At 30.8% G+C, this 101666-nt stretch carries 90 protein-coding genes, 1 other RNA gene and 3 riboswitches; of the genes, 83 read left to right on the forward strand and 8 right to left on the reverse strand.

The genetic code is table 11. From position 1 onward, the window contains the following. Positions 1 to 29: 29 nt before the first annotated feature. The 3 genes from B2694_RS05585 to B2694_RS05595 all read right to left on the reverse strand — a co-directional run bounded on the left by B2694_RS05585 (position 30) and on the right by B2694_RS05595 (position 3022). The gene (locus B2694_RS05585; protein ID WP_346884908.1) at positions 30 to 1073 is read right to left on the reverse strand and encodes an ABC transporter substrate-binding protein; all 1044 of its coding nucleotides are present in this window, start codon (positions 1071 to 1073) and stop codon (positions 30 to 32) included. A gap of 74 nt (positions 1074 to 1147) precedes the next feature. Then, positions 1148 to 1921 (reverse strand): ABC transporter ATP-binding protein, encoded by a 774-nt coding sequence (locus B2694_RS05590; protein ID WP_346884980.1) that lies wholly within the window; start codon positions 1919 to 1921, stop codon positions 1148 to 1150. 9 nt (positions 1922 to 1930) lie between these two features. Continuing rightward, the gene (locus B2694_RS05595) at positions 1931 to 3022 is read right to left on the reverse strand and encodes a FecCD family ABC transporter permease (RefSeq protein ID WP_414632717.1); all 1092 of its coding nucleotides are present in this window, start codon (positions 3020 to 3022) and stop codon (positions 1931 to 1933) included. 180 nt (positions 3023 to 3202) lie between these two features. On the opposite strand from B2694_RS05595, the gene B2694_RS05600 reads away from it, so the two are divergent. The 19 genes from B2694_RS05600 to pdxT all read left to right on the forward strand — a co-directional run bounded on the left by B2694_RS05600 (position 3203) and on the right by pdxT (position 25318). Further along, complete coding sequence (locus B2694_RS05600) at positions 3203 to 4006, forward strand: AraC family transcriptional regulator (protein WP_346884910.1); 804 nt, start codon at positions 3203 to 3205, stop codon at positions 4004 to 4006. 5 nt (positions 4007 to 4011) lie between these two features. Then, complete coding sequence (locus B2694_RS05605) at positions 4012 to 4758, forward strand: alpha/beta hydrolase (protein ID WP_346884911.1); 747 nt, start codon at positions 4012 to 4014, stop codon at positions 4756 to 4758. Between the two features lie 399 nt (positions 4759 to 5157). Then, positions 5158 to 5481 (forward strand): DUF2325 domain-containing protein, encoded by a 324-nt coding sequence (locus B2694_RS05610; protein WP_035131143.1) that lies wholly within the window; start codon positions 5158 to 5160, stop codon positions 5479 to 5481. 150 nt (positions 5482 to 5631) lie between these two features. Continuing rightward, positions 5632 to 7617 carry an aminopeptidase gene (locus tag B2694_RS05615; protein WP_346884912.1) on the forward strand — a complete coding sequence of 662 codons (1986 nt, stop codon included), beginning with the start codon at positions 5632 to 5634 and terminating at the stop codon, positions 7615 to 7617. 141 nt (positions 7618 to 7758) lie between these two features. Beyond that, positions 7759 to 9786 carry a urocanate hydratase gene (locus tag B2694_RS05620; RefSeq protein ID WP_346884913.1) on the forward strand — a complete coding sequence of 676 codons (2028 nt, stop codon included), beginning with the start codon at positions 7759 to 7761 and terminating at the stop codon, positions 9784 to 9786. A gap of 341 nt (positions 9787 to 10127) precedes the next feature. Continuing rightward, a complete protein-coding gene (locus B2694_RS05625; protein ID WP_346884914.1) occupies positions 10128 to 11132 on the forward strand; it encodes a hypothetical protein in 1005 nt (334 codons plus the stop codon). A gap of 303 nt (positions 11133 to 11435) precedes the next feature. After that, positions 11436 to 12287, forward strand: a complete 852-nt coding sequence (locus B2694_RS05630) for a formate/nitrite transporter family protein (protein ID WP_346884915.1) — start codon at positions 11436 to 11438, stop codon at positions 12285 to 12287. 182 nt (positions 12288 to 12469) lie between these two features. Then, positions 12470 to 13489, forward strand: a complete 1020-nt coding sequence (locus tag B2694_RS05635) for a cell wall-binding repeat-containing protein (RefSeq protein ID WP_346884916.1) — start codon at positions 12470 to 12472, stop codon at positions 13487 to 13489. 7 nt (positions 13490 to 13496) lie between these two features. Beyond that, positions 13497 to 14051 carry a hypothetical protein gene (locus tag B2694_RS05640; RefSeq protein ID WP_346884917.1) on the forward strand — a complete coding sequence of 185 codons (555 nt, stop codon included), beginning with the start codon at positions 13497 to 13499 and terminating at the stop codon, positions 14049 to 14051. 155 nt (positions 14052 to 14206) lie between these two features. Further along, positions 14207 to 14378, forward strand: a riboswitch (Lysine riboswitch). 264 nt (positions 14379 to 14642) lie between these two features. Beyond that, positions 14643 to 15023: a hotdog domain-containing protein gene (locus B2694_RS05645; protein ID WP_035130526.1), complete on the forward strand. Its 381-nt coding sequence runs from the start codon at positions 14643 to 14645 to the stop codon at positions 15021 to 15023. 61 nt (positions 15024 to 15084) lie between these two features. Continuing rightward, positions 15085 to 15909 (forward strand): 3-keto-5-aminohexanoate cleavage protein, encoded by an 825-nt coding sequence (locus B2694_RS05650; RefSeq protein ID WP_346877693.1) that lies wholly within the window; start codon positions 15085 to 15087, stop codon positions 15907 to 15909. 111 nt (positions 15910 to 16020) lie between these two features. Continuing rightward, positions 16021 to 17058: an L-erythro-3,5-diaminohexanoate dehydrogenase gene (locus B2694_RS05655; protein ID WP_035130522.1), complete on the forward strand. Its 1038-nt coding sequence runs from the start codon at positions 16021 to 16023 to the stop codon at positions 17056 to 17058. A 71-nt stretch (positions 17059 to 17129) separates the two neighbouring features. After that, positions 17130 to 18380 (forward strand): lysine 2,3-aminomutase, encoded by a 1251-nt coding sequence (ablA, locus tag B2694_RS05660; protein ID WP_343827526.1) that lies wholly within the window; start codon positions 17130 to 17132, stop codon positions 18378 to 18380. Between the two features lie 22 nt (positions 18381 to 18402). After that, positions 18403 to 19428 carry a hypothetical protein gene (locus B2694_RS05665; protein WP_346884918.1) on the forward strand — a complete coding sequence of 342 codons (1026 nt, stop codon included), beginning with the start codon at positions 18403 to 18405 and terminating at the stop codon, positions 19426 to 19428. A gap of 1 nt (position 19429) precedes the next feature. After that, positions 19430 to 20908: a MutS-related protein gene (locus B2694_RS05670; protein WP_035130514.1), complete on the forward strand. Its 1479-nt coding sequence runs from the start codon at positions 19430 to 19432 to the stop codon at positions 20906 to 20908. Next, positions 20898 to 22454, forward strand: coding sequence for a lysine 5,6-aminomutase subunit alpha (locus B2694_RS05675; protein WP_346847178.1), 1557 nt, complete (start codon positions 20898 to 20900; stop codon positions 22452 to 22454). Before B2694_RS05670 ends, B2694_RS05675 begins: the two co-directional genes overlap by 11 nt. Continuing rightward, positions 22454 to 23242 carry an OAM dimerization domain-containing protein gene (locus tag B2694_RS05680; RefSeq protein WP_346847179.1) on the forward strand — a complete coding sequence of 263 codons (789 nt, stop codon included), beginning with the start codon at positions 22454 to 22456 and terminating at the stop codon, positions 23240 to 23242. Before B2694_RS05675 ends, B2694_RS05680 begins: the two co-directional genes overlap by 1 nt. A gap of 608 nt (positions 23243 to 23850) precedes the next feature. Then, positions 23851 to 24729: a pyridoxal 5'-phosphate synthase lyase subunit PdxS gene (pdxS, locus tag B2694_RS05685; RefSeq protein WP_346884919.1), complete on the forward strand. Its 879-nt coding sequence runs from the start codon at positions 23851 to 23853 to the stop codon at positions 24727 to 24729. Further along, positions 24710 to 25318 (forward strand): pyridoxal 5'-phosphate synthase glutaminase subunit PdxT, encoded by a 609-nt coding sequence (gene pdxT, locus B2694_RS05690; RefSeq protein ID WP_346884920.1) that lies wholly within the window; start codon positions 24710 to 24712, stop codon positions 25316 to 25318. Before pdxS ends, pdxT begins: the two co-directional genes overlap by 20 nt. A 120-nt stretch (positions 25319 to 25438) precedes the next feature. On the opposite strand, the gene abc-f is transcribed toward pdxT, so the two are convergent. Continuing rightward, on the reverse strand, positions 25439 to 27352 hold the full coding sequence (gene abc-f / locus B2694_RS05695) for a ribosomal protection-like ABC-F family protein (protein WP_346884921.1): 1914 nt from the start codon (positions 27350 to 27352) through the stop codon (positions 25439 to 25441). 447 nt (positions 27353 to 27799) lie between these two features. On the opposite strand from abc-f, the gene B2694_RS05700 reads away from it, so the two are divergent. The 45 genes from B2694_RS05700 to B2694_RS05920 all read left to right on the forward strand — a co-directional run bounded on the left by B2694_RS05700 (position 27800) and on the right by B2694_RS05920 (position 78029). Continuing rightward, positions 27800 to 28450, forward strand: coding sequence for a redox-sensing transcriptional repressor Rex (locus B2694_RS05700; RefSeq protein ID WP_346884922.1), 651 nt, complete (start codon positions 27800 to 27802; stop codon positions 28448 to 28450). A gap of 243 nt (positions 28451 to 28693) precedes the next feature. Continuing rightward, positions 28694 to 29473: a short-chain-enoyl-CoA hydratase gene (locus tag B2694_RS05705; protein ID WP_346884923.1), complete on the forward strand. Its 780-nt coding sequence runs from the start codon at positions 28694 to 28696 to the stop codon at positions 29471 to 29473. 36 nt (positions 29474 to 29509) lie between these two features. Continuing rightward, positions 29510 to 30649, forward strand: coding sequence for an acyl-CoA dehydrogenase (locus B2694_RS05710; RefSeq protein ID WP_346884924.1), 1140 nt, complete (start codon positions 29510 to 29512; stop codon positions 30647 to 30649). Between the two features lie 13 nt (positions 30650 to 30662). After that, positions 30663 to 31448, forward strand: coding sequence for an electron transfer flavoprotein subunit beta/FixA family protein (locus tag B2694_RS05715; protein WP_346884925.1), 786 nt, complete (start codon positions 30663 to 30665; stop codon positions 31446 to 31448). A gap of 24 nt (positions 31449 to 31472) precedes the next feature. Continuing rightward, positions 31473 to 32480, forward strand: coding sequence for an electron transfer flavoprotein subunit alpha/FixB family protein (locus tag B2694_RS05720; protein WP_035130491.1), 1008 nt, complete (start codon positions 31473 to 31475; stop codon positions 32478 to 32480). Positions 32481 to 32737: 257 nt separating this feature from the next. Then, positions 32738 to 33586 (forward strand): 3-hydroxybutyryl-CoA dehydrogenase, encoded by an 849-nt coding sequence (locus B2694_RS05725; protein WP_150845321.1) that lies wholly within the window; start codon positions 32738 to 32740, stop codon positions 33584 to 33586. A gap of 599 nt (positions 33587 to 34185) precedes the next feature. Beyond that, entirely contained in the window at positions 34186 to 35049 is an 864-nt protein-coding gene (locus B2694_RS05730) for a sulfide/dihydroorotate dehydrogenase-like FAD/NAD-binding protein (RefSeq protein ID WP_346866801.1), read from the forward strand. Continuing rightward, the gene (gene gltA / locus B2694_RS05735; RefSeq protein WP_346884926.1) at positions 35049 to 36431 is read left to right on the forward strand and encodes an NADPH-dependent glutamate synthase; all 1383 of its coding nucleotides are present in this window, start codon (positions 35049 to 35051) and stop codon (positions 36429 to 36431) included. The genes B2694_RS05730 and gltA overlap by 1 nt, the downstream gene beginning before the upstream one ends. A 224-nt stretch (positions 36432 to 36655) precedes the next feature. Then, positions 36656 to 37066: a C-GCAxxG-C-C family (seleno)protein gene (locus tag B2694_RS05740; RefSeq protein WP_346884927.1), complete on the forward strand. Its 411-nt coding sequence runs from the start codon at positions 36656 to 36658 to the stop codon at positions 37064 to 37066. Between the two features lie 94 nt (positions 37067 to 37160). Continuing rightward, the gene (locus tag B2694_RS05745; RefSeq protein WP_346884928.1) at positions 37161 to 38042 is read left to right on the forward strand and encodes a DNA-3-methyladenine glycosylase family protein; all 882 of its coding nucleotides are present in this window, start codon (positions 37161 to 37163) and stop codon (positions 38040 to 38042) included. A gap of 57 nt (positions 38043 to 38099) precedes the next feature. Further along, on the forward strand, positions 38100 to 38816 hold the full coding sequence (locus B2694_RS05750; protein ID WP_346884929.1) for a TVP38/TMEM64 family protein: 717 nt from the start codon (positions 38100 to 38102) through the stop codon (positions 38814 to 38816). A gap of 194 nt (positions 38817 to 39010) precedes the next feature. Further along, positions 39011 to 39295, forward strand: a complete 285-nt coding sequence (gene groES / locus B2694_RS05755) for a co-chaperone GroES (protein ID WP_346884930.1) — start codon at positions 39011 to 39013, stop codon at positions 39293 to 39295. A gap of 56 nt (positions 39296 to 39351) precedes the next feature. Beyond that, entirely contained in the window at positions 39352 to 40980 is a 1629-nt protein-coding gene (groL, locus tag B2694_RS05760; RefSeq protein WP_346847189.1) for a chaperonin GroEL, read from the forward strand. 294 nt (positions 40981 to 41274) lie between these two features. Further along, positions 41275 to 41359, forward strand: a riboswitch (cyclic di-GMP riboswitch). Between the two features lie 97 nt (positions 41360 to 41456). Beyond that, positions 41457 to 42194: a prepilin peptidase gene (locus tag B2694_RS05765; RefSeq protein ID WP_346884931.1), complete on the forward strand. Its 738-nt coding sequence runs from the start codon at positions 41457 to 41459 to the stop codon at positions 42192 to 42194. An 85-nt stretch (positions 42195 to 42279) separates the two neighbouring features. Further along, complete coding sequence (locus tag B2694_RS05770; protein WP_346884932.1) at positions 42280 to 43968, forward strand: GspE/PulE family protein; 1689 nt, start codon at positions 42280 to 42282, stop codon at positions 43966 to 43968. Between the two features lie 18 nt (positions 43969 to 43986). Next, positions 43987 to 45192 carry a type II secretion system F family protein gene (locus B2694_RS05775; protein ID WP_346884933.1) on the forward strand — a complete coding sequence of 402 codons (1206 nt, stop codon included), beginning with the start codon at positions 43987 to 43989 and terminating at the stop codon, positions 45190 to 45192. 328 nt (positions 45193 to 45520) lie between these two features. Beyond that, positions 45521 to 45967, forward strand: a complete 447-nt coding sequence (locus B2694_RS05780; protein WP_346884934.1) for a type II secretion system protein — start codon at positions 45521 to 45523, stop codon at positions 45965 to 45967. A gap of 603 nt (positions 45968 to 46570) precedes the next feature. After that, positions 46571 to 47836, forward strand: coding sequence for a pilus assembly protein PilM (gene pilM, locus B2694_RS05785; RefSeq protein WP_346884935.1), 1266 nt, complete (start codon positions 46571 to 46573; stop codon positions 47834 to 47836). Between the two features lie 8 nt (positions 47837 to 47844). Continuing rightward, positions 47845 to 48420, forward strand: coding sequence for a PilN domain-containing protein (locus B2694_RS05790; protein ID WP_346884936.1), 576 nt, complete (start codon positions 47845 to 47847; stop codon positions 48418 to 48420). Beyond that, positions 48407 to 49654, forward strand: coding sequence for a type 4a pilus biogenesis protein PilO (gene pilO, locus B2694_RS05795; protein ID WP_346884937.1), 1248 nt, complete (start codon positions 48407 to 48409; stop codon positions 49652 to 49654). Before B2694_RS05790 ends, pilO begins: the two co-directional genes overlap by 14 nt. Beyond that, complete coding sequence (locus tag B2694_RS05800) at positions 49641 to 50501, forward strand: type II secretion system protein (protein WP_346884938.1); 861 nt, start codon at positions 49641 to 49643, stop codon at positions 50499 to 50501. The genes pilO and B2694_RS05800 overlap by 14 nt, the downstream gene beginning before the upstream one ends. A 58-nt stretch (positions 50502 to 50559) precedes the next feature. After that, a complete protein-coding gene (locus B2694_RS05805) occupies positions 50560 to 52584 on the forward strand; it encodes a hypothetical protein (RefSeq protein WP_346884939.1) in 2025 nt (674 codons plus the stop codon). Between the two features lie 19 nt (positions 52585 to 52603). After that, positions 52604 to 53098 carry a prepilin-type N-terminal cleavage/methylation domain-containing protein gene (locus tag B2694_RS05810; protein WP_346884940.1) on the forward strand — a complete coding sequence of 165 codons (495 nt, stop codon included), beginning with the start codon at positions 52604 to 52606 and terminating at the stop codon, positions 53096 to 53098. Between the two features lie 87 nt (positions 53099 to 53185). Then, positions 53186 to 55915, forward strand: a complete 2730-nt coding sequence (locus B2694_RS05815; RefSeq protein ID WP_346884941.1) for a VWA domain-containing protein — start codon at positions 53186 to 53188, stop codon at positions 55913 to 55915. Between the two features lie 190 nt (positions 55916 to 56105). Beyond that, positions 56106 to 56204: riboswitch (purine riboswitch) on the forward strand. Between the two features lie 246 nt (positions 56205 to 56450). After that, complete coding sequence (gene guaB / locus B2694_RS05820; RefSeq protein ID WP_346884942.1) at positions 56451 to 57905, forward strand: IMP dehydrogenase; 1455 nt, start codon at positions 56451 to 56453, stop codon at positions 57903 to 57905. 22 nt (positions 57906 to 57927) lie between these two features. Beyond that, the gene (guaA, locus tag B2694_RS05825; protein ID WP_346884943.1) at positions 57928 to 59457 is read left to right on the forward strand and encodes a glutamine-hydrolyzing GMP synthase; all 1530 of its coding nucleotides are present in this window, start codon (positions 57928 to 57930) and stop codon (positions 59455 to 59457) included. 341 nt (positions 59458 to 59798) lie between these two features. Continuing rightward, complete coding sequence (locus B2694_RS05830; RefSeq protein WP_346884944.1) at positions 59799 to 60182, forward strand: hypothetical protein; 384 nt, start codon at positions 59799 to 59801, stop codon at positions 60180 to 60182. Between the two features lie 258 nt (positions 60183 to 60440). Next, entirely contained in the window at positions 60441 to 60803 is a 363-nt protein-coding gene (locus tag B2694_RS05835) for a NifB/NifX family molybdenum-iron cluster-binding protein (protein WP_346884945.1), read from the forward strand. 18 nt (positions 60804 to 60821) lie between these two features. Then, positions 60822 to 61652, forward strand: coding sequence for an ATP-binding protein (locus B2694_RS05840; protein WP_346884946.1), 831 nt, complete (start codon positions 60822 to 60824; stop codon positions 61650 to 61652). Next, positions 61643 to 62494 carry an ATP-binding protein gene (locus B2694_RS05845; RefSeq protein WP_346884947.1) on the forward strand — a complete coding sequence of 284 codons (852 nt, stop codon included), beginning with the start codon at positions 61643 to 61645 and terminating at the stop codon, positions 62492 to 62494. Before B2694_RS05840 ends, B2694_RS05845 begins: the two co-directional genes overlap by 10 nt. Positions 62495 to 62528: 34 nt before the next feature. After that, positions 62529 to 62885, forward strand: coding sequence for a NifB/NifX family molybdenum-iron cluster-binding protein (locus B2694_RS05850; RefSeq protein WP_346884948.1), 357 nt, complete (start codon positions 62529 to 62531; stop codon positions 62883 to 62885). Between the two features lie 17 nt (positions 62886 to 62902). Next, complete coding sequence (locus tag B2694_RS05855; protein ID WP_346884949.1) at positions 62903 to 63376, forward strand: Fur family transcriptional regulator; 474 nt, start codon at positions 62903 to 62905, stop codon at positions 63374 to 63376. Continuing rightward, positions 63346 to 63801: a DUF134 domain-containing protein gene (locus B2694_RS05860; RefSeq protein ID WP_346884950.1), complete on the forward strand. Its 456-nt coding sequence runs from the start codon at positions 63346 to 63348 to the stop codon at positions 63799 to 63801. The genes B2694_RS05855 and B2694_RS05860 overlap by 31 nt, the downstream gene beginning before the upstream one ends. Next, positions 63788 to 64261, forward strand: a complete 474-nt coding sequence (locus tag B2694_RS05865) for an ATPase P (protein WP_346884951.1) — start codon at positions 63788 to 63790, stop codon at positions 64259 to 64261. The genes B2694_RS05860 and B2694_RS05865 overlap by 14 nt, the downstream gene beginning before the upstream one ends. Before the next feature lie 68 nt (positions 64262 to 64329). Next, positions 64330 to 64620, forward strand: a complete 291-nt coding sequence (locus B2694_RS05870; protein ID WP_346884952.1) for a DUF5320 domain-containing protein — start codon at positions 64330 to 64332, stop codon at positions 64618 to 64620. A 137-nt stretch (positions 64621 to 64757) separates the two neighbouring features. Continuing rightward, complete coding sequence (locus B2694_RS05875) at positions 64758 to 65768, forward strand: hypothetical protein (RefSeq protein WP_346884953.1); 1011 nt, start codon at positions 64758 to 64760, stop codon at positions 65766 to 65768. A 184-nt stretch (positions 65769 to 65952) separates the two neighbouring features. Beyond that, positions 65953 to 66645: a hypothetical protein gene (locus B2694_RS05880; protein WP_346884954.1), complete on the forward strand. Its 693-nt coding sequence runs from the start codon at positions 65953 to 65955 to the stop codon at positions 66643 to 66645. Positions 66646 to 66777: 132 nt separating this feature from the next. Further along, complete coding sequence (locus tag B2694_RS05885; protein WP_346884955.1) at positions 66778 to 67800, forward strand: calcium/sodium antiporter; 1023 nt, start codon at positions 66778 to 66780, stop codon at positions 67798 to 67800. 73 nt (positions 67801 to 67873) lie between these two features. Beyond that, positions 67874 to 69229, forward strand: coding sequence for a glucose-6-phosphate isomerase (locus B2694_RS05890; protein ID WP_346884956.1), 1356 nt, complete (start codon positions 67874 to 67876; stop codon positions 69227 to 69229). Positions 69230 to 69231: 2 nt separating this feature from the next. Further along, positions 69232 to 69678 (forward strand): YaiI/YqxD family protein, encoded by a 447-nt coding sequence (locus B2694_RS05895; RefSeq protein ID WP_150845372.1) that lies wholly within the window; start codon positions 69232 to 69234, stop codon positions 69676 to 69678. Between the two features lie 208 nt (positions 69679 to 69886). After that, positions 69887 to 71893: a triple tyrosine motif-containing protein gene (locus tag B2694_RS05900; protein ID WP_346884957.1), complete on the forward strand. Its 2007-nt coding sequence runs from the start codon at positions 69887 to 69889 to the stop codon at positions 71891 to 71893. 76 nt (positions 71894 to 71969) lie between these two features. Further along, positions 71970 to 72812 (forward strand): lytic transglycosylase domain-containing protein, encoded by an 843-nt coding sequence (locus tag B2694_RS05905; protein WP_346884958.1) that lies wholly within the window; start codon positions 71970 to 71972, stop codon positions 72810 to 72812. A gap of 138 nt (positions 72813 to 72950) precedes the next feature. Then, positions 72951 to 73667 (forward strand): pseudouridine synthase, encoded by a 717-nt coding sequence (locus B2694_RS05910; protein ID WP_346884959.1) that lies wholly within the window; start codon positions 72951 to 72953, stop codon positions 73665 to 73667. A gap of 701 nt (positions 73668 to 74368) precedes the next feature. Next, entirely contained in the window at positions 74369 to 76546 is a 2178-nt protein-coding gene (rnr, locus tag B2694_RS05915) for a ribonuclease R (protein WP_346884960.1), read from the forward strand. 316 nt (positions 76547 to 76862) lie between these two features. Then, a complete protein-coding gene (locus B2694_RS05920; RefSeq protein WP_035131319.1) occupies positions 76863 to 78029 on the forward strand; it encodes an iron-containing alcohol dehydrogenase in 1167 nt (388 codons plus the stop codon). Positions 78030 to 78852: 823 nt separating this feature from the next. Here B2694_RS05920 and B2694_RS05925 read toward each other — a convergent pair. After that, the gene (locus tag B2694_RS05925) at positions 78853 to 79077 is read right to left on the reverse strand and encodes a hypothetical protein (RefSeq protein WP_346884961.1); all 225 of its coding nucleotides are present in this window, start codon (positions 79075 to 79077) and stop codon (positions 78853 to 78855) included. 342 nt (positions 79078 to 79419) lie between these two features. On the opposite strand from B2694_RS05925, the gene smpB reads away from it, so the two are divergent. From smpB to B2694_RS05970, 9 genes are all read left to right on the forward strand, one after another. Then, positions 79420 to 79887 carry an SsrA-binding protein SmpB gene (smpB, locus tag B2694_RS05930; protein WP_346884962.1) on the forward strand — a complete coding sequence of 156 codons (468 nt, stop codon included), beginning with the start codon at positions 79420 to 79422 and terminating at the stop codon, positions 79885 to 79887. A gap of 63 nt (positions 79888 to 79950) precedes the next feature. After that, a complete protein-coding gene (locus B2694_RS05935) occupies positions 79951 to 80562 on the forward strand; it encodes a histidine phosphatase family protein (RefSeq protein ID WP_346884963.1) in 612 nt (203 codons plus the stop codon). A gap of 237 nt (positions 80563 to 80799) precedes the next feature. Then, positions 80800 to 81134, forward strand: a transfer-messenger RNA (tmRNA) gene (gene ssrA / locus B2694_RS05940). Between the two features lie 569 nt (positions 81135 to 81703). Then, positions 81704 to 82870, forward strand: coding sequence for a DNA cytosine methyltransferase (locus B2694_RS05945; RefSeq protein ID WP_346884964.1), 1167 nt, complete (start codon positions 81704 to 81706; stop codon positions 82868 to 82870). 1 nt (position 82871) lies between these two features. Beyond that, positions 82872 to 84020 carry a DNA cytosine methyltransferase gene (locus B2694_RS05950; protein ID WP_346884965.1) on the forward strand — a complete coding sequence of 383 codons (1149 nt, stop codon included), beginning with the start codon at positions 82872 to 82874 and terminating at the stop codon, positions 84018 to 84020. Positions 84021 to 84082: 62 nt separating this feature from the next. Beyond that, positions 84083 to 85402 carry a hypothetical protein gene (locus B2694_RS05955; protein ID WP_346884966.1) on the forward strand — a complete coding sequence of 440 codons (1320 nt, stop codon included), beginning with the start codon at positions 84083 to 84085 and terminating at the stop codon, positions 85400 to 85402. Positions 85403 to 85561: 159 nt separating this feature from the next. Beyond that, positions 85562 to 85732 (forward strand): hypothetical protein, encoded by a 171-nt coding sequence (locus B2694_RS05960; protein WP_346884981.1) that lies wholly within the window; start codon positions 85562 to 85564, stop codon positions 85730 to 85732. A 247-nt stretch (positions 85733 to 85979) separates the two neighbouring features. After that, a complete protein-coding gene (locus tag B2694_RS05965; RefSeq protein WP_346884967.1) occupies positions 85980 to 86462 on the forward strand; it encodes a hypothetical protein in 483 nt (160 codons plus the stop codon). A 255-nt stretch (positions 86463 to 86717) separates the two neighbouring features. Beyond that, positions 86718 to 88226, forward strand: a complete 1509-nt coding sequence (locus B2694_RS05970; RefSeq protein ID WP_346884968.1) for a hypothetical protein — start codon at positions 86718 to 86720, stop codon at positions 88224 to 88226. Positions 88227 to 88322: 96 nt separating this feature from the next. On the opposite strand, the gene B2694_RS05975 is transcribed toward B2694_RS05970, so the two are convergent. After that, the gene (locus B2694_RS05975; RefSeq protein WP_346884969.1) at positions 88323 to 88733 is read right to left on the reverse strand and encodes a hypothetical protein; all 411 of its coding nucleotides are present in this window, start codon (positions 88731 to 88733) and stop codon (positions 88323 to 88325) included. A 296-nt stretch (positions 88734 to 89029) separates the two neighbouring features. Between B2694_RS05975 and B2694_RS05980 the strand changes: the two genes are divergently transcribed. The 4 genes from B2694_RS05980 to B2694_RS05995 all read left to right on the forward strand — a co-directional run bounded on the left by B2694_RS05980 (position 89030) and on the right by B2694_RS05995 (position 91776). Continuing rightward, entirely contained in the window at positions 89030 to 89575 is a 546-nt protein-coding gene (locus tag B2694_RS05980) for a hypothetical protein (RefSeq protein WP_346884970.1), read from the forward strand. Positions 89576 to 89871: 296 nt separating this feature from the next. After that, positions 89872 to 90666, forward strand: a complete 795-nt coding sequence (locus tag B2694_RS05985; RefSeq protein WP_346884971.1) for a hypothetical protein — start codon at positions 89872 to 89874, stop codon at positions 90664 to 90666. 4 nt (positions 90667 to 90670) lie between these two features. Next, entirely contained in the window at positions 90671 to 91060 is a 390-nt protein-coding gene (locus B2694_RS05990; protein ID WP_346884972.1) for an HIRAN domain-containing protein, read from the forward strand. Positions 91061 to 91311: 251 nt separating this feature from the next. Continuing rightward, positions 91312 to 91776 carry a hypothetical protein gene (locus B2694_RS05995; protein WP_346884973.1) on the forward strand — a complete coding sequence of 155 codons (465 nt, stop codon included), beginning with the start codon at positions 91312 to 91314 and terminating at the stop codon, positions 91774 to 91776. A 166-nt stretch (positions 91777 to 91942) separates the two neighbouring features. Here the strand turns inward: B2694_RS05995 and B2694_RS06000 are convergent, their stop codons facing one another. Beyond that, positions 91943 to 92950, reverse strand: a complete 1008-nt coding sequence (locus B2694_RS06000; RefSeq protein ID WP_346884974.1) for a DUF7309 domain-containing protein — start codon at positions 92948 to 92950, stop codon at positions 91943 to 91945. 560 nt (positions 92951 to 93510) lie between these two features. Between B2694_RS06000 and B2694_RS06005 the strand changes: the two genes are divergently transcribed. From B2694_RS06005 to B2694_RS06020, 4 genes are all read left to right on the forward strand, one after another. Next, on the forward strand, positions 93511 to 94401 hold the full coding sequence (locus tag B2694_RS06005) for a YitT family protein (protein WP_346884975.1): 891 nt from the start codon (positions 93511 to 93513) through the stop codon (positions 94399 to 94401). Positions 94402 to 94626: 225 nt separating this feature from the next. After that, positions 94627 to 95049 carry a helix-turn-helix domain-containing protein gene (locus B2694_RS06010; RefSeq protein WP_147520410.1) on the forward strand — a complete coding sequence of 141 codons (423 nt, stop codon included), beginning with the start codon at positions 94627 to 94629 and terminating at the stop codon, positions 95047 to 95049. A gap of 40 nt (positions 95050 to 95089) precedes the next feature. Continuing rightward, positions 95090 to 96265 carry a macrolide family glycosyltransferase gene (locus B2694_RS06015; protein ID WP_346884976.1) on the forward strand — a complete coding sequence of 392 codons (1176 nt, stop codon included), beginning with the start codon at positions 95090 to 95092 and terminating at the stop codon, positions 96263 to 96265. 89 nt (positions 96266 to 96354) lie between these two features. Next, a complete protein-coding gene (locus B2694_RS06020; RefSeq protein ID WP_346884977.1) occupies positions 96355 to 96648 on the forward strand; it encodes a cysteine-rich small domain-containing protein in 294 nt (97 codons plus the stop codon). 79 nt (positions 96649 to 96727) lie between these two features. On the opposite strand, the gene B2694_RS06025 is transcribed toward B2694_RS06020, so the two are convergent. Then, positions 96728 to 97279, reverse strand: a complete 552-nt coding sequence (locus B2694_RS06025) for a TetR/AcrR family transcriptional regulator (RefSeq protein WP_346847230.1) — start codon at positions 97277 to 97279, stop codon at positions 96728 to 96730. A 219-nt stretch (positions 97280 to 97498) separates the two neighbouring features. On the opposite strand from B2694_RS06025, the gene B2694_RS06030 reads away from it, so the two are divergent. After that, entirely contained in the window at positions 97499 to 98200 is a 702-nt protein-coding gene (locus B2694_RS06030) for an ABC transporter ATP-binding protein (RefSeq protein WP_346884978.1), read from the forward strand. Between the two features lie 10 nt (positions 98201 to 98210). After that, positions 98211 to 101618 (forward strand): FtsX-like permease family protein, encoded by a 3408-nt coding sequence (locus tag B2694_RS06035; RefSeq protein WP_346884979.1) that lies wholly within the window; start codon positions 98211 to 98213, stop codon positions 101616 to 101618. Positions 101619 to 101666 lie beyond the last annotated feature (48 nt).

Genomic DNA, 101666 nt, shown 5'->3' on the forward strand with positions numbered 1-101666 from the left:
TATTTTGCGACGCCCCCATTTTTTACATTTTAGCTTTTAAATATTTCGGGATAGAAGTCTTTAGCTAATTTTTCTAAGCAATCGAAGGTTCTGTAGCCATATCCCATAAGTTCAGTGTATTCAACAGAAACGATATTTTTATTCTTTATAGCTTCAACACTTTGAAGTGTAGGTTCTGCTAATAGCCTATCTATGGCATCAACATCTACTGAAGCATTTTTATTTGCTGTTACATAAACAATATGGTCAGGGTTAGAAGAAATTATATTTTCTAATGATATAGAACCCCCTTTTTCAATAACGTTATCCGAATTTAACACATTTAACATTTCCTTTTGTAATGAAGCATTAGCACCATAAGCAGTAAAGGATTCTCCATTATAATTAACTATTAGCATAACCTTTTTTCTTTCACTAGTGGTTGGAACTTTTGATTTAATGTTATCAAATGAATTCTGAAGTGAGTCAGCTAATTTATTAGCTTTATCTTGAACATCGAACATAGTACCTACGTTCCTAACATCTTGAATAATTGTGTCTAAAGAAATATGGGCATTCATTTTACTTGCCAATTGAACGTAAGTATTAATACCAACTTCATTTAAACTTGGTATTGAACCATATCTATCATCTTTAAATGAAGCAGATCTTCCAATTACTAAATCTGCACCTGAGCCAACAACAACTTCTTTAGCAACATCACCTTTGTTAGCAATTGCAGGTATAGATTCGTAGTCTGCTTTTAAATTTTCTAACATAGGAGTATCTAAGTCACCTGTTCCAATTATAGAATCCTTTAACCCTAAAGTTAAAAGTAGTTCAGTTGAAGTTTGATTATTAGTTATAACTTTCTTTGGAGCTTCATTAAAAGTCTGTTTGTACACATTTCCTTCAGAATCAAAAGCATCAAAGGTTATTGGATAAGTTGTTTTATTAGTTGATGTAGTTGTAGAAGTGCTAGTTTGCTCTTGCTTTGATGGTGAGTCTACATTTTCAGTTTTATTACTGCAGCCTACAAAGACTACAGCAGATAGAGCTAATGATGTAAGTAAAAGTAAAGTTTTTTTATTCATGATAATTCTCCTCTCGATTTTCATATTAAAAGTTTTAATTTTTATATAATAGAATAATTAGTTATAGTTTTTGTTTAATGTAATGATGGTGGTAAGTATTCAATAGAAAGCTTTTTAGTAGCTGGATTTATGTGAACAATAGATTCAACATCATATACTTCTTTAATTGTTTTTTCTGTTATAACTTCATTTGGAATCCCGTTATACACAATAACTCCATCTTTCAAAACATAAAGTTCATCACAAAATTGAGAAGCTAATGTTAAATCATGCAAAGCAGCTAAAACACATATATTTAAATTTTTAACTATTGACATAACTTCCAGTTGATACTTTATATCTAGATGATTAGTGGGCTCATCTAAAATTAATATTTTAGGATTTTGAGTTATTGCTCTAGCTAATATAACCCTTTGCTTTTCACCTCCAGATAATAGGCTGAAGTTTTTTTGAGCAAAATCAATCATTCCAACTTGAGATAAAGCTTTAAGTGCCATATCATAATCAGTTTTATTATCTTGCTCTAATAAACCTTTATAAGGAGCCCTACCCATTAGAACTATATCTATAACTTTAAAATCAAAGTTAATATTATTAAATTGGCTAACTACTCCAAGAGTTTTAGCAAGAGATTTTTTGTTGTAATTTTTTATATCCTTATCAGATATAAAAACATCTCCAAAGGTTGGCTTTATTACACCATAAACAGCCTTCAATAATGTTGATTTCCCACTCCCATTTGGACCTATTAAGCCTATGAACTTATTACTTGTAACTGCTAAATCAATTCCTTTTACAATTTCTTTTTTCGATAAATTGACTTTTAATTCTTTAATTTTCAAATCCATTAAAATCACCTACTTATCTCCATATCCGAAGCCCTTTCTCAATAGAATGTAAACAAAGAATGGTGCTCCAACTAAACCAGTAATAATACCAATGGATAATTCAGCATTAGGGATGATTATTCTAGCAAAAACATCAGCCCAAATTAAGAATATAGAACCTAAAAGTATTGAAGTTGGGATTAGCCTTTTATGATCAGACCCAACTATAGATCTTGAAATATGGGGGATTATTAATCCTACAAAGCCTATAATCCCGCAATTAGCTACTAAAATACCTGTTAGTAATGATGTGATTATCATATAAATTTTTCTGTATAAATTTAAATTAAGCCCTAAAGTCATTGATGCTTCATCACCCATTAACATTAAGTTTAAAGTTCTTCCTTGAGTTAAGAAAAATAAACAACATATAGTTACAGCTAAAATTACAAAACCTATATTTTGCCACTTAGCAGTTGCCAAAGAACCCATTGTCCAGAATTTTACCGTTTGCATACCTTCAGCATTACTAGCAATAGAAATTATAAAATTAGATAAAGATGTACATAATGCACTGACTACAGTTCCCGAAAGGACTAATTTGGAAGATGACATTTTATTTCCCATTGAGGATAATACCAATACCAAGATAGAGGCACTTAAAGCACCTAAAAATGCCCAAAATGATACATTGCTTATGGAAAAGAGACTAAATGAGCCCAATCCTAACATTATAGAGAAGGTTGCACCTAGTGATGCACCAGAAGAAATTCCTAAAATATATGGCTCAGCTAGAGGATTTTGAACAGTTGCTTGCATTATTGTTCCGCATACAGCAAGTCCAGCTCCAACAGCAATTGAAAGTAAAACTCTAGGCATTCTAATTAACCAAATAACATTATAAGTAGATATATTACTTACTTCAGCATCACCTAAGGATAATCCCAATAATTCATTTAATATTATGCTATAGGATACAGAAGGTTTTATTCTAAGTGAACCAAAGGATACTGATAAAATTACAGAAATAAATAATAATATAATTAAGCCTAAGATAAATAAATTGAAGGATTTTTTTATCTTTTGGTTTTTCTCATAAGAAGCATTTAAAATATCTTTCACATTTAACATCCTTTCTTGAACTCCTACTAAAAAAGAGGTAAACTTATTCTAGAGAATTAAATGATAATAATTATCAATTTCATTAACTATTATAATATAGAAAAAATCGTAATAGAATATACTAAAATAAAAACATGGACAATTATTTAAAGTTATATGTAATGAAAGGAGTCTATTTACTTGAAAAATGTTAATAAAGGTAATTTATTAAAAGAATTTAGAAAAAATACTTTTGAAGTTTTTAGAATAGAAAGGTTTGTCAAGAATTCTATGTCATCGAAAATTGGGTATACAACTAATCTCTCAGCATTCATTTTTACTATAAGAGGAAGAGCCCAAATAGAGTTTGATAATGAGGTCTATATTGCGGAAAGAGGAAAGGTGATTCATGGATGCAAAAATAAAAACATATCCTTTAAGGTTTTAGGAGATGAAGAATTTGAATATATGAATATCTATTATATGGCAGATAAATGTATTAAGCCTGATTCTTATATGAATTCAACCTTCGAATTTGACGTAATAAATTATGACGAGATGTTGAAATCCTTGTATGAGCTTAAAGAAATATCTTTAAAACAACAATTAACATCAAAAGTAAATCTTCAAATACAAACCTCATTATTTTTAAGAGAACTCTTCACTGATCATAGCTACAAAAAGAGATTAAGTGAAAAAGATTTTACCATAGATGTAAGTGAATTTATTTCACAAAACTATATGGAAGAGATTACATTAGGCACGCTTTCAGAAAAATATGGAGAGAAATCTAATAGAATATCATACTTATTTAATAAGTATTTAAATATTCGTCCTATAGATTATTTAATCCAATGCAGAATGACTGCTGCATTCAAGTTATTAAATGAAGGTTTTGCAGTTAAGGAAGTTTCTAAAAAGATTGGCTATAATGATGAATTCTATTTTAGTAGGTTATTTAAAAAAAGTTTTGGAGTTACTCCAAGCAAGTTAAAGAAAGGGTAGAAGATATGCGAGGAAGAATTTTAACGAGGACAGTTTTTGATAGAGAGATTTTTATGTATTTACCATGGGAGTATGATATATCTGATAAAAAATATCCTGTAGTTTATGTTCATGATGGTGATAAATTTAGAAAGTTTTTAGGCGGAATAATTGATGAAATAGAAGATAAATTTGAAAATAAATCTTTAGAGGAACATATAATAATTGGAATTACACCTTTTGACAGATTAGATGAATATACCCCTTGGGCAGCAGAATCTAACCATAAAAGATTTCATCCATTTGAAGGCAAGGGGGATGAATACTTAGAATTTTTAATAAGTGATTTACAAACCTATATTGAAAAAGAGTTTAGAGTAAGCAGTAATAAGAATGATAGAAAAATTATGGGACATTCTCTTGGAGCTTTGATTTCTTTATATTCAGTTTTCAAAAATGATAATTATAGTAGGGTAGCAAGTATATGTGCATCTCAATGGTATGATGGATGGATTAAATTTATTCAGGAAGAAAGTTTAGTAAATGATGATTTTAGACTTATTATTATTGCTGGAAAAAAGGAGGGATATAGCAAGACTACAATTCAGAAGGACATGCCTAAGTTCTCTAGTATGTCCTATGAAATATTTAAGGAACATATAGGAGAAGAAAATGTAGTAATGGTTTGGGATGATTATGACCACCATGAAAATATATTAAATAGAAATAAAATTGCTTTGGAATTTTTAATGAGAAAAGATCAATTAGTTTGATGATTACAAGTAGAAGGAATTTTTGTATTTTATTGCAACTTGATAATATTAGGATAAGAACTTTATACTAAAGTTATATTGACACAACATAGTTTTAGTAGTAGACTGAAAGATAAGTTAGTTGATGCTAACTTATCTTTTTATAGCTGAGTAAGCAATAGCTAACTTTCTTTCTTAAAAGTAGTTATCATTTTACCTAATTTTATTTTAGTAGTAGGTAAGCCGAAGCTAACTATATAACTATTTAACTAGTTAACATCATAAATACACAAAATTATAACATTGAGGCATTTTAAAATTTCTTATTATAACATGTAAATATTTTAAAATCCTAGAAGCGCATAGTGATATATACATAAGAGCTTATATAAAATAATATAAATTTTAGGAGGTAAAGAAATGAGTATAGTAATAATTGGCGGTCATGATAGGATGGTTTGTGAATATAAAAAGATTTGTGATAAATATAATTGTAAGGCGAAGGTGTTTACACAAATGCCAGGTCGCTTTAAATCTCAAATAGGATGTCCAGATTTATTAGTAATGTTTACTAACACAGTATCTCATAAAATGGTTAATGCAGCTATGCAAGAGGCAGCAAGAAAGAATATAAGCATAGCAAAATCTCATAGTAGTAGCTCCAGCTCTTTAAAGAGTATATTAGAAACCCATTGTTTAAATTGTTCTGGGGATTGTGAGAACTGCACTAAACATAGTAATTAAATATAAATTTAATTTAAGGAAACATTTTTGGGGTAGAATTTAATCTTTTAGCACTTTACCCCGATAACAAAAATCGCATAAAGTATTGTATTAATTTTCTGAATATGATACGTTTTTGTTATGGATATTTTTAGAAGGGTGGGGGATAAAATGAAGAACATTTGTAATCTTAATGGAGTAAAAGAAGTATCTTTAATAAATACTCAGGGGAAAAATTATTTAACTTTCTTTAAGACAACGGGGGAAAAACTATATTCAATATGTAGTTTAGAAGAAAAGTTAAATGATGAGTATTTTCAAAAGAAAGACTTTGATGAACTTTTAAAAGAAAATCATGAAATTTATAGTGACTTAATAGGTGACAACTATAAAGCAAGTTACGGCAACCCAGACTATGCAGTGAAAGAGCTAGGAAAAGAAATGGGGCAAATAGCTACATATTTATATAATAGGTTAAATGAATGTATATCTTTAGTATTTTCTCATAAGACTGACAAGATAGAAAAGTTACTACAATTATTTACAGATGCCTATGCTTATGTAGTTAAAAATGGTGATAATGCTAATGGTTTAATGGAGATTATAAGGGATTTTGAAGTTAGCATTTTAGACATGGAAGCTGAGGAAAAGGTTAATAATATAGCTTTAGATACCAAGGGTTATTACAGAACTATAGTTGATGAAGCAAATGCAGAAGATTTAAGATACCTATTTAAGTACGGAAAATATATAACTGATAATGAAATAAAGACAGCTAAATTTTTGTCTACCTATGAAGATGTAAACAAGATTGCGTATACCATGGTTAAAGGATATATGGATAGCTTTATAAGAGAAAAGAAGGATTACACTATTAAGTCTACAGTTAGACTAATATACTTTGTTGGTCAAGAGGCTATTGTTAAAGAGGTTATAAAGGAGTTTGGTAAATACAACTTAACACCTGTCCTTGCAATGGTAGAATCTACTGAAGCAAATAAACAGTTTACTTATGATCATAGATTTGATAATGCTTTATTCTTCAGTAAAAACTATGCAGAAATTAGAGAAGAAAGATTTACAGCTACTTTTGAAAAATTTAAAGAAGGCTTAGGAAAGTATTCTGGAGTAGCGGTTATTGAAAGCTTTGGAGAGGTTCCTTTTGCACCTGAAAGTAAGAATACAGCATTAAAATTAAGTGAAGAACAAAGTAAGGTTTACCAAAATGCAGCGGTAAGACTTAGAAGTGTTCAAGATAAATATATGCCATCTAAGGAAACAACCTTTACAATTATAGCTTTCCCTAGTCCAGAAATAGGAGAGAATTTTGAGGAAATCTTTGCAGATACTATGAAGATAAATACTCTTGATTCAGATAAGTGGGAAAGAATCCAAAATGATATTATTGGGGCTTTAGATAAGGGTGAGTTTATCCATGTTAAGGGCTGCAATGGAAATAAAACAGATATAAAGGTTAAAATGCAGGAAATCAACAATCCTGAAAAGGAAACGAACTTTGAAAACTGTATTGCTACTGTAAATATACCAGTTGGAGAGGTATTTACATCTCCAATGTTAAAAGGAACAAATGGACTTCTACATCTAGAAGAAATCTTCCTAGATGGCCTTAAATATATAAACTTAGAACTTTTATTTAAGGATGGATATATAGCTGAATATAACTGTTCTAATTTTGATGAAGAATCTAAAAATAAAAAGTATGTAGAGGAAAATCTGTTGTTCCCAAATAAAACTTTACCTCTTGGTGAGTTTGCAATAGGTACAAACACCTTAGCATATGTTATAGCACAGAAGCATAATATAGTACCTATACTTCCTATCCTTATTGGAGAAAAGATGGGACCACACTTTGCAGTGGGTGATACTTGTTATTCTTATAGTGAAGATGAAAGAGTATATAATGCTTTTGATGGAAAAGAAATAATTGCTAAGGATAATGAAAAATCTATTCTTAGAAAAACTGATATAGAGAGTGCATATACTCAATGTCATACGGATATAACTATACCTTACGATAGCTTAGAGTTTATAAATGCTATAACAAAGGATGAAGAAGTTATTGAAGTAATTAAAAATGGTAGATTTATTCTAAAGGGCACTGAGGAATTAAATGAACCTTTTAATGGAGAGGCTTAATAAACAGAGTTCTTAGCTTCTTCGAAGCTTAGAAATCGTTATCTAGGGACGTAGCTGGTCTTTATTCCTACTTTAAAAAAGATAGGAATATTAGAGCGGGTAGCCATCGGATAGATTTTTTATAGAAATAGGAGGAAAATTATGATTAATAACATTGATATTAAAAATAAGATGGTAATAAAGTTAGATGATGAATTACCAGAAATACCTAAGTTTCAAGAAGGAATTAGAAGAGCCCCTGACAGAGGTTATAGTTTAACACCTGCACAAACTGAGTTAGCTCTTAAAAATGCTTTAAGATATGTTCCAGAACATCTTCACGAGAAATTAGCTCCAGAGTTTATGGAAGAGCTTTTGACAAGAGGAAGAATATATGGATATAGATTTAGACCAGAAGGAAAATTAAGTGGTAAGTCTATAGATGAATATAAAGGAAATTGCGCAGAGGGTAAGGCCTTCCAAGTAATGATAGATAACAACTTAGATTTTGATGTGGCATTATATCCTTATGAACTTGTTACTTATGGTGAAACAGGACAAGTGTGCCAAAACTGGATGCAATATAGACTTATTAAAAAATACCTAGAGAATATGACAGATGAACAAACTTTAGTAGTAGAGAGTGGTCATCCATTAGGATTATTTAGAAGTTCTAAAACTGCTCCAAGGGTAATAACTACTAATGGTTTAATGGTTGGTATGTTTGATAATCCAGAAGATTTCCATTTAGCAACTCAACTAGGAGTAGCTAACTATGGACAGATGACAGCTGGTGGTTGGATGTATATAGGACCTCAAGGTATAGTTCATGGCACCTTCAACACTATAGTAAATGCAGGAAGATTAAAGCTTGGAGTGGCTGATGATGGAGATTTAAGAGGTAAGATATTTGTAACTTCTGGTCTTGGTGGAATGAGTGGTGCTCAACCTAAAGCTATAGAAATAGCTAATGGAGTAGGAATTGTAGCAGAGGTTGACTATTCAAGAATTAAAACAAGACTTGATCAAGGTTGGGTTTCCATGGCATCAAGTGATTTAGAAGAAGTTATAAGAGTTGCTAAGGAAAAGGCTAAAAATGAAGAGTCTATCTCTATAGCATATCATGGAAATATCGTTGATTTACTTGAATACATCTTAGAAAATGATATTCATATAGATTTATTATCAGACCAAACTTCTTGCCATGCTGCATATGATGGTGGGTATGCACCAGTGGGAATTTCTTTTGAGGAAAGAACTAGACTATTAAAAGAAGATAGAGAAAAATTTAAAGAGCTTGTAGATATGACCTTATTAAAACACTACGACATAATTAAAAAGTTAGTTGCTAAGGGAGTTTACTTCTTTGATTATGGTAACTCATTCATGAAGGCAATCTATGATGCTGGTGGAAAAGACATAGCTAAAAATGGTGTAGATGAAAAGGATGGATTCATTTATCCTTCTTATGTTGAAGATATCATGGGACCAATGCTGTTTGACTATGGATATGGACCATTTAGATGGGTATGCTTAAGTCATAAACATGAAGATTTAATAAAAACAGACCATGCTGCAATGGAATGTATTGATCCAAATAGAAGAGGACAAGATAGAGATAACTACATTTGGATTAGAGATGCTGAAAAGAACCAATTAGTTGTTGGTACAGAAGCTAGAATATTATATCAAGATGCACAAGGTCGTATGGATATTGCTCTTAAGTTTAATGAACTTGTAAGAAAAGGTGAAGTTGGACCAATCATGCTTGGAAGAGATCACCATGATGTAAGTGGTACAGATTCTCCATTTAGAGAAACTTCTAATATAAAAGATGGAAGTAACATGATGGCTGAAATGGCAATCCAATGCTTTGCAGGAAATGCAGCAAGAGGAATGAGCTTAATTGCTCTTCACAATGGTGGAGGAGTTGGAACAAGTAAGTCAATCAATGGAGGATTTGGATTAGTTCTTGATGGTAGCGAAAGAGTTGATAATATTATAAAATCATCTATGGCATGGGATGTTATGGGTGGAGTTGCTAGAAGAGCTTGGGCAAGAAATCCACATTCTATTGAAACAAGTATGGAATATAATGAGAAGAATCAAGGAACAGATCATATAACTCTTCCATATATACCAAAGGATGAATTAATAAAATCTGTTATTGAAAAAGCATTAAATAAATAAATCATAATTGAATAATTTAATTGGGTATATAGTATTAAAAGATTAAGACTATATACCTGATTTTTTATTTTTTTATTTTGTATTTAGTTATAAAAGAAATTTTTATATTTCTTTTATAAAGTAGATAAAATATATTAATAAAAATATAAAAAATAAGTTCTAAGTTGAAGGTTGCTTCGTATATTTTTATGGGGATGATATTTTTAATATATGTAGTAAATTTAAATGAAATAAAAACAATGATTAAACAATATATATACATTAGTAGATAATATTGAATAGAATATTTGCAAGTAGTATAATAGTTAGGGTATTTGATGTGTAAATAAGGAGGGGTAGTGTTGAATTATAGAAAAAAAATTAGAAAAGTTAATAAAATAAAAATATTTGTCGTAGCAATAACACTAATTAGCACCCTTTTTATTTTAGTTGGATGTAAATTCAATATTGAAGAAGAGAGAGATCCAATTATAAACAATTATACAAGTGCTGTAATAGAAAAAAACAACAATATATATATTTTTGATGAGGATGAGGAATATTTAGAAGGGGTAGGAGATTTGCATAGGCTGAAAGAACTTTCTGCTTTAAGTAATGACTGGAGTAATATAGCTTTTAAATATTTAGATGAGAAAGATAGAATAAATATATATAGTATGAAAGATGAAGAATATAAAGTATTACAAATAAATGATATAGGGGGAAATCAAATATCTAATATATCATGGATGAATAATAAATTAGTAGTTCATTTATATATAGATCCTACCACAAGTAAATATCTAATTTATGATGCAGATAATTTAGAGCTTTTGAATTCCTGCGAAGGAATCTTAATAGATGTTCTTAATGAAGGTAATACTCTAGTTTATGGTAGAGCTAGTAATGGAGTTACTAATATATACTTTAATGATACACAGATAATTAGTTTAGAAGATAGTGGAGAAGTTTTATTAAAGGGAAAAGTATCTCCTAAAAAGGATGAGATAGCTTTTATTACCTTTAGTTTTGATAAGGAAAAATTAACTCAATGTGAATATTTATATAGAGGAAAAATTGAAAATGGTAAAATAAAGGGTGTTTTTAAGACCGTTAAGCCCTATGAAATAAATGGAGACATGGTATATGAGGGTGATGAACTAGTTATATATAGCCAAGAAGGAAATTATTTAGTAAAAAATGAAGAGTTTATAGAAGAAGAAAATGAGGAAATGAAGAAAAAACTCAATGGAAATTCTATGAAACTTAAAAACATGCTTAAGAATACCTTTGAAAGCGAAAGTATAAATGAAAACTTATCATGGAATGAAATTGGAGTTTTTAATATTACCTGGTTTACTAGGTAATATTTTTTTGATTTATAGGAAAGTATAGATTTTTACGTTTTATGGGTTTTACCGTTAGGAACGTGGCGCAGGCCACTTTTTTTATGTCTAAATTGTAAACATGCATACCGATATACATGTAAGAGTATATGAAATTTCATAAAAGTTATTGTAATATTTAAAATATACAGATAAATTTTTGAGGTGGATTTTTTCAAGGTTTTATTAAGGGGAAACCTGTTGACACCTTGTGTAGGCTTCAATATAATTAACGTGGAAAGTAAAAAAACAAATTAAAATGTAGAAATACTGGAGGAACTTCTAATGGATAAAAAAATGCTTTCACCTGATGAAATTACTAATTATGTAGAACAGGTTGGAGTAAAAAAGGCTAATAATAAATGTGTGCAAACTTTATTTTTAGGTATTTTAGCAGGAGTATTTATAGCTTTAGGGGCATATGCATCATCAGTAGCATCACATGGAATTAGTGATCCCGGATTACAGAAATTTGTGGCAGGTATAGTATTTCCAGTTGGATTAATTTTAGTGTTAATATGTGGAGCAGAATTGTTCACAGGAAATTCATTATTAAGTGTAGCTTGGGCTGAAAAAAAGATAACAACAGGCCAAATGTTTAAAAATTGGGCACTTGTTTGGATAGGAAACTTTATTGGAGCTGCTTTTGTAGCAATACTAGTTTTTGAATCAGGTCTTTTATCAACAGGAAACGTTGGAGGCTATGCTATTAAGGTAGCGGCAGCTAAGGCAAGTATGGGTTTTGTGCCTGCAATTGCAAGTGGAATATTATGTAATGTCATAGTATGTGTATGTGTATGGGGTTCCTATGCAGCTAAAGATGTAACAGGAAAAATATTCATGGGTTTCTTTCCGATATTTGCTTTTGTTATAGCAGGTTTTGAACACTGCGTAGCTAATATGTATTACTTTTCTATAGGATTGCTTGCAAAAACAAATTCAGCTTTTGTTGAAGCATCTCATGTAGCTGTTGAAAAATTAGATAATTTAACTATAGTTGGAATTTTTGACAATCTAATTCCTGTAACCATAGGAAATATTATTGGTGGTGCAGTTTGTATTGGATTAGTTTATTGGTTCATATATAGAAAATGTAATAAAAAGAATATTGAGATAAGAGAGAAGTTATCAGCATAATATATATAAATTCATGGAAAATTGTGTTAGAATTAAGTTTTAGCATGATTTTTTTTATAAGATTTTATGGAAAATTGTAAAAATCTATATTGATTTGTAAAAATCTATTTTATATTTGAAGCACATAATATAAAATAGATAGTATGAAGATGAATACTAAATTAATTAATGGGGAGGGTTATATGAAGAAGAAAGGAAGAGTTATCAGTTCAATTGTAGCTATAAGTATAATGGGGGCAATAGCCTTTAGTATTAATAATAGAGTAGAAGCAGATGCAGTAAAAATAAGATTAGGTGGGAGCACTAGATATGAAACTGCTGTAGAAACATCTAAACAGGGATGGCCTAGTGGAAGTAAAACCATAGTACTAGTGTGTGGAGCGGATTATCCTGATGCGCTAAGTGCGGCACCTTTAGCTAAAAAGTATAATGCTCCTATATTGCTAACAGAACAGAGTGCATTATCTACTGTAGTGTCCAATGAGGTAAATAGATTGAAGCCTTCTGTAGCTTACATAGTTGGTGGAGATGGAGTTGTATCTAAAAATGTACAATCCCAGTTAAAGGGAATGGGCATTGATGTTAAAAGATTAGGTGGTATCAATAGGTATGAAACAGCTGTAAAAGTAGCTGAGCATATTGGAACATCTAATGGAGTTGTTTTGGCTTCAGGGGTAAGTTTTGCCGATTCTCTATCAATAGCTCCGGTGGCGGCAAAACTAGGAATGCCTATATTGTTAACAGATGTGAATGAATATAACAGTTATAATAAAAAGTTCATTCAAAATAATAGCATACCTAAAACTTATGTTATAGGTGGGGATGGTGTGATATCAAACTCTAATATGGCTAATTATAAAAGTCCTGAAAGAATTAGTGGAATTGATAGATATGAAACTAATACAGCGGTTTTTAATTATTTTAAAGGAAAGATTAATTTAAACAAAATTTATTTAGCATCAGGAATAGATTTTCCAGATGGATTAGTAGGAGCACCAATAGCTGCCTTAACTTCTTCTCCAATAATTCTTATGGAGGAATCAGGAACTTATTATCCTAAAGTTTTAGCAGCGATAAAAGGAATAAAATCCGATCAAGTATTGGTTTTAGGTGGAGTTGGAGTAGTTAGCGACAACATAGTTAATAAGGTATTAGAGGCAGTAAATTATGAGGAGAAATTTAAGGTTTTAAGTATTGAATAGCTCAAAAGTGGGTGAAATTAAAGTGAGACCTATAGAAGATATGCTTAAAGACCTACCCTTGGGGGTATCTGCTTTAACGGAACAAAAGGTTCATAATAAAAAGTTGACTTGTATAATAATTAAAGATGACTTTAAAGATTTTATATATTTTCCTAATTCTATGGAGTTTAATTTCAAAAGTGCTTATGTAAAAAGTAATAAAGTAATTTCAGGGCACTTGATTATAAGAATGAAAGATGATATAAAAGAAAAGTACTATCCTTTTCACTTTAATTATTATGATGAAAAAACATTAAGTTTAATTATAAATTTAAGTCATCAAAGAAAATTATACTTAATACTAGGTAATAAATATAATGAATATAAAATTGTTTGTTTCAGAAATAGTTTAAAAAGTTTTTTTAGAAGATATATAATTAATTGTATAAACTATGGTTATCGATGGAGTGATGAAGATTACAAGGAATCAATTTGTAATCTTATATCTTCATTTCCTAGTATAGATGACTTATGGAAACGATTAGGTGGACAAATTACTATGAGTATACTGAAAAAAGTATAAGAAAAACGAGGAAATGTTAAGTAAAATTCAAAATCTACAAAAAACTTATATTAATTTAAAAATTTTTTAAAAAAACCATTGCATTTCTAAAATATTAGATTTATAATGGGTACATGATAAATAATATATTGAATTGTTTAAAAATTTAATATTGAATCATAAGTAGAGGCGCTTATAAATTGGTAACTGATAAATGCTAAGGAGAATACCCTCTGATGTTACAGTGAATTGTTTATAGGCCGAAAGGATACAAAGGTATTTTGTATTACTTGGGGATAAGACACAAGGTTTTATCACTGCCATGTTATATGGAGAGCTATTTATGGAATGAAAAATATTCATTGCATTGATAGTTCTAACTAACCAAGTTATCTAATGGTGTTGAATATTTTCAACGCCATTTTTTATTTACTATATTTTTTATCCCATGACTATCATCTCTAATACTCTAAACTTTTCAAAGTGAGAGTAAAGAGTTGCTAAGTCCTTGGATAACGATTTCTAAGCTTCAAAGAAGCTAAGAAATCTGTTTATACTAAAAAGTTATACATAAATAAAAAGTAAACGATTATTTTATAGGGGGAAAAGAAAATGAAATCAGTAATCAGATTAAGAATGAGCGCACATGATGCACACTACGGTGGAAATCTTGTTGATGGAGCAAGAATGCTACAATTATTTGGAGATGTAGCTACAGAATTATTAATACAAAATGATGGAGACGAAGGTCTATTCAAAGCTTATGAAAACGTAGAATTCATGGCACCTGTATTTGCTGGAGATTACATTGAAGCTGTAGGTGAAATCGTACACGTTGGAAACACATCAAGAAAAATGACTTTTGAAGCTAGAAAAGTAATAGTTCCAAGACCTGAAATCAACGATTCAGCTTGTGACGTTTTAGAAGAGCCAATAGTTGTTTGTAAAGCAACTGGAATATGCGTAGTACCAAAAGATAAGAAGAGAAAGTAAATAAGTGCAAGAATTCTTGCAGAAATATTGTTAAAAAATTAACTATATAGGAGGATTTTAAATGGAAAAGTTAATAATTGCTGCAGCTATTTGTGGTGCAGAGGTTACTAAAGAGCAAAATCCAAATGTTCCTTACACAGTAGAAGAAATTGGTCAAGAGGCAGAAAAATGTTATAAAGCTGGAGCTAGTATAATCCACCTTCATGTTAGAAAAGATGATGGTACTCCAACTCAAGACAAAGATAGATTTGAAGCTTGTATGGCTGAAATAAGAAGAAGATGTCCAGATGTTATCATTCAACCATCTACTGGTGGTGCTGTAGGAATGAGCAATGAAGAAAGACTTCAACCAGTTGATTTAAGTCCAGAAATGGCAACATTAGACTGTGGAACTTGTAACTTTGGTGGAGACGAAATATTTGTTAATACAGAGAACACAATCAAAGAATTCGGGGAGAAAATGATCGAGTTAAACGTTAAGCCAGAAATCGAAGTATTCGATAAAGGTATGATTGACATGGCGATCAGACTTCATAAAAAAGGATTTATAAAAGCACCAATGCACTTCAACTTCGTTATGGGAGTTAATGGTGGAATAAGTGCTGGAATGAGAGACTTTGTATTTATGAAAGAAAGTATTCCAGCAGGAAGCACTTACACAGTATCAGGAATAGGCAGAAATGAATTCCCATTAGCTGCAATGTCTATGATAGAAGGTGGACATGTAAGAGTTGGATTTGAAGATAACGTATACCTATCAAAGGGTGTTATGGCAGAAAGCAATGCTGACCTAGTTGAAAAAGCTGTAAGAATAGCTAAAGAATTAGGAAGAGAAATTGCAACCCCAGCAGAAGCAAGAGAAATATTAGGACTTAAAGCTTTATAATTTGAAGCATAATATAAGAAGTTATTTTTAACGTATAAGATTAAAAATATAATAAACAATAATTAAGTAGAAAAAAATTTATTGAGACTAAAGTAAAAAGGAGTGTTTTTAATGAAAAAAGGATGTAAATATGGAACTCACAGAGTAATAACACCAGCAGGAGTATTACCACAACCAGCTTTAAAAATAGACAATACAATGGAAATATATGACAATGAAATACTTATCGACGTTCAAGCTTTAAACGTTGACTCAGCAAGCTTTACACAAATAGAAGAAGAAGCTGGACACGACGTAGAAAAAATAAAAGCAAAAATACTTGAAATCGTTGGAGAAAGAGGAAAAATGCAAAACCCTGTAACTGGTTCAGGCGGAATGCTTATCGGAAAAATAGCTAAAATAGGAGCTGCATTAGAAGGAAAAACTGATCTTAAAGTTGGAGATAAAATCTCTACATTAGTATCTCTTTCATTAACTCCACTTAAAATAGAAGAAATCATCGACATTAAACCAGACATCGATAGAGTAGAAATTAAAGGTCAAGCAATATTATTCGAAAGTGGATTATATGCTAAACTTCCAGAAGATATGGAAGAAACTTTAGCACTAGCTGCACTGGACGTAGCAGGAGCTCCAGCTCAAGTTGCTAAATTAGTTAGACCAGGACAATCAGTTCTTTTATTAGGAGCAGCAGGAAAATCAGGAATGTTATGTTGCTACGAAGCAGTTAAAAGAGTTGGACCAACAGGAAACGTTATTGGTTTAGTTAGAAACGAAGAAGAAGCTGCAAGATTAAGAAGATTAAACTTAAACATGAAAATAGTTATCGGAGATGCTACTAAAGCTATCGACGTAATGAACTTAGCTTTAGCTAACAACAACGGCGAAGAAGTTGATGTATCTATCAACATAGTTAACGTTCAAAACACAGAAATGTCAACTATATTACCAGTTAAAGATGACGGTATAGTTTACTTCTTCTCAATGGCTACAGCATTCACTAAAGCTGCTTTAGGAGCTGAGGGTGTAGGTAAAGACGTAACTATGATAGTAGGAAACGGATATACTAAAGGACATGCTGAAATAACATTACAAGAGTTAAGAGAAAACGAAACTCTAAGAGCTATATTCCAAGAATTATACGTTTAATCCGTAGATTATAATTGATTAATTAATAAAATTAATATATATAAATGTGAAATTATAGGGGGTAACAATTAATGAATACAACTCGTAGAAAAGAATTATTTCCAAACGTTACAGATGAACAATGGTTTGACTGGAAATGGCAAACAAAAAACAGAATAGAAACTTTAGATGAATTAAAGAAGTATATTCCATTAACTCCAGAAGAAGAAGAAGGAGCTAAAAAATGTCTTGAAACTTTAAGAATGGCTATAACTCCTTACTACTTATCATTAATCGATCCAAGCAATCCTAATGACCCAGTAAGATTACAAGCTATCCCAACAGGATTAGAAGCTCATAAATCTGCTGCAGATTTAGAAGACCCACTACACGAAGATACAGATTCTCCAGTACCTGGATTAACTCATAGATATCCAGATAGGGTATTACTTCTTATAACTGACCAATGTTCTATGTACTGCAGACACTGCACAAGAAGAAGATTTGCAGGACAAAGCGATGACTGCATGCCAATGGAAAGAATAGATAAAGCTATAGATTACATCAGCAAAACACCAGTAATCAGAGACGTTCTATTATCAGGTGGAGATGCTTTACTAGTTGACGATTCAGTACTTGAGTACATCATCAGCAAATTAAGAGCAATACCACACGTGGAAATAATCAGAATTGGTTCAAGAACACCAGTAGTTATGCCACAAAGAATTACTGATGGACTTGTAAATATGTTAAAGAAATACCACCCAATCTGGTTAAATACTCACTTTAACCATCCAAACGAAATCACAGAAGAGTCTAAAGCTGCATGTGAGAGAATGGCTAATGCTGGTATACCACTAGGAAACCAATCAGTACTTCTAAGAGGAGTAAATGACTGTGTTCACACAATGAAACAGTTAGTTAACGATTTAGTTAAAATCAGAGTTAGACCTTACTACATCTATCAATGTGACTTATCATTAGGACTAGAGCACTTCAGAACTCCAGTTTCTAAAGGTATCGAAATCATTGAAGGATTAAGAGGACATACTTCTGGATACTGTGTACCAACATTCGTTGTTGACGCTCCAGGCGGCGGTGGAAAAACTCCAGTTATGCCAAACTATGTAATTTCTCAAAGCCATGATAAAGTAATACTTAGAAACTTTGAAGGAGTTATAACTACTTACTCTGAGCCAACAAACTACACTCCAGGATGTACTTGTGATGTTTGTACAGGTAAGAAATCAGTTCATAAAGTTGGAGTTGCAGGACTTCTAAACGGTGAAAAACTTGCTTTAGAACCAACAGGATTAGAAAGAAACGAAAGACACGCTCACTAGAATATAGTTAGAAGTGATCTTAATGAATGAAATTTTAAAGTTATTGAAACCATATAAAAGTGTATCTATTATAGGTATGAATAAAAATGTGGGAAAAACTACGACTTTAAACCATATCTTGAAGGAGGCTAGGGGCTCTGTGTCCCTTGGCCTAACTTCTATAGGGAGAGATGGTGAAGAGTTAGACAGGGTTACGGCTACAGAGAAACCTAAGATATATATTGAAAAGGGGACTGCGATTGCTACAGCCAAACAATGTCTTTTAAATAGTGATTTCACAAGAGAGATTGTAAGAACTACAGGAATAAATACTCCTATGGGAGAAGTTGTTATTTGTAAAGCCTTAAGTGATGGTTATGTGGATTTAGGAGGACCTTCCGTGAATTCATATATGACCAATATAAAAGATCAATTATTAAGTCTTCAGTGTGATCTTGTAATAGTAGATGGAGCTTTAAGTAGAAAGACCTTTGCTTCACCCGCCATAACAGAAGCTACAGTGTTATCTACAGGAGCCGCTCTATCAAGAAGTATGAAGACCGTCATAAGTGAGACAAAACATACTATGGATCTATTAAGTTTACCCCATGAGCAAGATAGGTCTATTTTAAATGTCGCAACAAAAATATGTGATTCAGGAATTGTAGGCATCATTTATAAGGATGGTACCTATAAAGTACTAGAGGTTTTAACTGCCCTAGAAGCTTCAAAAGAAATTGTAGAAGCTTTGAGTGAACAAGTATCCCATGTAGTTATTAAAGGTGCAGTTTCTGACAAACTTATTAAAAATATCATGACTTCTACTAACCTATATAAAGATATAACTTTTCTTGTGGAAGATGGTACTAAGCTATTTATTAGTAGTGAAAGCCTTTATAGATTCCATAGGCAAGGTGGGGTCATAAAGGTCCTAAATAAGATAACTGTGGTTTGCATAACTTCAAATCCAAAATCACCTTATGGATATGAATTTCCAAAGGATGAATTCTTAAAAGGTCTTAGAGAAGCTGTCAATGTTCCAGTATTTGATGTATTAGGGGGGAAATAATATGAAGTTTTTAGATAATGAACAAAGGGCTCAAATAGGGTTTTCCTTTATCATGGATGAGCTTGGTATAATAACTCCTTATGGTACTGAGGAAAAGAAGCTGATAAAGCCTTTTAGAATTAATGAGTATGATAAATTGGTAGAAGAGCTTACTAACGTTGAGCTGATGATAGGTCATATGAATGAATATCATGATGAGTTTAACGATATAGTAAGACTTCTACACAAGATTAAAGATATAAGAAATACATTAAGAAGAGCAGAGAAGGTAGAAATATTAGATGAAGTTGAACTTTATGAGGTTAAATATGTATCTATGCTTTTGGAAGAGCTTAAATTAGTCTTAGATAATATTAATTTATCTGTAGGTAAAATTAAGCTTCATTCCCTAGAAGAAGTAATAGATATATTAGACCCAAGCAAAAAACGTTTATCTACATTCTATATTTATGAAGAATATAGTGAAAAACTTTCTCAGATAAGAAAACTAAAAGGTGAAAAGGAAAAAGCAATTTTTTCTTGCAATGATGAAGGTCTTATTGAAAAGTTAAAACAAGAGCGATTAGATATTGTTATTCAAGAGGAAGAAGAAGAGTTACATATTAGAAAAGAACTTACTTCTAAATTGTCCTCCTTTAGTAGATATATATCAGAAAATTTAAAAGTGGTAGGTATTTTAGATTTATTAATGGCAAAGGCAAGCATTGCGATTAAATACAATTGTGTTAAACCTAACATAGTTAAAGAGATGAATATTGATATAGAGGATGGAATAAATCCTGAAATTGAAGCGATCCTTAAGAAAAAAGGAAAAGCATTCTCTCCTGTTAATATACAGCTTCATGGAGGAACCACAGTGATAACTGGAGCTAATATGGGAGGAAAGAGTGTAGCATTAAAGACTATTGTTTTAAACCTATTTCTTGGACAATTGGGCTTCTTTGTATTTGCAAAAAAAGCAACTTATCCAGTATTAGATTTTATTCATTTTGTTTCAGACGATATGCAATCTATATCTAAGGGATTGAGTACTTTTGGAGCTGAGATAATTAAATTAAAAGAAGTGGTAGAGTGTGTAAAACGTGGAGATGGATTTGTAGCTCTTGATGAGTTCGCTAGGGGAACAAACCCTAAAGAAGGATATTACCTTGTAAAATCTCTTGCAAATTATCTACAAAAATTTAACACTGCTAGTATAATATCTACCCATTATGATGGTGTGGTAGAAGAACCTATGGTTCATTATCAAGTTGTAGGACTAAAAAATATAGACTTTGAGAAACTAAAATATAAGATTGATCTTAATAAGACTCATTCAGTTGAAATTATCCAAGAGCATATGGAATATAAACTTGAAAGAGTATCTAAGACAAATCAAGTACCTAAGGATGCGCTAAATATAGCGATGCTATTAGGATTAGAAAAAGACATAGTGAATATAGCGAAAACATATTATGAGGAGGAGTACAATGGAAAGTAAATTAAATTTAGATTTAAATCTAGTTGCTAAAGCTAGAGAATCATCAAAGAATATAGCTCAAGACACTCAAAAGTTCATAGACAGACATACTACAGTAGCTGTAGAAAGAACTGTATGTAGATTATTAGGTATAGATGGCGTAGATGAATTTGGAGTACCACTACCAAACGTAGTTGTAGAAAACATTAAAGCTGGAAACGGATTATCTGTTGGAGTTGCTGTATTAGTAGGTAATGCTATGGTTAACACTGGATTAACTCCACAAGAAATAGCAGAAAAAGTAGCTAAAAATGAATTAGATTTAACTAAACTACCTATGAAAGATATGTTTGAAATAAAAATGGCAGTTGAAAAAGTTGCTAAAAACATGGTAGCTACAATCAAAGCTAACAGAGGCGAGAGAGAAGCTTACCTTGAAAAATTCGGCGATAAAACAGGTCCATACCTTTATGTTATCGTTGCTACAGGAAATATCTATGAAGATATAATTCAAGCTAAAGCTGCTGCAAAACAAGGTGCAGACGTTATAGCTGTTATTAGAACAACAGGACAAAGCTTACTTGACTACGTTCCATACGGAGTAACAACTGAAGGATTCGGAGGAACTTTTGCAACTCAAGAAAACTTCAGACTTATGAGATCAGCTTTAGATGAAGTTGGAGAAGAATTAGGAAGATACATCAGATTATGTAACTACTGTTCAGGATTATGTATGCCAGAAATAGCTGCTATGGGAGCTATGGAAAGACTTGACGTAATGCTTAACGATGCATTATACGGAATTCTTTTCAGAGATATCAACATGCAAAGAACTATAGTTGACCAATATTTCTCAAGAGTAATCAATGGTTTTGCAGGAGTTATAATCAACACTGGTGAAGATAACTACTTAACAACTGCTGATGCTGTTGAAGAAGCTCACACAGTGCTTGCTTCTCAATTCATCAATGAGCAATTTGCTTTAGTTGCAGGACTTCCAGAAGAGCAAATGGGTCTAGGACACGCATTTGAAATAAACCCAAATGTTGAAAATGGATTCCTATATGAGCTTGCTCAAGCACAAATGGCTAGAGAAATATTCCCTAAAGCACCACTTAAATACATGCCTCCAACTAAGTTCATGACTGGAGATATATTCAAGGGTCAAGTACAAGATGCATTATTTAACATGGTTACAATAATGACTAGCCAAAAATTACACTTATTAGGAATGTTAACAGAAGCTATACACACTCCATTTATGAGTGATAGAGCACTATCTATTGATAATGCACAATATATATTCCATACAATGAAAGACCTTGGTTCAGAAATCACTTTCAAAAAAGGTGGAATAATGGAAACAAGAGTTGATGAAGTTCTAGGAAAAGCTGCTGATTTATTATCTGTAATAGAAAAAGAAGGTTTATTCAGTACTTTAGAGCAAGGTAAATTTGCAGGTATTAAGAGACCTCTAAACGGAGGAAAAGGATTAGATGGAGTTGTTGAGAAGGAAGCTAATTACTTCAACCCATTTATAGATTTAATGTTAGGAGGAAACAGATAATGAGTGGTGGATTATATTCAACAGAAGTTAGAGATTACGATACTAATTTAGATCTAACTAAGCTTAAACCTTATGGAGATACTATGAACGATGGAAAGGTTCAAGTGAGTCTTACTTTACCAGTTAAAGATGATGAAAGAGGAATAGAAGCTGCTATTCAACTTGCAAAATCAATGGGACTTAAAGATCCAAACGTTGCTCATCACGGATCATTAGATAAAGAGTTTACATTCTATGTAGTATATGGTTCATTAACTCATACTGTTAACTATGAAGAAATTCATGTTCAAACTGTAGAAGTAGATACTATGTCTATGTCAGAAGTTGGAGAATACATTGAAGAGCACATCGGAAGAGATGTAGTTATCATAGGAGCTTCAACAGGAACAGACGCTCACACAGTTGGAATCGATGCTATCATGAACATGAAAGGTTTCGCTGGTCACTATGGTCTTGAAAGATACAAAGGTATCGAAGCTTACAACCTAGGAAGCCAAGTAGAAAACGAAGAGTTCGTTAAGAAAGCTATCGAGCTAAAAGCTGACGTTCTTCTAGTATCTCAAACAGTTACACAAAAGGATGTACACATCCAAAACCTTACTAACCTTGTCGAGTTATTAGAGGCAGAAGGTTTAAGAGATAAAGTTGTATTAATCTGTGGTGGTCCAAGAATAACTCACGAACTTGCTAAAGAATTAGGATACGATGCAGGATTCGGACCAGGAAAATATGCAGATGACGTTGCTAGCTTTGCAGTAACTGAAATAGTTGAAAGAAAGTTAGTTTAATTTAAAAAAGTTTAATGTTTAAAAGTCTAGTTTAATGTTTATATATATTTAGTTTATAGGGATAAAAAACTAAAAGGGTTACGTGAAATAAAATTATAGGGTATATAAGTAGAATGAAGAAATTCATTCTACTTTATTTTTTACTCCAAATCTACGATTTGGCTAAGTAAAAAATACTCATTCGAATGAAGATGAGAAGGAGTTACATTGAGAGCAAAGCGAAAAGTCACGTTAGTGACATTACTCCAAATCTATGATTTGGCTAAGTAAAAATAAGTGAGAATCTAAATCTTTGATTTAGTAGTTCGAACTTACTCCTTAGAACGTATGTGAAAAGGAGTTCCTATTGAAAATGAATGTGAGAAGGAGTTTCCTTATAAATACAATAACTATTTAACTATGAATCTATTTAAATGTTATTATACATAGATAGATATATGGTTAAATAGCTATATTGTACCCATACTAATAATGCAAAATAACAAAATTAAAGAAATTGTATTGATTAAATGTTATATTTATGGAATAATTGTATTGTAAAGATTAAATATATAGATACAAAATATGCATACAATTAAGTTTTGTACTATACTGTAGGGGGAATATAAATGAATACAAGATCAGAGTTAAACAAAAACCTAGCAGAAATGCTAAAGGGTGGAGTAATAATGGATGTAGTTAATGCTGAAGAAGCTATAATTGCAGAGAAAGCAGGAGCGGTTGCTGTAATGGCTTTGGAACGTGTGCCTTCTGACATTAGAAAACAAGGTGGAGTTGCTAGAATGTCAGATCCTAAGATGATAAAAGAAATTCAAGAGGCTGTATCTATTCCAGTAATGGCAAAGGTAAGAATAGGTCATTTTGTAGAGGCGCAAATATTAGAAGCTATTAAGATTGATTATATAGATGAAAGTGAAGTATTAACTCCAGCGGATGATTTATTTCACATAGATAAAAAAGGATTTAAAGTACCTTTTGTATGTGGAGCTAGAAACTTAGGAGAAGCATTAAGAAGAATAGGTGAGGGTGCTTCCATGATAAGAACTAAAGGAGAAGCTGGTACTGGAGATGTTGTAGAAGCTGTAAGACATATGAGAACTATGATGAGTGAAATAAGAAAAGTACAAAACACACCAAAGGAAGAGCTTATGACTATAGCTAAAGAAATGGGTGCACCATATGAATTAATAGTTTATGTTCACAACCATGGAAGACTACCAGTAGTTAACTTTGCTGCCGGTGGAGTAGCTACCCCAGCTGATGCAGCTTTAATGATGCAACTTGGAAGTGATGGAGTTTTCGTTGGTTCTGGTATATTTAAATCAGCGGATCCAGAAAAAAGAGCTAAGGCTATAGTTCATGCTGTAGCAAACTATAATAATCCTGAAATCTTATCACAAGTTTCTGAGGACTTAGGAGAACCTATGGACAGTATAAATACTAAGGATATACCAGATGGTAAATTATATGCATCAAGAGGATGGTAGTACAATGATAACTATAGGCGTACTGGATTTACAAGGAGCTGTAATAGAACATGTAGACAAGATTAATAATATAAGTGGAGCCACAGCCTTAAGAGTGAAGAATGTGAAGGACCTAGAGGATATAGATGGCCTTATAATTCCAGGAGGAGAAAGTACTACCATAGGAAAACTATTAAGGGATTTTAAGATGCTATCTCCATTAAAAAGCAAAATTGAAAGTGGGATGCCAGTATGGGGAACCTGTGCAGGTATGATAATTCTCGCTAAATCCATCTTGGGAAGTGATTACAACCATTTAGGTGTTATGGGTATAGAGGTAAGAAGAAATGCCTATGGCTCTCAATTAGACAGCTTTATAACGGATGAAATAGTGGGAGGTGTCAGTGAAGAAAAAATACCTCTAGTATTTATAAGAGCTCCTTACGTTGAAAAAGCGCATGAAGGGGTAAAGGTCCTATTTAGCTTAGATGAAAAAATAATAGCATGCAGAGAAAACAATATGCTAGCAACATCATTTCATCCAGAGTTAACAAAGGACTTATCAATGCATAAGTATTTTTACAACATGTGCAAAGATAGATTAAAATAAATAATGAGCTTTTGCAAAATAAATCATTAATCTTATATAAAATGATGAGGATGTACTTTAATAATATAAGTGCATCCTCATCATTTATTTAGTTTAATTTATTTTATTTTGAAGAAGTTCCTAAGCTAGTTCTTCCCATTGCTCATATAGGCTTTGAAGTTCTTCTTCAGTTTTTTGTATTTCTTTATTTATTTCTATGCTTTTTTCAGGGTTTGAATAGACTTCTTCAAGGCATAGCTGCCCTTGAAGCCCTTCAAGAGATTCCTCAGTAGCTGCTATTTTATTTTCAATGTTTTTAAGAATATTAGCTTTTTCTTTTTCAGCTTTTTCAGCTTCACGTTTTTTCTTTTTATCTAGCTTTAACTGAGTCTTAGTAATCCCTGAACTTTCCTCTATATCCTCAAACCTTAACGGGTTTTTCTTTTTCTCTACGTAATAGGAATAGTTGCCTAAGTATTCCTTCACTCCATCTTCATTAAGTTCAAAGATTTTGTTTATAATTTTATTTAAGAAGTATCTATCGTGGGATATGAGAATTATTGTGCCATCATAGTTTAAGATTGCATCTTCTAAGGCCTCACGAGAGATAATATCTAAGTGGTTTGTAGGTTCATCTAGAAGAAGGAAATTAGCTTTAGAAAGCATTAGTTTTAGTAAATTAATTCTACATTTCTCTCCACCACTAAGAGTGGATATGGACTTAAATACGTCATCTCCTGTAAATAAGAAGGCTGCAAGAGCCGAGCGTATCTCCGTGGTAGTCATATGAGGGAAATCATCCCACACCTCATCTAAAATAGTTTTATTAAAGTTTAAATTAGATTGCTCTTGATCGTAATATCCAACAAATACGTTTTTACCTAACACCTTAATCCCATTATCTGAAGGTATTTTATCCATGATTATTCTAAATAAAGTAGTTTTGCCACGGCCATTTTCGCCTATAAGAGCAATTTTTTCTTCTCGTTTAATATCCATATTTAAACCTTCAAATAGAAGTTTTTCACCAAAACTTTTACTTAAATTTTCTACATAAAGAACATCATTACCACTTTTTATTTGTGTTTCAAACTTTATTTTTGAAGCCTTTGCATCTTTGATAGGTGCTTCTATTCTTTCTATCTTATCTAAGGCCTTTTGGCGACTTTCGGCAGCTCTTATACTTTTCTCACGATTAAAGGACTTATACTTAGTTATGATTTCTTCTTGTCTTTTAATCTCTGCTTGTTGAAGGTCGTAAGCCTTCTGCATAACTTCTTTATTTTTCTCTTTAAGGTCGATAAAGGCTGTATAATTTCCGTTATAGCACTGTGTAGTTCCACCTATAAGTTCTATAGTTTTATTAGTGATAGCATCTAAGAAGAATCTATCATGGGAAATTACTATAATTGTGCCTTTAACTTCTTTTAGGTAGTTCTCTAACCATTCTATTGCATCAAGGTCAAGGTGGTTTGTAGGCTCATCTAGAAGCAAGATTTCAGGTTTTCTAAGAAGGAGCTTACATAAAGCAACTCTAGTCTTTTGACCACCGCTTAATATAGATATGGATTTATCAAAATCAACTTCTGTAAAGCCTAGGCCTTTAAGTACACGACTAATTTCACCTTTATAAGTGTATCCACCACGATTTTCGTAAACCTCCGTTAAAGTAGTATAATCACGTATAATCTTGTTGTGATAATCTTCTTTAGCATCATCATAAGGTTCCTTCATCTTCTCTTCTAAATTGTGTAATCTTTCCTCCATATCTATAAGTGACTTAAACACAGAAAGAAGTTCAGTATATATGGTATTATCTGAATCTAGAGAAAGGTTTTGAGAAAGATATCCAAGTTCCTTTGATTTATCTATATATAGCTCACCACTATCATATTCCATTTGATTGGTTAAAATTTTAAACAGGGTTGATTTACCCGCACCATTAGCACCTATTAATCCTATTTTTTCACCTTCATTTACGTTGAAGGTAATATCTTTTAAAATCATATCTATTCCGAAGTATTTACTTATATTTTTACAACTTAAAACTATCATTTATTTCACCGTCCTACTAGCATTTTAACATGAAAGTTAGAAATTTAAAATAATTTGTATAGTACAGTGGAGGAATGGGTATTGTGAGTAATAGGAAACATTGTTATATATAATACAAAGAAAAGTAAAATTGGTATAAAAATTAAGTTTATGAGATTTTATATATTACTTATGATAAAAAGTTAAAAAATTTATAATTTATATATACAATAAAGTATTTTAAATGTACAATATAGCATTATAGTTTATTTATTAAAAAATATATAACAAATCAATAGTAATATAGTATAATATCTATATGAATAAAATCTCAGTTGAATATGAGATTAGAATATTTATTTTAGATAATATTTAATAGAGAATTATAGTATGAATAAGCATAAAAATAGAAGACAAAAAGAATAAATAAGAAATATATAAAGAATATATATAAGGAGTTGATAAGAGGTGGAGAAGAAAAGAAGCATTTCTATGGCTGTAATAAAAAGGCTACCTAAGTACTACAGATATTTGCGCGAATTAGATAAGAATGAAGTTGATAGAATATCCTCTAAAGAACTAAGTGAAAGAATTGGGTTTACAGCTTCACAAATAAGACAGGATTTAAATTGTTTTGGAGATTTTGGTCAACAAGGTTATGGATATAATGTTAAAGAATTATTATATCAAATATCTATTATATTAGGCCTTAATAAAGAGTATAACACTGTAATAATTGGAGCTGGAAATATAGGTCAAGCAATTGCCAATTATACAACCTTTGATAAGATGGCATTTAATCTTAAAGGTATTTTTGATGTAAATGTAAAACTTATTGGACTTAAAATAAGAGATATTGAAATTAGAGATATGGATGAGTTAGATAGTTTCTTACAGAGAGAAAAGATTAACATAGCTATAATTTGTGTTCCTAAAAATAGAGCCCAAGGGGTAGCAGATGTGGTAACAAAGAATGGCGTAAAGGGAATATGGAATTTTGCACCTATAGATCTAAAGGTTAGCGAAGATGTTATCGTAGAGAATGTACATCTTAATGAAAGTTTAATGACTTTAAGTTACTTATTAAATGAGCGTGAAAAAGAAGAAGAATTCCTATAATGCTAAAAAAAGACAATACAAATTTCTTAAAATTTGTATTGTCAGGAATTTTTTGAATTTAATTATATGAATTAAGTAAAAAGATTCATTAAAAAACATAAATAAAATATAAATTAGGTTGAAAAAGAATTATAAACAGTCTATAATAGTGATTAAGGTATTAGAACCTTAATCACTATTTTGTTAAAATAATAACGATTTATGGCGGCTAACACCTGAAAAATTGCATGGGGGATTTTAGAAATGGATTATAAGAACATAGTCTTGGAAAAAGAAGGAAATGTGGCTTTGGTTAAACTAAACAGACCTAAAGCATTAAATGCTTTAAACACAGAAACTTTAAAAGAAATTGATTGTGTTATCCAAGAAATTTCTGGGGATAAAGAAATTTATGCAGTTATTCTTACAGGAGAAGGTAAAGCTTTCGTTGCTGGAGCTGACATTTCGGAAATGAAAGAAATGAATGCTATTGAAGGTAAAGAATTTGGTATTCTTGGGAATGGGGTTTTTAGAAAAATTGAAAAACTTGAAAAACCTGTTATAGCTGCAGTTAATGGTTTTGCATTAGGTGGTGGATGTGAACTTGCAATGGCTTGTGATATTAGAATTGCATCAGTTAAAGCTAAGTTTGCACAACCAGAAGCAGGGCTTGGAATAACTCCTGGGTTTGGCGGAACTCAAAGGTTATCAAGACTTGTAGGTGAAGGAATTGCAAAAGAATTAATTTATACTTGTGACATGATCAATGCTGAAGAAGCTTTAAGAATTGGATTAGTAAACAAGGTAGTAGAACCAGAGACACTTTTAGATGAAGCAAAAGCTATGGCTAATAAAATAGCTAAGAATGCTCCTATAGCTATAAGCCAATGTAAAGCGGCTATCAATAGAGGCTTGCAAATGGATATTGATAGTGCAGTATTATATGAAGCTGAAGCATTTGGAATATGTTTTGCTACTGAAGACCAAAAAGAAGGTATGACAGCTTTTGTTGAAAAGAGAGACAAGAATTTTAAGAATAGATAATCGAAATAGATAATCGTATAAGTAGGAGGTATTATAATGAATTTTTCATTAACTAAGGAACAAGAACTTGTAAAGCAAATGGTAAGGGAGTTTGCTATTAATGAAGTAAAACCTATAGCAGCTGAAATAGATGTTACAGAAAGATTCCCAATGGAAAACGTAGAGCAAATGGCTAGATACAACATGTTAGGAATTCCATTCCCAACTGAATTCGGTGGAGCAGGTGGAAATAACGTATCTTATGCTATAACTGTAGAAGAACTTTCTAAAGTTTGCGGAACTACAGGAGTTATAGTTTCTGCACACACTTCTTTATGTGGAGCACCAATATATCAATTTGGTACTCAAGAGCAAAAAGAAAAATATTTAACACCACTTGCAAAGGGTGAAAAACTAGGTGCATTTGGTCTTACTGAGCCAAACGCAGGTACTGATGCTGCTGGACAACAAACAACAGCTGTACTTGAAGGAGATCACTACGTATTAAACGGTTCAAAAATATTCATAACTAACGGTGGAGTTGCTGATATCTTCGTAGTATTTGCAATGACTGATAAATCAAAAGGAACTAGAGGAATATCTGCTTTCATAGTTGAAAAGGATTTCCCTGGATTCTCAATAGGAAAAGTGGAAGAGAAGTTAGGAATAAGAGCATCATCTACTACTGAATTAGTATTTGAAAACTGCATAGTTCCAAAAGAAAACTTACTTGGAAAAGAAGGAAAAGGATTTGCTGTTGCAATGCAAACTCTTGATGGAGGAAGAATTGGTATAGCAGCTCAAGCTTTAGGACTAGCTCAAGGAGCTTTAGATGAAGCTGTTGCTTACATGAAAGAAAGAAAACAATTCGGAAGATCAATAGCAGCATTCCAAGGACTTCAATGGATGGTTGCTGATATGGATGTTCAAATTGAAGCTGCTAGACTTTTAGTATACAAAGCTGCATATAAAAAAGATATGGGTATGCCATACTCAGTAGATGCTGCTAGAGCTAAATTATATGCTTCAGAAGTAGCTATGGATGTTACAACTAAGGCGGTTCAATTATTTGGTGGATATGGATACACTAAAGAATATCCAGTTGAAAGAATGATGAGAGATGCTAAGATAACTGAAATCTACGAAGGAACTTCTCAAGTTCAAAGAATGGTTATCGCAGGAAGCGTATTGAAATAGGAGGTAGTGAAAGATGAAAATAGTTGTTTGTGTAAAACAAGTACCAGATACAAATGAAGTTAAAATAGATCCAAAAACAGGAACTCTTATAAGAGATGGTGTTCCTTCAATAATAAACCCAGATGACAAAAACGCTTTAGAAGGAGCTTTACAATTAAAAGATACTTATGGTGGACATGTAACTGTTATAACAATGGGACCTCCACAAGCAAAAGTAGCTTTAGAAGAAGCATTAGCAATGGGAGCAGACGAAGCTATACTAGTTACAGATAGAGCTTTCGCTGGAGCTGATACATTAGCTACATCTCACGCTTTAGCTGCAGCTATTAAAAACTTAGATTATGATATAATATTCGCTGGAAGACAAGCGATTGATGGAGATACTGCACAAGTTGGACCAGAAATTGCTGAACACTTAGGAATGCCTCAAATAACTTATGTTGAAGCAGTTAGCGAAGAAAAAGAAGGCGTATTAAACGTAAGAAGAGCTTGGGAAGATGGATATGAAAATATCAGAGTTAACACTCCAGTTCTATTAACTGCAATCGAAACTTTAAACGTGCCAAGATATATGAACATTAAAAACATATTCGCAATGGCTAAAGAAAAAGAAGTTAAAGTATGGACTGTAGCAGACATTAATGTTGATGTTAACCTACTTGGTCTTAAAGGATCACCTACAAAGGTTAAAAAATCAATGACTAAAGAAGCTAAAGGACAAGGTGAAATATTTGAAGTATCACCAAAAGAAGCAGCTTCAATTGCGCTTTCAAAACTAAAAGAAAAACACTTCATCTAAGATATAGTTAAGGAGGAAATTACCATGAATATAGCAGATTATAAAGGTGTATGGGTCTTTGCAGAGCAAAGAGACGGAGAATTACAAAAGGTTGCTTTAGAATTATTAGGAAAAGGAAGAGAAATAGCTGACAAGTTAGGAGTAGAACTTACAGCATTATTACTTGGACACAAAAATATAGAAGAAATGACTAAAGAATTAGGAGCTTTTGGAGCAGATAAAGTATTAGTATGCGACAATGAGTTACTAACTCACTATTCAACTGATGGATATACAAAAGTTATAAACGAAGTTGTAAACGCTAAAAAACCAGAAATCCTATTCATTGGAGCTAGCTTCATTGGAAGAGATTTAGGACCAAGAGTTGCGGGAAGACTTTCAACAGGTCTTACAGCTGACTGTACATCACTTGATGTAGATCCAGAAAACAACAACTTATTAATGACAAGACCAGCTTTCGGTGGAAACCTAATGGCTACAATCGTTTGTGGAGATCATAGACCACAAATGTCTACAGTAAGACCTGGAGTTTTCGAAAAGTTAGCTAAAGATGAAAACAGAGCTTTCCAAGTTGAAAAATTTGACGTTCAATTATCAGCTTCTGATATAAGAACAGAAACTATGGAAGTTGTTAAATCAGTAAAAGAAATGGTAGATATTACTGAAGCTGATATCGTAGTTTCAGGAGGAAGAGGAGTTGGCTGTAAAGAAAACTTCGCTTTACTTCAAGAACTTGCAGACGTAATGGGAGGAACTTTAGCTGGATCAAGAGCGGCTGTTGATAATGGCTGGGTAGAAAAAGCAGTTCAAGTAGGACAAACAGGAAAAACTGTAAGACCTACTATATATATAGCTTGCGGAATTTCTGGAGCAATCCAACACTTAGCTGGAATGCAAGATTCTAACTATATCATAGCTATTAACAAAGATTCAGATGCTCCAATCATGAAAGCTGCTGACGTAGCTTTAGTAGGAGACTTTGCTAAAGTTATTCCAGAAATGATAGCTCAATATAAAGAAATGAACAAATAGTAAATTTATAAGACTTTAGATTAATTGAATTTTATAGTACACTAATTAACATAAGATGAGGGGATATACGGAGATGTATATACCCCTCATTTGTTAAATATTGAATAAAAGTCTAATTTCGTTGAAAATTGTATACATATATTTATATTTATTGAGTTATTTTTGATAAATATAAATATAAATATATAAAAATGTGGTAATATAGATTTGTAATAGTCTATAATCCATAATACAAAATTATGTTAGGAGTGTTTAATATGAAAAAGATATGTGTTTTAGGCGCAGGTACAATGGGATCAGGAATAGCTCAAGCTTTTGCCGCTAAAGGATATGAGGTAATAGTTAGAGATATAAAGGATGAATTCGTACAAAAAGGTCTTGGAATGATAGAAAAAAATATTAAAAAACTTGCTACAAAAGGTAAAATAACAGAAGAACAAGCGGAAGAAATTTTATCAAGAGTTAGTGGAACTACAGAATTAAGCTTATTAGATGATGTAGATTTAATAATAGAAGCTGCAGTAGAAAATATGGAAATCAAAAAACAAATTTTTAAAGAATTAGATGAAATATGTAAACCAGAAGCAATCCTGGCTACAAATACATCTTCACTTTCTATAACTGAAATTGCTACTGCTACAAAGAGAGTTGATAAAGTTATAGGACTACACTTCTTTAACCCAGCTCCAGTTATGAAACTTGTAGAAATCATAAAAGGAATGGGAACATCACAAGAAACATATGATGCAATGCATGAATTAGTTATTAACATATCTAAGGAGCCAGTTCAAGTAGAAGAAGCTCCAGGATTTGTAGTAAACAGAATTTTAGTACCTATGATAAATGAAGCTGTTTGCATCTATGCAGAAGGTATTGCAAGTGCTGCAGATATAGATAAAGCTATGATGCTTGGAGCAAATCATCCAATGGGACCTCTTGCTTTAGGTGACTTAATTGGACTAGATGTTTGCTTAGCAATCATGGATGTATTATATAAAGAAACTGGAGATTCAAAATACAGAGCACACAGCCTACTTAGAAAATTCGTTAGAGCTGGACAATTAGGAAGAAAAACTGGAAAAGGATTCTTCGATTATAGTAAATAATAATATCATAAAAATATTATAATAAAAGAGTAAAGAATAATTTATCTTTACTCTTTTCTTTATGTGAAAATAAATTAAATATAATTAAAAAAATAAAAGATAGATAAAATTATAACAATGCATTTTATAATTTATTGTAGATTTTTAAAAATAAAAGGAGTATAGTTTAAAAGGAATCATCAGAAGTTTGGAAGAATAACTGGAATTCAAGAGGATGTTTATAAAAAATGGATTTATTTGCTTGAAAATTTATAATATTTAATTTACTATATGGTTGACTATAATTAAATAAAATTATAAAATATAAGTGTAACCGACACAATGTATATTCATGTAAAGGATTTAAGTCGTATTATTTAAGGATATATGGAGATTTAAGTTAGTTTATTGGACAAGTGTAATGTGGTAAAGAATCCTATCATTATTGCGCTGTTTATTTTTGCGTTTGTAACCACTATGTTAAATAAATATCTAATGTTCATATATAAATTTCAATGAAAATAGTATAATATTATATTTGGCAAAGGATATGAATTAAAATGGTGAAATATTAAATTCATATAAAAACAAAATATGTTTAAAATACGGAGGAAAGTACTATGTATAAAATTGTTGAAAAGAAAATTTTGGCACCTTCAATATTTATGATGAAGATTTTAGCTCCAAGAGTAGCTAAATCAGCTCGTCCAGGTCAATTCATTATAATAAGAATGGATGAAAAGGGTGAGAGAGTACCTTTAACAGTATGTGACACAGATGTAGAAAATGGAACAGTATCAATAGTTGTACAAACAATTGGATGTACTACAAAAGCTATGGAACAATATGAAGAAGGGGATTCTTTCTTTGACTTTGTTGGACCTTTAGGGATGCCTTCTGAACTTTTAGAAGAAGACAAAGATAAGCTAAAAAATGAAAAAATAATGTTTATATCAGGTGGAGTTGGAGCTGCACCAGTATATCCTCAAGTAAAATGGTTACATGAAAACGGAATTAAAGCTGACGTAATCATGGGATTTAAAAATAAAGAAATGGTTATTTTAGAAGAAGATATGAAAAATGTTGCAGGCAATGTTTATGTAGCAACTGATGATGGTAGCTATGGATTTAAAGGAATGGTTACTAATAGATTAAAATCTTTGGTTGAAGAAGGCAATAAATACGATACAGTAATTGCTATAGGACCAATGATAATGATGAAATTTGTATGTAAATTAACAGAAGAATTAGGTATAAAAACAATAGTTAGTATGAACCCAATCATGGTTGATGGAACAGGTATGTGTGGTGCTTGTAGAATAACTGTTGATGGAGAAACTAAATTTGCTTGTGTTGATGGACCAGAATTTGATGGACATAAAGTAAACTTCGATGAAGCATTAAAAAGAACAACTATGTATAAGACAGAAGAAATACAAAAGGATTCTATACAAAAAGGATGCAAAATAGGAGGAAATAACTAATGGATAGAATGAAAAGAACTCCGATACAAGAACAAGATCCAAAGGTAAGAGCAACTAACTTTCAAGAAGTTTGTCTTGGTTACACTGAAGAAGAAGCAGTTCAAGAAGCTTCAAGATGTTTAAATTGTAAAAACAAACCATGTGTATCTAAATGTCCAGTTGCAATAGATATACCAGAGTTTATTCATCATGTAAAAGAAAGAGAATTTGCACAAGCTGCAAAGGCTTTAGATAAATATACAGCACTTCCAGCAGTATGTGGAAGAGTTTGTCCTCAAGAATTACAATGTGAAAGCAAATGTGTTCTTGGAATAAAAGGCGAAGCTGTTGCTATAGGGAAATTAGAAAGATTTGTAGCAGACTGGTCAAGAAATAACAATGTGGATTTGACTAAAGAGATTGAAAAGAAAAATAAAAAAGTTGCTGTAATTGGTTCAGGCCCATCAGGAATAACTTGCGCTGGGGAGCTTGCTAAAATGGGTTATGACGTAACTGTATTTGAAGCTTTACATGAGCCAGGTGGAGTTTTGCTTTATGGAATTCCTGAGTTTAGATTACCAAAGGATACCGTTGTTAAGCATGAAGTAAACAACCTAAGAAAATTAGGAGTTAAAATAGAAACAAATGTAGTTGTTGGTAGAACAGTTACAATAGATGAATTAATGAATGATGAAAAATTTGAAGCTGTATTTATAGGATCAGGAGCAGGACTTCCTAAGTTTATGGGAATTCCAGGAGAAAACTTAAATGGAGTATTCTCAGCAAATGAATTCTTAACTAGAAATAACTTAATGAAGGCATTTAAAGATGAGTATGCTACTCCAATTAAATCTGGTAAATGTGTTGCAGTAGTTGGTGGTGGTAACGTTGCTATGGATGCTGCTAGAACAGCTTTAAGACTAGGTTCAGAAACACATATAGTTTATAGAAGAAGTGAAGCTGAACTTCCAGCTAGAGTAGAAGAAGTACATCACGCTAAAGAAGAAGGAGTTATCCTTGATTTATTAGTTAATCCTACAGAAATTCTTGGGGATGAAAATGGTTGGGTTAAGGGAATGAAATGTGTAAGAATGGAACTTGGAGAGCCAGATGCATCTGGAAGAAGAAGACCACAAGTAATAGAAGGTTCTGAGTTTACATTAGACTGTGACACTGTTATCATGTCACTAGGAACTTCACCAAACCCATTAATTCCAGCTACAACTAAAGGCTTAGAAACTAATAAATATAAATGCATAGTTGCAGAGGAAGAAACAGGACTTACTTCAAAAGAAAAAGTATATGCTGGTGGAGATGCTGTAACAGGTGCAGCTACAGTTATACTTGCTATGGAAGCTGGTAAAAAAGCTGCTAAAGCTATTGATGAGCAATTAAGTAAATAAGGAATCTTCAAAAAATCAAGCCATATTTTAAAGTTATGTGAAATTCTTTAAAATATGGCTTTTTTATATGATAAATATAGTATAATGAAACTGAAAACTAGTAGATTTCTAATACATTTAAAGAAATTTTTGGAGTTATAGATTTATGACTAAAACTAAATAAACAGAGTTCTTAGCTTCTCTGAAGGTTAGGACTAATTAATAGGAAAGTAAGGTGCATAAATATGTTATTGGATGTAGTAAAAAAATATTATGGAGAAGAATATGATTTAAACTGTGCAGAGACTATGCTATATGCTGCTAATGAAGAATATGGTTTAAACTTAAGTAAAGAAACTTTTAAAACCATGGCTGCTTTCGGTGGGGGAATGGGTGTAGAATCCACTTGTGGAGTTATCACAGGAGCAATTTCTGCTTTAGGTATCTTATTTACAAAGGAAAGAGCCCATGAAAGTGATTATGTAAAAACCCTTACTCAAGAATTCATTGAAAACTTTAATAAAGAATGTAATTCACTAAATTGTGATAAATTAAAGGAATTATATAGAAATGATGAAATAAGATGTCTTAATATAATAGAAAAAGGTGCAGTTATACTAGACAACATAGTAACAAGAGAGAGAAATAAACAGTAATTGAGAATAATTTTAAAACTTAGTGCTGAGAATATCCTTAGCACTATTTTTAAACTAGCATCCCATAAATGTTATTTCAAGGAGGTTGATATGGATGGACTTTAAAGAAGCTATTGAAGAAAGTGGAAAAGTTATATTAAAGGATGTAAAGAATTTTGAACTTCCCCATATTTTCGATTGTGGACAATGTTTTAGATGGAACAGACAAGATAATAATAATTATATAGGTGTAGCCTTTGGAAGAGTTATTGAAATTGAGAAAAGGGATAATGATGTAATTATATATAATACAGATTTAAAGGATTTTAATGATATATGGCTAAATTACTTTGACCTAGGAAGGGACTATTCAGCTATAAAAGAAGAATTTGAGAAGGATGAACTTTTAAAAAAAGCAGTAGAATTTGGTGTAGGAATAAGAATATTACAACAAGATCCCTTTGAAATGCTAATATCTTTTATTATATCTGCAAATAATAGAATTCCTATGATAAAAAGAGCTATAGAGAATATAAGTAAAGTATTTGGCAAATCTATAAAGTACAAGGGAAATACATATTATGCTTTTCCAACCTTAGAGGAGTTTAGAAGAGCTACAGTAGAAGATATAGAAGTCTTAGGTGTTGGCTTTAGGGCTAAGTATATATATAAGGCACTAGAAGATTTGAGTAGTGGTACCTATGATTTAAACGTAATAAAACAAAGTGATGATGATGGATGTCATGAGGGTCTTAAAAATTTTAATGGAGTAGGGCCTAAGGTAGCAGATTGTATAATGCTATTTTCTATGGGGAAATACTCAGCATTCCCAGTGGATGTATGGGTGAAAAGAGCAATGCAATTCTTTTATGTGGCACCAGATGTATCATTGCCTAAAATAAGAGAGTTTGCAAGAGATAAGTTTGGTAGCTTATCTGGATTTGCACAACAATACTTATTTTATTATGCAAGAGAAAACAATATAAAAATAGATTAAGTTAGAAATATGTTGATATATAGAACATAAACTAAGGGTATACAAGGTGGGAAAGGTATGGAGAATAAAAATAAGATAAAAAAGTATGTAACAAATGGAATAATATGGACTGTAGTTATAGTAGTATTATTAATAGCCTATTGGGAATTTTCCAAGAAATTCACTGTATTTAGAGATCCAGAAGAATTAAAAAAATTAATACTATCCTTTGGTAGTTATAGTATAATTGCCTTTGTAGCGCTACAAATGATACAAGTAATAATATTCTTTATACCAGGAGAAGTTGTTCAAGTAGCAGGGGGATATATATTCGGACCTTTAGTAGGAGGAATTGCCTCTGCAGTAGGTATAATTCTTGGAAGTGTAGTTGCTTATTTTATAGCTAAATTATTTGGGAAAAAGTATATAAATAAGCTTATTGAAAAAAATAATTTAACTAAGATAAAGAGAATATTAGATGCTGGAAGTAATAATATAGTTATATTTGTAATATACTTTATACCTGGAATACCTAAAGATATATTAGTTTATGTAGCTGGTATATCCAATGTAACTTTAAGGGATTTTATATTATATTCTTCTGCTGGTAGATTACCATGGATAATCACATCTGCCATGTTCGGTCACGGGATACATAGAGGAGACTATGTATCTATGGTAATTATAGGGGTAGTATCAGGAGTCTTATTTTTAGTTGGAATACTTAAAGGACATAGCATTATAGACTTTTTCCATAGAGCGTTAAAGCATAAAGGTAAAAATAAGAGGAAATAAGAGAAAATATTACCATGAGTGAGATATTTTAATATATTCGCTTATTTTACCAGGTTCTATTAAAATAAAAGATTTGCTTATAAAATAATAATTATATATTATTATATTGTAGTTAGCACTCAATAGTCATGAGTGCTAATAAATAAAGATAAATAAAAAAATTATATAAATAATTAACAATAGGAGGGTTTTTTATGAATATCAGACCATTAGGCGACAGAGTTGTAATCAAAAGATTAGAATCTGAGGAAATAACTAAAGGAGGAATAGTTCTAGCAGGTACTGCAAAAGAAAAACCACAAGAGGCAGAAGTCGTTGCAGTAGGTCCAGGAACTTATTCTCATGGAAGAGAAATTAAGATGGAAGTGAAAATAGGAGATAAGGTATTATTTTCTAAATTTGCAGGCACAGAAGTTAAATTACAAGGACAAGAATATATTATATTAAAGCAAGAAGACATATTAGCAATATTAGAATAAGTAATATATTTTAATGATAAGCTAAGAAATTCGCATATTATAGGAGGTAAATGAATATGGCTAAAAGTATTTTATTCGGAGAAGAATCAAGAAGAGCAATGCAAAGAGGTGTTGACGTACTTGCAGATACAGTTAAGGTAACTTTAGGACCAAAGGGAAGAAACGTTATATTAGATAAAAAATTCGGTTCACCACTTATAACAAATGATGGTGTTACAATAGCTAGAGAAATAGAACTTGAAGATGCATATGAGAATATGGGAGCACAACTTGTAAAAGAAGTTGCAAACAAAACAAACGATGTAGCTGGAGACGGAACTACAACTGCTACAGTACTTGCTCAAGCTATCATAAGAGAAGGACTTAAGAATGTAACAGCTGGTTCAAACCCAATGTTACTTAGAAATGGTATAAGAATGGCTGTAGATACAGCAGTTGAAGAAATAAAAAAATACTCTAGACAAGTAGATGGAAAAGAAGACATAGCAAGAGTTGCAGCTATATCAGCAGCAGACGAGGAAGTTGGAGCTCTAATAGCTACAGCAATGGATAAAGTAGGTAACGAAGGTGTTATAGCTGTAGAAGAGTCTAAAACAATGGGAACTGAACTTGATGTTGTTGAAGGTATGCAATTTGATAGAGGATATTTAAGTGCATATATGGTAACTGACACAGATAAGATGGAATCTGTACTTGATAATCCATACATTTTAATAACTGATAAGAAAATATCTAACATCCAAGAATTACTTCCAATTCTTGAGCAAATAGTACAACAAGGTAAAAAACTTTTAATAATTGCAGAAGATGTTGAAGGTGAAGCAATAGCTACTTTAGTAGTTAATAAATTAAGAGGAACATTTACATGTGTTGCTGTTAAAGCTCCAGGCTTTGGTGATAGAAGAAAAGAAATGCTTGAAGATATAGCAATACTTACAGGTGGTACAGTAATTTCAGAAGAATTAGGACACGACATTAAAGATGCAACTATTGAAATGTTAGGAAGAGCTGATAGTGTTAAAGTTACTAAAGAAAACACTGTTATCGTAAATGGAAAAGGTGCAAAAGAAAATATAGCATCTAGAGTAAATCAAATTAAGAAACAAATGGAAGATACAACTTCTGAATTTGATAAAGAAAAATTAAATGAAAGACTTGCAAAACTTGCTGGTGGAGTTGCAGTAATCAAAGTTGGTGCTGCTACTGAAACAGAATTAAAAGAAAAGAAATTAAGAATTGAAGATGCTCTTGCTGCTACAAAAGCTGCAGTTGAAGAAGGTATCGTTGCAGGTGGTGGAACTGTTTATATCAATGCAATAGAAGCAGTTGCTAAACTAACTTCAGAGGTTTCAGAAATCCAAGTAGGTATTAACATTGTAAGAAGAGCTCTAGAAGAGCCATTAAGACAAATAGCTACAAATGCTGGTGCAGAAGCTTCAGTAGTAGTTGAAAGAGTTAGAAATTCAGCTACAGAAATAGGCTATGATGCACTAAATGCTGAATATGTAGATATGATTAAAGCTGGAATAGTTGACCCAACTAAGGTTACAAGAAGCGCACTTCAAAATGCTGCATCTGTAGCATCAACATTCTTAACAACAGAAGCTGCTGTTGTTGATATTCCAGAAAAGAACCCAGTTCCAATGCCAGGTGCACCAGGAATGGGAATGGACGGAATGTACTAAAATTAAATATTAAATAAAATTAAGACTTTCATGAAGTTTCATGGAAGTCTTTTTTACATCCATAATTAATGTTTACATAAATTCTCTCCAAATTTTATCAATTTAATTATCTACAAAGTCTATAAAAACCTTTAAAACAGTGGATTTTAAGGAGAGATGTAATAAAATAACACATAACAAGGAAAGTATATAGAAATATAATACATAATATAGTATAATATGTTTAACATTTATAAATTTATACAACAATAAAACCAATTTATATAAATGTAAAATAAATTTGTATAAAATTAAAGTAAGTTTAGATACAATGATGCAACTTTTTTATTTGGGTACCTTGAAAGTTGTTGAGTTAATGGTACAACCGGCTAAATTATAAATTTAGTCGGTTTTTTTGCGTGTATTTTATATACACATATGTAAAAATATAGTATAATAGTTTCTAAATAGAAATAAATGTAAAAGGATAATAAATTATGGGTTTTATAGTATTTTTATATGGAGTAGTAATAGGAAGTTTTTTAAATGTATGTATTTATAGAATACCTAACAATCAGTCATTAATTAGTCCACCTTCCCATTGTGGAAATTGTGATGCTAGATTGAAATGGAAGGATTTATTTCCAATAGTAAGTTATCTATGGCTTAAGGGTAAATGTAGATATTGTGAGTCTAAGATTTCTATGAGATACCCATTAGTAGAAGGGCTTACAGGAATTTTATTAGTAGGAATATATCTTAGATATGGCATAGGGGTAAGCTTTTTTAAGTATTCCCTTTTAACTCTATTTTTAATAGTCATAGCCCTTATTGATTATGATACTACAGATGTGTATTCTAGTGTAGTTTATAGTGGAATGGCAGTGGGTATAATCTTTATCCTTATAGAAAATGTAGCATATTCCCATAGTATAACTAACTATATTATTGGGGGATTAATAGGCCTAGGTGTTATTGGTTTAATATATGTTTTAACTGGTGGCATGGGTGTTGGAGATATTGAAATAGCAGTATTATGTGGATTATTTCTAGGATGGAAATTAGAGATATACTTTTTACTCATATCCTTCATTATAGGAGGAACAATTGCAGTTATGTTAATTGCATCAAAAAAGAAGTCAAAGGATGAGTATATTCCTTTAGGACCAAGCCTAGCTATGGGAGCATATATAGTTTTAATCATTGGAGAACAATATATATTAAATTTCATTTAATATAAGGAGTTTTAAGAAATAAAAAGAAGTATAAAACTTTTAGATAAGGATAAATAAATTAATTGTAAAGGTGAGGTGGAGAGAAATGGCAAGGAATACTGTCAGACTAGGTGACTTGCTAGTAAAGGCAAATAAAATTACCAGGTCACAATTATCAGAAGCCTTAGAGATTCAAAAGGTAAAGAGAAAAAAGCTGGGAGAATTATTAATCGATGAAGGTATAGTAACAGAGGATATTATTATAGAGGTACTTCAAGAACAGTTAGGTATTGAAAGAGTAACCTTAAGTAATATAGATGTAGATTCTAAGGCTGTTAAATTAGTTAACGAAGGCTTATGTAGAAAATATGAATTATTTCCTTTTTATACTGCTGATGGAGTAATAAAGGTAGCTGTATCAGATCCTTTAAATATATTTGCCATGGATGATGTAGCTATAACTACGGGACTAAGGGTGGAACCTTATATATCCACAAAGGATGACATCCATAAGGCTACGGAAAAGTATTATTCAGATAGAAATGTGGAAAGTGCTGTAGAAGAGATAACCAGGTCTAGGATAGTGTTTCATAATAAGACGGAAGATATAGAAAAGATTGATGAAGTTAAAAATGCTCCCACGGTAAAGCTAGTAGATTCCCTACTTAAAAATGCAGTGGAACAAAGAGCTTCTGATATTCATATAGAGCCCTATGAAAAATATATAAGAGTTAGGTATAGAATAGATGGTCAGCTAGAAGAAATATCATCTTTAAATATTGATGTACTTCCAGGCATAGTTACTAGAATAAAAATTCTAGCAAATCTTAACATAGCTGAAAAAAGAATTCCTCAGGATGGAAGAATAGTTACTGTAATCAATAATAAAAATATAGACATGCGTGTGTCTATAATACCTCTTATCACAGGAGAAAAGGTTGTAATAAGAATACTAGATAGAAGTAACTATAAAATTGGAAAAGATAATCTTGGTATGAGTAGTGAAAATATAAAAAATCTTGAAAACATCATATCTGCACCCCATGGAATAATTTTAGTAACAGGACCTACAGGAAGCGGAAAATCTACCACTCTATATACTATTTTAGGGGAACTTAATGATATTAATAAGAACATAGTTACTGTAGAAGACCCCGTGGAATACTCCATGGATGGAATAAATCAAGTAAATGTAAATAGTAAGGTAGGACTTACCTTTGCTGCAGGCTTAAGGTCTATATTAAGACAAGACCCTGATGTAGTAATGGTAGGGGAGATGAGAGATAGCGAGACTGCTGAAATTGGTATAAGAGCTGCCATAACAGGTCACCTGGTTCTTAGTACACTACACACAAATGATGCACCATCCTCAGTAATAAGACTTATAGATATGGGAGTTGAACCTTTCTTAGTTGCCACTGCCATAAAAGGAGTAATAGCTCAAAGACTGGTGAGAAGAATATGTCCAAGCTGTAAGGAAGCCTATGAGGGTGATGAAGCTGAAAGGAAACTTCTTAACTTAAATAGTGATGATAAAGTAACTCTTCATAGAGGCAAGGGTTGTGCTAGCTGTAATTATACTGGTTATAGTGGCAGACTTGGAGTCTATGAAATAATGAATGTAGATAGAGATATAAAAGATTTAATTATAAAATCTAATAACCCAGAAGAATTAAAGGATGAAGCTGTTAAAAAAGGTATGAAGACTTTATCAGATAGTTGTAGAGAGTTAGTTCTTAAAGGTGAAACCACCATGGAAGAAATGATGAAGATAATATTTATGGATAACTTGTAGAGGAAGGAGAACTAAATTATGTCTAAATATAAATATAAGGCTATTAGCTCTAAGGGTGAAGTTATTCAAGGAGTACATGAATGTAGGAGTAGGGAAGAGGTACTTAACCTTATGGTATCTAGTGGATATTCACCTCTATCTATTGAGGAAGCTATAGGCGGTAAGGAGATTATTCTAGGAAAGAGAAATAAGGTTAATAACAAGGATATTTGTATATTTTGTAGACAACTAGCTACCATGATAGAAGCTGGTGTTTCCATAACTAATGCCATAAGTCTTTTAGCAGAACAAATACCTAACAAGAAGCTGAGGGAGGTCCTCGTAAAAGTAGATGAAGATATAAGAAAAGGTGAAGAATTATCTGTAGCCATGGGTAAATACTCTAATGAATTTCCACCCTTACTTATAAGCATGATTCAAGTTGGTGAACAAAGTGGTACCCTAGATTCCATCATGAACAGGATGGCCACTTACTATGAAAAGCAAACCAAGATGAATGGTAAATTAAAAAATGCATTAATCTATCCAGGCATATTAGCCACAGTAACAGTGTTTGTAGTGGTATTTATTCTAACCTATATAATGCCAATGTTTATGGATATGTTTGAATCAGCAGGTTCAGACCTTCCAGCCATGACAAAGATAGTACTATCTCTAGGAGCTGGTATCAGGCACTACGGTGTATTAATAGGCCTTGTTATTGTAGGGATAGTAGTAGGCTTTAAATATTACACCAAGAGAGTTGATGCTGGAATTTATATGTACAGTAAATATAAACTGAAAAAGTCTCTCTTTAAAGACTTAAATCAAAAGATTGTAGTATCAAGATTTTCAAGGGGCTTATCTACAGTTTTAGGAGCAGGACTATCCATAGCTAGCTCCATAGATGTAGTATCTGCAGTATTAGAAAATAAATATGCAGATGTAAAACTAAAAACAGTAAAAGAAAGAATGTTAGCTGGAGATACACTATCCGATGCCATAAAAGAATCACAGTTGTTTCCACCAATGCTAGGGTCCATGATAAAAATTGGAGAAGAAGCTGGAGAACTAGACAACATACTAAGCAAAACAGCAGACTTCTACGACGAAGAGTTAGAAAGAGCAATAGAAGCCTTCACCACAATCCTAGACCCAATAATGCTAGTGATAATGGGAGTAGTAGTAGGATTTTTAATAATCTCCATCCTAACTCCAATGTTTGAAATGTACAACGTAATGTAAAAAGGACAAGCCTATCTTTTAACTAATATGAATAACGACTTCATATTATCTGCGCTCAATCGTTTCGGAACCTTGATTTACTAAAGGCCCTGATAATGAGAAAATCTAAAATACAACAACTCGGATGCGCTCAAACAAGTTGTATTTCTTAACGATTTTATCATTCTCATAGCCTAAGTAAATTCAAGAACCCTGCAAATGGTATTCGCTCAGATAATATTGAAGTCAAATATTCAAAATTATTTAAATCATAGTCAAAACAAAATAACAGGTCTAAACAGGGGAAACCCTTTAGAAATAAATAGAAATAATTAGGAGGTCATTTAAAATGATAAAAAGAGCAAACAACAAAAAGAAAAAAGGTTTTACACTAATAGAACTAATCATAGTTCTAGCAGTAATGGCAATCATAGCATTAATAGCTATACCAAACTTCGCAGCAGTAAGAGATAACTCAAAAATTAAAGCAGATAAACAAAGCTGTGAAACTATTGAAAGAACAGTTTTGATGTTAGTTTCAGATGAAACAATTAGTTTGGAAAGCGCTAGTACGAATGGAAGCATTGAATTTGTACCAGGAACTGCTACTGTGACAGGAATTAAAAAAGGTGATACGTCTGACACTAGAGCTGTAGATGTAATAATTGAAGAAGCATTAGGAGAAGTTAAAGCACCACAAGGTAAAGTTGGAACAGGTGAAGATGCTGCAAAGGCAACAAAATACACAATAACAATTGATACTAATGGTAAAGTTGATGCTGTAACGGCTGAATAATTTAATAAAGATAATTTCATCAAACATAAGTGTAAAGCCACCCTTTACACTTATGTTTCTAAAAATAAATAAAACATTCCTCTACATACTTAAACATCACTTATATGAACACTTAAACCATGGAAGAACATAAAAACATAAAAAGCTAAAAACATAAAAATTTTGGAGCATATACATAACTACTAAGATAGTAAAACACTACAAACCATTGATACCACAACAAATAGTTAACTATTTATATAGTTATATATAGAAAAATTTAAATAGCTATATAGTTAAATAGGTTTATAGAATCATAGTCAAATAGTTATATAGACTTATAGTTTCATATTTTAATAGGTATATAGATAAATATTCAATTTAAGAATAATGAAGAAAATTTTAAATTGTGCAATGTAATTTAATGATGAAAAAATAATATTATTCATAGTATTTCTCGGGGAATAAAGAAGATATATGAAAATTAATAGAAGTTATGAAAGAAAAATAATGATTTTGAAAGTTATCTAGGGTGCTAAGTTATTAGAGCCTTAGTGTATATAAAATAGATATAAATATTGTTAATTAAGCATAAAGGGTTTTAAGAAGAAGGGAGTGCTAATTTTGAGTTTGTTTAGTAAATCTAAGGTCAGTGAAGAATTGAAGAATAAGGAAATTCAATTAAATATAGATAATGGTACCTTATCAAATAAGGAAGGTTATCATAAAGGCATTGATGTTGAAAATTCTAAGAAGGAATCCATATGGAACAGAGATATAAAGTTACAGGATCTAAAATTTAAAAGAATAAAAAAAGTTGATGATAGTAAACCGGCTAAGCCTAAGAGTATAAGACTAGTGAGTCTTGACATAGGCTCTAGTGATATAAAAATAGTAGAGGGACAAGTTAAGGGTGGAAAATTAAAGATTTATAATATGAGGAAAATAAAATCTCCAGAGGATATTATTCAAGATGGGGAGCTTTTTAACGAAGAATCTATCTTACTTAAGTTGAAGGAAGAAATGAAAACCTCAAGGGTGAGAACTAAAAATATAGCTTTAGTTTCCTCTTCATCTACAATCATAAGTAGAGAGATTATAGTTCCTTATGTGGAGAATAATGAGGAACTAAAAACCTTAGTTAATTATGAAATAGAGCAATTTCTAGCTATAAATTTAAATAACTATGTAATTCAATTTATGAGATTAGAGGAAGTTATAGTGGATGAGGTAAGAAAGGAAAAGATATTTACTATTATATATCCTAAAAATCTCATTGAATCCTATAGAAACTTAGCTGAAAAACTACTTTTAAATCCCTATGCTTTGGATATAAGTAACAACTCCATAAGAAAACTAAGCAGCATTGCAGATATATATAATGTAGATTTAATAAATAAAGAGGAATCCATTTTGTATTTAGACTTAGGTTATAAAAGTGTAGATTTATCTATAGTTAATAATAATAATTTAGAATTTATAAGGGTTATGCCCATTGGTGGAATAGAAATAGATAAGTTTATAGCGGATTTAAATGGAATTTCTATGGAGGAAGCAGAGGAAATAAAGAAGACTCAGGTTGAAGTAGGAAAGCATAGGAAAGAAAATCAGCTTAATGATGGAGTAGTAGAAGTCATAGAGGGTTGGCTAGAGGATTTAAATAGAATTATTCAGTTCTATACTAATAAAAGTAATGGGAAAAAGATAAGTCATATATATTTATACGGTGGTACTTCTAAGTTAAGAGGAATAGATGAGTATATAGCCTTAAAGACTGGCATAGAAACTACAAAAATAATTACAGCTAACAATATAGAATTTAGTAAAAATGTAAATACAACAACCATTGAAGAGTATGTTAATGCATTAGGTGCATTAGTAAGATTGTAGGTGAGATTATGAATGATTTGAATTTTTTCTATGTGTATACAAATAAAGAAAGCGATGCAGGAGTAAAAAAAGCAATTTTTAGTGCAGCAGCTATAGTTGGGGCAGGTATTATAGTAACCTTGTCATTTAATACTTTTGGAATTTATAGAGCTGAAAAATCAATAAGTGATCTTAATAATAAAATTAATGAAGAAGCTTTTGTAGAAAGTTATAAGGAAAGTTTAGAGGTAGCTACAGAGAGAAAAACCTTTTCTACTTATAATAGTAAGTTAAATGAAATTTTCCATGGCATAATCGATAGAAATAAATTAAGTCCAGACTTTATTGAAGAGATAAATTATACCCTTCCAAAAGAGGTGTATTTTAAATCTATGAATTTTGCAGCAGGTTCTATAGAAATAAATGCTTCAGCTACAAATAGAGAGGCTATTGCTGAGTTTCAACATAATATGAATAATATTGAATTCATAGAAGAATCTCATATAGGTGGAATAGTGTCAGACTTAGGTGATGGTGAAAAAGAAGTATTTACCTTTACTATGACCTGTAAACTAAAGGAGGCCTACTATAATGAAAGTAAGTAAAAGAGAAAAATTTTTATTAGGAGTATTAGTCCTCATAATTATATGTACAGCATATTATAAGCTGGTTTATGAAAGGCAATATGCTAAACTGCAAGAAGTTAAACAGGAAGAATCAGAGCTGAATAAGAAATATAATGAGATGCTTTCAAATATAAATACTATTACAAAGAATAAAAGTGATATAAAAATATTAAAGGATAGTATAAGCTCAAAATCTATGCTTTTATATCCTAAGATCCATCAAGATAGAATAATAATAGAGCTAAATAAACTATTAAATGATGCTGGAATTAAGGGAAGTTTAACTTTTTCAGAGGTTACTGTTTCTCCAATAGAAGCTTATTTTTCAGAAGTAGTAGCCCCTAAGGAACAACCATCCCTAGAGCAGGTAGTAGAGGAGTCTATTAAAGAAAAGACCAAGGAAGATGTGGAAGAAAAACTAGAGGAAACTAAAGACCTTGGAGAAGATCAAGCTACTAAAAGAGATGAAGGAGAGTCAACTGGAAATAAGGTAGAGCAAATGAAGGTATCTGTATCCTTTAATGGTACCTATAAAAATGTTGCTAAGTTTGTAAAGCTAATATCAGAATATGAAAGAATTTTAGCTATGCCAAATATAAACATAACAGCCTCAGGAAATGATGAAGTCTCTGGAACTTTAGATTTAGAATTTTACTCCATACCAAAAATTAATCCTTATGAAGATTCAAAGTACTTAAAATGGACTTTTGACGAGGAGTATGGAAAGGAAAATCCTTTTTTAGAAGGAAGTCAAAGCTCCATGGCATCAAGAACTAGAGAAGGAAATAATTATGTTCTAATTATGGCTTTAAAGGGTGTGAATTCGGATTTACCAAGTTTAACTTTAGGTAAGGAAAATGACTTAACTAGAGAAAGTTATATATATAACGATGAAAATAAAAAGGTGGATGTGGAAATTGAAGTAAATAAGGAAGGTGGTAAGTACTATATTAAGTACAAAACAGAGAAATCTAGCTATCCATCAGATTATAGTAAAAATGGTATAGAGCTTAGGAATGTGGATGAGGAAAACATAAATATTGCAATATACTCATCTAAACGTATAGGTATTGATGATAAGGTAGGAGCAAATATAAAGGTAATAAATAATGCTAATGATAAGAAAGTTTCACTTACTATAATTGATGATGATAAAACTAGTCCAAGGGTGCAAATAACACCAGAAGGAAAGGTGGAGTATGTTAATAAATAAAGTTACTAAATCTAGAAAAAGTAAGAAAGGTTTTACTCTTCTAGAGCTAATAATTAGCTTTGCTCTAATTTCAATTATTCTTATTCCTATAGCTAATTTAGTGCTAACTTCTGTAAAAATAAATAAATCCACAGAAAATAAACAACAAGCTAAGGCAGTACTTCAGGAAACCATAGAAAATATTAAAGCTATAGATAATTTTTCAAGTGTTTTATCAAAACCTTTAAATAATGGCATTACTTTAAGTGAAGCTACAGGGGAAGATGGTAAGTTAATATATTCCCTAAGTGGCGAAATAAATGGATTTTCAATAGAGGGGTCTATAAAAGAAAAGTCACAGGTCATTAATAATAAGGTTAGTGAAATGGAAGTTGATAGAACTATATATTTTCACCACGGATCCATATCCATATCAAATGGTAAGGAGATTATAGGAGAAGCTATAAAAAAACTATCAGATAATTTAGCTACACCATCAGAGAAAGTCTTTATTGAAATGAAAGAAGCAGGGGAGATAAATGTTACTTATGGGGGAAGTATCATTGCTATTCCTAAACCAGAAGCTAATTCATTACTTATATGCTTAAATGAGGACAGTGAAAAGAAGTTAAATTTAAGTGTAGAAAATAAGAGCCATACAGAGAACTTAAAAATATATCTATTTAATGGGGAAAAAGTATCTGAAAGGCAAGATGTAATAATATCTAAATTTAATGGACAAATAGAATTAGTCGAAGGGGTTCAACATAGTGAGGATATTATCAATGAAAAATTGTACTTTGTAGATTTAAAAGCTAATAAAAATGGGGAAGTAGTAGAAAATATGAATTTAGAACTACTTAAGTAGAATAATTAATTAAAAGGGGTTTTAATAGAGTTATTAAATTAAGACGAGGAGGGAGAAGATGAGAAAAAGAAAGACTAAAGGTTCATCTATGTTACTTGTAATAGCTGTGTTTGGTATATTAGCTACCTTAGCACTGGCTATGCTTGGGGCCACCTATGCAAACTATAAGCTAAGAGTAGAAGAGAACAATAGGGTTAAGAATCTCTATTCTGCTGAATCTGGAATTGATAAGGCCTACGCTAGAATCACTAAAGTAGTAGAGATAGCTATAGAGGAAGGCATAGCGGCAGGTAATAAGGAAACTACAATAAAGAAGCAAAATGAAATTTTCAAAGGGGTTTATAAGGATTATATAGATGATAATCTTATAGATTACGTATCTAGAGAATATGTAGTAAATAGTAATAAGGCAGAAGTTAAGTGTGAGCTAAAAGCACCAACAATAAAAAAAGAGGATTTAGATTATAAAATTGTTAAGTTAACTTCTACCTATAAAGATGATAAAGGCAAAGAGAGGGTGGTGAGTGTAGCTTATAATTTAGTTACACCGGAAGAGTATAGAATCCTTGATAAAGCCGATGGAAACACATCTAAATTAATAAACTATACTCTAGCTGCTGATGGAAACTTAACTATTGCTACTGATTCATCCCATGTTAAGGAAGGTAAGGTAGAAGTGGACGGAAACCTTTGGATTCAAGGTTTACGAAGTAAAAATATGGTTAATAACCCAACGGTAGATAAGTATAAAGGCGGAATTGAGATAAATAATACTGATATAGAATTTAAAGGACAAGTTAACACCGCTGCTAATATTGCCGTAGACAAAAGTAAGGTAATCCTTAAGCCTATAAATTTAGGTCTTACAGAAGGTAATAATAGAATTTATGCTGAGAATATATTCTTAGGTAATTTAGCAGAAGGTGATGTGGATAGTGGTATAGATGTAGATTGCAGTAAGGCAGAGCTATATCTAGCTAACGATTTAGTTATAGGAGCTAGTGATGCAAAAATTAATATAAAAAACCTTTATGGTTTTAATGATTTAAATATTGCTTTGCCTACAGACAATGGACAGGTTATTAGGGGCTCTAGTTCTATAATAATTAATTCCATGAAGTGGCCTAATAATAAGGGTAATTTAACAGTTAGTGATAATGCCTACCTAATGGGTTCTGCTTATATAAAGACTCATAGAGAGCCTTATCAGACAGGAGAGTCTGTAGCCTTAAAGGGGAATTATAAGGCCTATGCCAAGGATTCTAATGGGAATTATAAGGACAGCCAATATGAGTATTTAGATCCCCTAGTCCTTATAACTAGAAATGCAGAAGGACAACCTTTAAATGTGGTAGATAAAGCAGAGCACTTTGTAGATTATAGTAATTCAAGTGATGAAAGTATAAGAGCAAAGGGAATATCCCTTCCACAGAAAACCTATACTGCTGGAGCCTATATTTCAGGAGGAAAAGCCCATGGAAATTCAGCAAGCCTAAATACCGAAGAACTTAACAAAATAGAAAATATGAAGAAAAGATTTGTACAAGCTGTTTATTATATGGGAAATGAAGACTTTGATGTGAATAAATTTGGGCAGGGTAAGGCTATTTATACTGTTGAAAATCAAATAAACTGGGATGGTGTATCTTCATTAATTTCTAATAGGGGTAACATTATTCAGTTAGAAAACATGGTAATTCTATTAAATGATGATGAAAATAGGGATATTGAAATTAATGATGATAAGCTTATCTTAAGACATGAAAATAAAGAAGTAACCTATAATAAAGAATTTAATAGGGACGAATCTAAAGATATAACTTATATAGTAGTGACAAAGGGTGATGTAAATTACAATGGAACTAAGGATTATAAAGGTACCATTATATCCTTAAAAGATATAAATATAAAGAATTCTAAGGGCTTAATAGGAACTGCTAAATTATCAGAAGATGAGATAAAAGATAAGAAGAATAAGGGTGTATTAGATTTTATCTTTACTCAAGGTAAAAACTTAGTAACAGAGAGAACTATACTAGCTACAGATTTGATTACAAAGGAAAAATGGACACTAGAAAAATAAGTTATAAGGTAGTGGGATTATGATTTTAAATAGAAAGAAAAAAGGAGTAACCTTAATAGAATTAGTGATAGCATTAGGACTTTTAGCTATAGTTACTTCATTCATATTCTCCTTTTTCTTTTCTAATGAAAGAAAGCTAGAGGAGATAAACACTAGATCAGACCTTCAATATGAAGCTAAGGTTATTTTAGATAGTATATCTAAACATGCCATGGCAGCTACTAAATGTAAAGTGGACAAAGAACTTGACGGTACTGTAAAAACTATAACCTTTTCAAAGGTTGAAGATGATGGCACAGTAACTGATGAAGGAGCTGAATTTATCATTGAAGAAAATAATGTTTATCTATCTACAAAAGAGGATGGTAAAAGGCTTATTGGTTCACATTTACATCATATAGAGACTTCAGATGACATTTTAAAGAGTATAGAAATTAGATTGTCATTAAAAGCAGAGGATATAGATTATTCAGTGAAAGAGAGTTTTTTATTTAGAAATAGTCATAAGAAGTAATGAATTAAGCTTCATTGGGAATAAAGTTCTCACTAAGGCAAGAAAGTCTGTTAACAACCTATCCTAATGGTGATGGAGGTGGATAAAATGAAAAAAAGAATCGGTTACAAAGCAATATTATGCATAGGGCTTATTCTCTGCATGACAGCTATCTTAGTAATGACTTCTGCATCAAATGCCAGTGCTGAAGTAGCAACAAAGCCAGCCTTTGAGGTAAAGATAAATTCAGTATCCCCTGAATTCCCTAAGGTAGGAGAAGATATTACTGTCAGTGGAGAAATAATTCCTAAACCTTTTGAAGCTGAAGTTCCAGCTAAAGAAATAGTATTGGTACTAGATGTATCAGGGAGTATGGCAGACAATGTATATGTAAATGGTAAATCCTCTACGAAGATAGCAGAACTAAAAAAAGCAGCAAAGAACTTTGTAGATAAAATGAAGGATGTGCCTAATTTAAAGATTGGGATAGTAGCCTATTCAAGTGAAGCTACTATAAATCCTAATGGTAAAGATGGTTATAAAAGTGTAACCAATGTTGACAACAACATTAAACATAGTATACCTAGGTATATTTCTATTGGTGATAGTTTTATAAATATAGATGATAAAAACCTTCCGGCTATGATAGATAATCTAGAAGCTTTGGGAGGAACTAATACTGGAGAAGGATTGAGAAAAGCTGAATATATGCTTGAATATGGAAACCCTGATGCTAATAAAACTGTAGTTTTAATGTCTGATGGATTACCAACATTTTATTCAGTAAAATCAAAGAATAAACAATATTATACTGCGACAGATAATACAGATCCTAGGTTCGCTGGGGATGGAAGCAAAGTAACTGATAAGACTATTTCCTATGCAACCACCATTGGTGGAATTATAAGAGGAACAGCAAATAATGTATTTTCTATAGGATATGGTTTAGGAAATGAAAAAAGTGAAGCCAATAAAACACTAAAGCAAATCCATGAATCCATGGGTGGAGCGGATAGTAATTTTTTTGCATCCAGTGACGGTGCCATTGATAATGTATTTAAGCATATAGCTACAGAAATCTTAGCTACCTATGCAATTAATAATGTAAAAATGAATATGAACCTTAAATCAGGATTTTCTCTAAACATAGGAGGAAATAAAGTAGGTATTGATAATATACTATATAAAACTGATGGTAAAGTTAAAAATGGTAAGGTTACATATGAAGCAGAGCCTGTGCCATTCAAATTTGTAATTAAAAGTGAAGTAACAGGACAGCATGAACTCTTTACTGGGTCTACAGTGAGTTTCCCCTGGAAAGATGATGAGATTATAACTGCTCCAGTACCTAGTATAAGTATTAATATAGATAAAAATGAATTACCTAATATTAGAGCTAAGTTAACAAGCCAAAGTGAAGTAGAGGCTTATCCAGGAGATGAAATAAAGGTAACCTATGATGTAATAGGAGAAGATTTTACTTTTGAAGATAGTAGCAATATGAGGAAAAAGGATATAGCAATAGTGTTGGATGTATCAAAGTCTATGTTAAAGAGTGGAAAGTTAGATGAGATAAAAATTGCTTTGGTAAATTCATTGATAAATAATAGTGGTTTAGCAAGGGATAATGTAAATTTTAGTTTAATAACTTTTAATAATAAATATAAAGTACACTCTAAGCTAACTAATAATCGAAATGAAATAATAAATATGATCCAAGCTATAGATATTGAAGATAAGGGACAAGATGATAACAATGCAAGGCAGATAGGCAATGCTATGGTAGAGGCAAAGGATATCCTTGATAGTAAAAATCCTGATGCAGATAAATATATGGTATTAATTGCATCGGATCATTTGAACTACAATGATAAGAAGATTCCTGATTTAAGTGATGAAAAGTATAATATCATGAGCTTAAATTTAAAGAATGGAAATAAATGCTTAGATGAATTACATGAAGGAATGGGAGAAACTTTAGAAAACTATTTTATAAGTGAAGATAAAAGTGGTGAGGATATAGAGAATCCTTTAATGGGTAACTTAGCCGATAGAATAATATCTCAAGGAAGATATATGACTTATGAAATTCCAACAGAATTAAAGTTGAACTTAGGTGATAATTTTACCATGGTTTCTAGTGTTAAATCTTATAAAGATGGAATAGCTACTATTGAAGGACCAACTGTTGTCTATGAAAATAAAGGTGATGGAAAATATCAAGCTAATAATGAATCCTATAAAGTAAGCTTTATAATAAAACCTAAAGAAGAAAAAAGCGGAACTTTATCCTTTGGAGATAATAATGTTATAGCCTATAAAAATTTGCGTAAAGAAGAGGTTACGAAGGGCATACAAACCCCTAAGGTGAATTTAATATCTCCAGTAGTAGACTTAATACATGGCTTAGATAATGGAGTCACAAGTAGTGGGTATAGTATCACTGAAGGAGAAGTACGTATAGCTAATGATATGAAGGTTAATATAGCCTCTGTAGCAACTATATTGTCTAGCAATGTCAATGTGGAGCTTAGAATAAATAAGGATATAGATTTACAGGATTTAAGCAAGATAAAGGTATATACTCTTAAAGGCGGTAATTTAGTGCCTATGGAGTGTACTATAACTAGTATTGGAACGAATTTAGGTCAAAACTGCTATAATATTAAGCTACATCCAGATATAAAAGGAGAAACTCAGATTGTGGTAAAATATCAGTGTCATATGCCAAAGGATGCTTATGGTGAAGAGAATGGTTCTTATGAGAATAATATTTTATTTAATAAGGAAGAAAAAACCTTTAGGCTTAAAGGGGAAGCTTTACCAGATTTATTTTAAAATTTTAAGTATAAATATACATTATCTCACTATAATTTTTTAATTAATTATAGTGAGATAATGGAAAAATTCTCATTAGTAATGTATAATTATTATATAAGTCGATAAATTTCTACAAAATTTAGAAAATAGGTTAAAAGTTTTCCTTGACAAACATACTTATTTTAAATAAAATAGGTGTAATCAATTAATAAATTATGAATAAATAACTCATATATCCCTTGAATATGGCAAGGAGTTTCTACCGGAAACCGATAAATTTCTGACTATGAGTAAAAGTAATCATGTTATAGATTTCATTGAATTTATGGACATGCTTAATTTTACTTGTATGTACATAGTATGAACTCTAAAGGAGTTATATTATGGGTGGAAAGTGAATTAAGCATGTTTTTGTTTATGTTTTAATTAAATTTAAAATATAAACAAAAACTATGTTGGAGAATTTAATACAATAATTTTAATTGATTTCAAATTATAAGTATAACTAAAGTTAATTATAAAGAAAATAATATAGAAGGAGAGGATTTAAATTATGGCAAAGATATTAAAACAAGGATACACTTTTGATGACGTATTATTAGTTCCAAATAAATCTGAAGTTTTACCAAAGGATGTTAGATTTAAAACAAACTTAACTAAAACTATAGCTCTTAATTTACCACTAATAAGTGCTGGAATGGATACAGTAACTGAAAGTAAGATGGCAATAGCTATGGCCCGTGAAGGCGGAATTGGAATTATCCATAAGAATATGTCTATAGAAGCTCAAGCAAGCGAAGTAGATACAGTTAAAAGACAAGAAAATGGAGTAATTGTAAATCCATTCTCCATAGGAAAAGATAATGTTATACAAGATGCATTAAACATAATGTCAAGATATAGAATATCTGGAGTGCCGGTAACTGAAAATGGAAAATTAGTTGGTATAATTACTAATAGAGATATAGTGTTTGAAACTGATTATAGTAAAAAAGTAAGTGAAGTGATGACTAGTGAGAATCTAGTTACTGCAAAAGAGGGAACAAGTATTGAAGAAGCTAAGACAATACTTGCAAAACATAAAATTGAGAAATTACCTTTAGTAGATAAAGATTTTAATCTTAAAGGATTAATTACTATAAAGGATATAGAAAAGGCTGTGAAATTCCCTAATGCTGCAAAGGATGCTTCAGGAAGATTACTTTGTGGAGCTGCAGTAGGAGTTACAAAGGATATGATGATAAGAGTTGATGCTTTAGTTAAAGCTCACGTAGATGTCATTACTATAGATACAGCACATGGACACTCTAAAGGGGTTATAGATGCAGTTAGAGAAGTTAAAGAAAAATATCCAGAGCTTCAAGTTATAGCAGGTAATATTGCAACAGCAGAAGGTACAAGAGCTTTAATAGAAGCTGGAGCAGATTGTGTTAAAGTTGGTATAGGACCTGGATCTATCTGTACTACAAGAGTAGTTGCAGGAGTTGGAGTTCCTCAACTTACAGCAGTTATGGACTGTGTTGAAGAAGCAGAAAAATCAGGAGTTCCAGTTATAGCTGATGGAGGAATAAAATATTCAGGAGATATCGTTAAGGCATTAGCTGCTGGAGCAAAAGTTTGTATGATGGGTTCAATGTTTGCTGGTTGCGCCGAAGCACCAGGTGAAATAGAAATATATCAAGGTAGAAGTTACAAGGTATATAGAGGAATGGGTTCTTTAGGAGCTATGGCAAACGGAAGTAAGGATAGATATTTCCAAGAAGATAACAAGAAATTAGTACCAGAAGGGGTTGAAGGAAGACTTCCATTTAAGGGTAGCGTAGTAGATACTATATACCAATTAATTGGTGGTATTCGCTCAGGAATGGGATATTTAGGAGCACCTACACTAAAAGATTTATATGAAACTGCAAACTTCGTAGTTCAAACTTCAGCTGGATTTAGAGAAAGTCATCCACATGATATAGTAATTACTAAGGAAGCTCCAAATTATAGTGTAAATCAATAATCTAAGAAGGAGAGCTTAATTTATGGATAGAGAATTAGTATTAGTTGTTGACTTTGGTGGTCAATATAATCAATTAATAGCAAGAAGAGTAAGAGAGCATGGAGTATATTGTGAGATAATTCCATATAGTACTTCTGTTGAAAAAATAAAAGAATTAAATCCTATGGGAATAATATTTACTGGTGGCCCTAACAGTGTTTACGGAGAGGGTGCACCAAGAGTAGATAAGGAATTATTTGAATTAAACATTCCTATCCTAGGAATTTGCTATGGTGCTCAGCTTATGTCCCATGTTTTAGGTGGAGTTGTTAAGACTGCTACTGTTAGAGAATATGGAAAAACTGATGTTAACTTAAACACAAATAATAAATTATTTAATGGAATAAAAGAAAAACAATGCTGGATGAGTCACACTGACTTTATAGAAAGTGCACCACAAGGCTTTGAAATTATAGGTCATACAGATGAGTGTCCTATAGCTGCAATGGCAAATGAAGAAAGAAAACTTTATGGGGTTCAATTCCACCCAGAAGTTCAACACACTTTATTTGGAACAGAGATGCTTAAAAACTTCTTATACAATGTATGTGAAGTTAAGGGAGACTGGTCTATGTCTGCCTTTGCAGAAGAAAAAATTGCACAAATTAAAGAATTAGTAGGAGATAGAAAAGTGCTTTGCGCTCTATCAGGTGGAGTTGATTCATCTGTTGCAGCAGTACTTGTTCATAAAGCAATAGGTAAAAACCTAACTTGCGTATTTGTAGATCATGGTCTACTTAGAAAAGATGAGGGAGATCAAGTTGAGAAAATCTTTAGAGAAGGCTTCGATATGAACCTTATCAGAGTAAATGCTCAAGAGAGATTCCTTGGAAAACTTAAAGGTGTTTCTGATCCAGAGAGAAAAAGAAAAATCATTGGAGAAGAATTCATCAGAGTTTTTGAAGAAGAGTCAAATAAACTTGGTAAAATGGATTTCTTAGTTCAAGGAACTATTTATGCTGACGTTGTAGAAAGTGGAACTAATTCATCAGCTACAATTAAGAGTCATCACAACGTAGGAGGACTTCCAGAGGACATAGAATTTGAACTAATAGAGCCATTAAGAGAGTTATTTAAAGATGAAGTAAGAGCTGTAGGAGAGGAAATTGGAATTCCACACCACTTAGTATGGAGACAGCCATTCCCAGGACCAGGACTTGCAATAAGAGTACTTGGTGAAATTACAGAAGAGAAGCTACACATAGTAAGAGAAGCAGATGCTATATTTAGAGAAGAGGTTGCAATTGCTGGCCTTGAAAGTGAAATCTGGCAGTACTTCGCTTGCTTACCTAATATAAGATCAGTAGGAGTTATGGGGGATGAAAGAACCTATAGCCATACAGTAGCCTTAAGAGGAGTTACATCTTCTGATGGAATGACATCAGACTGGGCAAGAATCCCTTATGATGTACTAGATAAGGTATCTAGAAGAATTGTCAATGAAGTTAATGGAGTAAATAGAATTGTATATGATATAACTTCAAAACCACCTTCAACTATTGAGTGGGAGTAATATAAATATTCTAATAGATTAGATATTACTCTATCAACTCCTTGGCAGAGTAATATCTTTTCTTAAACCCTAATGTATTTATACATGTTATCATGTTTAAATAAATCACACCCAAAGAAAGTAGTTATAAGTTTCTATATAATATAGAAATTTCATAGCTACTTTTTTTATTTATAAATAAATATAAATAATATACAATGTAAGTATTAATTTATAACTTATAGTGTTAAAAAATAAAATAGTAGAATTATTTATTTAATTTACAGCAATATTTACCAATTATAATGGCACAATTTTTCTTATGCAAGAATACCATAATATTGTAAAGGAGATGATTAAAAATGGCTTTAGAAATACACGATCATAACAGAGATGACCAGTCTTTATATGATGAATGTAAAAGACATGTTTATTATCATGTTATTTTAACAATGAGAGACGGAAGCATAGTGGATGGAATAATTGAGAATGTAGATGGAGATCGCGTTACCATGTTAGTGGGCGAAGATGTAATGGAGCTAGATGATGAAAATCAATATGCTCAGCAACGACAATATAACCCTTATGGACGTCCTAGAAGAAGACAGAGACGTTATAGACGCAGAAATTTATCACTTTTAGATTTAGCTAAATTATTAATAGTACCATATCCACCTTATATTTCTCCATATCCATATTACACCCAATATCCAGGTCAGTATACTAATCCATATTATCCTTTTTAATGAGGAATACTTAAACAGCAGTATTTTTGATTTTTTATAATTAAATAAAGACAATATTCAAGAGTATTGATGGAATAAAATTATCCCCAAAGTAGTTATGAATTTTCTATATGAATTAGAAATTTCATAACTATTTTTTTATAAAAAGTTATAATTGGCATTTGACAATAACTTAAAATGGTAGTAACATATAATTAGCAAATGCCAATAATGAAAATCACATAAAAGAATAATTAATAAAGAAATGAGGAATGGAAAATGAAAATAGCAGTTTCAGCAGCAGGAAAAACTATTGTAAATTTACTTGATATGAGATTTGGAAGATGTGAGTATTTTCAAATTCATGATACTGAAAGTGGAGAAATTAAAGTTTTAGAAAACCAAGGCAAAAATGCTAGTGGTGGAGCAGGTATTTCTGCATCTAACCAATTAATTGATGAAAACATAGATGTTATTATCACAGGAAATCTTGGACCTAATGCTTTTGAAATCATTGAAAAATCAGGAGTTAAGGCATATAAGTGTGATGGTATAGTTATAGCTGAGGCTATAGAAAAATATAAAAAAGGTGAACTTGAAGAAATAAAAATGTCTGGTCCTGCACATCACGGAGCTCACTAGATTGGAGATGAATAGGTAGTGAATATAGCAGTACTTAGTGGAAAAGGCGGTACAGGAAAAACCACAGTATCTACTAATCTTGCTCTTGCTCTAAAGGCAAATTATATAGATTGTGATGTGGAAGAGCCTAATGGTTTCTTATTCCTAAAGCCTACAATAGATACAAAAGAAAAAGTAATGGTAGAATATCCAATCATAGATGATAACAAATGCACTAACTGTGGAGCTTGTGTAAAAGCTTGTCAATTTAATGCTCTAGCAAAGGTTAAAGATGATATTATGCTGTTCCAAAAGTTATGTCATGGTTGTGGAGCATGCGAAATTGCATGTAAATATGGTGCTATAACCTATGGCGAAAGAGAAATGGGCAAGGTTGAAAAAGGATCAGTAAGGGATATAAACTGTAGCAGAGGCGTTTTAAATATAAGCGAGCCAATGGCAGTGCCTGTTATTAGAGAATTACTTAATGGATTATCTAAGGGAACTAATTTAATAGATTGCCCACCTGGAACTTCTTGTAATGTGGTAAATTCTTTGAAATATGCTGATGGGGCAATACTTGTTACAGAGCCTTCTGAATTTGGTCTTCATGACTTAAAGATGGCAGTGGAACTTGTGAGGATGTATGATATTCCCTTTGGCATAGTTATAAATAAGGATGATGGAAAAGATAACATAGTAAAAAAGTATTGTAAAGAAGAAAATATAGAATTAATAGGGACAATTCCCTATGATAAGGCTACAGCAGTACTTTATTCTAAGGGAGAAATACTCTATGATTATTTAGTTCATAAGAAGATATTTGATAAGCTTTCAGAGGGAGTAAAGGAGGTGCTATCTTGGAATTAGTAGTTTTAAGTGGAAAAGGTGGCACTGGAAAAACCACCATTGCAACAGCTTTAGCTGAACTTGAAAAAGATGTATTAAGAATAGACTGTGATGTAGATGCTCCCAATCTTTATCTCTTTTACAAGGGAAAAGATATTGAGAAAGATAAATTTGTAGGTGGAAAAAAAGCATCAATAGATGAAAGCATTTGTATTAAGTGTGGTAAATGTGAAGGTGTTTGTAAATTTAATGCCATAGAAAACTTTACTATAAATCCATTTCTTTGTGAAGGCTGTGGAGCATGTACATTAGTGTGTCCTGTAAATGCAATAAAACTAGAGGATGAAAAGACAGCAGATACCTTCATTACAGAGCTAGATAAAGGCATAATTTCAAGGGCAGAAATGGGTATAGGTAGTGATGGTTCAGGAAAATTAATAACTGAATTAAGAAAAAATGGTAAGAGATTTAATAAGGATGAAAAGTTAACTATAATTGATGGCTCACCAGGTATTGGATGTGCTGTTATAGCTTCAATAACAGGTTCAAATGCAGTTTTAGTTGTAACAGAACCTACAAAATCAGGTCTTGAAGATTTAAAGAGAGTAGTACAGCTGTGTAAACACTTTGGAGTTTTTACTATGGTTTGCGTAAATAAATTTGATATAAATGAAGAAGTTACAAAGGAAATAGAAAACTTTATTTATGAAAATCAAATAGTTTTAGTAGGTAAAATTCCTTATGATGACATGGTTATGAAGTCTATAAATGAATTAAAACCTATAACTTTCTACAAGGATAGCATAGCTGAAAAAGCTATTGAAGCTATGTGGAGTAATATGACTAAGTATATATTAAATTAAAATTATTTAGGTAAAATAAAAGGAGGAATTTTTAATGAAAATAGCAGTTGCAAGTGATGAGAAATATGTAAGTGGACATTTTGGACATTGTGAAGGATTCACAATATATGAAGTAGAAGAGGGTAAGTCTTTAGAAAAAAATTTTACTCCAAATCCAGGACATAGACCAGGATTTCTTCCAGTATTTTTAAGAGATTTAAAGGTGAATGTTATTATTGCAGGTGGTATGGGAGAAACAGCACAAGACTTATTTAACGAAAATGGAATTGAAGTTGTAGTTGGTGCACAAGGACTTAGTGATGATGTAGTTCAGAAATTTGTAAATGGTGAATTAAAATCAACAGGTAGCGTTTGTACAGAACATCAACATGAAGGTCACTGTAACGAATAATTAAAAAGGATGATTTTATGAATAATGATTTAATACCTATCAAAAAGCTTTTAAGGAAAAATGGATATAAGTTTACATTGGGTAAAAGAATTATTTTAGAAGTAATTCTAAAAAGTGATATTCACTTAAATGCTAAGGAAATATATGAAAAAATTAAAGAAAAGAATATAGGACTTGCCACTATTTATAGAGCTTTGAAGGTATTTAATGAGTTAGGAATAGTAAAAGAGATAAATGTTAATGGCATAAATTATTATGAAATGAAAATATTTAGTGGCAAACCCCTGCATATTCATTTTAAATGTTATAAATGTAATAGTATAATTGATATAGATAGTCAAAACCTAAATTTTGACTATCTTAAATTAAATAAAAGAATAGAAGAAGAAAGTAACGTAGAAATATATGATTCTGATATAATGTTTATAGGATTATGTAGTAAATGCAGGGAGGATTTAAAGTGCCAAGACCAACAAAATTTAGAAGAGTAGAGTTTTTCCCAGAGGATACTTATTTTGTTCCATGGGGAAAGCCTAAATGTGAAATTAAAGAAACAGTTTTAAAGGTAGAAGAACTTGAAGCTATGAGACTTAAAGATATTGAAGAATTAAATCAAGAACAATGTGCTGAAAGAATGCAAGTATCAAGACAAACCTTCCAAAATATTATTGATAGTGCAAGGAAAAAGATAGCTATTGCTTTAACAGAAGGAAATGCTATAAGAATAAGTGGTGGTAACTACAGAGCTACTTTTTGTAAATTTAAGTGCCTTCATTGTGGAGATGTGTATGATATAAATTATGAGCAAGACAAGGATAATTGTCCTACTTGTGGTTCAGAGGAAGTTGTTTGCAGCAAGAAAGCAGAGCTTTGTAAAAGATGGTGTAGAGGAAATAGGGTAGATGATAAATCTTAATATACCGGGTTATGAAAGTATTAATATTAAAAATGTTGTTTTTGATTTTAATGGTACTATTGCGAAAGATGGTATTTTAATTGACGAAGTAAAAGAAAAAATTAAAACTTTAGCATCTAAGGAAGTTGATATATTCATTCTTACAGCAGATACTTACGGAACTGTTTTAAAGCAATGTATTGAACTACCTGTTAAGGTAGAAGTTTTTCAAAAAGAAAATGCAACAAAAGATAAAAAACAAATAGTTGAAAAATTGGGGCATGATGTAACTGTTACCCTAGGTAATGGAAGAAACGACATAGAAATGTTTAAGAGTAGTGTTATTTCTATTGCCGTCATAGGTGAAGAAGGTTGCTATTCTAATACTATACTAGAAGCAGATATTGTAGTAAATAACATAGTTAATGCTATAGATCTACTATTAAAACAAAATAGAATTAAAGCTACAATGCGAACTTAACATTACTACAAAGGTATGGCTAATTGTTTATATAATTGTGGATATAAAAATTATAAGGAGATGGTCTTATGCCAAGAAGAGATGGTACAGGTTCAATGGGATATGGTTCAAAAACAGGAAGAGGAAGAGGACTTTGTGGTACATCTGAAGAAATAAGTAGAATTGGTAAAGCAGGTTTAGGATTAGGTCTGGGTTTAGGTCTAGGTTTAGGTTGCAGAAGAGGATTTGGAAGACGTTGTTTTAATAATACAATTAGTCTTGAAAATCAAAGAGATTTACTTATGGAGCAAAAAGCTATTTTCGAAAATAGACTTAACTTGTTAAATGACCAGTTGGATAATTTAAGTGATAGTAAATAAGAGGTGGATTTCCACCTCTTATTTATTTATCTATTAAATTTATATTATTTTACAGATAGAAAAATATAAGTTTAAGAATTTAAAATCCATTCTCTAGGAATAATAAATTTAAAGTCATAGGAATGGAGAGTGCTGATGTGAAAAATTTTAAGGTGATTGTTTTAGTAATATTTATCACTTCTTTTATAGTTAACTCACCTATAGAGGTTTTAGCATTACAAAGTAATAAGAGAAAAGATGATGATAAGAGGATAATTGAAATATGTGATGAAGTGAGAACTACTCCTGTGGATGAGGAAGAATTATTAAAGCTAACAAGGGAAGGAGTGTGTAAAGAAGATGCTGAGTTTTATATAAGACTTGATGAAATAGTAGAAAGACTAGAACAGTGTGATTTAGAAGTGATATTAGATAATTCCATAGAAGATATAACTGATAAAGATTTTAGAAACAATAAGGAATACTATAGAAATCAAATACTAAAGGGAGATAAGGTTGCCTTAAAGAAAGCCTTTAAATCACTAAAAAATATTTTTAGTGAAGAGGAATACACAGAAAAGGTAATTAATACCTTTGCTAATAAATCTGCCTATGAAATAATTTATCCTGATGGTTCAAAGATTACCTATAACACAAAAAACTCTCAAAGAGAAAATTTAAATAGAGAAAAGAATATTAAAAAACCAGTTATGGCTAATAAGGGTTATGAAGAAATCCTCATGGAAGAGGGAGTTTCATATGCCTATGGAAAGGCTGAAGCTAAAGAAGCAGAGTGGTCCTTTGAATCAGAATTATCCTATTCTAAAGTGCATCTATATACTGAATTTTTACTAGGTACTGATAAAATATCAAAAATTAACTACGCTAGAGGTGGGCAATCTTCCTATGGAGTAGTTAATATTGCAAATAGTACTGGAGCCACTATCTCTAGAACCTATAGTGAAAGTAAAGAAATACCTGCAGAAGCAAGAAATGAAGTCATATTTACTGTGACAGGTTCCTTTGGAGCTTCCTTTTTAATCTTATCCATAGGAGCAAATCCAGGATATAACTGGACTCAATATATAATATTTAGACTTTATGAAGTAGAAAAAATAGATGATAAATATGGAGCTCACTACAAATGGTACGCCGCTGAATTTAAGTGAGACTCCAAATTTTATATTTGGTTAGTCGAACTTACTCATTCGAATGAACATGAGAAGGAGTGTCCTCCCGAGCAAAGCGAGAAAATAAATCTATGATTTGGTTAGTCGAACTTACTCATTCGAATGAATATGAGAAGGAGTGTCCTACCGAGCAAAGCGAGAAAAAATTAAAGAGGAATGTTATATGAGTAAACTTAAGAAGAGATATAAAAACAAGAAGAGATACAAAATCAAAAATGAAAAAACAATTAAGAAAAATAGAAGAATTTTTATGATTTCAGTTATAGGGTTATTCTTATTAATTACAGCTATTCTAATTAAGAATGATTTATTTAAAGAAACCATGGAGATAAAAAGCGGTAACTTCCCTATAAAGGATGAAGAACCCTTTGAAGTAAAGTTAACAGATAAGATAACCTATCTTCTATCTAAGAACCTTAACATAGGTGAAGATAGAATATCTATTCTAAATGTATCAGATATACAAAAGGATAAATTAGTCATGTTTTTATATGAGGACAATGGTAAAAACTATGAGGGGTTATGCCAATTAAGTAAAGTAGAAAATTCTTATAACATCATAGCAACTTCTACAAAAGAGGTAGATAAACATGCTCCTTTTACAGTGAATGTAATGGAAATAAGGGTAAGTGCTACTGAGAATTACAAAGTTCTTGGAGGAGTAATAAATGATGAAAATATAAAAAGTATAAATATTAACTTTACTAATAATACTATGACAAATATATTAATTGGAGAAGATAGATCATTCTTTTATGTAATAGAAGAAAATGAGATAGATATTTTAACTATAGAAGCATTAGACAATTCTCTTAAAATATTTTATAAATGGTACAGCAAAGAAAAAGGAATATAAGATAAATATAAACTCGGTGAATATGTTAAAATTCATTGAGTTTATTTGTTTTAGCCATTATTATAAGTATATAGGGTAGTTTGAAGTAATTTACATAATACTGTATACTGGCATAAGAGGGTGGAGGATATAATGGAGATGTTTTTACCTATAGTAATGTTTATTATAGGAATTATAGTAATAATAAAGGGCGGAGATATATTTGTAGACTCAGCTATGTGGATTGCTGAGATAACAGGAATACCAAAAATAATTATAGGAGCAACCATTGTAAGTTTAGCAACTACTCTTCCAGAGTTTTTTATAGCTTCAGTGGCAACTATTATGGGATCACCAGAGATTGCAGTAGGTAATGCTATAGGCGCAATAATTTGTAATACAGGGCTTGTTCTTGCTATTTCAATGATTGCAATGCCTGTAGAGGTAGAAAAGAAGAGGTTTATGCCAAGAGCTTTTATGATGGTAGTATCTATGGTTTTACTATTACTTTTTTCTACAGATGGAAATATTAATAGAATAGAAGGGGTAGTCCTTTTAGGGTTATTTGTGTACTATATAAGAAAAAATGTAAAGGGTGCTAAAAAGTCCCTTCAAATTCCTGATGAGACTGCTATTACTATAGATGAAATTAGTGTTAGAAGAAGAGTAAAAAAGAGAGAATTTGCAAAACATATAGTTGTATTTATAATAGGAGCAATACTTATAGGATGTGGAGCTAGGTTATTAGTTGTAAATGCGCAGATTATTGCAAGGTATTATGGAGTCACAGAAGGAGTAATTAGTTTAACCATTATGGCCTTAGGAACATCTTTACCAGAATTAACTACTGTTTTAACTTCTATATATAAGAAGGAAAGTGGAGTAGGGGTTGGTAATGTTATTGGTGCAAACATACTTAATATAACAATGACTATAGCTGCTAGTAGTATTTTAGCTAGGGGTGGATTAGTACTAAACTCTAGAAATATTCATATATTTAACGCATCTTTTATAAGCTTTAATCAGACTATACTTTTAGATATTCCAGTGGCTCTAGTATTGATGCTACTTATAATCTTACCTATATCAACTAATGGAAGATACTCTAAGAGAAATGGAATAATGCTGCTTAGCGTTTATATAATATACATAAGTTTTTTGATTTTAATAATATAAGGTATCTTACCATCTTTGACTTGTTATTTATTTTCAGATACCTAATAAATCGTTTTATAGGAGGCAATTAGAAATGACTAGTTCTATAAGTTTAAATATAAAGAACCTTCAAGAAGCAGTTACGGAGTCACATATAGATAATTTAAAACCTATGATAACAGCAGCTCATAACACTCTGCATAACAGATGTGGTGCTGGCAATGAATTTTTAGGGTGGCTTGACCTACCAACTAATTATGATAAAGCTGAGCTTGAAAGAGTAAAGGTAGCAGCTAAAAGGATACAGGAAAATTCTAAAGTTCTTATAGTAATAGGCATTGGAGGTTCATACCTTGGAGCTAGAGCTGTCATAGAAGCAATGACAGGCCCCTTCTTTAATAGTATGGATGAGGATAAAAGAAAGGTTCCAGCAGTATACTTTGCAGGAAACAATATAAGTTCTACTTATCTGTCTCAACTTATACAGCTTATAGATGGGAAGGATTTTGCCATAAATGTTATTTCAAAATCAGGAACTACTACAGAGCCTGCCATAGCCTTTAGAATATTTAAAGAAATCATTGAGAAAAAATATGGCAAAGAAGAAGCTAAAAATAGAATTTTTATAACAACGGATAAGGCAAAGGGAGCTCTTAAAAAATTAGCTGATACAGAAGGGTATGAAACCTTTATAATTCCTGATGATATCGGTGGAAGATTTTCCGTTTTAACACCAGTAGGATTACTTCCTATTGCAGTGGCAGGAATAAATATAGATGAGCTATTACAAGGTGCTAGAAATGGAAGAGAAAACTTTAGAAATGAAGATGTACATAGAAATATTTGTTATAAATATGCAGCAGCAAGACATCTTTTGTATGAAAGAGGAAAAACTACAGAAATTCTTGTAAACTATGAACCTTGTCTACAATATTTTGGAGAGTGGTTTAAGCAACTTTATGGGGAGAGTCAAGGTAAGGATGGAAAGGGGATATTCCCTGCATCCGTTAACTTTTCAACAGACCTTCACTCCATGGGTCAATATATTCAAGATGGAATGAGAAATATATTTGAAACTATAATAAATGTAGAAGAACCACAAATAAATTTATCCATAAAGGAAGATGAAGAAAATGTGGATGGACTTAATTTCTTAGCAGGAAAGACTATAGATTTTGTAAATAAAAGAGCTATGGAGGGAACAGCTCTTGCCCATGTAGAAGGCGGAGTTCCTAATATAGTTATAAATATGAAAGATTTAAATCCTAAGGCCCTAGGAGAGCTTATATACTTCTTTGAAAAATCCTGTGCCATTGGAGGATATTTATTAGGAATAAATCCTTTTGATCAAGAAGGGGTAGAAGCCTATAAGAAAAACATGTTTGCTCTACTTGGTAAACCAGGTTATGAAGAGCTTCAAAGGTCTCTAATAGAGAGGCTAGGTGATTAATTATGACTATTATAGTTGATGGTGATGGATGTGCAGGAAGAGGTATTATAGAAGAAGTGGCTAAGACCTACAAGGTTCCACTAAAAATTTATTGTGATATACATCATGTGATAAATTTAGAATATGGTGAAGTTATAATTATGGATAGTGGCTTTCAAGCAGTGGATATGAAGGTTGCCAATGAAGCTAAAAAAGGAGATATAGTAGTAACTCAAGATTACGGAGTAGCAGCTATGGTTCTTGGTAAAAAATCCTATGCCATAAGTCCAAGGGGATATATATTTTCAGAGAACAATATAGATAAATTACTCTTTGAAAGACATATAAGTGCCAAGGTAAGACGTGGTGGAGGAAAGACAGGAAAGCATAAGAAAAGAAATGAAGACGATAATATAAGCCTTAGAGATAATTTAATAAAGCTTGTAGAAAGAAGTCTAAGAGAAGAATAGAAAAACATAAATTAAGAAAACACTTGTAGAAATATAATTTACAAGTGTTTTTTTACAAGGATTTTGTCTAATGAATTATCGCAAATAAAGACCCCCATAGGTTGTTACATAATATGTAAGTGTAGTATAATATAGCTATGCTTATGTAAGAATATTATAACAATTTAATCAATTAGGGATGTATATGTACATTCTAGGGGGAATATGTATGAATGAAATGATTATTGGTACAAGCCTATCAAGTCCACAGGAGAAGGGGACTGAAATTAAGATATATATAGAAAATAAAATGTCAGATGATTTATTATATAAATTTATAATAAACTGTGATGGAGGTTGGGAAACCATTAGAGATTTCCATGAGGAGGATTTTACCTATTGGACACCTAAGGAAGATGGCAAATACATGATAATGGTACAATCTAAAAAAAGACATGGGAAAAAACCCATTGAATTTACATCTAGAATGGACTTTATCATAGGCTCTGTAGAAGAAAAACTAATAAAAGATATTATAATTAGTAATAATGAAATAAAGTTAGGGGAAAAGATAGAAATTGATATTGTACCTAACAAATTACCTATCCTGTGTAAGTATTGGATAAAAGAAGATTGTAAATGGAATTTAATAAGAGACTATTCCATGGATACTAGTTTAAGTTTCACCCCAAACCGTGAAGGGGATATTGAGATTCTTATAGAGAGTAAAGAAGAGGGTTCAGACCATCAATTTGATGACTTTAAAAATGCAACCTTTAAGGTATTACCCATGGATGAAATAAGAATTAACAATATACAGTGCTTGACAGAAGAGCTGATAGTAGGTAATGAATTAACCTTTGAAATTGATGCACGCTTTGATGAAAATAGAGTTGTGTTATACAAATTTATGAAGATTGATGAATATGGAAACATGCATGTAATGCAAGACTTTTCAAGTAAGAGACTAGTGAGCTTCACAGAAATACTACCAGGTAAGTATAAGCTTTTATGTTTAGTGAAGGATATGTATTCCCACGAGAATTTTGATGATAGGGGGATAATACACTATACTGTAGATAAATATAAACCTATAAAAATTCTTAATTTCACTTCTGATTTAAGCTCACCACAGCTTGAAAAAACACCTATAGAGTTTAAGGCAATATGCTCTGGTGGAGATAAATTGCTCTATAAGTTTGTAGTAGATGGAAATTATCATAGTAGTTCAAATTTTACTACTAACAACAGTTATAAATGGATTCCAGAAAAAAGTGGCTTATATAGAGTTGAAGTTCTTGTAAAGGATAGTACCTATAAGGACGATTATGAAGAGAAGGCAATTATGGACTTTGTTATAGATGAAGATTGTGCACAAAATGTATATATAAAAGAAATAAAGCTAAATAAGGACAAGCAAGTCCTTATAAATGAACCAGTTAAGGTAAATGTTGAAGCCACTGGCTCAAGAAATTTATTATATGAATTTATTGTTAAAAAAGAAGGTAAGGAAGTCCAATTCATAGAATATAACGAAGAAGATAATTTTAAGTTCACTCCTACTAGTGTAGGAAAATATGAAATAGAAGTTAAAGTAAAACATCTAAAATCTAAGAGAGACTACGATGTACATTCAGTGATATATATAGATTGTAAAGAATATATACCAGCTAAGATAGATTATATTCTTACAGAAAAGAAGTATATGTATCTTATAGGTGATGAAATAGTCTTAGAGGTAATAACAGAAAACACTAGCAATACTTTAACTAAATATAAGGTTGAAATCAATGGCAGAGAAGTTGAAACTACGGAATTTAGTAATGATAAGAAGTTTAAACTAATTCCGAAATGTGCAGGAGTATATACGGTAAAAATATATTGTAAAAATGTATTTAGTACTAAAGAGTATGATTGTAAAAAGGAATTAATTTTAGACGTATTACAAGGAGTTCCAGTAACTAACTGCAAAATAACCTTAGATAAAGAAGTAATAAGGTGCAATGAAGATGTTAACTTCTATGTGGAATGTGACGGTGGAAAAGATAATTTATATGAATTTTATTTAATGGAAAAGGGAGAATGGAAGCTAATACAAAAGTATAGTAAGAAAAATTATTATACCTTTATGCCTTTCTATAAAGGGTTTTATAAGATATTGGCATTATGTAAAAGCTGTTACTCTAAGAGTGCCTATGATGACTACTCCATTTATGAAATTCAGTGTAAGGAATAAGGCGTCTTAAATAAATAAAAAAATAAATAAGTGAAAGATGCCTAATAAGGTATAAAGAAACAAGGGAGATGAAGTAATGAGTTACGATGTGGGTAGTGTTTATGGAGGAATAAATAACTATATAAACAGCATAGCTACAAATGGAAATACTAATAGTAGTATAGGTTCAGTAAACAATGGAATTACTCAAAATCAATATGTTAATGGACTAGGTATTCTAAATGATACCTTAAGTTCTGGTACTGGCAGTGATGCCCTTACTGGACTAATGAGCCTAGGTTTAATGTCAGGAAGCTTTGGTGGAGGTTCAGACAGCAACACTTCTTCAAGCACTAGTGGATTTAGTTTAATCATGGCATCTTTACTAAAGGCCATGGGTGAAAAAGAGAGACAAACTCAGCAGGGAATAGATCAAAATAATAGAGCTTATAATAGTACCTCTAATGGTATAAATGATATAAGCAATGTTATTGTAAGAGCTATAGGAGGAGTAACTCCATCCACAGTGGTAAGTGCTACAGGTACTGACTCTGAAAGAATTGAAAAAGCCATAGCTGATGCTTCAACAAAATATGGAGTTAATGAGAATTTAATAAGAGCTATAATTAAAACAGAATCAAACTTTAATCCTAATGCAGTATCGCCTGCGGGAGCTAAAGGATTAATGCAATTAATGCCTTGCAACATAGAGCACTATGGAGTTAATGATCCTTTTAGCATAGAGCAAAATATTGATGCAGGTACAAGACACATAAAAGATTATCTTAAAACCTATAATTATGACCTAAACATGGCACTAGCAGCATATAACTTTGGACCAGGAAATATGGCATCCAGAGGAATAAGTAACTCCAGTGATTTTTACAAACTACCATCAGAAACAAAAAATTATTTAGCGAAGATAAATAATTTAATATAATAACAAGGCTGTTTCAATGAAACAGCCTTTATTATATCCTATAAGTAGTTTAAAATATTAGATTTATTTTTAAAGTAATGTTAAAATGGACTTTGGCTAATACTAATATTAGTTGATATAAATAAAGGATGGTATGATATGGAACGTTTAGATAAAATTTTAGGGAATTTAGGCTATGGAAGTCGTAAGGAAGTTAAGGTTAGTTGTAAAAATGGAGAGGTTGTTGTTGATGGAGAGGTTATAAAGGACAGTTCAACTAAGGTTGATCCAGAGACAGCAGTTATTGAAGTAAATGGAGAAATGGTAATGTATAGAAAGTATGTTTACCTACTTTTAAATAAGCCAGCAGGAGTTGTAAGTGCAACCTTTGATAATTATGATGAGACTGTTATAGATTTATTAGATCCAGAATATCAAGTTTTTGAGCCATTTCCAGTGGGAAGATTAGATAAGGACACTGTAGGATTCTTATTGCTTACTAATGATGGAGCTTTAAATCATAAGTTAATCGCTCCTAAAAACCATGTAGATAAGGTTTATTATGCAGAAATAGATAAGCCAGTAAATGAAAAGGATATTGAAAGTTTTAGAAAAGGTATTGTCATAGATGATGGTTATAAGTGTATGCCAGGAAAGTTAGAAATTATTTCTTCTACAGAAGATGGTTCTGAAGTTTTAGTTACAATACAGGAAGGTAAGTTCCATCAAGTTAAAAGAATGTTTGAAGCTTTAGATAAGTCTGTTGTATATCTAAAAAGAGTTAAATTTGGTCCTATGGAACTGGATGAAACCTTAGAAGAAGGCGAATATAGGGAGCTTACTAAAGAAGAAATTGAAGTATTAAATAACTTATAGGGATTTATTAACTGTATATACATTAAATTGAATATAAAAGGTAATTTGGTGTAATGTGTAGAAAATATACAAAAAATATAGATAAGGTATAAATATTAACAATTAGTTTATATTTTTTATTATAAATTTACTTGAAAATTTATAAAATTATATATATAATATATATATAAATAGAATAAATAACCCCTTTTTATTTATACGTATAACCTAACCCCAAGGGTTATACAAGTTATTTTATGTCGAATATAATTGTATATTATTGCAAGGAAAAAACCCATTGGTTACCCCCGATGGGTTTTTTCTTGTAATAAAACTTATTTTTGGAAAACATATGTTTAAGAAGTTAAACAGAGTTCTTAGCTTCTTTGAAGCGTACTAACAGAATTCTTAGTATAAATTTATTTGATACTTAGAAGTCGTTGTCCTTTAGGGGAAATCGTTATCCAGGAACGTAGCAGCTCTTAACTCCAATTTTAAAAAAATGGGAGTATTAGAGCTGGTAGTTATCGGATAAATATAGAAATTATATAGCATATACTGTAAACTATATATAATATGTAAATATCTAATGTAAAAAACACATAACATTGATTTAATAGAGCAATAATAGTAAATAGGTATACTAATTATAAAAGAATAAATAATATGTATTAAGAAGATATATTACGTAAAGATGAGAAAAGTTTGAAAGGAAGTGCATTATGAATATAAGAGAAGTACTTATAAGCTTTATGAAAGAAAAAGCTTATAAACCAATGAGTTTAAAAGAGTTGTCTAAAATATTTGGTATAGGTAAAAAAGAATCTAAAGATTTTTCAAACCTATTAAATGAAATGGAGAAAGATGGAGAAATAATAAAAAATAGAGCAGAACTATATGGAATTCCAGAGAGAATGGGTATACTTAAAGGGGTTTTTGCTGCTCACCAAAAGGGTTTTGGTTTTGTAATTGTAGAAGAAGATAGACCAGATATATTTATCCCTGCCAGTAATGTAAATAGTGCCATGAACAATGACGTGGTATTAGTTAAAGTATTAAAAGATGAAAACAACGGTAAGAAATCTGAAGGGGAAATTATCAGAATTGTTGAAAGAAAGAATAAAAAACTAGTTGGAACCTATGAAGATAGTAAAAACTTTGGATTCGTTGTACCAGATGATAAAAAGATAGGTCAAGACGTATTCATTTCTAAAAATGATAGAAATGGAGCAAAATCAGGTCAAATAGTAGTGGTAGAAATCACTAGCTGGCCAGAGAAAAGAAGAAATCCAGAAGGAAAGATCATTGAAATCCTAGGAGAAAAGGGAGATAAGGGAATAGATATCCTAACTATAATTAGAAAGCACAATCTTCCTGAAGAATTCCCATTACAGGTAGAGGAATATGCAGAAAGAATAGAAGATATGGTTCCTCAAAGTGAAATAGACAGAAGAAGAGATCTTAGAGATGTGACTATGGTTACCATAGATGGAGAAGATGCAAAGGACCTAGATGATGCTGTTTCAATAGAAGTTCTAAAAAATGGAAACTTCAAGCTAGGAGTTCATATTGCAGACGTATCACACTATGTAAGAGAAAATAATGTCCTTGATAAGGAAGCCTTTAAAAGAGGTACATCTGTATACTTAATTGATAGAGTTATTCCAATGTTACCTAGAAAACTATCAAATGGAGTATGTAGCTTAAATCCAAAGGTGGATAGACTTGCTCTTAGCTGTTTTATGGAAATTGATCCTACAGGAAAAGTAGTAGATCATGATATCTTTGAAAGTGTAATAAAAACTAATGAAAGAATGACCTACACTGATGTAACTAAGATTCTTAGAGATGAAGATGCTGAAACTATAGAAAAGTTTAAACATCTTCATGAAGACTTTAAGAACATGGGTAAATTATTTGAACTCTTAAATAAAAAGAGATTATCAAGAGGTGCTATAGACTTTGATTTTGAAGAATGTAGAATAATCCTAGATGACACTGGTAAACCAATAGATATCCTACCTCGTGAAAGAGCCGTTGCAAATAGAATAATAGAAGAATTTATGTTAATCTGTAATGAAACTGTAGCAGAACACTTCTTCTGGCTTAATGCACCATTTGTTTATAGAGTTCACGAAGACCCAGATATGGAGAAGTTGTTACACTTTAGCGAATTCGTATATAACCTAGGATATCATGTAAGATTTAAAGAAGATGAAATTCATCCAAGGGAGCTTCAAAGGATTCTAGAAAAGGTTAAAGGAAAGAAGGAAGAAACGGTAGTTAGTACCTTACTTTTAAGATCTATGATGAAGGCAAAATATTCCCAAGTATGTGTAGGACACTTTGGTCTTGCTGCTAAATACTATTGTCACTTCACATCTCCAATAAGAAGATATCCTGACCTAGTAATTCATAGAATTATAAAGGAAATGATAAACGAAGGATTAAATTCTAAGAGAGAGAAGAGATTAAGAACCTTTGTAATAGATGCTTCAAAACAATCCTCTGACACAGAAAGAATGGCTGTGGATGCAGAACGTGAAGTAGATGACTTAAAGAAAGCTGAATACATGATGGATAAGATTGGAGAAGAATTCGAAGGAATCATATCCTCTGTAACTAGCTTTGGTATGTTCGTTGAACTTCCTAACACCATAGAAGGTTTAGTTCATATTAGTGAGCTTCATGATGACTACTATATCTATGATGAAAAGCATCTAGCTTTAGTTGGTGAGAGAACTAAGAATATCTACAGACTAGGAGATGAAGTTAAGGTAGTTTGCTCTAAGGTTGACATAGATGCCCACGACATTTACTTTGAAATAGTTAAACCACAAGTAGAAGAAGAGGAAGAAGAAATGTCCCTAGACATCGATGATTTAATTTTCGGAGAGTAAAATATAGTTAAGAAGAAAACTATAAGGATAAAAATTTAACATTATATAAGAAGAGATAAAATTTTGTTTATTAAATTAAATATGATTTTATCTCTTCTTTTTTATGTAATTTGCTATAAATTAAGGGAAAGAAATAAAAATATAGGATAATTTTACATGGTAGAGCGTAAAAATCAAAAAAAGATTGTTAAAAAGTTAAACAAATCAGATAAATTTTTAACAAAGTACTAGTATTTTTAGAAAAAGGTGGTATACTAAAATTATAAATGTTAAATAAATAACAAAATTTAAAGTTTATATTAGGGAGGTTCATATTATGGCACGTTTTACATTACCAAGAGATATATATCATGGAGAAGGAGCGTTAGAAACTCTGAAAACTTTAAAAGGGAAGAGAGCTTTCGTAGTTGTTGGTGGCGGATCTATGAAGAGATTCGGATTTTTGCAAAAGGTTGAAGACTACCTAAAAGAAGCAGGTATGGAAGTTGAATTATTTGAAGGGGTAGAACCAGACCCATCAGTAGAAACAGTTATGAAAGGTGCAGAAGCTATGAGAAGCTTTGAGCCAGATTGGATAGTTTCTATAGGTGGAGGATCTCCAATAGATGCAGCAAAAGCAATGTGGATATTCTACGAATATCCAGAATTTACTTTTGAACAAGCAGTTATTCCATTTGGACTACCAGAATTAAGACAAAAAGCAAAATTCGTTGCAATACCATCAACTAGTGGTACAGCTACAGAAGTTACAGCATTCTCTGTAATTACTGATTACAAAGCTAAAATTAAATATCCATTAGCTGATTTCAATATAACACCAGATATAGCAATAATAGACCCAGCACTTGCACAAACAATGCCTAAGACTCTAGTTGCTCATACTGGAATGGATGCTCTAACTCATGCTATAGAAGCATACACAGCATCACTAAGATCAAACTTTTCAGATCCATTAGCATTAAAAGCAATTGAAATGGTAAAAGAACACTTAATAGATTCTTATAATGGATGTGAAAAATCAAGAAACTTAATGCACGAGGCTCAATGCCTTGCAGGAATGGCATTCTCAAATGCACTACTAGGAATAGTTCACTCCATGGCTCATAAAACAGGAGCAGTATTCCACATTCCTCATGGATGTGCAAATGCAATCTTCCTTCCATATGTAATTCAGTACAACAGAACTAAATGTGAAGATAGATATGCAGACATAGCTAGAATGTTAAAATTAAATGGAAATACAGATTCAGAATTAACTGATTCATTAATAGAAATGATCAATGACTTAAATACAAAACTAAGTATTCCTCATTCAATGAAGGAATACGGTGTTACCGAAGAAGACTTCAAAGCAAATCTTGAGTTCATAGCTCACAATGCAGTACTTGATGCATGCACAGGCTCAAACCCAAGAGAAATAGACGACAAAACCATGGAAAGACTATTTGAATGCACTTACTACGGTAACAAAGTAGAATTATAAGTGACACTCCAAATCTTTGATTTGGCCAGTGGAACTTACTCATTGGAACAAAGTGAGAAGGAGTTTCCTTGCGACCAAAGGGAGAAAAAGAAATCTTTGATTTGGCCAGTGGAACTTACTCATTGGAACGAAGTGAGAAGGAGTTTCCTCTCGAGCAAAGCGAGAAAATAAATCTTTAATTTGTCATTGGAACATGGTAAATAGGGGTTTAATTGCAATAGAGAGAGACAATAATTAATTTTAGTTAGTGGAAGAAACTCCACTAAAAAGTGGGGTTTCTTATATTATGTTATTAATTCTGTTGAACTAAGGTACAGCAGATTTAAAAAATATCCTTATAATTCATCAAATCAAATCAAATCAACTTGGAAGAGCTGTCTCAAAGTAGAGTTTAAAAAAATTCTACCGTGAGACAGCTCTTCTAAGTTCTACTCCAAATCTTTGATTTGGTTAAGTAGAACTTACTCATTTGAACGAAGTGAAAAGGAGTTTCCTTGCGACCAAGGGGAGAAAGCAATTTATGAAGAAATCCCTGAAACCCCCACAGTGCCAACAACTAGTTAAATAGTTACCTAGTTATATAGTTATATATAAACATAGTTATATAGGTAAATAGTTTCCTATATAAAAATAGAGCTATTTAAAAAGTTTCCTATATATATTTTTAAAATTTTAAATAGTTAAAATGTAACTGTTCTCTAGGAAGCTTAGATGCAGTTATATCAAGGTATTAGAGCTGGTAGTCATCGGATAAAAACATAAAAACATGGTAATTAGTGAAATTGAATTATTATAAGTTATCACAGAAATATATAGTGATATTTTATTTATTTTTTTGTTTTTCTCTAAAACCTAATATATAGAAGAAAATTCCTATAAGAGCAAATATATAAATAAATATATTTATTCCAGGTATGGGTATGTCCATGATGTCTTGGCCAACCCACAAGTACCAATGTAAATATGAAATTAATCTTTCAATGGTATATATTAATCCACTTGATATAATAAAAACAGTACCTAGTTGTAAATAATTTTTTTCATTCATAAATAACCTCACCTTTTCAAAATTATATGGCTATATTAAATATGTAATATGGATTATTAATATTAACCTACAATTATAATGTAATATAACTATATTATATTGTAGATAAGTCAATGGTTAAAGAAAATTTAGGAAAAAACTCCATATTTTAAAATTATATATTATACTTAAAATATAAACTTTTTAAATAGTTAAAATTTATATATTTCAAGGTTAATAATTACAATATTTATAATTTAGGTTATAATAAAAATAGGTTATACTATACAATACATTTTAAATTTAGTAAAATCACATGTATAATGAGAAAATTATATATTAATCATAAAAGTAGGTGAAAACATGGCAAAGAAATTAGGAACTAAAACTTTAGTAGAAAATAGAAAAGCAAGACACGATTACTTCATAGAAGAAGCTATGGAAGCAGGAATAGTACTTGTAGGAACAGAAGTTAAATCTATAAGAGCTGGAAAAGCAAACCTTAGAGATAGCTATGCAGATGTATACAATGGAGAAGTATTCGTAAAAAATATGCACATAAGCCCTTATGAGCAAGGAAACATATTTAACAAAGATCCACTAAGAGTAAGAAAGCTACTTCTTCACAAAGGAGAAATAGATAAACTTTTAGGATTCACGGCTCAAAAGGGGTACACTCTAATACCACTTAGCTTATATCTTAAAGACGGTAAAGTAAAAGTGAACATTGGAGTATGTAGAGGTAAAAAAGATTACGATAAGAGAGATGTAATGCTAGAAAAAGCAGCTAAGAGAGACATAGACCGACAAATGAAAGAAAAATACAGATAATATTCTATAGAATAGGATTTTGCTATGAAGTATGGGAAGTTTAAATAGGGGGAGGGGTAAGGGATGAAAAGAATAATTACCATTCAACATACTCAATCAGTGCATCACACCAATGGAATGATTGGTTCATGGACAGATTGGGATTTAACTAACCTAGGAAAAGAACAAGCAAATAACATTGGGATAAAGCTTAAGGAAGAACTTTCAAAAGATAATGTCTATGTTATGTATTCTTCAGACTTAAAAAGAGCAAAACAGACTGCTGAAATTGTGGGAAAGCATTTAAGCTTAGAACCCATCATCAATGAAGCTCTAAGGGAACGTAACCTTGGTTCTGCTGTAGGCAAAAGTGTACAGTGGCTTAGAGAAAATCAAACAGCATGGGAAAAGACAATTGATGATAGATGTGTACCAAATGCTGAATCTAGAAGAGAAACTTGGAATCGCCTAGAACCTTTCTACAATGACATAATGAGCAGTGAGAATGAGAATATAATTATTGTTTCCCATGGGGACACATTAAGTATTTTCAACGCTATGTGGTTAGGACTTAAACCAGATGACCTTAATAACTGTGATTTATTTGGATTTGCAGGTGGAGTTTCTTATTTTATAGAAGATGACAATGGAAAACATATCATAAAGAGACTAAGCGACATGTCTTATATAAAATAGTTTGAGCTACCTATATAGGATAAAATAAACTTATATTTAGTGTGAAAGTATCATTAAAAGTGGTACTTTTTTTACATATATAGATTTGCCAAATACCATATGTAGAATCTAAAGGAAATATGTACATAAACACTATAAAATTTTTTACAAAACTTTACTTGCTATAAGGATTGATATTGTTTATAATGAATATACGTGGTAATCACTAATAATTACCACTACCTAACATGGGGGCGTACTGGTTTCGACGGGGGTACGTGACATATAGGAAGCGAGTAGAGGGAACTCATGGGCCCGCTTTAAAAAACTATGGGATTAAAGATAAACGCAGAAGACAATTTTGCATTAGCAGCTTAATATAGCCGCTCGTCCTACCTTTGAGTCCCACGGCTTAGGATAGGGCGCCGATTAGTGGGGAACCGAGCCATGGAAAGCTTTGACCATGGAACGGAATTTATGAAGCTACTGAAGTAGAAACCCGGTCTCTAGGGGTTCTATAGAGGGAATGTTAAAATAGAGACTGCACTCGGAGATGCTTATGTGGAATGGCTTTCGGACAGGGGTTCGATTCAAAAGAGTCGCCTTAGAGAGTAATTTCTAAGTGAAAACTTGGCTTTATCGGTGAAACCGTAACAGATAACGCTGACGGCAATACCGAGTGGTATGTGAAGAAATTCAACAGCCGTGTATCGACTTATAGGTTCCTAAGGAGTAATCTATGGAATACTAGGATAGAAGATGTGAAACTAAACTATGCTTCTATAATACGCCAAGAGTCCTATACAGTATTCAACTTTAAAAGAGAATATTGGAAGAGGAGGAAAATATAGTCAGTACCTGCAGAGATGTAGGAAGTATATGTCCCCTCGCCTCCACCATGAAACCCTCGACAATACAGAAATGTGTTGTCGAGGGTTATCTGTTTTTTAGAATTAATAATAAGGAGTCGTACCATAAGTAGTGGATGTTTTTACTGAAGTTGGAGAAACTATACTTAAAAAATATATAATATTTTAAGTATAGTTTTTAATTTAATTGTATATATTATGAAAATATTTACGATTATAATCAGTGATACATTATGATATAATATCTAAGAATAAGGTTAATTTAAAAAATTATTAAAAGAAGAGGGATAAAAATGGAAAAGTTGATAGGGTTATCATTATTTTCTAATATAGGAGTTGCAGAAGCATATTTAGATGAATTACAAATTGAAGTAGCAATTGCAAATGAATTAGTAGAAAAAAGAGCAAAATTTTATAAACATGTATATCCAAATACAGAAATGATAGTAGGAGATATTACAGATGAAAATATATATAAAGAAATTATAAATAAATCTAAAGAAGCCGGGGTTAATTTTATTATAGCAACACCACCTTGCCAAGGAATGAGTACAGCAGGTAAACAAGACCCTAAAGATAAACGGAATAAACTCGTTACCTATGCAATAAATGCTATAAAGGACTTAAAACCTAAATTTGTTTTAGTAGAGAATGTACCTCAACAATTAAAAACTAAGATAAGATATAACGATAAAGAAATTTTAATACCTGAATATATAAAGGAAGAATTAGATGGTCTTTACAATATAAATGATAGAGTAGTTAGATGCATTGAACATAAGATTCCACAAAGCAGGGAACGTTCCATATTTTTAATGGTAAGAAAGGATACAAGTATAAAATGGAATTTTCCAAAAAAAGAGGATGAAATTGTTACATTAAGAGATGCAATAGGGTATTTACCAGACATAGACCCAATGATACAGGAATATAAGAAAGATGAAAAAAAATTATTAGACATATTCCCAGATTTTTATAAAAAGAAAGCTATAGGAGAAAGTATATCAAAATGGCATAGACCGCCTATTCATAAAGAAAGACATGTTATTATTATGAGACATACAAGTGAAGGAAAATCTGCATTTGAAAATGATATATATTATCCTAAAAAAGCAAATGGTGAACGTATATCAGGACATGATAATACCTATAGAAGACAATGGTGGGATAAGCCAGCATATACAATAACAACATATAATGGAGCAATATGTTCTTACGATAATGTACATCCAGGAGAATATATTGAAGAGGATAAAAATGGACATAAAATTTATTCAAATCCAAGAGTTTTGACAATATTGGAATTAATGATAGTGATGTCTTTACCGATAGATTGGAATATACCAGAATGGGCTGATGAAAGCTTGATAAGACATAGTATTGGAGAAGGAATACCACCATTATTAGTAAAAAAAATATTTATTGAACTACTTAAAGAATTAAATGAACTAGGAGAATAAAATGAGTGGAGTAAGATTAAAAGGGCTATCGCTGTTTTCAAATGTTGGAGTTGCTGAAGCATATTTAGAGGAGATAGGAGTAGATATTTGCATTGCTAATGAAATAGAAACTGAAAGGGCAAAGTTTTATAAGCACTTATATCCTAATTGCGAAGTAATAATTGGAGATATAAAAAATTATGAAATAAGAAGTCAAATAATTACAAAGGCAAAAGAAAATAATATTGATTTTATTATAGCAACGCCTCCTTGCCAAGGAATGAGTAAACATGGTAAGCAAGACCCACATGATTTAAGAAATCAATTAGTATCATATGCAATAGAAGTGATTAAAGAGGTAAAACCAAAATTTATTTTGTTAGAAAATGTTCCAAGACAATTAAAAACCAAAATTAATTATAATGGAGAAAGAATATTAATTCCTGATTATATTAGAAAAGAGTTAAGTGAAGATTATTATATTAATAAAGATAGTGTTGTAAATGCATGTTTTTATAAAGTCCCTCAAAGTAGAGAGCGTTCTATATTTTTATTGTCTAGAAAAGATACAAATATCAGATGGGAGCATCCAGAGCCGGAGTTGCCAGTGGTCACTTTAGAGGAAGCCATTGGATATTTACCTTCTATAGACCCATTAGTCAGAGAAGAAAAAGAAAGATGGAGGTTTCCGGAATATGAAGAAAAAAGAAAAAGAGCATTAGCAATATCTAAATGGAATTATCCACCTATTCATTCTTGGCATCATATTGAATGGATGATGCATACTCCAAGTGGAAAGACAGCATTTGAAAATAAGATATATTATCCTCAAAAAACAGATGGTACAACTATTACAGGTAGAATTAGTACTTATAAAAGATTTTCTTGGAATAAACCAGCAAATACAATAACTCAAAATAATGGAGTTATATCATCATCAGTTTGTGTTCATCCTGGAAGAGAAATATGTAATAATGGCACAGAAGCAGGAAGGGTTTTTTCTGACCCAAGGGTATTAACAATATATGAATTATTGATAGTTACATCATTACCATTAGACTGGAATATACCTGAATGGTCAAATGAAAGATTGATTAGAAATGTTATAGGAGAAGGAATTCCACCTTTATTAATAAAAAAAATTGTTAAAAATTTAATAGATAAACTATAGGATAGATTTGCTATTATATGATATAATTCCCTTATTAGTTATATTAATAAGGGGGTTTTTTTATGGGATTAGTAGTTCCGAGTATAGATTCAAATCCAGAAATGATTAATTTAGTATTAAGATTATTAGAAATCAAAGAACCAATTAATCAAGGGGATTTAGCTGATGAGCTAATGAAAGACTCTTTATTGGAAAATGTTACAAATAAGAATGCAGCAATGAGAAAAACTGAAATGGCTAGATATTTAGGATTAGCAACACTTGTTGGCAGACCAGCAAATCTATATATTACTGAAAGGGGAAGAAGATATAGAGTTGCAAATGAAAAAAATAAAATAGAAATAATATTTGAATCACTAATAAATGATTCATTTGGAAGAAATAATAATGGAATTAGTGGTACAGACTCAGATGTAGAAGCTCCGAATGTATTTTTAAAGTCAATAATAGATTTAAAGGGAGTTACTACATTTGAATATGCAATTATTTTATATTTGATGGATAAAGGGAACTTTACGTATAATGATGCTATAGAAGAAATTGAAAGAAGACGAGGAAAAAATTCTATAGAAGAAATGATAAGTTTAATTAAAAGTGATAATTTTGATAGAAAATATGGTAAAAATAATAAAATAATTAATTTTTTTAAGAATATGAATATAGTATATAAGCAAGAAGATGAGTATTATTTATTTGAAGAGATTTTTAATTTATATAAGGATGTAATTAGAAATTTAAAAGTGGTAAATAATATAAGTTACTCAGAAGTTGAAGAGGAAGAAAACGATGTTGATGGTTATACATTATATGAACATGAGGAAGAAGAGTCTGAAATAGATGATAGAACTTTAGGAAAATTAAGATTCTTTTTATCTAGAGATTTAAAAGCTGATGAAAATCAACAACAAGATTATCAATTAGATAGTAATGATAATGACAATGATAATGATAAGACATTAGTAGATTGGTCAATTGCGGAAGAAAAAATTAAATTAAGAAAAGATAGACACGAGGTAGTATTGGATAGATTTAAATTATTATTAAGAAATAAAGAATTTGATATTTGGCAGGGGAATATAGATTGTTTGGGAGTAAAAAGCTCAAGTCCTATAATTATAGGAGAGGTAAAAACATTAAATGGAACGTTGAAGGATGAGAGAGTACAAGTAACTAAAGCTTTTGCACAGTTATATTATTATGAAATGTTTGCCATGGATAAGTTTGCAGATTATGATAGTAAAAAAGTTGCAATATTTGAATCAAAAATTTCAGATAAACATATATGTTTCTTAGAAGAAAATAATATAAAAGTAATTTGGCAAGATGAGAATGGAGCATTTGATGGAAGTGAAGATACAATAAATTATTTTAATCAATTATAATATTAATTTTGCTGTAAAGTTCTTTAAAAGAAGATCTTTGTTATTGTGTAATAATATTTTGCATCTTAGTAATTATGTATTATAAATAAATTGATAAATATATATTATAATACTGATATTGATGTATAAAATATTTGGATATATTAGTTTGTGATAAATGTGTACAAACATCGCATAAAAATAGTAAGATTTCTTCAATGGAATGATAAGAATGGTTGTTATACAGATGAAAATTGTGATTTAGAAGATATATCAAGAATGGCTTATGAAGATTCAGTAAAGTATTTCTTTGAAGTAATAAATGATGATTTTTATTACTTAGCTACTTGAAAGAAAAAGTAATATTTGTGTCAGTAATTAACCCATAAATCATAAAAAAATATGTATCCTTGACTCCTAGAAAAGGTAAAACAGATAAAGTGGATTCCATAAAGATAGTAAACTATGGAATAGATAACTGGTTTCGCTTATAGGAATATCCAGTAAAGGATGAAGTATATTCAGAGCTCAAGTTGCTTGGTAGACAATATGCCCATTACATTAAAATGAGAATAGAAAGAAACTTACACTTACTAATATGCTAGATAAAACAATGCCTGGAATAAAATCTTTACTAAAAAACAATTCGGAAAATCGTGAAAGAGATAAACTAAATGAATTTGTAGAAGAATATTGGCATTTTGATAATATAACAAAAAAGAGTGAAAAACAGTTTATCAATAGCTACCTAAAGTGGTCAAAGAAAAAGGGATACCATCAAAATGAAACAAAAGCAAAACAAATTTATGCATTAGCTTCAGAAAGTATCCCAATCATATCTTCCATTACTCCATCAAGCAAAATGCTAATACTAGAATTTGTACGAGTTCTTAGAGATATAGACAGAACTCTAGAAATTATTTTACCACAAATTAGAGAACTATCGAGAAAATTAAAAGAGTATGATGTGGTAAGAGAAATGCCTGGAGTAGGAGAGACACTTGCTCCAAGAATAATATCAGCACCAAATAAGTTTTTACGAGTTTACTATGCAAGAGTAAAAGAAATCTATACTGCTTAAATACTTCTTTAAAAGATACAAGAAAAACAGGCTAAACGGAAAAATCAGTTTAGTCTATTTTGCATGTTCAAAATTAAATAGATAAAAACATAAAAACCTTCTAAAAAATACTTGATTTTTATTAGTAGATTTTTGTGCTTACAAATGTATAGTCAAAGCTTTTATATAAGGGTTAACTTGAAGAATGATAAATATATAAAAAAATAACAATAAATGATAAAATATAGATATATTAGAAAATAAGGGGGGGATAAGTTGAAAGTTGGATTTTTGTTTGGAGCAGGAGCAGAAGTTGGTTATGGATTGCCTTCAGGTGGAAAGTTTGCATTAGAGATATTTAGACAAGACACTACTAAAATAAAAGAATTGTTTAAAGAGCAGCGTGAAGATATAGATGATTCGACATATTATGCTGCAAATTGGCTTCCCGATAATTACAAAAACAAAAGTGTAAGTTCATTTGGTAAGACGGTATTTGAAGCGATTATAAGGGATACTATTGAGCATAACAGAGATAGAATAATAGCTAAATTAAATGAATTTGATGATATTGCAAAAGGTGAAGAAAAAAAATTAATAGGAAAGTATAGTAAGAGTTATTCTGAAATCGTTTCTGATTTATTGGGAACACCGTTAAAAAATTGTAATATGAAACAAAAAATATCATTTATTGATTATTTTAATGAGGGAAATAAAATATTTGAAAGTAATTACTTCTCTTCTTTATTAAAACTATATAAAACGCCAGGGGTATTTGAAGGTAATACAAAAAATGAAATAAGAAAAATTATATTAGCTATATTTCAATTGCAAATAGGGGCATTAAGTGAGAATTTAACAAGAAAAATTAATGACGGCATATTTAAGGATAAAGATGATGATATAGACTTATTAGATGACATAGGAGATATTATTCAACTTAATTCACAGTCTACAGGATTGTCAGGTTTAGAATATGTTATGGAGAATAAAAAGATAGAGTTGAATTCAGATGCGGATTTATTATTAAGCTTTTCTAGGAATGTAATTGAAACAATTTATGCATCTGTATTAGATTACAAATCATTAATCGATTCAAATTGGCATTATTTATATTGTCCTAAAGATGAATGGGCAAAATTTTGTAAGATAAATATTTTTCTATTATCAGTTAGAGAGTATATAGTAAGTCAGCTTGGAGATACTTCTGTTATTGTACCAAATGGATATTATCATGATTTGTTGGAGGGCTTAAATTTAGATAAATTCGAAACAACAACAATTGCTACAACTAATTATAATGTATTTATTCAAGAAGTATTAAATAAAGAAATTTGTTACTTAAATGGTTCAACAAATATGTGGTATGACCCATATGTTAATAGATTAGGAAAAAAAGAAGAGCTTACGGATAAAGAAAAGCATTTTTTAGTACCTTTAATTTTCACACAAAGTGGGACGAAACCTATGACATCAATAGAAATGTCTAAAAAATATGTTAAAATGTATGATGATTTTAAAAATTCAGATAAAATATGTATAGTAGGTTTTGGATTCAATCAAGATGATGAGCATATTAATGGTATATTACGAACATTAATTGATATTGATAATAAGAAAATAATAGTAATTGATATTAATAATGGGAGAGATACTGACTATTTTAAGGATAAAATTGCAAATAAGCTTAAGGTTTTTAATGAGGATAATTTAGAAATAGTTTTGGTGGATTACAACAGGAATGTTGAAGAGATAAATTGGTTAGACAGGGTTTTATTAATATAAGACTACATAAAAATGTAATAGTAGTGGATTTTAAAGGTAATCCTTCACTACACCACCACCAATAACAAATAGCTACATCAACTTAATCTGATGTAGCTATTTTACATTGATGAATTCCTCGTAAAACATCTCTTTTTTAGCAAGCTGTTCATCTGTATACCTGCCATTCCTAGGGGTAAGGGCTTTATATTGTGTTATTATCATTTCTGCACGTTTTCTTTTAGATTCTATAATTAAGTAAGGGTAAATATCTTCTAGTAATTTAATAGCATTATTCTGTTTAATTACAAATGAATAAGATAATTTATGTTTTTCAGGTTTATAATTTTTTTTCTTTATTATTACTCCATATCCAATGGTGTCTTTTAGCCAAGTTAATAATTCTATGGTAGTGGAAGCTATTGATACGCAAGGAGCAGGATATTGATTTGTATGAAATCGCTGTAACATAATACTTCCTTCTCCATCAATTATTCCAGCTATATAGGCTTTTTTTATTTCTGTCATTTAACCACCTCTATAGATAGTATTTACTGGTTTTTCAATATTATCAGAAATAAATTAAATAAAGTAATAATCTTTATGGTAATAGAGCATTAAGAGTATAATTAAAGTAATATACTGTAAATTATACAATGAAATGCATATTATTTATATACTAAATTAACCAAATACTATATAATGGAATCAGGTCGTTATTGTAAAATGTGCTGAAATAATTTAAAGAGAATTACAAAATATATCTGTTTTGTGACAGCTCTTATGTGTTTCAGAAATTATGAATTTAGGAGATTAAAAAGCAAATGATTCAAGATGATGATGAATTAGAAATAGGTAGAGAATTAAAGGAAGCTCTAAGGCCAAAACTGTATTTGCCAATTTGGAACACAATTATATGTTCTGGACCACCATTAAACCTTATCTTTAGATATTTTATAGAAAGAGAAATTAAAGATCCAACTGTTGCAATAATTCTTACAATAATAACAACCTTATGGGTTATCATTAACTGGTATTGGTATGTGAAGGAAAGAAATGATTTTAAAAAGAATTGGAAAGAGATTTCAAAGGAATTGGAGACCTTAAACTATAAAGAAAAGCCTTCAAAAGATTACATGGATATAATTCTTAATAGTATGCAAATAACAGCAATAGTTTCACTGGTAGCATTCTTTATTTTTGTTGCTATTACATTATTATCTGAACTTTCATATGTTAGATATTTTGCGTTATTTTCCATAGCAATATTTGTCTTAACATCTATAGGAATAATAATTATTGGTGTTATTCAATTATTTAATATTTTTAAAGAGTTAAAAAAGGCGAGAAGGTTAAAGAAAGAAGATTGAGTGAATACTTCACCTGATGAAAGCTATGTCAGGTAAACTGGCTAGTTAGAGATATAATACCTTGCTATCTAACTTTATGGATAGTAGGGTTTTTATTTGCATTTTTTTAGTTTACTAGGTCTAATATACTTATATTTTTATAAGGTATTTTTTAACCTTTTGACCTATAGGTTTACAGCAAGTCTATGTTATTATAACTATCTCAAACCCCAATTAAAAATGATATAATTAATACATGGAATAATTTAAATTATTTAATATATAAAAATAAATAAGTATATTAATGAGAGGTTAATATGAGTGATATAGTTGTTTCATTAACGGATATACAAAAACTTAAGGAAGAGTTAAATACGTTAAATGAAGAGTATCTAAAGTTGTATGAGGAGATGGAAGATTTAAAGAAGGAGAAAGAGTATTTAGAGAGTCTTTATATGTGTAAACTAGGGGCTTTGATATTCTTAAGATTAGAAAATGAAATTAAATATAGAAGGTTAAAGAAGAAGTTAACTTTGATAATTATTAGTAAAAATAAAGGTGAAGAAATAAATATTGAAGAAATAGAAAGAGTTTTAGAAGAAGAATTAGCAGAGTTTTATAAAAACCTAGAGGAGCTGCGTAATAATTTAAAGAACTCTAGAGAGTTTTTAGGGCTTCCATCATTAACGAATGAGGAAGTAAAAAAGGTTAAAGAAATATTTAGGAGTTTAGCTAAAATACTGCATCCCGATGTAAATAGAGGTTTAAATGAAGAGATGATGGAGTTGTGGCTTAAGGTTAAAGAAGCTTATGAGAATAATGATTTAATCACATTAATAATTCTTCAGGGAATAGTAAAGCATAATGAGATTAAAGAAGATATTAAGGTAACTTCTATAGAAGAAAATATAGTGGTATTAAAGAAAAAGATTAATGAATTAAAGAAGTTTATAGATGAAGAAGAAAATAGCTTCCCTCTAAGTATAAAAGAACTTATAGATGATGATGAGTATATTAAAGAGAAAAAGCAAGATATAACTAATGATATACATAACTATGAAATAATGATTACACAGGTTGAAAAGAGTATTTGTCAGGTATTAAAGGAGTAGAGTTATGGATAAATCAATAACAACCTATAGTGGTGGAGGGAAATTAGCCAACATAATAGAAACAGGTGGGCTAACATTGCCCTTTGAAAATACTATATATCTTCAATCTGTAAGGGTAGCAGGAATGAAGTACTATGTAAAGGATGGGTTTATTTTATTAGAGGGAGATAAAATAAAGTTAAAAAGAGAACCTGATAATGTATATGATAAATATGCTATAGAATTATTTACAGTAAAGGGTGAAAAGATAGGTTATATACCAGCAAAAACAAATAAAATATTTGCAAGACTTATGGATGGAGGAAAAATGTTAACAGCTGAAGTGAGAACTGTGGATTATTACTTTGAAAAATTGCAAGAGGTGTGGATAAGAATATTTTTAAATGATTTATAGTTTTAGAAATTGAAGTAATAATTGTGAAATATATTGGGAGTTGCTAGAGGAGTGTCTATTAATTACTTTATTATGTATATTTCTTACAAAGTGGTGCTAGAATATAAATAGTACAAGTAGGAAGTGAATAATTCTCTTATATAAAGTACAATTAATACAGTGAAATATAGAGGAATTATACGTGAATAAATTAAGTAAGTGATTTTAAAATTAAAAGCTCTACTTAGGGAAAGAATAGAGGTGGTAAGGGAATGCTTATACCAAAATCAAAAATAGAAGTTGTAGAATTAATGAAAGAGGATACATACTTAGGAGATATATCTTATGATTTAATAAGTGAAAAATATAGTTTTAAGAAGAACCAAGAAATAGAAGATTTGAGTCTTTATCTAGCAGAATTTTATGGGTTATTCAATAGAAAAGTAAGAGAAGTTCCTTCAGATATAATCAGAGAATTTATTGTTGACAGAATAATACCTTATAATAGAATGAATTTGGATTGTTATCTAGAGTATTATAATTTAGATTACTGGGATGAGTGGGAAGTTTTTTTAGCTTCAAAGGGTATGTGTTTCTTAGATACTTATTGGATAAGAAAAGATAAAAATGAAAGTTATAAAAATCATATAATATTTACAAATTCAGTAAGAGAGGATTTGCTTACAGAAGAGTACTTTATTAATAAGAAAAATAGAGGTAAAGTAGTTAGAAAGTAAATATTTAATTTATATCCAGAGGATTTTAGTAGTTTTACGTTAATTGATACATCCTTAGAATTTTGAGAAATGTTAAAGTATCTAACTAATTCTAATAGCCTAAAGGGAGAGTAGGTAAATTTGTATTTACACAAATATATCTACTCTCCCAATTAGGAATGTTTTGTTAAAGTCCGAAATTATAAAATGATTCAATGAATTCATCAATTGCATTTAGTTTTGGTGACTCTATAATCTCTATATTAATTTTTTCGCATAAATCAATTACTATGCTAGCGATATATGCATCTCTAACTAATATATTTTTAGGACGTCCTCTTTGGATAACATAATTTATAACTGTATTAAACAATATATCAATATCATTATCATCAGGTTTAATCATTTCTTGTGATAATATAAAACCATTAATTCCGTCAACTAACATGCATAGTCTAGGTATAAGGGGTTTATCATATCCTCGATCATTTATAGTAGAATTTAAATAAGCTATATCTAACTCCAATATAGAGTTATTCTGCTTTTGTTTTCTTAAGCGACTTATTAATAATTCATCGCTTATTTCTGGCACTGAATAGTCCATATCAGGAATAATGAGGGGTTCTTCTAAATTTATCCATTGATTATTTCTAGCATCAAATTTACGCATTAATGTATTTCCATTTTGAAAATCAATTGATATTCCGTTATTTAACTCCTCTATAGCCATGGATACATGTTTTAACATTTTGGTAAATGCTATTACTTCATCTTTATTTGGCATATATGGTATGTAACCACTTTCAAAGGTTCTAAAGTATATCCAATTATTTTTACCTCTAAATTTTAAACCCAATTCTTTTATGATGTTACGTTCTTTTGTTGTTAATTCATCTCTATTTCCATAATTACACATAATGTTGTTTTGGTATCTAATCAACTGATGTCCAGGTATTTTATTATTATATGCCGTTTCAAAGAAACCTTTTATTGATTTTAAGCCATCATAAGCAGCAATAGCGTAACACTCTCCACTTCTTCCCATAACACTACATATACACGGCTCTTTCTTACCTATTTCCATAATTGTTATTAAATCCATATCCCATAGTTGCTCCCATGGTTTTAATTCCTTAAGTTTTATGGCAACATCATATAAAGCTCTCCATTCTTCTATAGTTGCTTCTATTCTCATATTAGATTTTTCCCTCCTATGTTCTTAAAATAACATCAGTTTTATAATACACTTTTACCTAATTTACTCTTATAACTTAATTTTTATAAAGATTTTGCTTATATCATAAAGTTTGAAACTCTCAATATATTAACTATCTAATATTATATCCTATTCATTTAGTTCAGTATAGATTATTTAGATTTCTTTAATATTTTTTAAATTTCATTGTATTTAACGTAGATTATTAAGTAAAATTCATACACTTCTTTATTAATGTTTTAGACTATTTTTCTCAGGTGGGAAAGATGGTGGAGCTAGGACCAGGTGCATAAGGAAAGTGGGTTATATTACCAAACAATATTATTTGAAACTCTACATTATAACAACCAAGACCAAAGTAATAATTTCTATAAATACCATGGGTTTAATAAAAAATTCTTGAAAAATTTAAAATTATCATTTTGAAATATAGGTATTTATGTTAAAATTAATCATGTAAACGATTTTATTATTTATATTATAATAAACTAATCGTATTTGAAAATAAACGGTTAGTTTAAAGGTTGAGGAGAGATAAAATGGGGGAAAGGGTGAAATCTTTTATTAAGGAAATACCTATATTAACATTAGGTATGTTTATTGGAGCATTAGCTGTACATTTCTTTTTGATTCCAAGTAAATTAATTGTTGGATCTATTACTGGCTTATCAATAGTAATTAATTTACTTACATCCATTCCATTGCCGGTATTAATTTTTATTATAAATTCATTTTTATTAATTTTATCTTACTTTCTTATTGGGAAAGAATTTGGCATTAAAACTGTATATTCAGCTTTGATTTTGTCACCGCTCCTTGCCATATTAGAAAAGTTATGGCCAATGAGCCAATCATTGATGCAAGATCAGTGGCTAGATCTTATATGTTTTGTGTTACTTTTGAGTTTTTCACAAGCGATTTTATTTAGACGCAATGCATCAACAGGTGGTTTAGACATTATAGCTAAAATTGTAAACAAATATTTTCACGTTGATTTAGGTACATCAGTTACTATTGCAGGAGCAATTATTTGTTGTACCGCAATTTTTGTGTATGATGTAAGAACGGTAATCATAGGATTGATTGGGACTTATCTCAATGGATTAATATTGGAGCACTTTATGATAGGATTTAATTCTAGAAAAAGGGTTTGTGTTATCTCTAATGATTATCAGTTAATTCGTAAATTTATAATAGAAGATATGAAACGTGGAGCAACACTATATCCAATTAAAGGTGGATTAGAAGCTGAGGGCAAGTATGAAATTGAAAGTTTAATGACACGAAATGAATTTTCTTATCTTATGGAATTTATTAAAAAAGAACAAATTGATGCATTTATTACCGCAGGAACAGTTAGTGAAATCTATGGTAATCTTGGAATAAAGGGAATCAAAAGTAAACCAAAAGTATTATTAGAAAATAAATAAAATCATTAATAACTATAGCTATGTAAGTTTAAACTTATGTAGCTATTTTTAAATTAATAAGTTACTTATAAAATTTTTTCTTAGCAATTGATTCTTCTGTATATCTACTATTTTTAGGAGTAAGGAAGTTATAATTTCAATATAAATATATACATGAATGTTAATACTGGTTGATAGACATTGAAGGGTAAGAAAAATATAATAAATATGAAAGGTATGATAAATATGATTAATATAAATTTGAAAAGATTAAGGAAAATCAATCAATATACTCAAGAAGAGGTGGCAGAGAAGATTAATGTTTCTAGGCAAGCTGTTGCTAAATGGGAAAATGGAGAGTCAACTCCAGATATAAATAGTTGTATTGCTCTTGCAAAATTGTATAACGTTACTATGGATGATTTAGTTAATCATTCAGAAGAAGATTCAGGTGTTGTTGTACCACCTAAGGGAAAACATTTCTTTGGATCCGTTGTGGTTGGAGAACGTGGTCAGATTGTTATTCCTAAAAAAGCTAGGGAGCTATTTAATATTAAGTCTGGTGATAATTTATTAATATTAGGAGATGAAGATAGGGGAATTGCCATTGTACATCAACGTGACCTTATAAATTTTGTAGGTCAAATTGGTGTGGTAACTAAGGAGTAATAGCTTTTAAGCAGAGGGGTTAAAAGGGGAGGATTATAATATGAGTAAGATATTATTTTTTTGCATTCCTGCACATGGACATACGAATCCTACAATTGAGGTAGTACGTGAATTATCATATAGAGGTCATGAAGTATGGTATTATTCTTTTGATGAATTTAAAGAAAAGATTGAAGGAGCAGGTGCAAAATTTATTAGTTGTAATGAGTATCTTCCAGAATTAAAGCCTGGGGATGAGAAAAAAATTGGGAAGGATTTTGCTGCTTTAATTGAGATGATAGCAGATACCACTATAGCTTTAGATGAAAAAGTATGTAATGAACTTAAAGGGTTTAATCCAGATTGTATTGTATCAGATTCTTTATGTTTTTGGGGTAAGCTATTTGCAGAAAAATTGAATATTTCCTATGTATGTTCTACAACAACCTTTGCATTTAATCAGTATACAGCAAAGATGATGAAGAAAAGCTTTAAGGAAGTTATACCTATGATTTTAGGCATGAGTCGTATTAATAAGAAAATAGAGCTTTTACGAAACCATGGATATAATGTTAAGAATTTTATTTCTATAATTCAAAATGATAATGATACAAATACTATTGTATATACTTCAAAGGAGTTTCAACCAATGGTAGAGACTTTTTCAGATAAATATTCCTTTATAGGTCCTTCAATATCTAATGTTAAGGCTGAATATGAGGAAAGAAAGCGTAAAAAAATATATATTTCCTTGGGAACAGTAAATAACAAAAATAAAAAGTTTTATAAAAATTGTATAAAAGCCTTTGAAACTTGTGATTTTCATGTGGTTATGTCAGTTGGAAAAGATACTGTAATTGAAGACTTAGGCTATATACCAGATAATTTTAAGGTTAGAAATAGTGTAGAGCAAATTATAGTGCTTCAAAATACAGATGTATTTATTACTCATTGTGGTATGAATAGTGTTAATGAAAGCTTGTATTATGGTGTTCCTATGGTGTTATATCCACAGCATGAAGAGCAAGGAATGGTAGCAAGACGAGTTGCTGATCTGAAAGCTGGGATCTTTTTAAAAGGTAATAATCCTAAATCCTTAAAAGATGCAGTATTACAGGTTATGAATAATGATGATTATAAGAAAAATGCAAATAAATTAGCAGACGGTTTCAAAAATGCTGGAGGTGCAAAGAAAGCAGCTGATTCTATATTAAAGGTTATAGATGCTAGAAATTGACGGTTATAATCACACACTGTATAATAAAAAGTATAAGATAAATAGTGTAAAAAACTTTACACTAAGGATAAAGGGTAGGGGGAGAAAAAATGATAGATAAATATTGGGAAGGTAAGCATTATGCTTTTCATCAAAATAAGGAATGTGAATATTTCCCTTGTCACAAAACTAATAAACCTGAGGAGTTTAATTGCCTATTTTGTTATTGCCCACTTTACGCATTAGCTGATAAATGTGGTGGTAATTTCAAAATTACTGAAGACGGAATAAAGGACTGTAGTGGATGTATGGTTCCACATGTTAAAGATAACTATGGGCTTATAAATAGTAAGTATAGTGAAATTGGGAAATTAGTTAAAGAGCAATTAGAAAAAAATAAATAATCAGATAATAAAGAAGCTAAAAATCTAGATACCAAGTTATATCTAGATTTTTAGCTTCTTTGTTTAGTTATTAATAATATTAAGGTCGAAAAGAGATAATACTATTTATAATGTTAACTATTTCTTTAGGAGATTCCTTTAAATCATTGTCTAGCCATGTTTGAACAACTGAAACAACTCCTCCTACAGAGTATTTTATAAAGTAATCTAAAAATTTATCATCTACTTTTGAATCCCTAACTAGCTTATCAATTTTAGATTTACTTGCTACGTAAATAATACGATCCATAATGTTGTTTTCCATTTGTTTACTGAATAAAATCTGGCATAATTCTTTGTTTTCTTGAATTAATTCAAGAGCTTTAAGCAATAAAACATCTTTGTATTCTTCAACTGGGGTTTCTTCGATATATTCTAAGATTTGATTAAATAGTTCATCCTCTAAGGATTTAAGTAAGTCATAGGTATCTTTGTAATGGGTATAAAAAGTTCCTCTATTAATATCTGATTTTTTGCAGATATCAGTAACGGTAACTTCATGAATTTTCTTATGTTTAAGTAAGTCAATTAAACTTTCTTTTATTATTTTTTTAGTATATAAAATTCTTCTATTTCCTTTAACGCCTGCCATTTAACTCATCCTTTTTTAGTATTAATTAAAGCAATTATTAATTATATGTTATTAAATAAACAAAATTCGTTAAAATGTATATTTAATAACACTATGAAAATATGTGATTATTGTAACTAATCCATATATTATTTATACTTGAATTATAGCATTAACTAAACAAGGTGTCTATTTAATGACATTGAGTATTTAAAGGTAGTATTGATTAGGGAGGGCAACATGTCATACATAGAGATAAAAGATGAATATAAAAGATACAAGGTTGGAGAAACTACCATTGCAGCAAATAATGGTATTAATTTTTCTATAGAAAAGGGAGAGTTTACTATTATTCTAGGGCCAAGTGGTGCAGGTAAAACAACTGTGCTCAATATACTTGGAGGAATGGATACTTGTGATGAAGGTGAAATAATTATTGATAACGTTGATATATCTAAGTTTAATAAGAGACAACTTACTAAGTACAGAAGACATGATGTGGGGTTTGTATTCCAGTTTTATAATTTAGTTCAAAACTTAACTGCAAAGGAAAACGTGGAATTGTCTACACAAATTTCAAAGGATGCTTTAGATGTTGATAAAACTCTTGAGTTAGTGGGACTTGATCATAGAAAAAACAATTTTCCATCTCAATTATCAGGAGGAGAACAGCAAAGGGTTTCTATAGCAAGGGCTATAGCTAAAAATCCTAAGTTGCTTTTATGTGATGAGCCAACTGGAGCCCTTGACTATAAAACAGGAAAACAGATTTTAAAGACATTACAGGATACATGCAAAAACACAGGGACAACAGTAATTGTTATAACCCATAATTCAGCCCTTGGGCCTATTGCAGATAGAGTTATAAAAATTAGGGATGCAAAGGTTACAAGTGTTGAAGTGAATAAAAATCCTGTTTCAGTTGAAGACATAGAGTGGTAGAGGGTAGAAGATGAAAAATGGAGCATATAAAAAATCAATAATAAGGGAAATATTATCTTCTAAAGCAAGGTTTATATCAATACTCGCTATAATTTTTTTAGGAGTTGCTTTTTACTCTGGAATTAAATCCAGTGGGCCAGATTTAAAAGAGTCCATAAATGAATTTTTTAGAGAGCAAAATCTAATGGATAGCAAGATAGTGTCTAGTATAGGTCTTAATGAAAATGATTTAAAGCTACTTGAGAATAAGGATGAAATTTTAGATTACTTTGGAACATCTAGTATAGATGTAAATTTAACTAATATAAATAATGTGGTTAAGTTTATGGAATATAATAAGAAGGACTTTAGTAATATAAATAAATTTATTGTTACAAAAGGGAGATTGCCTGAAAATAGTGGTGAGATAGCTTTAGATAAAAATGCTTTAAAGGAAGATAAAAATTTAAACATAGGGGATACCTATACCATAGAATCTGATGAAGAGCTAGATGAATACTTTAAGGAGAAAACTTTTAAAATTGTTGGATTTGTACAAAGTCCTATGTATATAGAAAATATATCTAGGGGAACAACTACCGTTGGAAAAGGAAGTGTAGACTATTTTGCAATATTAAATAGCTTAGATATATCCATGGATGTGTATACGGAAGTATATGTACGATTTAGAAATGTAGCTAATCTTGGTGCATATAGTGATGAGTATAAGGATAAGATGGAGGAAAATAATAAGTATCTTAAAAGTTTATACTCAAATAGAGTGGTAGAAAGAATTGAAGAAGTAAAATTAGAGGCAGAAAAGGAGCTTAGTAAGGCTTATAAAAAAATAGAAGATGGTGAAAAAAAACTTGAAGATGCTGAAAAAGAATTAGATGAAGGTAGAGCAAAGCTTATTAATGGTAAAAATCAATATGAAGAGTTTGCAGAAAAGTATCAGCAAGAAATTAAAGCTGGTGAACTGAAATTAATTGAAGGTGAAAGAGAGTTAGACAAAGGTCAGAAAGAACTTGATAAACAAAAAGAGCAATTTTTACAGGGTGAGAAACAGCTAGAGGCAGGAAAAATTCAACTTGATAATGCTAAGGAAGGATTTTTAAAACAAGGCATTGATCCAACTAAAAGCACGATAGAGTATGAAAACCAAATATATAATTTAGAAGTTTTAATAGGGACATACAATGCACTTTCTAGTGATATGAGAGAAACAGCAAAGAACACTAAAGAAGGTGAAAAAGTTTCAAAGGAAAAAATTCAGTATTGGAAAGGTGCTTTATCTAATCCTAATTTAGGTTTAAATGAATTAGGTAGTTTAGTAAGTAGTTTAGAAAAAGACCCAACTAATGTTTCTTTAGTGATTAGTATGGCACAAGGAGTAGAAGGTGCTAGTAAAAGTGCAAGTGAGAATAAGTCTAAGGTAGAAACTTTAGTAGCTGGAATAACTCAGTATCAACAAGGTATAATTGCCTATGAGGAGAAAGTTAAAAGTTTTAATGAAGGCAAGATACAACTTGAAGCAGCTGAAAAGCAAATACTCATAGGGAAAGAGGAACTTATCAAAGGTAAAAAAGAACTTGAGGAAGGTAAAAAGCAAAGACAGTTAGAACTTGATAAGGCTAAGAAGGAACTTGAAGCTTCAGAGAAAAAACTTCTTCATGGAGAGAAGGATATCAAGGAGAATAAAGCAAAATTTGCAGATGGGCGAAAAGAGATAGATGAAGAAAAGGAAAAATTAAATGAGTTAGATAATAGTAAGTATTATTTCTTTGATAGAAATGATAATCCTGGTTACGCAACTTACAAAGGATCAATTGATAGCTTAGATAAGATAGCTTCAGTATTTCCTGTGTTTTTCTTCCTAGTTGCAGCACTTATATGCTTAACTACAATGACTAGGATGGTGGAAGAAAATAGAGTGGAAATAGGAACTCTAAAGGCATTAGGCTATAAGGATTTAGAAATAGCTAGGAAATTCATAGTTTATGCAGCATTAGCTAGTATTGTTGGTAGTGTCCTTGGTATTGTAGTTGGAAGCAGTATCCTTCCATATATAATTAGTAAAGCTTATTCATCTGCATTTGCATTACCAAAGGTAAAAATACGCTATTATCCATCCTATATAATTCAATCTTTAGTAGCTTCAATACTTTGTACTGTAGGAGCATCATTAATTGTATTAAAAGAGGAATTAAGAGAAAATCCTTCTAATTTAATGAGAATAAAAGCTCCAAAGGTTGGTAAAAAGATATTATTAGAAAGAATTACACCTTTATGGAAAAGACTGAACTTTAATCAAAAGGTTACCTTTAGAAATCTTTTTAGATATAAGCAAAGGATGTTAATGACAATACTTGGTATATCAGGATGTATGGCTATGCTTGTTGCAGGGATATCTCTTGAAAAATCAAATTCTTCAGTTATGGATATTCAATTTGGGAAATTATTAAAGTATGATGCTATGGTAGTATTTGATGATAATAATAGTAAAAAAGAAGATGAGGAATATGAAAGTAGTTTAAATAACTTAAAAGGATATGAGAGTAGCTTAAATATTCATCAAGATTCAGTAACCTTCATTAAAGAAGGTGTAAGTAAGCAAAGTGCTATTATGTATGTACCAGAAAATATAGATGAATTAAATAAATATATTTTATTAAACCATAGAGAAAGTGGAACTGAGTACAAACTATCAGATAGTGGAGTAATTATAAATGAAAAGCTGGCAAATGTTTTAGGGGTATCTGCTGGGGATTATGTAACTTTAACAGATTCGGATAATAATTCTCATCAGGTTAAAGTAGATAACATAGTAGAAAATTATGCTGGACATTATATATATCTATCACCATCCTATTATAAAGAGATATTTAAAAGTGCTCCTAAATATAATGCACAATTATTAAAGTTAAATTCTAATAGAGAAGATGATAATAAAATATCTACTACCCTTATGGACAATGATAAAGTAGTAAATGTTACCCTTGCTTCAAAGCTAAGAAGCTTAAGTGAATCTGCTGATTTAGGCTTAGTTATGATAGTAATAATAGTTGCTTCTGGAAGTTTAGCATTTGTTGTATTATATAATTTAATTAATATAAATGTATCTGAACGTATAAGAGAGATATCTACCATAAAGGTACTAGGCTTTTATGATAATGAAGTTGCCATGTATATATTTAGAGAAAACATAATACTAACAATATTAGGTATACTTGCAGGGTCAGTTATGGGTAAAATATTATATGTATTTTTAGTGAGTACAGCAGAAATGGATAATATGATGATGATACCAACTGTAGACATGAGCAGTTATGTAATCTCTGGATTAATTACAATGTTTTTTGCCATATTAGTTATGATAATGATGCATATAAAATTAAAAAATATAAATATGATAGATGCACTAAAATCCATAGAGTAAAGTTTAAATTAAAGGGAGTCGCAAATTGGAGGGTACTGAAAAAGTACC

Origin of the sequence: Clostridium sp. UBA4395, assembly GCF_002390995.1 — a bacterium.
GTDB lineage: Bacteria > Bacillota > Clostridia > Clostridiales > Clostridiaceae > Clostridium_J > Clostridium_J sulfidigenes.

Bases quoted from the DNA above. Each gene is read 5' to 3' on its own strand.
- B2694_RS05950 (WP_346884965.1), top strand. From the start codon at position 82,872: ATGAGTGGAGTAAGATTAAAAGGGCTATCGCTGTTTTCAAATGTTGGA.
- B2694_RS06010 (WP_147520410.1), top strand. From the start codon at position 94,627: ATGATTAATATAAATTTGAAAAGATTAAGGAAAATCAATCAATATACT.
- B2694_RS05720 (WP_035130491.1), top strand. From the start codon at position 31,473: ATGAATATAGCAGATTATAAAGGTGTATGGGTCTTTGCAGAGCAAAGA.
- B2694_RS05965 (WP_346884967.1), top strand. From the start codon at position 85,980: ATGCTAGATAAAACAATGCCTGGAATAAAATCTTTACTAAAAAACAAT.
- B2694_RS05850 (WP_346884948.1), top strand. From the start codon at position 62,529: ATGAAAATAGCAGTTGCAAGTGATGAGAAATATGTAAGTGGACATTTT.
- gltA (WP_346884926.1), top strand. From the start codon at position 35,049: ATGGATAGAATGAAAAGAACTCCGATACAAGAACAAGATCCAAAGGTA.
- B2694_RS06000 (WP_346884974.1), bottom strand. From the start codon at position 92,950: ATGAGAATAGAAGCAACTATAGAAGAATGGAGAGCTTTATATGATGTT.
- B2694_RS05605 (WP_346884911.1), top strand. From the start codon at position 4,012: ATGCGAGGAAGAATTTTAACGAGGACAGTTTTTGATAGAGAGATTTTT.
- B2694_RS05680 (WP_346847179.1), top strand. From the start codon at position 22,454: ATGAGTGGTGGATTATATTCAACAGAAGTTAGAGATTACGATACTAAT.
- B2694_RS05675 (WP_346847178.1), top strand. From the start codon at position 20,898: ATGGAAAGTAAATTAAATTTAGATTTAAATCTAGTTGCTAAAGCTAGA.
- B2694_RS05620 (WP_346884913.1), top strand. From the start codon at position 7,759: ATGATTAATAACATTGATATTAAAAATAAGATGGTAATAAAGTTAGAT.
- B2694_RS05800 (WP_346884938.1), top strand. From the start codon at position 49,641: ATGTTAATAAATAAAGTTACTAAATCTAGAAAAAGTAAGAAAGGTTTT.
- B2694_RS06020 (WP_346884977.1), top strand. From the start codon at position 96,355: ATGATAGATAAATATTGGGAAGGTAAGCATTATGCTTTTCATCAAAAT.
- B2694_RS05615 (WP_346884912.1), top strand. From the start codon at position 5,632: ATGAAGAACATTTGTAATCTTAATGGAGTAAAAGAAGTATCTTTAATA.
- B2694_RS05885 (WP_346884955.1), top strand. From the start codon at position 66,778: ATGGAGATGTTTTTACCTATAGTAATGTTTATTATAGGAATTATAGTA.
- B2694_RS05935 (WP_346884963.1), top strand. From the start codon at position 79,951: ATGAAAAGAATAATTACCATTCAACATACTCAATCAGTGCATCACACC.
- groL (WP_346847189.1), top strand. From the start codon at position 39,352: ATGGCTAAAAGTATTTTATTCGGAGAAGAATCAAGAAGAGCAATGCAA.
- B2694_RS06025 (WP_346847230.1), bottom strand. From the start codon at position 97,279: ATGGCAGGCGTTAAAGGAAATAGAAGAATTTTATATACTAAAAAAATA.
- pdxS (WP_346884919.1), top strand. From the start codon at position 23,851: ATGAATACAAGATCAGAGTTAAACAAAAACCTAGCAGAAATGCTAAAG.
- rnr (WP_346884960.1), top strand. From the start codon at position 74,369: ATGAATATAAGAGAAGTACTTATAAGCTTTATGAAAGAAAAAGCTTAT.
- B2694_RS05865 (WP_346884951.1), top strand. From the start codon at position 63,788: ATGATAAATCTTAATATACCGGGTTATGAAAGTATTAATATTAAAAAT.
- B2694_RS05810 (WP_346884940.1), top strand. From the start codon at position 52,604: ATGATTTTAAATAGAAAGAAAAAAGGAGTAACCTTAATAGAATTAGTG.
- B2694_RS05730 (WP_346866801.1), top strand. From the start codon at position 34,186: ATGTATAAAATTGTTGAAAAGAAAATTTTGGCACCTTCAATATTTATG.
- B2694_RS05710 (WP_346884924.1), top strand. From the start codon at position 29,510: ATGAATTTTTCATTAACTAAGGAACAAGAACTTGTAAAGCAAATGGTA.
- pilO (WP_346884937.1), top strand. From the start codon at position 48,407: ATGAAAGTAAGTAAAAGAGAAAAATTTTTATTAGGAGTATTAGTCCTC.
- B2694_RS05750 (WP_346884929.1), top strand. From the start codon at position 38,100: ATGGAGAATAAAAATAAGATAAAAAAGTATGTAACAAATGGAATAATA.
- B2694_RS05645 (WP_035130526.1), top strand. From the start codon at position 14,643: ATGAAATCAGTAATCAGATTAAGAATGAGCGCACATGATGCACACTAC.
- B2694_RS05705 (WP_346884923.1), top strand. From the start codon at position 28,694: ATGGATTATAAGAACATAGTCTTGGAAAAAGAAGGAAATGTGGCTTTG.
- B2694_RS05910 (WP_346884959.1), top strand. From the start codon at position 72,951: ATGGAACGTTTAGATAAAATTTTAGGGAATTTAGGCTATGGAAGTCGT.
- B2694_RS05790 (WP_346884936.1), top strand. From the start codon at position 47,845: ATGAATGATTTGAATTTTTTCTATGTGTATACAAATAAAGAAAGCGAT.
- B2694_RS05955 (WP_346884966.1), top strand. From the start codon at position 84,083: ATGGGATTAGTAGTTCCGAGTATAGATTCAAATCCAGAAATGATTAAT.
- groES (WP_346884930.1), top strand. From the start codon at position 39,011: ATGAATATCAGACCATTAGGCGACAGAGTTGTAATCAAAAGATTAGAA.
- B2694_RS05890 (WP_346884956.1), top strand. From the start codon at position 67,874: ATGACTAGTTCTATAAGTTTAAATATAAAGAACCTTCAAGAAGCAGTT.
- smpB (WP_346884962.1), top strand. From the start codon at position 79,420: ATGGCAAAGAAATTAGGAACTAAAACTTTAGTAGAAAATAGAAAAGCA.
- B2694_RS05815 (WP_346884941.1), top strand. From the start codon at position 53,186: ATGAAAAAAAGAATCGGTTACAAAGCAATATTATGCATAGGGCTTATT.
- B2694_RS05715 (WP_346884925.1), top strand. From the start codon at position 30,663: ATGAAAATAGTTGTTTGTGTAAAACAAGTACCAGATACAAATGAAGTT.
- B2694_RS05770 (WP_346884932.1), top strand. From the start codon at position 42,280: ATGGCAAGGAATACTGTCAGACTAGGTGACTTGCTAGTAAAGGCAAAT.
- guaA (WP_346884943.1), top strand. From the start codon at position 57,928: ATGGATAGAGAATTAGTATTAGTTGTTGACTTTGGTGGTCAATATAAT.
- B2694_RS05905 (WP_346884958.1), top strand. From the start codon at position 71,970: ATGAGTTACGATGTGGGTAGTGTTTATGGAGGAATAAATAACTATATA.
- B2694_RS05665 (WP_346884918.1), top strand. From the start codon at position 18,403: ATGAATGAAATTTTAAAGTTATTGAAACCATATAAAAGTGTATCTATT.
- B2694_RS05775 (WP_346884933.1), top strand. From the start codon at position 43,987: ATGTCTAAATATAAATATAAGGCTATTAGCTCTAAGGGTGAAGTTATT.
- B2694_RS05590 (WP_346884980.1), bottom strand. From the start codon at position 1,921: ATGGATTTGAAAATTAAAGAATTAAAAGTCAATTTATCGAAAAAAGAA.
- B2694_RS05765 (WP_346884931.1), top strand. From the start codon at position 41,457: ATGGGTTTTATAGTATTTTTATATGGAGTAGTAATAGGAAGTTTTTTA.
- B2694_RS05920 (WP_035131319.1), top strand. From the start codon at position 76,863: ATGGCACGTTTTACATTACCAAGAGATATATATCATGGAGAAGGAGCG.
- B2694_RS05975 (WP_346884969.1), bottom strand. From the start codon at position 88,733: ATGACAGAAATAAAAAAAGCCTATATAGCTGGAATAATTGATGGAGAA.
- B2694_RS05925 (WP_346884961.1), bottom strand. From the start codon at position 79,077: ATGAATGAAAAAAATTATTTACAACTAGGTACTGTTTTTATTATATCA.
- B2694_RS05835 (WP_346884945.1), top strand. From the start codon at position 60,441: ATGAAAATAGCAGTTTCAGCAGCAGGAAAAACTATTGTAAATTTACTT.
- B2694_RS05585 (WP_346884908.1), bottom strand. From the start codon at position 1,073: ATGAATAAAAAAACTTTACTTTTACTTACATCATTAGCTCTATCTGCT.
- B2694_RS06005 (WP_346884975.1), top strand. From the start codon at position 93,511: ATGGGGGAAAGGGTGAAATCTTTTATTAAGGAAATACCTATATTAACA.
- abc-f (WP_346884921.1), bottom strand. From the start codon at position 27,352: ATGATAGTTTTAAGTTGTAAAAATATAAGTAAATACTTCGGAATAGAT.
- B2694_RS05830 (WP_346884944.1), top strand. From the start codon at position 59,799: ATGGCTTTAGAAATACACGATCATAACAGAGATGACCAGTCTTTATAT.
- B2694_RS05980 (WP_346884970.1), top strand. From the start codon at position 89,030: ATGATTCAAGATGATGATGAATTAGAAATAGGTAGAGAATTAAAGGAA.
- ablA (WP_343827526.1), top strand. From the start codon at position 17,130: ATGAATACAACTCGTAGAAAAGAATTATTTCCAAACGTTACAGATGAA.
- B2694_RS05985 (WP_346884971.1), top strand. From the start codon at position 89,872: ATGAGTGATATAGTTGTTTCATTAACGGATATACAAAAACTTAAGGAA.
- B2694_RS05670 (WP_035130514.1), top strand. From the start codon at position 19,430: ATGAAGTTTTTAGATAATGAACAAAGGGCTCAAATAGGGTTTTCCTTT.
- B2694_RS05805 (WP_346884939.1), top strand. From the start codon at position 50,560: ATGAGAAAAAGAAAGACTAAAGGTTCATCTATGTTACTTGTAATAGCT.
- B2694_RS05650 (WP_346877693.1), top strand. From the start codon at position 15,085: ATGGAAAAGTTAATAATTGCTGCAGCTATTTGTGGTGCAGAGGTTACT.
- pdxT (WP_346884920.1), top strand. From the start codon at position 24,710: ATGCATCAAGAGGATGGTAGTACAATGATAACTATAGGCGTACTGGAT.
- B2694_RS06015 (WP_346884976.1), top strand. From the start codon at position 95,090: ATGAGTAAGATATTATTTTTTTGCATTCCTGCACATGGACATACGAAT.
- B2694_RS06030 (WP_346884978.1), top strand. From the start codon at position 97,499: ATGTCATACATAGAGATAAAAGATGAATATAAAAGATACAAGGTTGGA.
- B2694_RS06035 (WP_346884979.1), top strand. From the start codon at position 98,211: ATGAAAAATGGAGCATATAAAAAATCAATAATAAGGGAAATATTATCT.
- B2694_RS05780 (WP_346884934.1), top strand. From the start codon at position 45,521: ATGATAAAAAGAGCAAACAACAAAAAGAAAAAAGGTTTTACACTAATA.
- B2694_RS05880 (WP_346884954.1), top strand. From the start codon at position 65,953: ATGAGTAAACTTAAGAAGAGATATAAAAACAAGAAGAGATACAAAATC.
- B2694_RS05990 (WP_346884972.1), top strand. From the start codon at position 90,671: ATGGATAAATCAATAACAACCTATAGTGGTGGAGGGAAATTAGCCAAC.
- B2694_RS05630 (WP_346884915.1), top strand. From the start codon at position 11,436: ATGGATAAAAAAATGCTTTCACCTGATGAAATTACTAATTATGTAGAA.
- B2694_RS05610 (WP_035131143.1), top strand. From the start codon at position 5,158: ATGAGTATAGTAATAATTGGCGGTCATGATAGGATGGTTTGTGAATAT.
- B2694_RS05655 (WP_035130522.1), top strand. From the start codon at position 16,021: ATGAAAAAAGGATGTAAATATGGAACTCACAGAGTAATAACACCAGCA.
- B2694_RS05740 (WP_346884927.1), top strand. From the start codon at position 36,656: ATGTTATTGGATGTAGTAAAAAAATATTATGGAGAAGAATATGATTTA.
- B2694_RS05945 (WP_346884964.1), top strand. From the start codon at position 81,704: ATGGAAAAGTTGATAGGGTTATCATTATTTTCTAATATAGGAGTTGCA.
- B2694_RS05900 (WP_346884957.1), top strand. From the start codon at position 69,887: ATGAATGAAATGATTATTGGTACAAGCCTATCAAGTCCACAGGAGAAG.
- B2694_RS05895 (WP_150845372.1), top strand. From the start codon at position 69,232: ATGACTATTATAGTTGATGGTGATGGATGTGCAGGAAGAGGTATTATA.
- B2694_RS05635 (WP_346884916.1), top strand. From the start codon at position 12,470: ATGAAGAAGAAAGGAAGAGTTATCAGTTCAATTGTAGCTATAAGTATA.
- B2694_RS05995 (WP_346884973.1), top strand. From the start codon at position 91,312: ATGCTTATACCAAAATCAAAAATAGAAGTTGTAGAATTAATGAAAGAG.
- guaB (WP_346884942.1), top strand. From the start codon at position 56,451: ATGGCAAAGATATTAAAACAAGGATACACTTTTGATGACGTATTATTA.
- B2694_RS05725 (WP_150845321.1), top strand. From the start codon at position 32,738: ATGAAAAAGATATGTGTTTTAGGCGCAGGTACAATGGGATCAGGAATA.
- B2694_RS05855 (WP_346884949.1), top strand. From the start codon at position 62,903: ATGAATAATGATTTAATACCTATCAAAAAGCTTTTAAGGAAAAATGGA.
- B2694_RS05870 (WP_346884952.1), top strand. From the start codon at position 64,330: ATGCCAAGAAGAGATGGTACAGGTTCAATGGGATATGGTTCAAAAACA.
- B2694_RS05745 (WP_346884928.1), top strand. From the start codon at position 37,161: ATGGACTTTAAAGAAGCTATTGAAGAAAGTGGAAAAGTTATATTAAAG.